At 49.8% G+C, this 115,343-nt stretch carries 105 protein-coding genes and 2 tRNA genes (2 of these 107 running past the window's edge); 44 read left to right on the forward strand and 63 right to left on the reverse strand.

Annotated elements, in window-relative coordinates; translation table 11 throughout:
• From ACJJI3_RS13005 to ACJJI3_RS13040, 8 genes are all read left to right on the forward strand, one after another.
• Positions 1-280: the 3' end of an ABC transporter ATP-binding protein gene (locus ACJJI3_RS13005; protein WP_444919051.1), read on the forward strand. It extends 422 nt beyond the left edge of the window; only the last 280 of its 702 coding nucleotides appear in the window; its start codon lies beyond the left edge, outside the window; the stop codon is at positions 278-280.
• Positions 281-292: 12 nt separating this feature from the next.
• Complete coding sequence (locus ACJJI3_RS13010; RefSeq protein WP_444939992.1) at positions 293-1,606, forward strand: ABC transporter permease; 1,314 nt, start codon at positions 293-295, stop codon at positions 1,604-1,606.
• Between the two features lie 9 nt (positions 1,607-1,615).
• Entirely contained in the window at positions 1,616-2,821 is a 1,206-nt protein-coding gene (locus tag ACJJI3_RS13015; protein ID WP_444939993.1) for an ABC transporter permease, read from the forward strand.
• Between the two features lie 137 nt (positions 2,822-2,958).
• Entirely contained in the window at positions 2,959-3,498 is a 540-nt protein-coding gene (locus ACJJI3_RS13020; protein WP_444939994.1) for a nuclear transport factor 2 family protein, read from the forward strand.
• 102 nt (positions 3,499-3,600) lie between these two features.
• On the forward strand, positions 3,601-4,953 hold the full coding sequence (locus ACJJI3_RS13025; protein ID WP_444939995.1) for a sigma-54-dependent transcriptional regulator: 1,353 nt from the start codon (positions 3,601-3,603) through the stop codon (positions 4,951-4,953).
• Positions 4,953-6,278: a sensor histidine kinase gene (locus tag ACJJI3_RS13030; RefSeq protein WP_444939996.1), complete on the forward strand. Its 1,326-nt coding sequence runs from the start codon at positions 4,953-4,955 to the stop codon at positions 6,276-6,278. The genes ACJJI3_RS13025 and ACJJI3_RS13030 overlap by 1 nt, the downstream gene beginning before the upstream one ends.
• A gap of 283 nt (positions 6,279-6,561) precedes the next feature.
• On the forward strand, positions 6,562-8,874 hold the full coding sequence (locus ACJJI3_RS13035; protein ID WP_444939997.1) for an immune inhibitor A domain-containing protein: 2,313 nt from the start codon (positions 6,562-6,564) through the stop codon (positions 8,872-8,874).
• Positions 8,875-9,021: 147 nt separating this feature from the next.
• Complete coding sequence (locus ACJJI3_RS13040) at positions 9,022-9,306, forward strand: hypothetical protein (RefSeq protein WP_444939998.1); 285 nt, start codon at positions 9,022-9,024, stop codon at positions 9,304-9,306.
• Here the strand turns inward: ACJJI3_RS13040 and ACJJI3_RS13045 are convergent.
• Positions 9,303-10,265 (reverse strand): AraC family transcriptional regulator, encoded by a 963-nt coding sequence (locus tag ACJJI3_RS13045; protein ID WP_282934202.1) that lies wholly within the window; start codon positions 10,263-10,265, stop codon positions 9,303-9,305. The two genes, ACJJI3_RS13040 and ACJJI3_RS13045, sit on opposite strands and share 4 nt — an antisense overlap.
• 380 nt (positions 10,266-10,645) lie before the next feature.
• Here ACJJI3_RS13045 and ACJJI3_RS13050 point away from each other — a divergent pair, with 380 nt between their 5' ends.
• Both ACJJI3_RS13050 and ACJJI3_RS13055 read left to right on the forward strand, forming a co-directional pair.
• The gene (locus ACJJI3_RS13050; RefSeq protein ID WP_444939999.1) at positions 10,646-11,788 is read left to right on the forward strand and encodes an efflux RND transporter periplasmic adaptor subunit; all 1,143 of its coding nucleotides are present in this window, start codon (positions 10,646-10,648) and stop codon (positions 11,786-11,788) included.
• Between the two features lie 99 nt (positions 11,789-11,887).
• On the forward strand, positions 11,888-15,079 hold the full coding sequence (locus tag ACJJI3_RS13055) for an efflux RND transporter permease subunit (protein WP_282934204.1): 3,192 nt from the start codon (positions 11,888-11,890) through the stop codon (positions 15,077-15,079).
• Positions 15,080-15,125: 46 nt separating this feature from the next.
• On the opposite strand, the gene ACJJI3_RS13060 is transcribed toward ACJJI3_RS13055, so the two are convergent.
• From ACJJI3_RS13060 to ACJJI3_RS13105, 10 genes are all read right to left on the reverse strand, one after another.
• Positions 15,126-15,485: a hypothetical protein gene (locus ACJJI3_RS13060; RefSeq protein ID WP_444892827.1), complete on the reverse strand. Its 360-nt coding sequence runs from the start codon at positions 15,483-15,485 to the stop codon at positions 15,126-15,128.
• 180 nt (positions 15,486-15,665) lie between these two features.
• A complete protein-coding gene (locus tag ACJJI3_RS13065) occupies positions 15,666-15,959 on the reverse strand; it encodes a hypothetical protein (protein WP_413664437.1) in 294 nt (97 codons plus the stop codon).
• Positions 15,949-16,260, reverse strand: coding sequence for a hypothetical protein (locus ACJJI3_RS13070; protein ID WP_444919036.1), 312 nt, complete (start codon positions 16,258-16,260; stop codon positions 15,949-15,951). The genes ACJJI3_RS13065 and ACJJI3_RS13070 overlap by 11 nt, the downstream gene beginning before the upstream one ends.
• Before the next feature lie 95 nt (positions 16,261-16,355).
• Positions 16,356-16,628 carry a hypothetical protein gene (locus ACJJI3_RS13075; protein ID WP_282934208.1) on the reverse strand — a complete coding sequence of 91 codons (273 nt, stop codon included), beginning with the start codon at positions 16,626-16,628 and terminating at the stop codon, positions 16,356-16,358.
• Between the two features lie 240 nt (positions 16,629-16,868).
• Positions 16,869-18,512 (reverse strand): dihydrolipoyllysine-residue acetyltransferase, encoded by a 1,644-nt coding sequence (gene aceF / locus ACJJI3_RS13080; RefSeq protein ID WP_444940000.1) that lies wholly within the window; start codon positions 18,510-18,512, stop codon positions 16,869-16,871.
• Positions 18,513-18,529: 17 nt separating this feature from the next.
• A complete protein-coding gene (aceE, locus tag ACJJI3_RS13085) occupies positions 18,530-21,199 on the reverse strand; it encodes a pyruvate dehydrogenase (acetyl-transferring), homodimeric type (RefSeq protein WP_444940001.1) in 2,670 nt (889 codons plus the stop codon).
• A gap of 448 nt (positions 21,200-21,647) precedes the next feature.
• Positions 21,648-22,226: a class GN sortase gene (locus tag ACJJI3_RS13090; protein ID WP_444919034.1), complete on the reverse strand. Its 579-nt coding sequence runs from the start codon at positions 22,224-22,226 to the stop codon at positions 21,648-21,650.
• Between the two features lie 2 nt (positions 22,227-22,228).
• Positions 22,229-24,589, reverse strand: coding sequence for a marine proteobacterial sortase target protein (locus ACJJI3_RS13095; protein WP_444940002.1), 2,361 nt, complete (start codon positions 24,587-24,589; stop codon positions 22,229-22,231).
• Positions 24,590-25,390: 801 nt separating this feature from the next.
• Complete coding sequence (locus tag ACJJI3_RS13100) at positions 25,391-25,918, reverse strand: hypothetical protein (RefSeq protein ID WP_444919032.1); 528 nt, start codon at positions 25,916-25,918, stop codon at positions 25,391-25,393.
• A 456-nt stretch (positions 25,919-26,374) separates the two neighbouring features.
• Positions 26,375-26,986, reverse strand: coding sequence for a hypothetical protein (locus ACJJI3_RS13105; protein WP_444919031.1), 612 nt, complete (start codon positions 26,984-26,986; stop codon positions 26,375-26,377).
• A gap of 970 nt (positions 26,987-27,956) precedes the next feature.
• On the opposite strand from ACJJI3_RS13105, the gene ACJJI3_RS13110 reads away from it, so the two are divergent.
• On the forward strand, positions 27,957-28,424 hold the full coding sequence (locus ACJJI3_RS13110; RefSeq protein ID WP_444940003.1) for a transposase: 468 nt from the start codon (positions 27,957-27,959) through the stop codon (positions 28,422-28,424).
• A gap of 262 nt (positions 28,425-28,686) precedes the next feature.
• On the opposite strand, the gene ACJJI3_RS13115 is transcribed toward ACJJI3_RS13110, so the two are convergent.
• From ACJJI3_RS13115 to ACJJI3_RS13170, 12 genes are all read right to left on the reverse strand, one after another.
• Entirely contained in the window at positions 28,687-29,319 is a 633-nt protein-coding gene (locus ACJJI3_RS13115; RefSeq protein WP_444919029.1) for a hypothetical protein, read from the reverse strand.
• 764 nt (positions 29,320-30,083) lie between these two features.
• Positions 30,084-30,950, reverse strand: a complete 867-nt coding sequence (locus ACJJI3_RS13120; protein ID WP_444919028.1) for a hypothetical protein — start codon at positions 30,948-30,950, stop codon at positions 30,084-30,086.
• A gap of 474 nt (positions 30,951-31,424) precedes the next feature.
• On the reverse strand, positions 31,425-32,048 hold the full coding sequence (locus ACJJI3_RS13125) for a hypothetical protein (RefSeq protein WP_444919027.1): 624 nt from the start codon (positions 32,046-32,048) through the stop codon (positions 31,425-31,427).
• Between the two features lie 353 nt (positions 32,049-32,401).
• Positions 32,402-33,127, reverse strand: a complete 726-nt coding sequence (locus ACJJI3_RS13130; protein ID WP_444919026.1) for a hypothetical protein — start codon at positions 33,125-33,127, stop codon at positions 32,402-32,404.
• A 562-nt stretch (positions 33,128-33,689) separates the two neighbouring features.
• Positions 33,690-34,031, reverse strand: coding sequence for a hypothetical protein (locus ACJJI3_RS13135; protein ID WP_444919025.1), 342 nt, complete (start codon positions 34,029-34,031; stop codon positions 33,690-33,692).
• Between the two features lie 838 nt (positions 34,032-34,869).
• Entirely contained in the window at positions 34,870-35,697 is an 828-nt protein-coding gene (locus ACJJI3_RS13140; protein WP_444919024.1) for a hypothetical protein, read from the reverse strand.
• A 568-nt stretch (positions 35,698-36,265) separates the two neighbouring features.
• Positions 36,266-37,492 (reverse strand): hypothetical protein, encoded by a 1,227-nt coding sequence (locus tag ACJJI3_RS13145; RefSeq protein ID WP_444919023.1) that lies wholly within the window; start codon positions 37,490-37,492, stop codon positions 36,266-36,268.
• Positions 37,493-37,888: 396 nt separating this feature from the next.
• On the reverse strand, positions 37,889-38,293 hold the full coding sequence (locus ACJJI3_RS13150) for a hypothetical protein (protein ID WP_444919022.1): 405 nt from the start codon (positions 38,291-38,293) through the stop codon (positions 37,889-37,891).
• A gap of 1,137 nt (positions 38,294-39,430) precedes the next feature.
• The gene (locus ACJJI3_RS13155; RefSeq protein ID WP_444919021.1) at positions 39,431-39,757 is read right to left on the reverse strand and encodes a YceK/YidQ family lipoprotein; all 327 of its coding nucleotides are present in this window, start codon (positions 39,755-39,757) and stop codon (positions 39,431-39,433) included.
• Between the two features lie 209 nt (positions 39,758-39,966).
• Entirely contained in the window at positions 39,967-41,070 is a 1,104-nt protein-coding gene (locus tag ACJJI3_RS13160) for a phosphoribosylaminoimidazolesuccinocarboxamide synthase (RefSeq protein WP_444940004.1), read from the reverse strand.
• 90 nt (positions 41,071-41,160) lie between these two features.
• Complete coding sequence (locus tag ACJJI3_RS13165; protein WP_282934585.1) at positions 41,161-42,246, reverse strand: AI-2E family transporter; 1,086 nt, start codon at positions 42,244-42,246, stop codon at positions 41,161-41,163.
• A 23-nt stretch (positions 42,247-42,269) separates the two neighbouring features.
• The gene (locus tag ACJJI3_RS13170; protein WP_444940005.1) at positions 42,270-42,563 is read right to left on the reverse strand and encodes a sulfurtransferase TusA family protein; all 294 of its coding nucleotides are present in this window, start codon (positions 42,561-42,563) and stop codon (positions 42,270-42,272) included.
• Positions 42,564-42,755: 192 nt separating this feature from the next.
• Here ACJJI3_RS13170 and ACJJI3_RS13175 point away from each other — a divergent pair, with 192 nt between their 5' ends.
• Positions 42,756-44,264, forward strand: coding sequence for a M48 family metalloprotease (locus ACJJI3_RS13175; RefSeq protein ID WP_444940006.1), 1,509 nt, complete (start codon positions 42,756-42,758; stop codon positions 44,262-44,264).
• A gap of 67 nt (positions 44,265-44,331) precedes the next feature.
• On the opposite strand, the gene nadA is transcribed toward ACJJI3_RS13175, so the two are convergent.
• A complete protein-coding gene (gene nadA / locus ACJJI3_RS13180) occupies positions 44,332-45,384 on the reverse strand; it encodes a quinolinate synthase NadA (RefSeq protein ID WP_444940007.1) in 1,053 nt (350 codons plus the stop codon).
• 162 nt (positions 45,385-45,546) lie between these two features.
• On the opposite strand from nadA, the gene ACJJI3_RS13185 reads away from it, so the two are divergent.
• Positions 45,547-46,644, forward strand: coding sequence for an NAD(P)/FAD-dependent oxidoreductase (locus ACJJI3_RS13185; RefSeq protein WP_444940008.1), 1,098 nt, complete (start codon positions 45,547-45,549; stop codon positions 46,642-46,644).
• 171 nt (positions 46,645-46,815) lie between these two features.
• Here ACJJI3_RS13185 and ACJJI3_RS13190 read toward each other — a convergent pair whose 3' ends face one another.
• The 5 genes from ACJJI3_RS13190 to ACJJI3_RS13210 form a co-directional block, all read right to left on the reverse strand.
• Positions 46,816-48,372 (reverse strand): hypothetical protein, encoded by a 1,557-nt coding sequence (locus ACJJI3_RS13190; protein ID WP_444940009.1) that lies wholly within the window; start codon positions 48,370-48,372, stop codon positions 46,816-46,818.
• Between the two features lie 160 nt (positions 48,373-48,532).
• Positions 48,533-49,372, reverse strand: a complete 840-nt coding sequence (locus ACJJI3_RS13195; protein ID WP_444926700.1) for a hypothetical protein — start codon at positions 49,370-49,372, stop codon at positions 48,533-48,535.
• A gap of 264 nt (positions 49,373-49,636) precedes the next feature.
• Entirely contained in the window at positions 49,637-50,830 is a 1,194-nt protein-coding gene (locus ACJJI3_RS13200) for a hypothetical protein (protein WP_444940010.1), read from the reverse strand.
• Between the two features lie 45 nt (positions 50,831-50,875).
• Entirely contained in the window at positions 50,876-51,031 is a 156-nt protein-coding gene (locus tag ACJJI3_RS13205; RefSeq protein WP_444940011.1) for a hypothetical protein, read from the reverse strand.
• Between the two features lie 261 nt (positions 51,032-51,292).
• The gene (locus ACJJI3_RS13210) at positions 51,293-52,288 is read right to left on the reverse strand and encodes a hypothetical protein (RefSeq protein WP_444940012.1); all 996 of its coding nucleotides are present in this window, start codon (positions 52,286-52,288) and stop codon (positions 51,293-51,295) included.
• A gap of 825 nt (positions 52,289-53,113) precedes the next feature.
• Between ACJJI3_RS13210 and ACJJI3_RS13215 the strand changes: the two genes are divergently transcribed.
• The 3 genes from ACJJI3_RS13215 to ACJJI3_RS13225 all read left to right on the forward strand — a co-directional run bounded on the left by ACJJI3_RS13215 (position 53,114) and on the right by ACJJI3_RS13225 (position 57,585).
• Positions 53,114-53,653 carry a hypothetical protein gene (locus tag ACJJI3_RS13215; protein ID WP_444912143.1) on the forward strand — a complete coding sequence of 180 codons (540 nt, stop codon included), beginning with the start codon at positions 53,114-53,116 and terminating at the stop codon, positions 53,651-53,653.
• Positions 53,654-53,857: 204 nt separating this feature from the next.
• The gene (locus ACJJI3_RS13220) at positions 53,858-55,972 is read left to right on the forward strand and encodes a TonB-dependent receptor family protein (protein WP_444940013.1); all 2,115 of its coding nucleotides are present in this window, start codon (positions 53,858-53,860) and stop codon (positions 55,970-55,972) included.
• 41 nt (positions 55,973-56,013) lie between these two features.
• Positions 56,014-57,585 (forward strand): PepSY domain-containing protein, encoded by a 1,572-nt coding sequence (locus ACJJI3_RS13225; RefSeq protein ID WP_444940014.1) that lies wholly within the window; start codon positions 56,014-56,016, stop codon positions 57,583-57,585.
• Positions 57,586-58,172: 587 nt separating this feature from the next.
• Here ACJJI3_RS13225 and ACJJI3_RS13230 read toward each other — a convergent pair.
• The 17 genes from ACJJI3_RS13230 to ACJJI3_RS13310 form a co-directional block, all read right to left on the reverse strand.
• Positions 58,173-58,248 (reverse strand) — tRNA-Lys (locus ACJJI3_RS13230).
• 105 nt (positions 58,249-58,353) lie between these two features.
• A tRNA-Lys gene (locus ACJJI3_RS13235) sits at positions 58,354-58,429 on the reverse strand.
• A 132-nt stretch (positions 58,430-58,561) separates the two neighbouring features.
• Positions 58,562-59,239: a 7-cyano-7-deazaguanine synthase QueC gene (gene queC / locus ACJJI3_RS13240; protein ID WP_444940015.1), complete on the reverse strand. Its 678-nt coding sequence runs from the start codon at positions 59,237-59,239 to the stop codon at positions 58,562-58,564.
• Positions 59,240-59,274: 35 nt separating this feature from the next.
• Entirely contained in the window at positions 59,275-59,934 is a 660-nt protein-coding gene (queE, locus tag ACJJI3_RS13245) for a 7-carboxy-7-deazaguanine synthase QueE (RefSeq protein WP_108731832.1), read from the reverse strand.
• Positions 59,935-60,040: 106 nt separating this feature from the next.
• A complete protein-coding gene (ybgF, locus tag ACJJI3_RS13250; protein ID WP_413664416.1) occupies positions 60,041-60,880 on the reverse strand; it encodes a tol-pal system protein YbgF in 840 nt (279 codons plus the stop codon).
• 18 nt (positions 60,881-60,898) lie between these two features.
• Positions 60,899-61,387, reverse strand: coding sequence for an OmpA family protein (locus ACJJI3_RS13255; protein WP_282934229.1), 489 nt, complete (start codon positions 61,385-61,387; stop codon positions 60,899-60,901).
• A gap of 99 nt (positions 61,388-61,486) precedes the next feature.
• Positions 61,487-62,782, reverse strand: a complete 1,296-nt coding sequence (gene tolB, locus ACJJI3_RS13260) for a Tol-Pal system beta propeller repeat protein TolB (protein WP_444912140.1) — start codon at positions 62,780-62,782, stop codon at positions 61,487-61,489.
• The gene (gene tolA, locus ACJJI3_RS13265) at positions 62,779-63,573 is read right to left on the reverse strand and encodes a cell envelope integrity protein TolA (RefSeq protein ID WP_444912139.1); all 795 of its coding nucleotides are present in this window, start codon (positions 63,571-63,573) and stop codon (positions 62,779-62,781) included. Before tolA ends, tolB begins: the two co-directional genes overlap by 4 nt.
• A 7-nt stretch (positions 63,574-63,580) precedes the next feature.
• Positions 63,581-64,012 (reverse strand): protein TolR, encoded by a 432-nt coding sequence (tolR, locus tag ACJJI3_RS13270; protein ID WP_444892812.1) that lies wholly within the window; start codon positions 64,010-64,012, stop codon positions 63,581-63,583.
• 20 nt (positions 64,013-64,032) lie between these two features.
• The gene (gene tolQ, locus ACJJI3_RS13275; RefSeq protein WP_413664412.1) at positions 64,033-64,722 is read right to left on the reverse strand and encodes a protein TolQ; all 690 of its coding nucleotides are present in this window, start codon (positions 64,720-64,722) and stop codon (positions 64,033-64,035) included.
• Between the two features lie 4 nt (positions 64,723-64,726).
• On the reverse strand, positions 64,727-65,131 hold the full coding sequence (gene ybgC, locus ACJJI3_RS13280) for a tol-pal system-associated acyl-CoA thioesterase (protein WP_282934233.1): 405 nt from the start codon (positions 65,129-65,131) through the stop codon (positions 64,727-64,729).
• A gap of 12 nt (positions 65,132-65,143) precedes the next feature.
• Entirely contained in the window at positions 65,144-66,163 is a 1,020-nt protein-coding gene (ruvB, locus tag ACJJI3_RS13285) for a Holliday junction branch migration DNA helicase RuvB (protein ID WP_413664411.1), read from the reverse strand.
• A gap of 23 nt (positions 66,164-66,186) precedes the next feature.
• Positions 66,187-66,798 (reverse strand): Holliday junction branch migration protein RuvA, encoded by a 612-nt coding sequence (gene ruvA / locus ACJJI3_RS13290; protein ID WP_282934234.1) that lies wholly within the window; start codon positions 66,796-66,798, stop codon positions 66,187-66,189.
• A gap of 57 nt (positions 66,799-66,855) precedes the next feature.
• A complete protein-coding gene (ruvC, locus tag ACJJI3_RS13295; RefSeq protein ID WP_413664410.1) occupies positions 66,856-67,383 on the reverse strand; it encodes a crossover junction endodeoxyribonuclease RuvC in 528 nt (175 codons plus the stop codon).
• 150 nt (positions 67,384-67,533) lie between these two features.
• Positions 67,534-68,277 carry a YebC/PmpR family DNA-binding transcriptional regulator gene (locus ACJJI3_RS13300; RefSeq protein ID WP_444940016.1) on the reverse strand — a complete coding sequence of 248 codons (744 nt, stop codon included), beginning with the start codon at positions 68,275-68,277 and terminating at the stop codon, positions 67,534-67,536.
• A gap of 105 nt (positions 68,278-68,382) precedes the next feature.
• Positions 68,383-70,161 (reverse strand): aspartate--tRNA ligase, encoded by a 1,779-nt coding sequence (gene aspS / locus ACJJI3_RS13305; protein WP_444940017.1) that lies wholly within the window; start codon positions 70,159-70,161, stop codon positions 68,383-68,385.
• A 77-nt stretch (positions 70,162-70,238) separates the two neighbouring features.
• A complete protein-coding gene (locus ACJJI3_RS13310) occupies positions 70,239-70,511 on the reverse strand; it encodes an FmdB family zinc ribbon protein (protein WP_282934238.1) in 273 nt (90 codons plus the stop codon).
• 287 nt (positions 70,512-70,798) lie between these two features.
• On the opposite strand from ACJJI3_RS13310, the gene ACJJI3_RS13315 reads away from it, so the two are divergent.
• The 5 genes from ACJJI3_RS13315 (at position 70,799) to ACJJI3_RS13335 (ending at position 75,907) form a co-directional block, all read left to right on the forward strand.
• Positions 70,799-71,197 (forward strand): HU family DNA-binding protein, encoded by a 399-nt coding sequence (locus tag ACJJI3_RS13315; protein WP_282934239.1) that lies wholly within the window; start codon positions 70,799-70,801, stop codon positions 71,195-71,197.
• 214 nt (positions 71,198-71,411) lie between these two features.
• Positions 71,412-73,139, forward strand: a complete 1,728-nt coding sequence (locus ACJJI3_RS13320) for a proline--tRNA ligase (RefSeq protein ID WP_444912136.1) — start codon at positions 71,412-71,414, stop codon at positions 73,137-73,139.
• A 121-nt stretch (positions 73,140-73,260) separates the two neighbouring features.
• Positions 73,261-73,827 carry a lytic transglycosylase domain-containing protein gene (locus tag ACJJI3_RS13325; protein ID WP_108731817.1) on the forward strand — a complete coding sequence of 189 codons (567 nt, stop codon included), beginning with the start codon at positions 73,261-73,263 and terminating at the stop codon, positions 73,825-73,827.
• Positions 73,828-73,830: 3 nt separating this feature from the next.
• Positions 73,831-74,898, forward strand: a complete 1,068-nt coding sequence (locus tag ACJJI3_RS13330; RefSeq protein WP_108731816.1) for a helix-turn-helix transcriptional regulator — start codon at positions 73,831-73,833, stop codon at positions 74,896-74,898.
• A gap of 178 nt (positions 74,899-75,076) precedes the next feature.
• A complete protein-coding gene (locus ACJJI3_RS13335; RefSeq protein WP_444940018.1) occupies positions 75,077-75,907 on the forward strand; it encodes a sterol desaturase family protein in 831 nt (276 codons plus the stop codon).
• A 68-nt stretch (positions 75,908-75,975) separates the two neighbouring features.
• On the opposite strand, the gene ACJJI3_RS13340 is transcribed toward ACJJI3_RS13335, so the two are convergent.
• The gene (locus tag ACJJI3_RS13340; RefSeq protein WP_282934243.1) at positions 75,976-76,380 is read right to left on the reverse strand and encodes a DUF4345 family protein; all 405 of its coding nucleotides are present in this window, start codon (positions 76,378-76,380) and stop codon (positions 75,976-75,978) included.
• Between the two features lie 230 nt (positions 76,381-76,610).
• Here ACJJI3_RS13340 and ACJJI3_RS13345 point away from each other — a divergent pair, with 230 nt between their 5' ends.
• Both ACJJI3_RS13345 and ACJJI3_RS13350 read left to right on the forward strand, forming a co-directional pair.
• On the forward strand, positions 76,611-77,468 hold the full coding sequence (locus tag ACJJI3_RS13345; protein ID WP_444940019.1) for a peptidylprolyl isomerase: 858 nt from the start codon (positions 76,611-76,613) through the stop codon (positions 77,466-77,468).
• Positions 77,468-78,517 carry a HupE/UreJ family protein gene (locus ACJJI3_RS13350; protein WP_444942558.1) on the forward strand — a complete coding sequence of 350 codons (1,050 nt, stop codon included), beginning with the start codon at positions 77,468-77,470 and terminating at the stop codon, positions 78,515-78,517. The genes ACJJI3_RS13345 and ACJJI3_RS13350 overlap by 1 nt, the downstream gene beginning before the upstream one ends.
• A 53-nt stretch (positions 78,518-78,570) precedes the next feature.
• On the opposite strand, the gene ACJJI3_RS13355 is transcribed toward ACJJI3_RS13350, so the two are convergent.
• Together ACJJI3_RS13355 and ACJJI3_RS13360 are read right to left on the reverse strand one after the other, a co-directional pair.
• The gene (locus ACJJI3_RS13355; RefSeq protein WP_108731811.1) at positions 78,571-79,047 is read right to left on the reverse strand and encodes an Lrp/AsnC family transcriptional regulator; all 477 of its coding nucleotides are present in this window, start codon (positions 79,045-79,047) and stop codon (positions 78,571-78,573) included.
• A gap of 139 nt (positions 79,048-79,186) precedes the next feature.
• On the reverse strand, positions 79,187-80,386 hold the full coding sequence (locus ACJJI3_RS13360; RefSeq protein ID WP_413664405.1) for a pyridoxal phosphate-dependent aminotransferase: 1,200 nt from the start codon (positions 80,384-80,386) through the stop codon (positions 79,187-79,189).
• Positions 80,387-81,056: 670 nt separating this feature from the next.
• Here ACJJI3_RS13360 and ACJJI3_RS13365 point away from each other — a divergent pair.
• The 3 genes from ACJJI3_RS13365 to ACJJI3_RS13375 all read left to right on the forward strand — a co-directional run bounded on the left by ACJJI3_RS13365 (position 81,057) and on the right by ACJJI3_RS13375 (position 82,810).
• Entirely contained in the window at positions 81,057-81,275 is a 219-nt protein-coding gene (locus tag ACJJI3_RS13365; protein WP_444936650.1) for a hypothetical protein, read from the forward strand.
• A 138-nt stretch (positions 81,276-81,413) separates the two neighbouring features.
• A complete protein-coding gene (locus tag ACJJI3_RS13370) occupies positions 81,414-81,986 on the forward strand; it encodes a S41 family peptidase (RefSeq protein WP_444940020.1) in 573 nt (190 codons plus the stop codon).
• A 191-nt stretch (positions 81,987-82,177) separates the two neighbouring features.
• Entirely contained in the window at positions 82,178-82,810 is a 633-nt protein-coding gene (locus ACJJI3_RS13375; RefSeq protein ID WP_444940021.1) for a 2OG-Fe dioxygenase family protein, read from the forward strand.
• A 510-nt stretch (positions 82,811-83,320) separates the two neighbouring features.
• Here ACJJI3_RS13375 and ACJJI3_RS13380 read toward each other — a convergent pair.
• The 3 genes from ACJJI3_RS13380 to ACJJI3_RS13390 form a co-directional block, all read right to left on the reverse strand.
• On the reverse strand, positions 83,321-84,079 hold the full coding sequence (locus tag ACJJI3_RS13380; protein WP_444940022.1) for a hypothetical protein: 759 nt from the start codon (positions 84,077-84,079) through the stop codon (positions 83,321-83,323).
• Between the two features lie 34 nt (positions 84,080-84,113).
• Positions 84,114-84,554 carry a YqaA family protein gene (locus tag ACJJI3_RS13385; protein WP_108731806.1) on the reverse strand — a complete coding sequence of 147 codons (441 nt, stop codon included), beginning with the start codon at positions 84,552-84,554 and terminating at the stop codon, positions 84,114-84,116.
• Between the two features lie 191 nt (positions 84,555-84,745).
• Complete coding sequence (locus tag ACJJI3_RS13390; protein WP_444940023.1) at positions 84,746-85,219, reverse strand: hypothetical protein; 474 nt, start codon at positions 85,217-85,219, stop codon at positions 84,746-84,748.
• Positions 85,220-85,373: 154 nt separating this feature from the next.
• Between ACJJI3_RS13390 and ACJJI3_RS13395 the strand changes: the two genes are divergently transcribed.
• Complete coding sequence (locus ACJJI3_RS13395; protein WP_444942559.1) at positions 85,374-85,637, forward strand: CPXCG motif-containing cysteine-rich protein; 264 nt, start codon at positions 85,374-85,376, stop codon at positions 85,635-85,637.
• Here the strand turns inward: ACJJI3_RS13395 and ACJJI3_RS13400 are convergent.
• Genes ACJJI3_RS13400 through ACJJI3_RS13410 form a run of 3 tightly spaced genes read right to left on the reverse strand, consistent with a single transcriptional unit; the run spans position 85,571 to position 88,955 of the window.
• Positions 85,571-87,046, reverse strand: coding sequence for a cryptochrome/photolyase family protein (locus tag ACJJI3_RS13400; protein ID WP_444940024.1), 1,476 nt, complete (start codon positions 87,044-87,046; stop codon positions 85,571-85,573). The genes ACJJI3_RS13395 and ACJJI3_RS13400 overlap by 67 nt on opposite strands.
• On the reverse strand, positions 87,043-87,993 hold the full coding sequence (locus ACJJI3_RS13405; RefSeq protein ID WP_444940025.1) for a MerR family transcriptional regulator: 951 nt from the start codon (positions 87,991-87,993) through the stop codon (positions 87,043-87,045). Before ACJJI3_RS13405 ends, ACJJI3_RS13400 begins: the two co-directional genes overlap by 4 nt.
• Positions 87,993-88,955: a YbgA family protein gene (locus tag ACJJI3_RS13410; RefSeq protein WP_108731802.1), complete on the reverse strand. Its 963-nt coding sequence runs from the start codon at positions 88,953-88,955 to the stop codon at positions 87,993-87,995. Before ACJJI3_RS13410 ends, ACJJI3_RS13405 begins: the two co-directional genes overlap by 1 nt.
• A 242-nt stretch (positions 88,956-89,197) precedes the next feature.
• On the opposite strand from ACJJI3_RS13410, the gene ydiJ reads away from it, so the two are divergent.
• The 3 genes from ydiJ to ACJJI3_RS13425 all read left to right on the forward strand — a co-directional run bounded on the left by ydiJ (position 89,198) and on the right by ACJJI3_RS13425 (position 93,956).
• On the forward strand, positions 89,198-92,233 hold the full coding sequence (ydiJ, locus tag ACJJI3_RS13415; protein ID WP_444940026.1) for a D-2-hydroxyglutarate dehydrogenase YdiJ: 3,036 nt from the start codon (positions 89,198-89,200) through the stop codon (positions 92,231-92,233).
• 74 nt (positions 92,234-92,307) lie between these two features.
• Entirely contained in the window at positions 92,308-93,045 is a 738-nt protein-coding gene (locus tag ACJJI3_RS13420) for a tetratricopeptide repeat protein (RefSeq protein WP_444934885.1), read from the forward strand.
• A gap of 506 nt (positions 93,046-93,551) precedes the next feature.
• On the forward strand, positions 93,552-93,956 hold the full coding sequence (locus ACJJI3_RS13425; protein WP_238152122.1) for a 3D domain-containing protein: 405 nt from the start codon (positions 93,552-93,554) through the stop codon (positions 93,954-93,956).
• Positions 93,957-94,047: 91 nt separating this feature from the next.
• Here ACJJI3_RS13425 and ACJJI3_RS13430 read toward each other — a convergent pair whose 3' ends face one another.
• Positions 94,048-94,581 (reverse strand): hypothetical protein, encoded by a 534-nt coding sequence (locus tag ACJJI3_RS13430; protein WP_444934884.1) that lies wholly within the window; start codon positions 94,579-94,581, stop codon positions 94,048-94,050.
• Between the two features lie 203 nt (positions 94,582-94,784).
• Positions 94,785-95,045, reverse strand: a complete 261-nt coding sequence (locus tag ACJJI3_RS13435; protein ID WP_108731798.1) for a hypothetical protein — start codon at positions 95,043-95,045, stop codon at positions 94,785-94,787.
• A gap of 197 nt (positions 95,046-95,242) precedes the next feature.
• Here ACJJI3_RS13435 and trhO point away from each other — a divergent pair, with 197 nt between their 5' ends.
• Positions 95,243-96,244 (forward strand): oxygen-dependent tRNA uridine(34) hydroxylase TrhO, encoded by a 1,002-nt coding sequence (gene trhO, locus ACJJI3_RS13440; protein ID WP_444892795.1) that lies wholly within the window; start codon positions 95,243-95,245, stop codon positions 96,242-96,244.
• 8 nt (positions 96,245-96,252) lie between these two features.
• Here the strand turns inward: trhO and ACJJI3_RS13445 are convergent, their stop codons facing one another.
• Together ACJJI3_RS13445 and apbC are read right to left on the reverse strand one after the other, a co-directional pair.
• Positions 96,253-96,645, reverse strand: coding sequence for a hypothetical protein (locus ACJJI3_RS13445; RefSeq protein ID WP_282934259.1), 393 nt, complete (start codon positions 96,643-96,645; stop codon positions 96,253-96,255).
• A gap of 592 nt (positions 96,646-97,237) precedes the next feature.
• Positions 97,238-98,389 (reverse strand): iron-sulfur cluster carrier protein ApbC, encoded by a 1,152-nt coding sequence (gene apbC, locus ACJJI3_RS13450; protein ID WP_444914753.1) that lies wholly within the window; start codon positions 98,387-98,389, stop codon positions 97,238-97,240.
• Between the two features lie 211 nt (positions 98,390-98,600).
• Between apbC and metG the strand changes: the two genes are divergently transcribed.
• Positions 98,601-100,628 carry a methionine--tRNA ligase gene (gene metG / locus ACJJI3_RS13455; protein WP_282934262.1) on the forward strand — a complete coding sequence of 676 codons (2,028 nt, stop codon included), beginning with the start codon at positions 98,601-98,603 and terminating at the stop codon, positions 100,626-100,628.
• 10 nt (positions 100,629-100,638) lie between these two features.
• Here the strand turns inward: metG and ACJJI3_RS13460 are convergent, their stop codons facing one another.
• On the reverse strand, positions 100,639-101,541 hold the full coding sequence (locus ACJJI3_RS13460) for an EamA family transporter (protein WP_444926681.1): 903 nt from the start codon (positions 101,539-101,541) through the stop codon (positions 100,639-100,641).
• A gap of 151 nt (positions 101,542-101,692) precedes the next feature.
• Here ACJJI3_RS13460 and ACJJI3_RS13465 point away from each other — a divergent pair, with 151 nt between their 5' ends.
• From ACJJI3_RS13465 to ACJJI3_RS13480, 4 genes are all read left to right on the forward strand, one after another.
• Entirely contained in the window at positions 101,693-102,640 is a 948-nt protein-coding gene (locus ACJJI3_RS13465) for a D-2-hydroxyacid dehydrogenase (protein ID WP_282934264.1), read from the forward strand.
• 260 nt (positions 102,641-102,900) lie between these two features.
• A complete protein-coding gene (locus ACJJI3_RS13470) occupies positions 102,901-103,152 on the forward strand; it encodes a hypothetical protein (RefSeq protein ID WP_282934265.1) in 252 nt (83 codons plus the stop codon).
• Between the two features lie 39 nt (positions 103,153-103,191).
• Positions 103,192-103,689, forward strand: a complete 498-nt coding sequence (locus ACJJI3_RS13475) for a hypothetical protein (RefSeq protein ID WP_413664388.1) — start codon at positions 103,192-103,194, stop codon at positions 103,687-103,689.
• Positions 103,667-103,909 (forward strand): hypothetical protein, encoded by a 243-nt coding sequence (locus ACJJI3_RS13480; RefSeq protein ID WP_413664387.1) that lies wholly within the window; start codon positions 103,667-103,669, stop codon positions 103,907-103,909. Before ACJJI3_RS13475 ends, ACJJI3_RS13480 begins: the two co-directional genes overlap by 23 nt.
• Positions 103,910-104,034: 125 nt before the next feature.
• Here ACJJI3_RS13480 and yghU read toward each other — a convergent pair whose 3' ends face one another.
• Entirely contained in the window at positions 104,035-104,913 is an 879-nt protein-coding gene (gene yghU, locus ACJJI3_RS13485) for a glutathione-dependent disulfide-bond oxidoreductase (RefSeq protein WP_444895198.1), read from the reverse strand.
• 402 nt (positions 104,914-105,315) lie between these two features.
• Here yghU and rsxA point away from each other — a divergent pair, with 402 nt between their 5' ends.
• The 7 genes from rsxA to ACJJI3_RS13520 all read left to right on the forward strand — a co-directional run bounded on the left by rsxA (position 105,316) and on the right by ACJJI3_RS13520 (position 112,148).
• Entirely contained in the window at positions 105,316-105,891 is a 576-nt protein-coding gene (gene rsxA / locus ACJJI3_RS13490) for an electron transport complex subunit RsxA (protein WP_108731788.1), read from the forward strand.
• Positions 105,892-105,900: 9 nt separating this feature from the next.
• Positions 105,901-106,515: an electron transport complex subunit RsxB gene (gene rsxB / locus ACJJI3_RS13495; RefSeq protein WP_444895199.1), complete on the forward strand. Its 615-nt coding sequence runs from the start codon at positions 105,901-105,903 to the stop codon at positions 106,513-106,515.
• Between the two features lie 71 nt (positions 106,516-106,586).
• Positions 106,587-108,638 (forward strand): electron transport complex subunit RsxC, encoded by a 2,052-nt coding sequence (rsxC, locus tag ACJJI3_RS13500; protein WP_444916228.1) that lies wholly within the window; start codon positions 106,587-106,589, stop codon positions 108,636-108,638.
• Positions 108,638-109,690: an RnfABCDGE type electron transport complex subunit D gene (locus ACJJI3_RS13505; protein ID WP_444940027.1), complete on the forward strand. Its 1,053-nt coding sequence runs from the start codon at positions 108,638-108,640 to the stop codon at positions 109,688-109,690. The genes rsxC and ACJJI3_RS13505 overlap by 1 nt, the downstream gene beginning before the upstream one ends.
• Positions 109,690-110,394, forward strand: coding sequence for an electron transport complex subunit RsxG (gene rsxG / locus ACJJI3_RS13510; protein WP_413664384.1), 705 nt, complete (start codon positions 109,690-109,692; stop codon positions 110,392-110,394). Before ACJJI3_RS13505 ends, rsxG begins: the two co-directional genes overlap by 1 nt.
• On the forward strand, positions 110,394-111,107 hold the full coding sequence (locus ACJJI3_RS13515) for an electron transport complex subunit E (RefSeq protein ID WP_282934271.1): 714 nt from the start codon (positions 110,394-110,396) through the stop codon (positions 111,105-111,107). The genes rsxG and ACJJI3_RS13515 overlap by 1 nt, the downstream gene beginning before the upstream one ends.
• 333 nt (positions 111,108-111,440) lie before the next feature.
• A complete protein-coding gene (locus tag ACJJI3_RS13520; protein WP_282934272.1) occupies positions 111,441-112,148 on the forward strand; it encodes a TetR/AcrR family transcriptional regulator in 708 nt (235 codons plus the stop codon).
• Positions 112,149-112,249: 101 nt separating this feature from the next.
• Here the strand turns inward: ACJJI3_RS13520 and ACJJI3_RS13525 are convergent, their stop codons facing one another.
• Positions 112,250-113,410, reverse strand: a complete 1,161-nt coding sequence (locus ACJJI3_RS13525) for an SO2930 family diheme c-type cytochrome (RefSeq protein ID WP_444940028.1) — start codon at positions 113,408-113,410, stop codon at positions 112,250-112,252.
• Positions 113,400-114,695, reverse strand: a complete 1,296-nt coding sequence (locus tag ACJJI3_RS13530) for a parallel beta-helix domain-containing protein (protein ID WP_444940029.1) — start codon at positions 114,693-114,695, stop codon at positions 113,400-113,402. Before ACJJI3_RS13530 ends, ACJJI3_RS13525 begins: the two co-directional genes overlap by 11 nt.
• Positions 114,696-114,914: 219 nt before the next feature.
• Here ACJJI3_RS13530 and ACJJI3_RS13535 point away from each other — a divergent pair, with 219 nt between their 5' ends.
• Positions 114,915-115,343, forward strand: partial view of a hypothetical protein gene (locus ACJJI3_RS13535; protein ID WP_444918981.1) — the 5' portion only. It continues 84 nt past the right edge of the window; only the first 429 of its 513 coding nucleotides appear in the window; it begins with the start codon at positions 114,915-114,917; its stop codon lies off the right edge, out of view.

Raw genomic sequence — 115,343 nt, forward strand, 5'->3', positions numbered from 1 at the left:
GCTCTCCGGTGGACAGCAGCAGCGTATCGCTATCGCCCGCGCTTTAGCTGGCGAACCCCGTTTTCTGCTTGCGGACGAGCCCACCGGTAACCTCGACTCCTTAATGGCCCGCCAGGTAATGGAGCTACTGGAGTTTATTAACGAGTGGGGAACCACCATCGTGATGGTTACCCACGATCCAGAACTCGCTCGCCGTGCCCATCGCAACATCCAGATTGTGGATGGACAGGTTTGTGATTTACGTGCTGTCCCCGAGCAACCTGCTGCCGTTACTGCTTAAGGAGCCCGCACCATGTTTGGATACTATATTTCCCTGGCTTTGCGCAGCCTGCGCGGTACGCCAATCTTAAGCGGTTTGATGATCTCTGCTATTGCAGTGGGCGTGGGTGCCTCCATGACTGTGCTCACACTCAACTATATGATGTCGCAAAATGCACTCAAGCATAAAGATGATGTTCTTTTCGCTGTACAGCTGGATGGCTGGAACCCTAAGGAAACTGCCGATACAACCAATGAGATACCCTGGCAACTGACTTACCGAGATACACAAGCGCTACTACGCTCAGATATTCCAACTCGTCAGGTTGCCATGCATCGCTTCGGGTTTACGGTTCAACTTGAAGATTCCTCGATGCGTCCTTTTACTGCATCTACCCGCATCACAACACGCGATTTTTTCTCCCTTTTTGATGTGCCCTTTATTTACGGTGGCACCTGGGAAAATGAGGCGGACTCTTCTCATGTATCGGTTGTTGTTCTATCCAAGTCGATGAATGACAAATTGTTTTCGGGCGAAGACAGTGTAGGAAAAAATATCACCCTCAATGGCGAGCCCTTTACCGTTGTTGGCGTGATCGATCACTGGGAGCCAGCTCCTAAGGTTTACGATCTCAACAACAGTGCCTTTGCCAGCGCCGAAAAACTATTTGTCCCTTTCGGTCTACACAGGAACCTGGAGATATACAGTTGGGGGAACACCAATGGCTGGAAAAATGGAGAAGGCCATGGCTATGAGGGGTTCCTACAAAGTGAGGACATTTGGATACAGTATTGGGTAGAGATAAATAGTAGTGACCAAAAATCTCAATATGAAAATTTCCTAACTGCATATATTAATGGTGAAAAAACACAGGGGCGTTTTGAACGACCATTGAAATTCGCCTTGAGCAAGCCCTCTGAATGGCTGGTTCTCAATGAAGTCCTCAGAGATGATAACCGTGTATTGGGTTGGATATCTCTAGCTTTCTTATTAGTTTGCGTCATTAATGCAGTAGCTTTACTGCTGGCTAAGTTTTTGCGTAAAGCACCCGAAGCTGGTGTCCGTCGTGCCCTGGGAGCGAGTCGAGGCGCTATATTTACCCAACACTTAATTGAAAGCTCTGCCATTGGGGTGATCGGTGGTATCGCCGGAATATTTATTGCGTTCATGGGTATTAGTGGAATCCGCTACCTAGCCATGGGGCAAATGGATACTGTAGCTACGATGGATTGGGTAATGATGATTGCAGCCATCGGTCTCGCTTTGATTGCAAGCCTACTCGCAGGAATTTATCCAGCTTGGCGTATCAGCCGTACCAACCCCTCAATTTATCTGAAAACCCAGTAAGGCCGAATCATGTTGGAATTGAAACCTATGTTGTCTGCCCTCTGGCGCAACAAAATCTCAGCAATGTTAATTGCTATGCAACTAGCATTAACACTGGCGATCATCAGTAACATTGTGGTAATTGTACAGGATCGTATTGACAAGATAGCGCGACCGACAGGTATCGCTGCGGAAGAAATTATTGCTATAAATGTTATGGCAATCCCCCAAGATTATGACATGATCAGTGCAGCATCTTCTGATTTAAAATTGCTACGCGAACTTCCCCATATCAAGGATGCATCTGTCACACATCAAGTACCCTTATCACAATCAGGATCTGCTGGCGTATTTTATACGCAGCCGAATCAGGAAATCGGCGGGGTCGTCTCCAACCGTTACAATACAGATCCACACTTTATCAATACTCTAGGACTTAATTTAATTGCGGGTCGAAATTTTACAGATGCGGAAATGCAGCATTTTGACCCCAATGAAATTAGGAAAATGTCAGTTGCCATTATCACCCAGCAGTTCGCTGAAAAACTGTATCCTAACCAGGACGCAATCGGTAAACCTTTATATGATGGCAATAACCATCCAATAGAAATCATTGGTGTTGTCGAGAGACACCTAGGGGCTTGGGTAGGATGGTCAAATGCAGGTAATGTAACCTTTTTTCCTGTCGTTAGAAACACACAGGATATAAACTATTTAGTTCGAACTGAACCAGGAAAACTCAATGAGGTATTAAAGGTACTAGAGGAAAAGTTATCTGAACGTGACCCGCAAAGAGTAATAAAAACAAAAGTTCTTACAGAATATGTCGCCCGCAGTTATGCCCGCGATAATTTAATGGTTAAAGTCCTATCTATAGTTGCAACCATGCTTAGCTTTATTGTAGCTTTGGGTATCGTCGGTCTCACCATTTTTTGGATCAACCAAAGAGCCAAACAAATTGGTGTGAGACGGGCCCTCGGCGCCACCCGCACCAATATCAGTCGCTATTTCCTTTTGGAGAACGGGATCATAGCCAGCCTGGGAATTTCTGTTGGAAGTGCAGCAGCACTTATTGCCAATCAATACATGGTTCGGGATTACTCACAACCGACCCTAACGCTGGCTCCTTTGGCTATTTGTGCGTTGCTGGTCCTTCTTGTCAGCCTTGGAGCTGCACTTACCCCAGCGCTTCGAGCGGCAAATATTTCACCTGCAACAGCGACTAGGAGTGTTTAAATTAAAGTTGAGGGGGCAGCATTCTTGCCCCCCTAAAAAAAACACGTAATCATTACCTTTTTTAGCCCGTCTAAAACTCACAAACTTATTTAACGAACAGCTCCTGCTATAACTGCTAAATAATAAGGATATTATTCATGTTAAGACCCCCCCTATATTTTATGCTCATGGGAATCGTACTATTGAGTTCAGTTTCATTAGCTGAGCAACACGCTGTTATTCCTGGTCCCAAATTATCTCAAGAACTGACAGATGAAATTACAAAAGCTGACCAGCTCTTATTTGATGCATTATTCAATAACTGTGATCTAAGAGAGGCTAAAAACTGGGTTACCGATGACTTTGAAATGTACCATGACAAGTGGGGTCAAACAGCGAAGTCTGGAGAAGAGTTTGTCAAGGCCATTACCAATATGTGTAAACAGCGAGAGAATGGAAGTGGTATTCGTGCACGTCGTGAACTGGTAATCGAGAGCACTAAAATCTACCCTGTTAACCATTACGGTGCTATTCAGTCAGGCACCCATCGATTTTATGGCATCAATGACGACAAATCTGAGATCTTGCGGGAAAGTTCACAGTTTACTCACCTCTGGAAACAGGTAGATGGAAAGTGGCAGCTCTCGAGGGTGCTCAGCTTCGACCATAAACCTGCTGAGCAACATAGCGGCCACTAACTCTCCCAGATCTATTTGTGGCAGGGAAAACCTGCCACAAGCATTCCCCCTCGCCATCAACACATTGCATAATAGGCGCCTTAATAGCGTGTCTTAGAAACTATGGACAAAGTACTTATTATTGACGACAACAGCAGTATCGTTTCCGCCCTGGAGATCCTGTTGTCCCTGCATGACTTGCAGCCACTTTGTGCGATTACTCCTCAAGCCGGATTACAACTGCTGCGAGAGAACAGTGATATCAGCCTGGTTATCCAGGATATGAATTTCACCGCTGATACAACTTCTGGACAAGAAGGCAAAGAACTGTTCTTCGCGATTCGGGAGATAAATCCAGATCTCCCGATCATTCTTCTGACAGCTTGGACCCAACTGGAAATGGCTGTCGAGTTAGTCAGAGCTGGTGCTGCTGATTACCTGGGTAAGCCCTGGGATGACAATAAACTAATATCCACAATTAACAATTTATTGGAACTGGGAGAACTACAAAAGCGCCAGCAGGCATCCCAGCAACAAGCTTTGAATGCTCGCAGCCAATTACGGGAGGACTTTCTCCTACGAGGCATAATTTACCGCAGCGATAAAATGCAAAAGCTGTTGGAGATGGCCACTCAAGTAGCGAAATCTGAAGTTCCCATCCTGATCACAGGGCCAAATGGGGCCGGCAAAGAGAAGATTGCTGAAATTGTCCAAGCGAACTCTTCATCGAGAGAAGGGCCTTTTATTAAAGTTAACGTGGGAGCACTGCCAGAAGATCTGATGGAAGCAGAGCTGTTCGGAGCCGAACCTGGAGCCTATACCGGCGCCGGCAATCGGGCACGGGAGGGTAGGTTTGAGGCCGCCGATGGCGGCACCCTATTCCTCGACGAGATTGGCGAGCTGTCACCCAGTGGCCAGGTGAAACTACTGCGCGTACTACAAACCGGGGAATTCCAGCGTTTAGGCAGCAGCCAAACCCGCAAAACCAAAGTTCGGGTAATCAGTGCTACCAATAGAGATCTCCACAAGGCTATCGAGGAAGGCAAGTTTCGCCAGGATTTATTTTATCGACTCAATGTTATAGAGCTGCGCCTTCCGCCACTGCATGAGCGCCCTGAGGACATCGCCCCCCTCGCAATGAGCTTCCTCGCAGAAAGTAGCAACTCCAAAAAACTATCTCCTCAAGCATTAAATGCCCTTACTCGCTATCATTGGCCCGGCAATGTACGGGAGCTGCAAAATGTTATGCAGCGAGCGGCCGTCCTAAGTCAGGAGGATACTATCGATGAAGCCGTCCTGGCACTTCCTGAGCAAATGACAACCGATAAAGTGGAAGTGAGTTTTGAGCCCAGCCGCGAGTTGCTACAAGAGACTCTATCCAACTGCAATGGCATTATTGCCCAGGCTGCGCGAGAACTCGGCATGAGCCGCCAAGCACTATACCGCCGCCTGGAAAAACACGGTATACCCTATTGATGTCGAAATATTTTTCACTTGAAGGCCGCCTTATTGCAACAGCGGCCATTCCCTTAGTCGCCGGTATTACCATATCCTGGCTCAGTACTCGGGCTGGTTTTAGCCCATCACTCGCCTGGTCAGCGGGACTTATCATTTCATTGCCGTTTTTAATTGTACTGGTTCGCCTTATAATTGCCCCCCTAACTAGCACCCTGAAATCATTACAAAACGGCCTGCTAAATTTCCGTGACGGCGATTTCTCAATCTCCCTAGTACACCCCAAGGATAGTGAACTCCGACAAATAACAATTCTTTATAACGAGATAGGGGAACACTTACGCAAGGAACGTGCCCATATTTATCAACGGGAACTCCTTTTGGATACGGTTATCCAAACATCACCCCAAGCTCTTCTACTAGTGGATCAAAACGACCGTATTATTTATTCAAACAGTAGTGCCAAACAACTACTTAATAACGGAAGACCAATACAAGGACTACTTTTATTGAGGCTTTTATCCAAGAGCCCCAAAGAAATAGCCAGTGCCATTAACAGCTGGAAGAATGGACTGTTTAATTATACCGATATAAATGGTCCCCACTCCATGCATATCGTAAATAGCACTTTTGTTTTAAACACGCAAAAACATCGCCTAATCGTGTTACGCGAAATGACCCGTGAGTTGACTCGTGCGGAGGTAGAAGTTTGGAAAAAAGTTATCCGTTTAATCAGCCATGAATTGAATAATTCTCTAGCCCCAATTTCATCGCTCGCGCATTCTGGAAAAATGTTGGTTACAAAGCCTGGTAAAGAACAGGCTTTGGAAAAGGTTTTCGATATTATCGCAGACCGCTGTAAACACCTGACAGAGTTCACTCAGGGATACGCCTCTTTTGCCAAACTACCCGCTCCAAGCTGTGAGACTATTAGCTGGCAGGAACTGGTCAATCGCATAATGCCAATTCAAGCTTTCTCCCTAAAGGGAAGCCTGCCAGACAAACCCGGTTACTTTGACCCCATCCAGATAGAGCAAGCCCTACTAAATCTAATTAAGAATTCACGAGAAGCTGGTAGCGATAGCAAAGATATTGAACTTGAAGTTAGTACCGACAATTTTGGACAGAAGCTGGTTCTCTCCGACCGAGGCTGCGGGATGAGTGAGAAAGTACTTGAGCAGGCACTACTTCCCTTCTTCTCAACAAAAGAGCAAGGCGTGGGCTTGGGATTAGCTCTTTGTAGAGAAATCATTGATGCGCATGATGGGTATATACAGCTTTTGAATCGTCCCAATGGAGGGTTGCAAATCTGTCTCTGGCTGCCATGGAAAAACAATAAAAATTAGATGCGCAATAAGTTATACTACAGAAGCCATCCAAATAGGGAAATAATCCCCAATAACATTATTAGGAAATTTATCCGCGATAAAATGAACATCACACTTTAGTTTAAAATTATGCAAAACCCCCATAAATTTATTGCTGCCTAATCATCTTAAAACGTCATCCCTCTGTAGCTAATAATAAAAAACCTGAGCTGCCATAACTCGAAATCCGACTATTTTAGTAAGTTTTATTTATGTCTAATTTCGAAACTTAAAATCATCTCGGAACGCACAAGAAGGGATCATGCTAAAATTAAACAGTTTGCTCTCCGCCAGCACACTTGCACTGAGCCTGATGGCAGTCAATGCCCAGGCGATTAATTCACATCAAAAAGGTGGTGATCAAGTTGACTTGGTCATTGTCAATGAAGCCAAATTAATTGATATGCTCAAGCGCTCTGGGCGCATCAGCCAAGATGCCTCTATTGCAGAAGCTGAACGCACTTTAAAGGTTTACTTAAAAGAGCGGGCCACCCATAGCATTAATGGGGCTCAAGATCTTTCCAGCGATACCGTAACGATGATGCGCGATGCCCGAGGAGGACATCACCCCCGGCTTAAAAGGGGCAAAGGCCCCCTTCACCGCAACCATGGCAGCCGCCACCCTAGAAACATTCAACTAGAGAGCTACGACGGTGAAGCCCAAACTGCACGGGTTCTCGCTATATTGGTGGAGTTCCCCGATTTTCCCCATAACAGCATCGAGCCCGGGGAAAGTGATATGTACTACGCGGATTACGCCGCGGAACATTACGCTGACTTACTTTTCTCCCAAAACGGCTTTGAAGGCCCCAATGGGGAAAACATGCTATCCATGCAACAATTTTACTGGCAGCAATCCGGTAACAGCTACTCAGTTGAAGGCTCTGTAGCAGGTTGGTATATGGCTAGCCAACCAGCAGCATATTACGGCAATAACACCGATGGTGATGCTCGCTCCCTAATTCGTGAGGCCCTGGAAGCTGCAGCTGCCGACCCCACAGTAAACCTGTCAGATTTTGATATTGAAGACCGTTACGACTTGGATGGTGATGGCGATTTTTGGGAAGCAGATGGTTTGGTAGACCACATCATGATCTTCCACTCCTCGGTTGGTGAAGAAGCAGGTGGCGGGCAACTGGGTGAAGACGCCATTTGGTCTCACCGTTGGAACCTTGGCGGAGTCTATTCACTTGAAGGAACTACTGCGGAGGTAGATTACTGGGGCGGCACTATGGCTGCTTATGATTACACCATTCAGCCGGCGGACGCTGCTGCAGGGGTTGTCAGCCATGAATATGGCCATGATTTGGGCTTGCCCGATGAATACGATACCGATGGTAGCGGTCGCGGTGAACCCGTCTCCTCCTGGTCCATTATGTCCAGTGGTAGCTGGGCCGGTATTATTCCGGGTTCAGAGCCCACCGGCTTCTCTGCCTATGCCAAGGAATACCTGCAACACAACCATGGTGGGAACTGGCTTCATGGTGAAACTATTGCACTAGATGAAATTCCTCGCCGCGGTATCGAGTTGCTACTCGATGAAGCGGTTAATAAGGGGACCAATAACGATGCAGTCCGAATTGACCTACCAGCAAAACAAGAAATAGTTACCGAACCCAGCAGTGGAGAATACGCCTACTTCAGCGGTAGCGGCAACAACCTGCAAAACTCTATGACAATATCTGTTGATCTGAGCAATGCAGAAACAGCAAGCCTCTCTTTCAAAGCTTGGTACGACATTGAGCTGGATTGGGATTACGCCGCGATCATGGTAGATTCCGGTGATGGCTTTGTCTCCATTCCTGGTTCAGTAACTACAGATACCAACCCCAACGGCACCAACCCAGGTAATGGTATTACTGGTAGCTCCGAGGGCTGGATTGACGTTGCATTCGATCTAAGCGCTTACGCCGGGCGAGAAATTAGCCTTTCACTTGCCTATATTACTGATGGCGCCGTAGCGAATTCAGGTCTTTTTGCCGATGACATCAGCATCGAAATTGATGACACAACATTCCTTTTCGATGATGCTGAAACTGATGGCAACTTTAGCCTTGCAGGCTTTAGCCGAAACCCAGGCTATCTCGAGCACGATCACTACTACTTACTCGAATGGCGTACGCATCGCGGCGTTGATGCCGGATTGGCACATGTGAATGTAGCCGGCGAGATGCTCACTTTCACAGAAGGCCTCTTGGTTTGGTACGTAGATTCCAGCTACGACAATAACTGGGTTGGCGTTCACCCAGGAAACGGCTTCCTCGGAGTTGTTGATGCCGACCAAAATGTATTGAGATGGAGTGATGATTCCGTTGCCAGTACCCGCTATCAGGTTCACGATGCCACATTTAACATCGAAAGAGCCGATGACATGGTTCTGGATTTACTCGAGGACTACGGCATACTCCTAAGTGACACTCACAACCGCCGCTACCCATTGTTTAATGACACCCGGAGCTATGGCAGCGAAGAAATACCAGATGCCGGTCGCGCTATCACGCCTTACGGCTTAAAGGTTCGGGTCGTATCTCGCAGTGGAGATAAATCTGTAGCCAAAATACGCGTAACCAAGTAAAAACAGACGGCGCCGTTATGGCGCCGTCCCCAATTTAACAAATAGAATAAAATTACCGCTTAAAGCAAAGCCTTTAATTTGAGCAAAATTCCCTTCTCCAGCTAACCTGAATGCCAGAAACTTTTTTCATCATTCAGGCGTTCATTTATGGAAAAGCCTCTAGACAACTCCCGTCGCCACTTTCTTAAGCTGTCAGGGACATCGCTACTTTTAATTCCTGCCATATTTATTGCTGCACCCTCAGTTCAGGCTCAAATCAAAGCGCAAAAAGACAAAGTAAACTACCAGGATACTCCCAAGGATGGGAAAAAATGCGTGGACTGCCAGCTGTTTGAGCCGCCCAATGCCTGCCTGGTTGTGGAGGGCGATATCAGTCCCGAAGGGTGGTGTAGCTTATTTGTTTTGAAGCAGGGCAACCCAGTTTCAAATTAAGCTGGGACCCGTTGTTCACCGCGCAATTTAATCACGTCCGCGCGGGGCGGAAGACCAAACATGCGGCTGTATTCACGACTGAAATGAGAGGGGCTCTCATAGCCAACCCGATAGCTGGCGGAGGCCGCTTCCAGCCCCTCGGTCAACATTAGGCGCCGCGCCTCATGTAAGCGCAGCTTTTTCTGGAACTGCAACGGAGACATGCGGGTGATCTGCTTAAAGCTGTGATATAGGGATGACTCACTCATATTGGCCTGGTCGGCCAAGTCACTGATACGCAGCGGCTCTGAGAAGCGGTCTTTCAGCACTTCAATCACCCGGGATACCCGGTTCGCCTGGCTATCTACCATGGCAAACTTACGCATCCGCGCGCCGATCTCCCCCATCAGGGCGCGATAGATAATCTCACGCCGGGCCAGTGGCGCCAGTATCGGGACATCTTTAGGACTATCCAGCAAGGAGACCAGCCGGTTTAGCGCATCGAGCATACCGTAATCCATTTTGGTCAGGCACAGGCCGCAGCTGACTTCGGGGCAGTCGTAGCCAGCCTCCACACCCGGCGCCTTATCACCTAGCTCCATAACCAGGTCTGCCACCTCTTGCGGATCGATCGTTATCTTTACGCCGAGAAACGGAGTATCCAGGGAAGCGTCTTCAACACGCCCCAGGATCGGTAAGTGCACTGAGGTTGCCACATAGCTCAGCGGCATATAGGAAATTTCCCGGTCTCCCAGCTCCAAGGTCTTGCGGCCTTGAATAATAAAATTCAGGGACGGTGTATACACCGATGCCGCACAGGCTCCCGGCTCGTTGCAGCGAATCAGGGAGAGACCACCCAGTACTGTTTCATTTAATCCCTGTTCCGGTGCCTGACGCATCAGGGAGGCAATCAGTTTCTGCCGTATCGACTCCATATCCATGGCGACAGAGTTGAATTCCGCTCTTTTTTCAATGCTCATATGCTCCCCTTGTGCCCGCTAACAATTCCACGACTCAACACGAAGTGGCACAGAGTATACGGAGTTTTAGGCAATTTTCGTGCAGTTTTGCAGGATTGGGCAATTACTGTGCAGTAATAGGTAACCATAACCGATTAACAGCCCTACAGTCGCTGTAATATCTTAATCACTTTTTGCGATAACTAGTTATATATCCAGTTCTTTACACGTCCTCCAGAATGTGATCCTTCCAACCCAAAAGCACGCCTTAAGTAGAAATAGGCAATCAATTAACAGTTCCCGAATACCGCAACCAACTTGGCCACCGCTAGAGTTACGCCCTTACTGGGAGAAGCACCCAATAGCCCTTCCCCCTCCGTAGCAAAGGGAGTACACGCGTAATGGTAAGAAAATTAACGACGGTTTTATTCGGCGTATCTGCACTGGTACTCGCCGGCTGCAACAGTGACGCACCCAGCGGTCAACAACCGCCTCCCCCAGCCGTGGAGGTCGCCCAGGTATCTGCAGGAAATACGACATTGTGGCGCAGCTTTACCGGCCGTGTGGCAGCCCCAGAAACCGTTGAACTGCGCCCACGGGTTAGCGGCTATATCGACAAGGTTTCATTTGCCGAGGGAACTCTGGTCAAACAGGGCGATGTCCTGTTCACCATTGACCCCCGCCCTTACCAAGCTCGCGAACGCGCCGCCCGCGCAGACCTGGCTCGGGTTCGCAGCGACCTCTCCTATAGCGAGAAGCAAGCCGGCCGAGCAAAACAGCTACTCAACAGCAAAGCCATCTCCCGCGAAGAATACGATCGGCGTATCGCTTCGCGAGATTCGGCCCGAGCGGCCCTCAGCGCCGCCGAGGCAGCACTGGAAAATGCCCAGTTGGACCTTCAATACACCGAAGTTAAAGCACCAATAAGTGGCCGAGTAAGCCGCGCCCTGGTTACTCAAGGCAATCTCGCCAATGCCGACAGCACCCTGCTGACAACGCTGGTCTCTGTCGACCCAATGTACGTGTATTTCGAAAGTGACGAACAGACTTTTGCTAAGGGACGCGACTTACTTAATAGCGGGCAAAAACCTGCTGTGCGCATAGGTCTCGCCGGTGAGCAGGGCTATCCACACAGTGGGGAGCTGGACTTTATTGATAACCGCCTGAACAGCCATACCGGCACTATTCAGTTCCGCGCTGTGGTTAACAACAGGGATGGCTTTTTCAGACCGGGGCAATTTGCCCGGGTGGAAATGCCAATTGAAGAGGTTTCACAGGCAGTTTTAATCAATAGCAAAGCAGTTCTTACCGATCAGGACCGCCGCTATGTCTACATCGTCAACGACAGCAATGTCACCGAAAAGCGACCCGTGGTCGCTGGCCAACGCCAAGGTGACCTCGTAGTTATCCGCAGCGGCCTGGAGCCCGGCGAGAAAATTGTGGTGAATGGCCTGCAAAAGATTTTCTTCCCTGGCATGCCCGTCGCACCGGAAATGGTGGCCATGCAGGAGCAGGTAAAGGCGACCCAAGTCGCTGGCCACTAAACAAAGAGCAAGGGGCTTGCCGAAGTGAGCCCATACATTCAGCTAATCCTATCAATGGAATCCGAGCGGCTGACTAAGTCGCTCTCGGAGTAGCAGTATATGAATTTTTCCCGTTTCTTTGTCGACAGACCGATATTTGCATCCGTGTTGTCGATCATTATTTTCGTCGTCGGCCTGATCAGTATTCCCTCACTGCCGGTCAGCGAATATCCCGAAGTTGTGCCCCCTAGCGTGCAAGTGAGTGCTCGCTATCCCGGCGCTAACCCTAAGACGATCTCAGAAACTGTAGCCACGCCGCTGGAAGAAGCGATTAACGGCGTGGAAAATATGATCTACATGAAGTCAGTGGCAGGGAGTGACGGCACCCTGACTCTGAACGTGACCTTTGAGTTGGGCACCGACCCGGACCAAGCCCAGGTACAGGTGCAAAACCGGGTGTCCCAGGCCCTGCCGCGCCTACCCGAAGATGTCCGCCTGCAAGGTGTTACTACCCAGAAGCAGTCGCCAAACCTGATGATGGCGGTGCACCTGATTTCACCGGACGATAGCCTCGACGCTACCTATATTCGCAACTACGCCGTACTGCATATTCGCGATGAGCTATCGCGCATTCCCGGCGTGGGTCTCGCCGCCGTATTCGGTTCCGGTGACTACGCCATGCGCTTGTGGGTGGACCCGCAGAAAGCCGCCGCCGTAGGCATTACTGCTGCCGATATTGTCAGTGCCGTGCGCGAGCAGAACGTACAGGTTTCCGCCGGCCAGATCGGCGCCTCCCCCATGCCGAACGGCTCCGACTTCCTGATTTCCATTAACGCCAAAGGCCGCCTGGAAAGTGAAGAGGAGTTTGGCGATGTTGTACTCAAGACCGGCAATAATGGTGAGATCACCCGCCTGAGAGATGTGGCCCGTGTAGAGCTGGCCTCTTCCCAGGACTCCCTGCGCGCCCTGCTCAACGGCCGCCAGGCTGTCGCTATCCCTATTTTCCAATCACCCGGCTCCAACTCACTGGAGGTTTCTGCGGCGGTACGGGAGAAAATGGCTGAACTGGATGACCAGTTCCCGGAAGGCCTCAAATGGGAAGTCGCTTACGACCCCACGGTTTTTGTTAGCACCTCCATCAGCTCAGTGATCAAGACCCTACTGGAAGCTGTACTACTCGTGGTTCTGGTAGTTATCCTGTTCCTGCAAACCTGGCGCGCCTCACTGATCCCGCTGTTGGCCGTGCCGGTATCTATTGTCGGCACCTTTGCGGTGCTGTTAATGCTGGGCTTCTCAATCAACACCCTAACCCTGTTCGCCATGGTGCTGGCCATCGGTATTGTGGTGGATGACGCCATTGTGGTGGTGGAAAACGTCGAGCGGAATATCGAGGAGGGACTGACGCCTTTAGCCGCTGCCCACCAGGCCATGCGCGAGGTGAGCGGTCCGATTGTCGCGATCAGCCTGGTGCTCTGCGCGGTGTTTGTGCCCATGGCATTCCTGGACGGCATCACCGGCCAGTTCTACCGCCAGTTTGCCACCACTATTGCCATCGCCACCATTATCTCCGCGATCAACTCTCTGACTCTATCTCCGGCTCTGGCGGCAACTCTGTTGAAGCCTCACGGCGCCAAACCGGATATGCCCGCGCGCATTATTGAGCGTTTGTTCGGCTGGATATTCCGCCCGTTCAACCGCTTCTTCCAGCGCAATTCCGAGCGCTACCAGCGAATCGTGGGTGGCAGCCTCAAGCGTCGCGGTATCGTATTTGGTGTTTACCTGATATTGCTTGGCGGTACTTTCGCCCTGTTCCAACAGGTGCCCGGCGGCTTTATTCCAGTTCAGGATAAGACTTACCTGGTGGGCAGTATCCGCCTGCCGGAAGGTGCTTCTCTGGACCGCACCGAGGAAGTTGCTCGCCGCGTGAGTGAATTGGCCCTGGAAACCGAAGGTGTTGCCAACGCCGCGGCCTTTGTCGGCTTCAATGCCCTGCAAGGTACCAACACCCCCAACGTGGGCACGGTATTTATCCTGTTCGACGATTTCGATGAACGTGAGCGCAGTGCCCAGGAAATCGCTGCGGAGCTAAATGGCAAGATCTCACAGATCAAGGAAGGCTTTGCCATGACCTTTATGCCGCCGCCCATCTTCGGTCTGGGTGCCGGCTCCGGCTACTCGCTCTATGTTCAGGACCGTCGCGGTGCCGGCTACGGTGAGCTGCAAAACGCCACCAATATGTTGGCGGGCGCCCTGAGCCAAGCCAGTGGCCTCAGCTACCCCTTCAGCTCCTACCAGGCCAATGTGCCGCAGATGGACGCGGAAGTGGATCGACTACAGGCCAAGGCTCAAGGTGTGCGCATGGACGACTTGTTCGGCACCCTGCAGCTCTACTTCGGCTCTATGTATATCAACGACTTCAACCTTTTCGGCCGCACCTACCAGGTCGTTGCCCAGGCTGATGCACCCTTCCGCGATGAAGTGCAGGATCTCGATAATCTCTACACCCGCAATATGAATGGGGAGATGGTACCCATCAGCACCATGGTGACCCTGCGCCAGAGTTACGGACCCGATCCGGTGATCCGCTACAACGGCTATCCCGCAGCCGACCTGATGGGGCAGTCTGATCCCAGCATGCTGTCCTCTTCCGAGGCACTGGCAGCGGTTGAGCAGGTTGCCAGCCAAGCCCTGCCACCGGGCATGCAAATCCAATGGACTGACCTCAGCTTCCAGCAGGTCAACCAGGGCAATGCCGCCATGGTGGTTTTCCCTCTTGCAGTACTACTGGTATTCCTGGTGCTGGCCGCCCTCTATGAAAGCTGGGTAATGCCACTGGCGGTGATCCTGATCGTGCCCATGTGTCTGCTGGCTGCACTATTCGGTGTCTGGGCTACTGGCGGCGACAACAATGTATTTGTTCAAGTCGGGCTGGTTGTACTGATGGGGCTCGCTTGTAAGAACGCTATTTTAATCGTGGAATTTGCCCGCGAACTGGAAATGGAAGGCAAAGGCACTGTCGAGGCTGCACTGGAAGCCTGTCGCCTGCGTCTGCGCCCGATCATTATGACTTCAGTCGCCTTTATTGCCGGTGTTGTTCCACTGGTATTGGCCGGCGGCGCTGGCGCTGAGGTGCGCAATGCCATGGGCATTACCGTATTTACCGGCATGATCGGTGTAACTCTGTTTGGCCTGTTCCTCACTCCGGTATTTTATGTTGCCCTGCGCAAGATTGCCGGCGGCAAACTATCAGCTGCCCGCACTACAGATAGCCAGGAGAGTAACTTACCTCTGGAGCAAGTAGCTAACACCTAACCCCGCTTAGCCCGAGCGCATAAATGCTATGCGCCCGGGCTTTTTTCTATTTGCGCGTTTCCTTTTTCCAGCGGGCTCTCGGAAATAAAATTACATACACCCGAATCAATAATCCCATGGGTACACAAAAAATAATAACGATCACCCCCAGAAGGGCTCGCATATAGTCACTGCCCTCTTCGTGCTTCTCAGCGCGATCCCACAGATAAGACTGGTAACAGTGATCCGGCCCATCTATTGGCATCAAGGTGTAATTAATCACCCGTTCCAAAAATCTCCAATAATGGCGAAAACGGGTTTCCGTCACTCTGGAAAAATATCCACAGCGTGCCGATATTGTTGCATCGGGATTACCACCGGCAATGGCATTTCCCAGCTGATCCACTGCGACAATAACATTTCGCATCCAGCTTCTATTGGCACCCCTCATTATTAAACCTGTTTAAATCGGCATCCCAAAATAAAACGATCCAGTCTTAATTTTTACTCCACTCAGGAAAAAACAATGGAGTCAAAATAAACTGCGTGCCCCCATACCGCCATCTCACATCGGCTCAAAAAGCGGCACTAGTGGAAAATTACTCGGTCAGTAGAAACTGTAACTCAACTCAAACGGTGAATAAGGTCCTTCACACCAATCACCGGTATCCAATTGATAGCAGTGCACACCCTCGGCAATACAGTTATCGAGACTTCCCATATAGGGATCACCGGCCAGGCAAAAACGCGGGAATGCAGTAAGTTCATCCGGTGGCACCGGAGTAGTTTTGTAGGTGTAGTAAGTTGCCGTGCCGGTTAAGTCATAACCGAAACCGTCAGCCACGCAGCCCGCCAGGGACTGCGCTACAAGAATAAGAAAAAAAACAACGCTAATTTTCATAGGAAATACAACGCCTTCCACCGGAAATGTCAAAACAACGGGCACTGGGTGGACAAATAGAACCCGGCGCCAGCTCCTCAGAATCTCCCGGGCAGCTTGTTGGAGACGCAGGCGCATCTGGCACATGGGAGGAATGAGAAGAGTGAGAAGAGTGAGAAGAGGGATAACCCCGGTATTCCGCATGGCGGGGAATTGGCGGGCTTACGGGATAAACCACTTGATTGCGCGTATCGGGGGTTCCACAACCCTCAAGGAATACACCCATCGACAAGGCAGAAATAAATATCGCAAACTTTTGCATGGTAGCGCTCCGTATCAGCACCGCGCGGACAGAATCCACGCACTTTTAGATCCGGCTATTTCGCAACAGCTCCACACTAGGCTCAGCTACTGTCGTTAGTAAACCCGCAATATAGGGAAAAACCAGGCCATGGAGTCCTGCAAGCTATCTACGCAATCCGCCGCCTCGCATTCGCTTTTGGCGGTAAGGGGTTGTGGGTATTTTGTGTGATTACTGCCGACTTCCACAAAGCTGGCGCTTTGTCCGGCAGCCTCTGCCTCATAAAAGAAAGGGTCTTCGCCCTCCACTTCGTCCGCAGGCAAAAACAAGCAGCCCTGCATCGCAAATACCGCCACAAGCGGCAACGCGAATTTCCTTGTAGGTCCCATAATCCGACACCTCACATTTTCAGTGCTGCGATGATAGTAGCCTCTCTGTGAGTCTAGCTGCCGAGGCATTAGCAGCCAGCAACCCAGAATCGATTTGCGCGTAAATCATCTTATTGATGTTTTTCGCGGCGAATATTTCATTTCCACTTAAAGGCTAACTTACTTATATGCAATTTAGCCCTGACTATAAAAAAAGCGGCCGATTGGCCGCTTTTTTTACTGACTTTAACTCGCTGGCAATTACAGCAACAGTCTGCGTACATCCGCCAGCACGCTGACCAAGTAAGTCATAAAGCGTCCGGCATCTCCGCCATTTACTGCGCGGTGATCGTAGGAGAGCGCCAAGGGCAACATTTGACGAGGCTCAAAATCCTTGCCGTTCCACACCGGCTTCATCGCCAGCTTGGATACTCCGAGGATACCAACTTCCGGAGAATTGACGATCGGGGTAAACCCGGTGCCGCCGATAGCCCCCAAACTGGAAATGGTAAAGCAGGCGCCCTGCATCTCGTTGGGCTTCAGCTTGCCATCGCGGGCTTTAAGGGCCATTTCAGTGGCCTCGGCCGCCAGCTCGTACAAGCCTTTCTTATCCACATCGCGGATAACCGGCACCATTAAGCCTTTGGGTGTATCTACTGCCATACCCACATGCACATAGTCCTTGCGCACAATGTGCTCGCCATCGTTGTGCAGGGACACATTAAAGTTGGGCTCTGCACGCAGGGCCGCAGCTACCGCTTTCAGCAGGAAAGGCACTGGAGTGAGCTTCACTCCGCGCTTCTCCGCCTCGGCCTTCATGGACTTGCGGAAGGTTTCCAGCTCTGTGATATCCGCATCGTCAAACTGGGTGACGTGAGGCACATTGAGCCAGTTGCGCGACATGTTGGCTGCGGTGATCTTGTGGATCTTGCTCATCGGCTCCACATTCACCGCGCCAAACTGGCTGAAGTCGATATCCGGCATCTTGGCGATACCGATCCCACCGCCGACACCAACCGCACCGCTCTCAGCTTTCTTCACCTGCTCGCGGATGTAATTGTGCAGATCGTCCTTGGAGACCCGGTTGCGCGGGCCGGTGGGCTTCACCTTATTCAAGGTAACACCCAACTCGCGGGCCAGTTTGCGCACGGCGGGGCCGGCGTAAACCTGGGCTGCTGCGGTGAGGTCGCGCTCCAGCTGATAGTCTTTCTGCGGCACTGCCGGGGGCTCAACAGACGCAGATGCCTGCTGTGGCGCGCTCTCGGCAGGCGCTGTCGCTGCAGGGGCTGCAGCTGTAGCCGCAGGCTCGGCGGCGCCTGCAGCAACTACTTTCAATACGCCCAGGGTGTCACCCGTGGAAACCTTATCGCCTTCTTTTACCGCGATAGAAACTACGGTACCGGCGCTGGGGGAGGGCACATCCATAGAGGCTTTATCGCCTTCCACCACAATCAGGGAGTCCCCCTCTTCAACCGCATCACCGGGCTGCACACTGATCTCGATCACATCAACCGCATCAGCGCCACCCAGATCCGGGATCTGGATCGTTTCTTCTTTCGGCTCGCCGCTCGGCGTCGCCACAGGGGCTTCAGCCACAGGCTCTGCAACGGGTGCAGCTTCTTGCTTGGCGGGGGCCGCAGCGGGCTCCTCTGCCGGCGCTTCCGCCACATCGGTTTCGATTTCCCCAATCACGTCGCCTTCAGAGACCTTATCGCCCTCTTTCACGCTGATGCTGAGGATTTTGCCAGCCACTGGGGCTGGCACATCCATGGAGGCTTTATCGCCCTCCACCACAATCAGTGAATCCTCTTGCGCGACGGTATCGCCGACAGCAACAGAAATTTCAATCACATCCACCTGATCGGCACCACCGAGATCAGGCACTTTAATGACTTGTTTTGCCATAGGAGTTCTGCCTTCTCTTAGCTGATGCGTGGATTAACTTTTTCGGCGTCGATATTGAGCTTCACGATTGCTTCCGCAACCTCTTTCGCATCAATAACGCCCTGCTTGGCCAAGCCGTTCAGTGCGGCGATCACCACGTAGTTGCGATCCACTTCGAAGAAGCGACGCAGCTGCTCGCGGCTGTCACTGCGGCCGAATCCATCGGTACCCAGGGTGGTCAGTTCACCGTCGATAAATTCGCGCAGTGGCTCCACATAGGAACGGATGTAGTCGGTGGAGGCGATAACTGGGGAGGTATTGCCTTCGAACTGCTCAGTGATCCAGGCTTTGCGCGGCTCGGCTTCCGGGTGCAGCATATTCCAGCGCGCCACATCCTGGCCTTCACGGGCCGATTCCACAGCGGAGGTGAGGCTCCAGACATCGGAGGTCACACCGAACTGGTCGGCGAGGATATCCGCCGCTGCCAGTACTTCGCGCAAAATAGTACCGCCACCAATCAGCTGTACATGTTTCTTCGCCGCTTTGCCCTTGGCGCCTTTCTTGACGTTGGACTGCAGCTTGTAGATACCGCGAATAATGCCCTCTTCCACGCCCTGAGGCATTTCCGGCTGCAGGTAGTTTTCGTTCTCGATAGTGATGTAGTAGAAGAGGTTCTTCTGCTCTTCGTACATCTCTTTCAAGCCGCGCTGCATAACTACAGCCAGCTCATAACCGTAAGCCGGATCGTAGCTGCGGCAGTTGGGGATAGTGGAGGACAGTACGTGGCTGTGGCCATCCTGGTGCTGCAGACCCTCACCGTTCAAGGTGGTACGGCCAGCAGTGGCACCGATCAGGAAGCCGCGCGCCTGCATATCGCCAGCGGCCCAGGCCAGGTCGCCGATACGCTGGAAGCCGAACATGGAGTAGTAGATATAGAAAGGCACCATCGGCACGCCGTGGTTGCTGTAGGCAGTAGCCAACGCCATCCAGGTGGACATGGCACCGGCTTCGTTGATGCCCTCTTCCAGCACCTGGCCTTTCTTATCTTCCTTGTAATACATGATCTGGCCGTGATCCACCGGGGTGTAGCGCTGCCCCTGGGAGGAATAGATACCCAGCTGGCGGAACAGGCCTTCCATACCAAAGGTACGGGCTTCATCGGGAACGATCGGCGCAATGTTCTTGCCGATATTCTTGTCTTTTACCAAGGCTGCGATAGCGCGGACAAATGCCATGGTGGTGGAGATTTCGCGCTCACCGGAGCCTTTGGTCAGTGCGCTGAAGGCATCGAGACCGGGAACTTCCAGTTTCGGGCACTCAACCGGGCGACGGGGAACCGGACCGCCCAGGGCCTTGCGGCGCTCCGCCATATATTTCATTTCCGGGCTGTCCGGAGATGGGCGGTAGTAAGGGACCTCTTCCAGCTCTTTATCGGTGAGCGGAATGGCAAAGCGATCGCGGAAACGCTTGAGGGAATCCAGATCCAGCTTCTTCACAGAGTGGGTATCCATCGCCGCTTCACCGGCGGAGCCCAAGCCGTAACCTTTAACGGTCTGGGCCAGGATCACGGTGGGCTGGCCTTTGTGGGCCATCGCCGACGCGTAAGCTGCGTAGACTTTATAGGGGTCGTGGCCGCCGCGATTGAGCTTCATAATCTCATCGTCGGACATATCCTTAACCAGCTCCAGCAGCTCCGGGTATTTGCCGAAGAAGTGCTCGCGGGTATAATCGCCGCCGTTGGCCTTGAAGTTCTGCATCTCGCCATCGACCACTTCGTCCATGACTTTCTGCAACAGGCCTTTGTCATCTTTCTCCAGCAGCGGATCCCATAGGCGACCCCAGAGTACTTTGACAACATTCCAACCGGCACCGCGGAATACGCCTTCCAGCTCCTGCACGATCTTGCCGTTGCCGCGTACCGGGCCGTCCAGGCGCTGCAGGTTACAGTTAACCACGAACACCAGGTTTTCCAATTGCTCGCGGCCGGCCAGGGAAATTGCGCCCAGGGTTTCCGGCTCGTCACACTCACCGTCACCAAGGAAAGCCCACACTTTGCGATCGCCGCGCGGGGACAGGCCGCGGGCAGACAGGTAGCGCATAATGTGCGCCTGGTAAATCGCCTGGATCGGCCCCAATCCCATGGAAACTGTGGGGAACTGCCAATACTCCGGCATCAGCCAGGGGTGCGGGTAAGAGGACAGGCCATTGCCGTTCACTTCACGGCGGAAGTTGTCCAGCTGCTCTTCATCAAAACGCCCTTCCAGGTAGGAGCGAGCATAAATACCCGGTGCGCTGTGGCCCTGGAAGAAAATCAGGTCGCCGCGCTCTTCACCTTCATTGCCACGGAAGAAGTAGTTAAAGCCCACATCGTAGAGTGTGGCCGCAGAGGAGAAACTGGAGATATGGCCACCGAGGCCATCGTCATTCTGGTTGGCACGTACCACCATCGCCAGGGCATTCCAGCGAATCAGGGAGCGAATGCGGCGCTCCATAAATAAGTCGCCAGGCATACGCTTTTCCGCATTGGGCGGAATGGAGTTGCGATAGGGAGTGGTGATTGCCGCAGGCAATTGTACGCCTACATCGGTAGCGCGGTCAGACAGCTGCTTCAGGAGGAAGGCTGCGCGTTCTTTGCCGCTATAGCGGATAACCGCTTGCAGCGCGTCCAGCCACTCCTGCGTTTCGAGGTTATCGGTATCTTCGTGCATCAAGTGCTCCTCGGCGAATTAGGCGACGTCGAGTCGGTCTATTTCTCAAAAATCGGTACGCGGGCAAACTACAGCGCGAGCAAAAAAAAGCTTCCTTTTTTTCTTGGTTCCGCCAATTCACCAACTTTGTTGGCGTAAATGCAAAGTTTGTGAATCTTTACTCGAATATGACGGTGAGGAAAGCGGCGCAATTGATTGCCGCAAGTGCCTAGTTTGACTGTGATTATTTGTTCCGGGGCCCGCGCAGACTGGCGGACAAAACCCCATCCCCGGTTGTTAGCGGAGGGAATTGTAGTATTACTACAAAAAATTTTCCAGATAGGACGGTTAGTAACAAATAAAACAAAAGAGCAAAACAATTATTTGCCGTTTAGCCGTTTCGCCGGAACATTTAGTGGAATTTTTGAGAAAATGAACTACAAAATCGAGTCTCAAACAAAGACATCAGTCACAGCTGAACCAGCTCCCCACCGGGTTGATATTCAGCGTAGACCAAGTAACGCAGCGGGCCACCAGCCGCCAGGGCATTAAAGGGGTAACAAGTCACCAGCAATAAACCCCGCTCGGCAAAGATCGGCAAACGCTCTCTCTCACTGTCCACAATTCGCATTTCCGCAACCCGATAAGTATGCCAGCGTCCGCGTTTATCCTGCAGGTAAATGGAGGTACCCCGCCTGACACGCTCTAATCCCGCAAAGTGAGTATCCCGGTGTGCGGCAATAACCGTGGTGCGAGACTCGCCGGGATTGCCGGACCCAGCTAAGAGACCAGGACCGAAAGCCAACGCCTGGCCACTACCGCCGCTGAGGACAATTAATGGCGACTGCCCTTCCAACTTTAACTTGGCCACAGGCCAGGTGTCCGCCCAGGGCCAGGGCTTTTGCAGAGCCCCGCCCTGTAGCTGTTCTTCCCAAGCACTATTAATCAACACTTGGGCCAATTCTGCCTTGGCCAGAAGCCAGCTGGCTGAACCCAACTGCCACAACCCCGTTCCCAAGCAAAGCATAAAGAGCAGTGAGCGAGCCACGCTTACACACCTCCCCGTTGCAGAGGAATAGCGCCGCTGGGTTGACGGGGGTCTGGTAAAACCCTGCGCAGGAAGGAGCGCAGGGCTCGGGTCAAGTTGCTGCGCAAGGCCCGACCGCGTTGGAAGATCGCCGCAAACATCAACAATACCGCCGCTGCCAATAACTGCCCGTAGAGACCTGTAGCAGTTTGCGGATAGGCCTGGCGCTGTAGCACTTGCCCTTTAGCCACCATATTGGTGACCGAGCTGCGAGATAACTTCTCTTCAGCGCTGCGCACAACTTCCTCTTCGACTGCAACAAAACTGGTATAGGGGCTGGCAAGTTGATGCCTCAGGGCAATCTGCAAAATCTGTTCGCGCAAAGCCAGCCCCGCATCCGACTGCTCTCCTGACTGAAGCTGCCGGTCCCGCAGAGAATCTATCTTGCTGCGCGCCCAGACACTGCCGATGCCTGAAGTATCGCTACCACTCTCTACTTTCAGAGCGAGTTTGCGCACAAACTGTTTACCTGCCATTCGGCCCCGCAGCTGGATATCTCCCTGCAAGAGATCACCCTGCACCTTGGCCACCAACTGCATAGGCTCACCGTTATAGAGATCCGGGATACGCTTGGGGTAGGCATCCGCGACGACTCCCTGGGGCCAACTGAGTTGCAGGTCTGTAGCCATAGGGTTTTCCAACTTGGCGAACAGAGCCTGCATACGCTCACGAACTTCGGAAATATCACCGATGGTGACGAAAGTACCGCGCCCAAACTGAGCAGCTTTGCGCATAAAGTGGCTATTGGGAGCCGAACCAATACCCACTGTAAACAGCCGGGCGTTATGCAAGGACTGGCTAATTAACTCGAACAGGGCCCGCTCATTGCCCACCGCACCATCTGTAATAAATACGACTTGCTGAACGGTACTGGTGTCGTCCTGCATTTGCTGACCGAATGCCATTCGCAAGGCCGGCGCCATTTCTGTACCCCCCTCCGCATTCAGGTTTTCGATTTCCTGACGCGCACGGCGGATATTCTCCGCGCTCGCCGCTATCGGGCGCGGGAAAAATGCGCGGGTTGTACTGTTAAATTCAATAACGTTAAAGCGATCATTGCTGTGCAGGCGAGACAGTGCCAGGGTAAGGCTCTCCTTCGCCTGGCGAATAGAATTGCCAGACATGGAGCCGGAAGTATCGATCACATAAATCACTTCCCTCGGTAAACGCTGCGCAGAGGTACCGTCGCTGGGTGGCAGCAGCATGACCTGCAGATAAGCACCAGCCTGCTCTTCTACCCCCTCTTGCGCTGTGATTTTCTCGCTAAACAATGCCGCCCGCGGCATAGCAGAAGCGCGCGGCTGCCAATTCAATAAGAAATCCCGATCCATTGCAGCTGTTTCATCGCGCAACTGAATCCGATAGCGACCGTCACCTCGGTTATCAATATCAATCTGGTGATAGGGGCTATCGATTTTTGCTAGCGGCAGTCCGCCATGCAGATCCACCTCGATAGAAATATTATGACTACCCAGTGCCTCTAGCTCCTGCGCTGGCTGCATAAACGGAGTTATCGACGCAGCATCCGGCACTTGATTAGTGGGCAGTGCCCAGCCACTACTCTCTGCCACCAACTCCTGTTCATCGCCGTTCAACGCCTGGGAGGGTATTGGCTTGCCAGGGATATAGCGCGGGGTCAATGTGGTGGGCATGCGCAGTGAAAAAACGCCGCTGTCATAATTAACCGGCTGCAAGTAGCGGATATTAATTTGTACCATCTCATCGGGGGCAATATTGGCCACTTTATTGGTAAACAGGTTCGGGCGCTGCTGCTCGAGAAGAGCTGCACGCTTACCCGCCGCACGAGCAGCCTTATAAATCCTGGAGGCCTCTTTCCGCTCACGCACCTTGCCAACAATACGGCGTTCACCCACCTGAATTTCAAGCCCCACCACCGCAGCTTGCTCAGGCAGTGGTAATGCATAAACTGCTTCCTGCCAGCCGTCGGTGGTATTCTTGAATTGCTGCTGAAGCTCGACTTCCGCTACCAGACCCCGCACGGAAATACTGACCTGACTTTTCAGGTGCACCGCTGGAATATACTTTCCGGACTCATTGCCAGTAAAAAGTAAGTCCCCGCCCTTTACATCGTCCAGAGTAACTGCCTCGGTGAACTCCTGCTGGATCGCATCACTCACAGAGGGAAGCTCCTGGGCATTGACCTCTGCCCCGATTGCCGCAATGACTACCGCCAATACCACCACAATAAATAACAGCCAGCGCCCAGCACCACCGGTCCTCTGGCGGCGACGATAGTATTCCTCTGTCGGCAACATCAGATCGTCTTTATGGAACCGCTGCCCAAATAACATCACCCTGTTCACTCACTTACCTCCACTTTTAAATTGGATGTTGAAGTCATTAAACAAGGAGGAGCTGGCGAAAGAAGGTAGGGAATCGGGCGGGAAATGGGAGGAATTATGGCGAAATATGGCGAGGGGCCTTAATACACCTATCGCCTTAATTTAACAGAACCGGGGAAAGGAAGAATACACTGTATTCGTCAGCAAGTTAGACGTGGATACCAATTATCGGGCTACCGGCACCTATCACAGCACACCTTGGGCTCAGTACATTTTTTCTCTGCCCAATAGGAACTTCCTGGCGCAATACCCAAAAGGCGATGCCGTTACGGATCTCACAATAAGACGCTTGGCAGTACCTTCGATCCCCTAATTTATTTTTAGCCTCTTGGAACGCTACCTTCAACGATAGCCTGGTAGCAGACGAGATCTGGTCTACTGGACTGATAAATTAATCGTCCTAGAATCCGCCCGCCACCTCGTTAGTTAGCAAAGGCACTTTCGCTAACTTGGTAACCGTTTAGACCGTTACTTAGGGAGCCTCTGAATAACTCCGTAATGCCTCTGCGGGTCTTGAAGGCTGCAGATGTTAGGCGCAGCTCGCCGTGAATGGCCGTAGCCCTTGGCAAGGGTTGCAACGCAGCAGCTGTGGCCTTCAAGGCCCGCCCTTCGGGGCTTGCAGAGCGATGCACACTCCGCGTTGCGACTTCTTGAAAGGTCTAGACATTCCTGCGAAGCCGCGCCTTGATTGTGAACCGCTCTGCATGCCAGAGATATCATGGAGTTATTCAGAGGCTCCTTAGCTTGCATATCCCTTCACCATTACAGGCCTTTCACACAGACAAACATAGTTAGTTCTAATATCTTTTTATCTAGTTCTTTTAGTTTTTCTGAGAGAGACTTAAACTCTGGATCAGCTTCTTGAATCCCCTTACTCTTCTTTTTTATTTCCTTTATTTCCAATTCAATTTTGAGCAAGAATTGAGATGCGGGCGTCGATGTTTGAGAATGTTTAGGAGAAAAATTCGGACTATCTGCCAACATCTTCTGATAATCTTCAAAATATTCCAACGACTTAGTTAACTGATATGCCTTTTCGCTTAGCGTCTCCATAAGCTTACGCTCTTGTGCTGGTTTACTAGCAGTAATTTCATTCGGAGTTTTGGCCGTGCTTGCCTCTCCCGTCATAGAGGGAGAGCTCTTTGTAAAAGCCTCAGAGGACTCATTCCTTAATTCTGCAAAAGCACTTTCACCATTTTGAGACCGCCCTTCCCTTGGTGCAGTACTTACTATAGTGGGGAGACTGGAGAGACTGGAAGTACGTCTAATATTTAAATTAGGTTCAGGCATTCTATTTATCCTATCTATACCTTAGTGTTTGCATTCAGGAACTATTATATTTATTAATTGAAGACCAAAATACAATTCTCCCGAATGCTATCCGCTTTCAAGCAACCTGTCTTTCAATTTTGACTCTGATTTTTTAGACTTTGGGCAACAATCCAGATAAATAGAAATATTCTCCTACATTCAACTTTAGGAACCTCCAAAAAAATGGTTTCCCAGTGATCTATTCGGTATAGCACAGTTAAGAAATGACTATTTTTTAAAAATCGGATTCCCTACCTATTTATTCCATTTTCACCTCCCTGAAATCTGCATTTTGCAGATTTCAGGGGCACAGGCCTTTCCAAAAACCTTTTTCTGTATTCAACCCTGAAGTGCATCAACCATATTTATTTGGACATCATACAGAACTATAGAGTCGCTAGGTTAATACCCAAATGTTGAGGAATCGCCCTCAGATCACATACTCTCAAAGTATTGTTTTTCAGAATTCACATCACCCCCGAGGGCTATAAATATACGACGTAAGTTTTGCTGCACGGCGGATACATCTTTGGCAAATTGAAGATCAGCATTAGGTCCTCTTACGTCATCACTACCATCTATTTTGTCAATTTCTTCCTTAACCCCATTGTATATGCCACGCCCTTTCTCCATTGCCTCGGCTCGCTCCCCCTCTGACATATGACGCCAGTTCAGAAGTTCTTCACGAAGCCCCATCAATTTTTTATTTAAATCAGATAAGTCAGCTCTCTTCGCCTCTAGATGATCGCTTTTTTCTTCCACTTTATTAGTATTAATTTTATTCTGTTCCAGAGGCTCACTATTTTTTGCCACTTTATTAGCATGAATTTTATTCGGAGTTTTGGCTGCATTTGCCTGTCGCCCCACCAAGGGCAACCTCTTATAAATTGCCTCCTTGACCTTTTTCCTTAAATTTGCAGCAGCACCTCCTCCCTTTTGAGACCGCTCCTCCTTTGGTGCAGTATTTTCTGCTGAGGACAAAGTGGAGACGGTGGCGACGCTGGAGCGATCGGAACAAAACTGAACATTTGAATTAGGGAAAGGCATTCTTTTTATCCTATATACTCTAGTGTTTACATTCAGGGAGCGCTCGATCTATTAATTGAGCGTCCAAGTACGATTTATCCCGGATAATACTCGCTTTTAGCCAACCCAACTTTAGGGGGCGACCCCAGATTTTAGTTTTTGGCCCAAAGGCGCCAATTACCAAAAATAAGTTTACTGACTTGGTGATCGCCTGGGCTGTCACTTAGGCTGAAGGGGGCAGGGAGACTTTGATCACTTTTGGCCTTCCGTTTGCTTGCTTGGGCTGCGCCTCTAAAATACGATTATTAAAACACAGTAGCCCCACTAATTTTTATAATCAGGTAAAGATCAACCCAAAAACCTATTTATTGCCCAGGGCTTCAAGTAACTCCGCTCTGGGAATACCCGGCATCTCCAGCTTCGCACCTAGGATATTCCCCTCAATCCTTATAGGGATGCTGGGGAAATCCATCAGTATAGGCTCCAGCAGTTCACTGATGCTTAAGTGATTAAACTAAGGGAAGTGCAAAGGAGAAGGAAGTATGACCAGCCGAGCACTCTCTGTGGCCAGTTCTCTCGGCATCCCCTCGACTCTGATGTAACTTCGCCATCTGTAAATCCGGGAAGGCTGCAATTCGAGCTGTTTAACGGTAACGCTTACACCAACCTTGAGCGACAGTACCAGGGCCGCTTTTCTATACTCCCCTGAGTATTGTTTACGAAAGGAACCTCCGAATAAGTTTGCCCCCTAAATGGGGTAGAAAAACAGCCTATCGCAAGACAATTAACGTAACACAAGCCATGCAGCAAGCCAGCTTTGCAGAGGCCGAATACCGGAACAAACGCTGCAAAACTCGCAAAGAAAAGCTCCTTGAGCAGATGGATTTATTGATTCCCTGGGGGGGCTTGAAGACAACATTGACCCCTTCTTTACAAAGCCAGGAAAGATCGCCGCCCTTACCCGTTAAGGGTCATGGTGCCTATTCACTGCATGCAACTCCTTTATAACCTCAGCGACCCGGCTATGGAGGATACTCTCTATGAGATTGAAGCCATGCGCTGCTTTGCGGGCCTGACACTCACGAAGCCCATTCCAGATAAAACCATTATTCTTAAGTTTCACCGCCTACTTGAAGCACACCTACTGGGTCGCCAGATCTTTAAAGAAATTAACAAACACCGCAAAGGAATGGGCATACTATTGAAAGAAGGCTGTATTGTAGATGCAACAATTATTAGTGCCCCCAAGCCCCAGCAAAATTCAAGAAAATACTCGCGATCCAGAACAGCAACAGAACGAGTCCTCCATGGTAAAGAAAATCGTGAAGGGCTGAAAGAACGAAAGATGGACTGGTATATGGCGATGAAGCAGAGCAAGCTAAAAACCCATCCGGGACAAGGGGCACCTGGCAAGGCGAAGGCACAGATTAGCGCTAAAGTGGAGCATCCCTATCGTTAGATCAAGTGCCAATTTGGCTACAACAAGACTCGATATCATGGGTTATCGAAAAATATGGAACGCCCACACCTGTTGGCAGGCTTTACCAACTTACTGATAGGGACAAGATACTCGGCTGCCTGGGGGCAGTGCGCCTGAAATCCGTGTGCAGCGGACTTCAGGTAGAAAATTAGAGGATCATATTGCCGAAATTGACGTTTTTCCTGAAAAACAGCCCACTTCTTGATCGACTGAGATTTCTCAGGAAAAAAGGCCGGCTTGATCAGAGGTCCCCCGAGTTCGACTTTTTAGCCTCGAGGATTTTCTTAAGCCCATCGATTTTTTTAGCTAGAGTCTCTACCGCCATCTCTGTAAGAAGGTAATATTCCCCATGCTCTTTATACTTATCTTTTAGTTCTTCTAACTTCTTTTGTTGGCCTTCCAGGTTCTCACATACTTCTCGTATATCCGAAGACTCCTTTTTGGCGTCATCTACAGAGTCTAGAAACATACGATTTATTAGCCTGAGGCTACAATCTAAACTGGCGTCTTCATTAGAATCGGAATGATTGCGCTCTAAATTACTTGGTGCTTTTGGAACATCATCTTCCAGGACGCTTTCAAGGGAGGTATTCGAAGAACTGGAACGGTTACGCTCTAAATTGCTTGATACTTTTTGGGGATCACCTGGCTGGGTGTTTTCAAGGTTATCAGCTCTATTCGGAGCTTTATAACATATCCGGGCGGGGTTTAAGCTGCTTCCCATAGAGGCTAGCATATTAGAAACTGCCTTTCGGGCCCGGCCCATTAGATTTGCAAAAGTGCCTGTGGTCACAGTGGGTAAAGCCTGATACTGACCGGCGGCCCGGCGGTTAACTACTGCTGCAGAAGCATTGGGAATTCCCGATCCAGCCATTTTATTTATCCTATCCATACTTTAATATTTACATTCAAAGAGCACTCTATTTATTCATTGAGTGCCCAAATGCGATTCTTCCCGGATACTATTCGCTTTTAACTTACCTGTCTTTTGAACCTGGACCTATTTTTTTAGCTTTTGGGCTTAAAAGCACCAGTTGCCAAGCTGTAGTGGTCAACTACGATCCATCTCAAGTGTAATATCCTGAAGATCAGCTAAAATAAATGAGGGGGCAATAGGTCCAACTGCGTTGCGTTGAACATAATCCTGGAAGGCAGGAGTGAGATATGGGTTTGATGGCTCGCCAAAACTAAAGCCAGCCAAGTTCTTTCTACCCATGCTCACAAAGCTGAATAGCTGCTGTTTGGAAGATACCTTGACTACTGGTGTAGGCGACCCATAAGGGCTAACCGCAGCAATTACGGCTAAGCGGAAGTACCTATAGCGCAACCACTGAAGCAGCAACACAAGTGGAGCGAGAACGCTTCACTAAAAAATGGGATGATACCCTCAGTAGGGTAATAAATTGTCGTTGTTCAGACTTGATCTGACAGTTATCGGTTTTTCAGGAGGTGCTCTGTCAGATCAAGTCTGGACTACTACATCTAACTACCGGCACACACTTTCAGCGCAGCTTGAAATCAAACTATTTTATCTTCTAACCCGGTTTGAACTTCCTGCCGCAATATCTAACAAACCATACCCATACAGATCTTACCAATAAAGTACAAGGGAGGCCCCCTTTCATCAACTCATCTTTTTTACTCTCTGAATGCTATACCGGTTTCCACATTCTTAATCAGCTCTTCTATTTCGTTACGCAGAGTGCCGAAACTACGCTTCGCCTCGTCTAAAGTGCTATATAGTTTATCTAGCATAGGAGAAATATCTTCAAATTTCTCAGGTAGCACAGAAGGAGCCTTTCCATCAGCAAATTTAATTTTTTGAAACTTGCGGTCGTGAGTACCCAATCGTCCTTCATATTTCTCCAGACATTTCAACCCATGGGTTAATACCATTCTTTTATATTCAAGATTCTCATAGATTTCATCCAAGGAATCTTCCCCGATTTCTTTTGAGGAACCTTCCCTCTGTTTCAGTTGGGATATTAGTTCATCATACGACCGCTGGCATTCCAGCTTTTTATCAATAGACTCTATAGCACCATTAATATCTTTTTCCAAATTTGGTAGCACTATTTTTTTTATGCCGTACAGAGTACCTCCGTCAAGAATTCCCAATTCTTGTGGTTTGGGGGGAGGAGCGGGGGGAGCAACCTTAGATTCATAAATGCCTTCCGCCTCTACCTGATAGCCGGTGAAATCAACCTTAAATATGCTTGCAAGACATTGCTTATCATCCATCGAACTTCGAGCCTCTCCACCCAGCTTGCCTTGCTCTTCAGTGAATGAAATACTCTCTAATTTATACGGAGCTTTAGAATCTATTTGGGCGGATTTTGGCCTGCTCCCCGCAGGGCCCTGTAGATTAAAAAATGCCCTCTTGGCGTTACCGATTAACTTTGCAAAAGCCCCCCGCTGAGGCAAAACTCGCCCCTCGCCGGGCTGCGGGATAGAACCCTTTGCCTTGGAAGCCACTGAAATACTGGATGATTCCGGTCCAGGCATTTATTTATCCTATCTCTACCTTACGCTCTATTTGACTTGCACACCCAGACAGCAATCTGTTTATTAATTGGGTATCCAGGCACCATTCCTTCCGAATGTTATCCGATTTAAGTTTGCCGATCTTTAAAATTTGACCACAATTCTTTATTTTTTGGTTTTAAAGGTACGTTTTTTAGCGGCTTATTAACACGGCTTAACTCCGCATCCCAGGGGGTAGCCACTCATTAGTGCCTACTTGGGGGAGGCGCCAGCTCTGCCTGCCCCCTTACCCGTTGCGCTTATTACCCGAAACCAAGGCTTATTAAGCAATTCACTCTGATAATTAATTGATGAAGGTGATCTATCTAGCTGCCCAGAATACCTCAAAAAGAATAGTCGACACCTATCCTGCACTGGATAGGTGAAAATAAATCAATTTAAATTCAATTGTGACGTATGTCTCACAGACTGCCAACAATCGGCAAGGCAGGGCGGTTATGCAGAATTATTTTCCCCCTCCGGAGTTAACTCCTTCAACGCTTTAAAATCAATATTGATCCCAACACCGCTCAATTCCTCAAGAGTAAAACGTTGCTCAAGCTTAAGCCAAGCTGGAATAACCCTATCAAGAATTGCTTTCAGATTTCCATTTTCTCTTTTCATATTGCCTTCTATATTTTTAATATTGTCTTCTAAATTTTTAATATTCCTCCGAATTTGTACGCTTTTTTCGAAACCCTCTGCAAGGTGCACTGTTCTTGTTTTCTCAAGAGCTTTATTTAACTCAGCTAGCTTCTTCTTGGAATTGTTCAACTTAACATCGCACTTGCACATAAATTCATCCAACGCCTTTATGGTTGCCCGATCTTCCTTCAACGCCTGAGCTATCCGCTCAAGCTCCCTTCCTTTACTTTCTTTATTTTTATCAATCTTTGTTAACTTTTCACCAGCACTTACTTTATTAGGAAGGGGAGTAGGGGCTTTGACTACAGGCCTTAATGCACACCTAGTTTCTTTCAGTGTTGCAGAAAACGATTTTATTGAATTTCTATCACCTTTTGACGAGAGGGCTGCTCCGCTCCGATCAATAGATTTATTGCCGATTTTTTTGATACACACTTTTTTTACCTACGTTTCACAGAGCGCCCCAACAAATCCAGAAGTAAACTTTGATACCTTGAGACACTTTTTATGATTAATTTTTACCTATGGAGCCCCTGAATAACTCCGTGATACCCTGCAAGCCCCGAAGGGCAGGCTTTGAAGGCCCGTAGAGGCATTGCGGAGTTATTCAAAGGCTCCCGATAAAGCAGAATTTATAAAAACTAATAAACAGTCATGTGCTTTATAGTCTAGTCATAGACTCCATAACTTCCTGGAGGCCACCCGTCATCTCGCTAGTTACTAAAGGCACTTTTGCTAATTGGCTAGTCGTTTATGGCTATAATTTAGACTGAAGAATGAAAGATGGACTACATCCCCTCCGTCAATATAAACTCATCATTACCTAAGTCGGATAATTCCATAGTGTAATTATTAGTAGCTTCAGTTAAATTACTCTGTAGCTCTAACATCTGACGCTTAATCTCTTTATCTTCTATTTTCTGTGCTATATACGTCTCTCCTGCTTCTTTTAAGCGCCCATGAAACCCTTCCAGCCCACGAAGAATCTGCTTTATTAGTGCCTGCTTAATACTCGGGGTTAACTCCCCTTTTAACCAGCATTCACTTTCTTTTAAAAACGCGTCAAGATCATCCCCTATTGTTTTTACTTCCTCCTCCATAAACTTTTCATTTATGGCAAGGGAGTCTCCCGAAGAACTGAAACGATTGCGCACTAATCCATCACCATCAAAGCTCGACATAAAATCCTGTTGAGCAATATTAAACTGTGCGAAGCTCAGCTTTTCTTTTATGAATTGGTTTTGCGTCTTTTTTTCAGATAAAACCTCTGCATTAGATTGACTTTTTACGAGTCTGCCTGGCTGGGTGTTTTCGCTCTTACCAGTATTGTAATGCATCCGGGCGGGGTTTAACCTTTTCCCTGTAGATGCTAGCATACTAAAAAATGTCTTTCGGGCCCGTCTCATTAAATTTGCAACAGTGCCGGTAGCCGAGTTGGGTAAAGCCTGGTGCTGCCCAGCTGTCCGATGGTTAATCGCTGCTGTGGAAGCACTGGAAATTCCTGGCACAGGCATTTTATGTATCCTATCTATACTTTAATGTTTACATTTGGGAAATGCTCTATATTTTAATGGAGCTCCCAAACACAATTCCTCCCGCATACTATTTGCTTTTAATCTATCTGTCTTTTGAATCTGGACCTAGTTTTTTAGTTTTTGAGCTTAAAAGCACCTCTGTTAGTTGCTTTTTTATCATTCAAATCCGTAGCTTTGGGCGATTCGCCGGGCAAATAGAAATATTCTTCAGGCTGCCAGTTTTGATCTTCAACCTGCTTTTTTGGGCTGCACCTTTAAAATACAATAATAAAAACCGGCACTTTGGCCGGTTTTTTATTCTCAGGTACCAATTAAGGAATCTATGAACAACAGGATATAATCCTGGCGCAGCACATCAAGCAGTTTTACGTTGGGGAGACGCCTGCCTGCCCCCTTACCCGTTGCGCCTATTGCCCGAAATCAAGTAGGCAACCAGGGGGGGGTGTTTTTCTCTCCCCGGCCTGCCTCTTCAACCTTTAGCTCTGGCAGTAGTTCGGTGGAGGTCCCGGGCCGATTGACTGTTTTAGCTGCATCCCCAAGCTTAAAAGCCTTTACCCGGCTCGCGGAAATCTGCTAGCGGATCCACGTTTAGCCAGTTAATCCAATTATCATTCTCTATATTCGATACTAGTTTTTCGAATGAGTGTTTTTGCCCATTGACTTGCCCCTCTACCTGGGTGTCTCCCGTACCTGCATTAACCTTTACTGTAGAAGCTCGTGTGGATTCCGAGGCCACGAAACGTCCTTCTCGTAAATTACTATCATCAGGGGATAATTGCTTCTGCAATCTATCTATGGTCTTTACTGACTGATCACGATTAAGGATTTCATCTTTGCTCTCCCGATCATCTCTTTCCAGGAGCCTATTCTCATCTATTAACACGACTTTTCCCGTAAGTAATGATGAGCTCTCTTTGGTGTTATCAATATTATTCGGAGCTCTATAGCATATCTGGGCGGGGTTTAATTTGCGCCCCACTGAGGATAGCAGATTAAAAAATGCCCTCCTGGCGCTACCGATTAAGTTTGCAACAGTGCTCCCCCGCTGAGGTAAAACTCGTCCCTCGCGGGGCTGTTGGACAGAGTTTCGTACTGTGGAAACCGTTAAACTTTTAGATATTTCTGGTCCAGCCATTTGTTTATCCTATTTCTACCTTGCGCTCTATTTAGCCTGTCAACCCAGAGAACAATCTATTTATTAATTGGATACCCAGGCACCATTCCTTCCGGATACTATTCGCTTTTAGCCTGCCGGTCTTTAAAATTTGACCCCGATTCTTTATTTTTTGGTCTTAAAGGTGCCTTTTTAGCGGGTTATTAACGCAACTTAACCCTGTATCCCAGGGGGCGGCGCCAGCTCTGCCTGCCCCCTTACCCGCGTTGCGCTTATTACCCGCAACCAAGCCCCAGTTGTTGGTGCATTTACTTCCAAATTTACAGAGAAACACTAAAAGCCCGTACGGGCTTTTTTCAATAGGTAGCTAAGGGCCTTTTTCTCTCCCCGACCTGCCTTTTCAGCCTCTAGCGCTGGCAGTAGTTCGGTGGAGGTCCCAGGCCAATTGACTGTTTTAGCTGCATCCCCAAGCTTATAAGCCTTCTAGCCAGGGAAGCGGTTTGGGGCAGGGGAAATACCGGCATTAGGAGCTATGCTTTTTTACCTTACGAGTCGGAATCATTTAACGGCTTTTTCTTGATCCCTTGCTAGCCTGCCAGTCCTATGATCAGGACTCTACCATATTCTGCCGCTTCTTCTTATGATCAGACGACTCTAAGACCTTCTGCACCTCCTGGTGCAGCTTGTTCTCATCCTTATTCGAAAATATGTCCTTCATCTTATTCTCTATGCCCTTCTTGTTTAGTATTTTGGGCGGGACTTCGGGGGGGCGTACCTCAGGTTCACGTTCGACTTGCCGCTCTACCTGGGTGTCTCCCGTATCTGCACTAACCTCTGCTACAAGAACCTTTAAATCGGGGTCCGCGATCCGAAAATTCCTGGCACTAGCGGACTCAGGATCCGGCTTTTGCAATATGTCAGCAGAAAATTTGGCTGCTCCCCCAACCGATTCTTCCTCATAGTTTTGAAAAAATTTGTTACACTCTTCTAAATCCTCCTTAGCAATTTTTAGAAGATCTTCAATTCTCCAATTCTGGAATTTTGGCCCCAAATATTTTTTATCTCTGGTTTGCAAAAAAATTTCTAACCTTTCTATATATTCTCTCACTTCCCCCGGGGTTCTCAAGCTTTTCTGCAAGTTCTGACTACCTCTTTCCAGGAGCCCATTCTCATCTATTAACACGACTTTTCCCATAAGTAATGATGAGCTCTCTTTGGTGTTATCAATATTATTCGGAGCTCTATAGCATATCTGGGCGGGGTTTAATTTTTGCCCCACTGAGGATAGCAGATTAAAAAATGCCCTCCTGGCGCTACCGATTAAGTTTGCAGCAGCCCCCCCCCGCTGAGGCAAAACTTGCCCCTCGCGGGGCTGTTGGATGGAAATTCTTTCGGTGGAAGCCCTCGAAATCCTAGCTAATTCGGGTCCAGCCATTTATTTATCCTATTTCTACCTTACGTTCTATTTAGCCTGTCAATCCAGAGAGCAATCTATTTATTAATTGGATACCCAGGCACCATTCCTTCCGGATACTATTCGCTTTTAGCCTGCCGGTCTTTAAAATTTGACCCCGATTCTTTATTTTTTAGTCTCAAAGAGCCTCTGAATAACTCCGTAATGCCTCTGCGGGTCTTGAAGGCTGCAGATGTTAGGCGCATCGCCGCGAATGGCCCTAGTCCTTTGCAAGAGCTGCAACGCTGCAGATGCGGCCTTCAAGGCCCGCCCTTCGGGACTTGCAGAGCGATTCACACTCCGCGTTGCGACTTCTTGAAAGGTCTAGACATTCCTGCGAAGCCGCGCCTTGATTGTGAACCGCTCTGCATGCCAGAGATATCACGGAGTTATTCAGAGGCTCCTTAAAGGTACGTTTTTAGCGGCTTATTAACACAACTTAACCCTGTATCCCAGCGGATAGCCACTCATCAGTGTCCTGCGCGGGGGCGGCGCCAGCTCTGCCTGCCCCCTTACCCGTTGCGCCTATTACCCGCAACCAAGTAGGCAACTAGGGAGTGTTTTTCTCTCCCCGAGCTGTCTTTTCAACCTTTAGCGCTGGTGCTAGTTTCTCACCTTCCTCAGGACGCTCAACATACGAGTCTTGACGGTCTTCAGGGGAGATCTGCGAAGTACCTCCCGCCTCCCGTGTGCGTTTGTCTTCCGTTGATGCAGGTTGTTCTTGTGCCTGGTGATTTCTCTTGCGACGAGGTAGGGGCAGGGGGGGCGGAGTGCGCTGGGGCTGCAGGGGGGATACTAGAGGCCAAAGCTTGGGGGGGAGCTTAGAGGACTCAGCATCAAAGAATTCGAAACACTCAGTTTTTGCTTCAGAAAGTTCCATCGCACGTAAAGCCCTATCGAAGCTACCCATAGTATTTATACGCTTAAGAGGAGGCGGTGCATTAAACACCTTAGGGGCGATTTTATGAAGCAGGTTTTCTCGCTTTATTTTCAGCTTTTTATATTTTTCATTTTCCTCTTTATATATCGCCTTTAGATCATCATACTCCTTAATACTACCAACCGGCCCTTTTATCGCACCTGAAATGATCTTCAGATCCTGAGTACGCTCCGCTAGTTTTTTGTCTATAGCCTTTAACCTTTTCACTAGTCTCTCGACGTTGGAAGGCTCTACTTCTACTTTAGAATCTTCCATCGCATCAGGAACCTGATCGAAGCTATCTCGACACTTATGATGTTCTTTATTAGGATCATCATATATCGGTTTATAGTTTTCCACGAAATCAGCATGCGACAATTCTACCTGTTTAGGAGGGGGCAGTGCTTTAAACTGCTGAATATAGATTTCCTTAAGCTCGTCTTCTTCCTTTTTCAGCTTGTTATAATTTTCTTCACCTTCTTTATATTCAAGCTTTAATCTATTGCACTCCTCAGAAGTCTTATCCGGCTGTTTTTTTATATCTTCTGAAATTAACCTTAGCTCCTTAGAGCACTCAGCAACCTCTTTTCCTTTAGCCTCGAACTCCTCCTTTGCTTTTTGTACGTCACCTAGCAAATTGTCGTTAATTTCATCAAGTCTGTTTGGAGCTTTATAACATATCCGGGCGGGGTTTAACTTGCTCCCCATGGATACCTGTATATTGGAAAATGCCTTTCGGGCCTGGCCCATTAATTTTGCCGCGGCACCTGCGGCCGACTTGACTAAGGCTCGATTCTGTGTAGCATCGGCGGGGTTAACCGCCAATTTAGATGTTTTGCTAATTACTGTTCCGGTCATTTATATACCCTACTTGCAATCTATAAGTTGTTTTTAATACCTACATCCGTGAGGCGCTCTATTTATTGATTAGGCACCAAGATACTATTGGCTTTAAGCTAGCCTGCCTTTTAAAATTGACCCAGGATTTTTAATTTTCAACCTTAAAAGCGCCTTTGTTAATTATTTTTTAAGACCCCTAAACTTCGTATCATAGAGGGACGGCAAACCGGAGAAAAACACAACTTATAGAAGCGCCCTTGAAATTGTCAATTTTGGCTTCCAGTTGGCCAGCTCGCATATCAAATAGATTGCTGTTATAGAAAACCCTTAAAACCTTGACCTAGAATATATTGCACAAAGTACAAACATCTATTTTTATTGGTTTTTTATGCCTACACTTAGGGAGCCTCAAGCTTAAAGGGTGGATTCCCTATTAATATATCCCTGATACTCTCTCCAGGATCGGAAACATTTTCGTTCCACGATTTTAGTCGCATCAGGGGCTAATTTAACCTCAACTCTCTTTAAGGTCCGTTCACCCGGGAGGGGCATTTCTTCTTCGCGCAAGAAGTTAAGCTGTAAGCCATCGGGCAAATTACGCGCTAGACGCTCCCACCCCTCGGTAAGAAAATCTCTTGACTGGTATAATTTCTCTAATTTATTTTTAGCCTTTTGATACGCTTCAAATAATTTAGCAGGCTCGCCAGAACCATCGTGAAGTCTGGTGATATCCAGCTCGTTTATAATCTCTTCTTGCTTCTCTATGTTTTTATCTAGGGTTTCTATATCTTTCGTTATTTTTGTTACATTGATTAACATGGCGTCTTCAATTTAGCAAATTTATTTGGACTTTTATAACTTACCCAGGCGGAAATTCCCCCCATGGATGCCAGTGTATAAAAAATAGATTTTTTGGGCCTGGCTCATTAATTTTCAGCAGTACTTACCGCCGAATAGGATAACTCTCGATACTGACCGGATTGCAGAGGGAGTTAACTGCAATCACAGTATTTTTAAAGATTACTGATCCGGCCATTTCCTATTCCAGTCAAGCTCTAGAAACTGTATTCGAAACCTGCATTTAGGAAACGCTCCTTTTAGTTGACACCTAAATACAATTTCAACTAAATAGTATTCAATTCTAGCCATCCCGTCTTATATATTTCGACCCGTTTTTTTAGATTATGGGCTTTTTAGAAAACTCGCCCTTAACACTGCACTATATTGCGGACAACTCAAAATGACTGTTGTTACTCGAAAATTAGCCGCCTGTACGCAATTATCTCTATTTTTACTCCCTCAAAGCCGCACCTAGCAGCTTTAAGGCTCTCCGCCTCTAAGTTGGTAGATAATTACATCCCATTAATAAACTGATCAGTACTGAAAATAAGAATATTTTCTCTAAATATCAAGAGCTCCCTTCATAGTCAAAAATTTTCTATATATAAGAATGGGCATCCTACTTTCGCGCTAACGCTATAGTTTTCTATCTACCAATTTAGCAACCGGCACTGACACCCATTTCTGTGGACTCCAGCTGGGTGGCATGCCCCTAAGAGGGCGTCGCCTGGGCATTGGCCTTTGGCCCGATTGCCGCAATGACTACCGCCAGTGCTACCACAACCAGTAACAACCAGCGCCCAGCGCCACCGGTCTTCTGACGGCAATAGTATTTCTTTCGGCAACAGCAGATCGTCTTTATGCAACCGCTGCCCGAATAACATCACCCTATTCACTGACTTCCCTCCACTTTTAAATTGGATATTGAAGTCATTAAACAGAGGGAAGCAGGCGATAGGAAAGTGGAATTGTAGCAGCCATAAAAAAACCGGCACTCACGCCGGTTTTTACTAACCTTCAGAATAACACCCAAGCCCAACCTTCTCATAGAAGCTTGCTTAGGGAGCCTGTTGCTTTAAGTAATGTGTATAAAATTGCTACGATCTTAAATGGATTCTACGAACGGATATGTTCTCGCAGTTCAAAATTTCCATATTTGCTTTGGGTGTAAAGAGTAACCGGGAGCACGGCTGTATCCAGCACGACAGAGAACATTGAGTCAACTACAGTACAAGCCAAAATGATGTTACCAAAGTTCTTGGGTTTGGAGTTCATTTTACATACATTGTAAGCCACGCCACTATATACGCGGGGCATGCTATTACAATAAGAGCCTTCCCTTGTTAAAGCACTACCCACCGCATAGTTGTCGCGGCCAACAGTTTTGACTGTACCGCAGCCGATCATCGTCAAAGCTAGGGCAATTACGATAATTTTTTTCATTTTAACTCCTTTTATCTTTATTTGATTTAGCCTAATTCAAGTAGCGAGCTTAGATTCAAACCATAGGAAAAGTTCACTTTAGGCTACCCCAGCTGAGAGTTTAATTTTGGTATCTGAGCACAATTTCTTGCCTGTTATATTCAGGGACTGAAAAAAGTAATCATCAGGCAAAGAAATTTGCAAACGTCGTTTTTTTGATCAGGCCCAGATCAATCGACCAAGCCATAATCCTTACACAACACTTCGAGCAGCTCAGCTTTGGGATTATCAGACATCTCCAGTTTCGTACCAGTAATCTTCTCAGCAATACCAATATAAGTATTAGAGAGATCCATCAACATAGATTCTGGCAGCTCATTATCACAAGCCAAAGCCGAGCGCTCATCCATGCGATCTTTGTTCAACAGGATATCGGCATCGGGGAAGTAGTTGAGCAGCGCCTGGCGAAAACCCTCTTTGGATTTCTCCAAAACCTTGCCCGCGCGGTACTGTTCGCCATCCCAGATACGGGAGGAGTCCGGAGTACCTACTTCGTCCATATAGATCAGCTTTTCTTCACCATTGGCATCGGTGACATAGCCGAATTCAAACTTGGTATCGACAAAGACCTGGTCGAGCTTTTCCAGCTCTGCGGAAATTAAATCGAAACCTTCTTTCAGCAACTTCTCGTAGAGGTCGATATCGCCTGCATTGCGGAAGCCGAACGCTCCGAAATTGTCTTCAATATTCTTGCGGGTGACATTAACGTCATCTACTTCCGGCACGCCGGGGATACCCTTGAGAATGCCTTTACTGGAGGGGGTAATGAGCAATTCAGGCAGCTTCTGGTCTTTCTGCAAGCCATCGGAAATCTCGATACCACAGAACTCCCGTTCACCCTTCTCATAGGAGCGCCACATTGAGCCGGTGATGTACTGGCGAGCGATCGCCTCGATCATAACCGGGCGCGCCTTCTGTACTATCCACACCAGCGGATGCGGGATATCCAGAATGTGGCTATCGGCGAGGCCCTGCTCTTTAAACAGCTTGAACCAGTGGTTGGAAATAGCATTTAGTGCTGCGCCCTTGCCAGGTACGCCGCGCATACCACCTTCGCCAGTCCAGATACAATCGAACGCGGAGATACGGTCGGAGATCACCATTACCGCAAGCGGAGTGTCAGGAGAAACCGGGTAGCCCTTCTCCTCAATCAGGCGGCGGCTGTCTTCTTCGCTCAGCCAGTATACGGAACGGACCTTGCCACTGTGGATAGGCTTGTCGGTGCGGATCGGCAGGTCATTATTGACCGCTAGAACTTTGTCAGCCAGGCTCATGGGCTCTCACCTATTTGAAGGGACCAAATAAAAGAAAGCGCGGCATTCTAGCAAATGCCGCAGCCTACAGACAAAGAAAGTATCGGGTAATTACTCCGAGCTTCGCCGGGCCTCCCATTCCACCTGGTGCTCATGGGTAGGCCAGGCACTCATAATGGCCTTGAGCAAGGTCGCCAGAGGAATTGCGAAGAAGACGCCCCAGAAACCCCAGATGCCGCCAAAGAACAGCACTGCGAGGATAATAGCAACCGGGTGCAGATTAACTGCCTCAGAAAACAGCAGTGGTACCAGTACATTGCCATCGAGCAATTGGATGATGCCGTATGTCATCATCAGGTATAAAAATTCATTACTCCACCCCCACTGGAAAAGCCCAATAGCCGCAACGGGGATAGTGACAACCGCTGCACCGATATAAGGAATCAACACACTGAAACCCACGGCTACTGCCAGCAACAGGGCGTAGTTCACCCCCAGTAACAGAAAGGCGGCATAACTGACAGCAGCCACAATGCCAATTTCTATTACCTTACCGCGCACATAATTGGCCACCTGATCATTCATCTCATGCCAAATCTGGTGGAGCATGGGCCGCTCTTTCGGCAGGAAAGAGGTGCACCAGCGGATCAGCTGTTCCGCATCCTTAAGGAAGAAGAACACCAGGATCGGCACCACTACAACGTAAATCAGCAACCCGGCAAAAATGGGTAGGTTGGTAAGCGAGAAGGCCAGCAGTGTCTGCCCCAGGCCGCCCAGTTCACTGCCAAGAGTATTGAAGATCTCATCGATCTGCCCGGCAGAAATTAAGCGCGGATAGCGCTCAGGAAGTAACAATAAAAGCTCCTGGCCGCGCTGCACCATATTGGGCAACTCTGCCCCAAGCCGCACCAGCTGGCGCCAGATAATAGGCAGTACCACAAATAACAGGGCCACAATAGTGCCCACCAACACCAAGCAGGACAGGGTAACCGCCAGCCAGTGTGGCACACGCCAAGACTTCAGCTTTTGCACCATACCCTGCATCAGGAAGGCGATCACCAACGCGGTGAATACCGGGGCTAGCACAGCGCCCAGAGTCGCCAGGACCACCAGGGCCAGGGTCAATATTAAAACCAGAAGCACCACTTCTTCCTGACTGAAGTAGCGGTTCACCCAGCCTTTTACAATCGATAACATAGACTCTCGGGATTTATCTTTATTCATTTGCCAGCGTACAGCCAATATTGAAAGGTATTATTACGTCGCTCAGCGCGGAGCAGGGACCGGCCACTTAAAGATGCAAAACTGTGGAAGTCTCGCCAGGACCCTTCATCAGTGGCCAGCACACAAAGCAGCGTTCCCTCTGGGTATTCCCGCAATGCCCGGCGCATGGCCAGTAACGGTTGTGGGCAGGGCAGATTTCTTGCATCCACAATAGTGGCCGTATCCCAGTTCGGTATCTGGGTATCGGGCTGATTGGTAGAAGAAGTTACTGACATTGCCTTTTTAGTCACAAACCAGAATTGCCGGGGATTATAGCGCGAACCAGACGCCATAACCCGCGCAGGCTTTACGCTTTTTAACTTTCCGCCTGGCGCAAGTGTGAACCTTTTATGGTCCACTAAGTCCAATCCTCGACAGTCCAACGGGGTAGCGTATAGAGTTGGACTATAGATCCTTCATGGACAGACCGAGCAGTAATCAAGATGACTGATTCCAAAAACAGCCTGCTTCACCGAACGCGCCCCTCAGCTATCCTCCATCGACTTCGCGCAGGACTGCGAAGCCTGGGTATGGGGTTGTTACTCGGCGCAGTCCCGTTTGCTGCCATAGCGGACAGTGATGAAATCCGCCTCCCCGAACTGGGAGATAGGACCAGCGGTGTCGTATCGCACACCCAAGAAAAAGAACTGGGGCAGATGTGGCTGCGTATTTTTCGCAGTCAGGTTCGCACTTCCAGCGACGCCCTGATCCAGCAATTTGTCGAAGGCATGGTCAAGGAATTGGCCGAATACAGCCCGCTGGAAGACAAAGAAATTGATGTTGTCGTAGTAAACAACAAAACCATGAACGCCTTTGCAGTCCCCGGTGGAGTCATGGGGGTCCATACCGGCCTGTTTCTGTTTGCAGAGCGTGAAGACCAGTTTGCATCGGTAGTTGCCCACGAATTGGGCCACCTCAGCCAGCGGCACTACGCCCGCTCTCTGGAAGCACAGCGCAATAGCACAATTCCCACCTTAGCCGGTATGCTCGGTGCCCTGGTTCTGGCTGCCACCGCCGGTGGTGAAGCGGGAATAGCAGCTATGAGCGCGACCCAGGCTGCAGCCCTGGATAACCAGCTGCGATTTAGCCGCAAGAATGAGCAAGAAGCGGACAGAGTCGGGATTGATACCCTGGCCAAATCCGGGCGTGATCCAGAAGCCGCCGGAGAAATGTTCGAGCAAATGCTCAAGGCCACACGCTACTACCAGCGCCCGCCGGAATTTCTCCTTACCCACCCCGTTACAGAAAAGCGTATTGCCGACGCTAAGTTGCGCGCTCAGCGTATGGATAAAGTGGCTCCCAGCGAGGACCTGGATTATCACCTGATGCGCGCCCGGGTACGGCTCGCCACAGAACCAACGCCGCAGCAAGCAGTAAAACGCTTTAGCGCAGAGCTGATTGGTATCAATGATAATGAGGATGCTGCCCGTTACGGCCTCGCCCTGGCCCAAGTAGCCGCAGGCAAGCCCGATTCAGCGCTGGACACCTTGCAACCCCTGTTAGAAAAGACCCCCTCAAAAGCAGCCTATGTGCTGGCCCGAGCGGATATCGATCTGGTCCGAGAAGACTACAGCAGTGCCACCAAGCGACTGCAGTGGGCCCTCGATCGCAATCCGGGAGACCACGCCTTAATCATGGGCCTGGCCAATGCCCACTTTAAAGCCGGTAACTACCTGGCTGCAGAGCGCCTGCTGGCGAAATATAGCCGTACGCGGAAGAAAGACCCGGCAGTTTGGTACCTATTGGCGGAGACCCACGGATTAGCCGGAGATATTGTTGGCGTGCACGAGGCCCGGGCTGAGTATTACATCCTCAACGGCATATTCGACAAGGCTATTCAGCACCTGCGCCATGGAATTCGCATGTCAAAAGACGATTACCAGGTCAATGCCATCCTGGAACAGCGCCTCAAAGATGTGCTGAAAATGCAGGAAAGAATCGAGGAGCTGTAACTCCCCCCAACAAAAAGAGCGGCCACTGGCCGCTCTTTTTGTTTACTCACCGCTAATCCCTCAAGAGCTAACCTTTGCGGAAATCCAACATCCGCTGCAGCGGGATCATCGCCTTGCGCCCCAGTTCCGGGTCCACAAAGATCTCATTATCCCCGCGCTCCAGTACACCGCAGAGGTTCTCCAGAGAGTTCATCGCCATCCAGGGGCAATTAGCACAGCTGCGGCAAGTGGCTCCAGCACCGGCGGTTGGCGCCACCATTAGCTCTTTGTCTGGGCACTCCTGCTGCATCTTGTAGAAAATGCCCTGATCGGTAGCCACAATAAAGCGCTTCTCTGGGCGGGTCTTGGCAGCATTAATAATCTGTGAGGTAGAACCTACAACGTCGGCCAGGGCTACCACAGAGGCGGGAGATTCAGGATGCACTAGAACCACAGCATCCGGGTAGAGGGCCTTTAAGTCCTCAACCCCCTTGGCTTTAAACTCTTCATGCACAATACAGGAACCGTCCCATAACAGTACGTCTGCGCCTGTTTCCCGCTGGACATAGCCGCCGAGGTGTTTGTCAGGTGCCCAAAGGATTTTTTCGCCATTGGCATCCAGGTGATCCACTACATCCAGCGCAATACTCGAGGTCACCACCCAGTCCGCCCTGGCTTTTACCGCAGCAGAAGTATTGGCATAAACCACCACAGTCCGGTCCGGGTGCTGATCGCAAAAGTCAGAGAATTCTTGCGGGGGGCAGCCGAGATCCAGGGAGCAGGTTGCCTCAAGGGTCGGCATCAGTACTTTCTTGTTCGGGGTAAGGATCTTGGCGGTCTCACCCATAAACTTTACTCCGGCCACTACCAGAGTATCGGCCGAGTGCTTAGCGCCAAAACGGGCCATTTCCAATGAGTCAGAAACGCAGCCACCGGTTTCCTCTGCCAAGGCCTGAATCAAGGGGTCGGTATAGTAGTGTGCGACCAATACTGCATTCTGTTCTTTCAACAAGCGCTTGATGCGCTCGCGCCATTCTTGCAGCTCTTCTTCGCTATATTGAGACATTACCGGCTCCGCCAGGTGCGCTTGCACCAAAGAGCGAGAATCTACCTTGTCTGCGGCAATGGACTTATGAGTCATGACTAACTTCCAGTCGCGGAAAAGCGCGCATTATAGCGCAATGAAACGACACCACCACGCACCCTTTCGACAGCAATTTTAATCTGGCGTTACAGGCAAAATAGGCCGAAGGGAGTCAACCTGGTCACCTCAGAAAGTACACATTTCGGCAACAGGACCGCTATGGAGATTTTGGATACCGTGATAGTCGGGGCTGGGGTATTAGGGCTTGCCTGCGCCTACCAGCTGAGCCGCGCCGGCCACAAAGTGTTGGTACTGGAACAACACAGCGCCATTGGAACTGAAACCAGCGCGCGCAGTAGCGAGGTTATTCACGCAGGCCTCTACTATCCAACAGACAGCTTGAAAGTCCGCGCCTGTGTTAAGGGTAAATCCATGCTGTACCAATTTTGCCAAGAATACGCGGTGCCCCATAAGCAAATCGGCAAACTGGTAGTCGCCACCGATAAAGCACAGCTTGCGCAATTGAGAGACCTCAAAAATCAGGGGGATACTAATAACGCTGGCGGACTTCGATTACTAAGCGCCTCTGAAGCCCGATCTATGGAGCCGGAATTACAATGTGCCGGTGCCATTTACTCTCCGACGACCGGCATTATCGATAGCCACAGCCTGATGCTAGCCCTTGAGGGTGCCATGGAAGCCAGGGGAGGAGAAGTTATACTTGCGAGCAAAGTTGCGCGAATTGAAATATCCAGCGGCACTTGCCAACTCGTGATGGAGGATGGCTACAAACTGAAAACCTGCAATCTAATTGTGGCCGCAGGCCTCCACACAAGCTCGCTAGTGGGGACGATAAATAGCGAAGCTATAAAACGAGAAATCCCCACCACGTATTTTGTTAAGGGCAGTTACTTTACCCAGTCAAGTAAGGTGCCTTTTTCACACTTAATTTACCCTCTACCTGAAAGTGCCGGTCTGGGTATTCACCTCACTCTGGATTTGGCTGGAGGTGCGCGCTTCGGTCCGGATGTGGAGTGGGTCGAGACCATTAACTACCAAGTGGATCCGAGTAAACTAAATACATTTTATGACAACATCCGTCGCTACTGGCCTGGAATATCAAAGAATACTTTACGGCCTGGCTATGCGGGCATTCGCTCCAAAATTGTACGCAGGGGCCACCCCGCTGGTGATTTCCAGATTTATCACAAAAGCCTATCGGATAAATCTCAGTTAGTGGCATTTTTTGGAATTGAATCCCCCGGGCTGACCTCTTCACTGTACCTCGGAGAAGTAATCGTAAAAATGATTTGCTAATTATTTATCCACTGGAAGAGAAATTCTGTTTAACTCAAACAATCACAACGAAAGCAGAAAGAATACGCTATTGAAGTGATAAAGTAGGAATAGTATTTATCCACCAATCACCTACATCAGGTTCAACATAAACCCCAGGGTATTCTTTCCCTCTAGCTTTTACGGTGCGAATTACTGAATAATCATACCCATATTTCCCGTACCCAGCTGTGTTGCCAGTGCGGTTTGGAAATCATTCACTTGAGTGGTGGTATGAGTATTTAAAGTACCTGATTGAGAGGTGGTGCTGGCGCTACTGGAAACCCCAGTTTGGCTAACATCAACCGTATTCATATTTCCATCTTGGGTAATGGTGATATTGGATGATGTGACATCCGTTTGTAACACCATCAGAAAATTTGATGTGCCAGTTTGCAAAGTAGTCACACTACTCAGATCAACCAATGTATCTTGCTCAACATCAGCGGTATTATCCGTTCCCGATTGGGTGATATCAATCACACTATTACTAATAAATTCGTCCTGTTCAGCATCCACCATATTGGTGGAACCACTCTGAAATACCGTCAATGTTGAAGAGTCTACAAAATTACTTTGACTAATATCTACTTCATTCATACTACCGTTTTGTATAACAGTCGCGGCTGTTGAGGAAACGTCTTCCTCTTGACTTACCCCGGCTTCATTGTTATCGCCAGTTTGGTTAATAGTGATAAAACTCTGGGAAACCAGGTCTTCCTGATCTACAAACATTCCATTGTCATTGCCGTTTTGGGTAACAATGATAGAGCTATTTGAAATCTCATCACCCTGATCTACGTCTGCCTGATTACTTGCACCTGATTGAAAAATGCTCGCGGTAGACGAATCAACAACTGAAGCCTGAACTATATCACCATCATTTGAAGAGCCCAGCTGTATAATAGTCGCGGTGGATGAAGTGATATTGCTAAACTGATCGACATCTAAAACATTATCATCGCCAACTTGATTAACAATAATAGTGCTAGCCGAAATTACAGTCGACTGTTGTGCATCTGCATCGTTCATATCACCATTTTGAACACCACTAATCGTGCTGGTATCAATTAAGTCTTCCTGCTCCAATTCGGTTCTGTTTGTTGAGCCCACCTGAGATGAGATTACACTACTGAAACTAACTTGGTTATCCTGCCTGGATTCAAATTCATTATCAGTTCCCGACTGGGTTGCGACCACAGAACTATTACTCACGATATCCCCTTGTGGGACCACTGCATCGTTCATATCCCCTGTTTGAGTGATCAACACCAGGCTCTGGGTGACTCCCTCCTCCTGATCAAGGTCCGCATCGTTGGAATTGCCAAATTGGTTGACCGTTAAACTGGATGATTCAACTGTATTCTCCTGAAAGGACTCAGCCTGATTCATATCCCCCTGTTGATTAATTGTGTTATTAGCTGCATTAACATTTATATCCTGAATCGAACTTGCCTCATTGTTATCTCCAATTTGTATGTGTGTAATCACACTATTGGTTGTATTATTCACCTGTTCCGCATCAGAGACATTTCCAGTTCCATCTTGAATAACCACAATCTGATTATCTGTAACCGAAGGATCAGACTGGTCAATTGTGGCTGCATTCATAGAGCCCTGCTGGGAGACACTGCTGACATTACTGTCTGCTAAAGCCCCACAGTGAATCACGGCCAACACTGCCGCAGCCAATGGCTTCATAAACTTCATAGCAAATTCCTTTTCAAAAAAATTACCGACCAAACTACTGAGCAGGGGACTTCCTCACAAGGATAACGAGGAATTCATAACTATTTAGCACTATCAATCACAATTAAAAATTATGAATTAACAATAATAAATACAGGCATAATTTTATGGCCTTGAAATTCTACTGCATAATACTTCCCGTATTACCCCCCCCCACTTGGCTAGCAATAGCCACCTGCCCATCATTTGTTTGTGTCGTGACATGAATATTGGAAGAACCTATCTGGGAGACAGTGGCCAATCCAGTACTTAGCCCCAACTGAGAGACTTCTACATAATTCATATCACCACTCTGGAAGGTGGTAATAGAGGAGAAAAGAGCAAAGCCCTGCCCTACCAATGCCTCGTTGAGAGTTCCATCTTGCTCAACACTAATAAAGCTTGATTCAGTTAAGTCTCCCTGAAATAACTCGGCACTATTTTCACTCCCAAGTTGATTAATTAGCCCAGTGCTATTAAGCGCAAAATCCTCATGGATTGCTTGTGCAAAGTTCATTGTCCCAGTCTGAGTAACAGCAACAGTTCCCTGTATCCCCCCAACATCCACCTGGGCAGCAATACCCTCATTATTTGAACCGGACTGGATAACAGAGGCACTACCTGCAACAACAAAGTCATCCTGAACCACCCAACCGAAGTTGCCATCGCCAGATTGACTAATTAGAGCTGTACTTTCTGAGACTTCTGCAATTTGCTCCAGAATCGCCTCATTCATCAAACCCGATTGCTCCACCGTGCCCATATTCAAATCTGTAAGTGCCCCCTGTAAAACAGACACTTGATGTGAGTCTCCGGTTTGGGTTATTGAAACGGTATTATTGGTGCTGGTAGGATTAGACTGATCTACTGTTGCCAGATGTCCGTCGCCATCCTGGTCAATATCAGTCGTATTATTACCGCCCATAGAGTGACCACTAAAAGTGAGCGCAGCTATTGCAGTAACTGAAGTCCAAACTTTCATTTAACTAATTCCTTATCCATAGATTTCACCTCTTGCGTTAAGCAAATGCACAGCACAACGCCCCCAAATCAAAACCTGAACTCTCTTTGGAAAGTAGAGTTAAAGGCCTATATCAGATAGACGAAAATCAATAGGAGGAAACATTTTTACCTCCTTGAAAATGATTATCTGATCCTAAAATACAAAATTGAAAAATACATGGAGCTCCGCAGTCGCATTGCAGCGATCCGTATTCACACTAAAACCGCGAAGCCCCTATCCAATTTACTGAAAAATAAATCCAATATTTGAAATACCATTTTGCGTCGCAATAGCAGTTTGCGAATCGGACAATTGCTCGGTTGTATGTTGATTTAACTCACCTATTTGGGTGGTTGTAGCAACACTGAGCATATTTCCCTGCTGGAGCACACCTGCAATATTGCTAATGCCATCTTGAAGTATGGTTCCTGTAACCGAGCTTGCAGTAACTTGTCCAAGCATCGCCTCATTCGAAGTCCCCGATTGAGAAATCGATGCTAATGCTGCTGATGTTCCACCTGCCTGCTGGGTAACTCCCATGTTCATCAAGCCCAATTGACTGACATTTCCAACACTTGTATCAACTATTGCCTGCTGAACTCCGCCACCAAAGTTTCCATCTCCAACCTGATTTACGTTTACAGAACTGTTCTCGACACTATCTTGCTGCAATGAACCAGCAAAGTTTCCATTACCTACCTGAGTAATAGAGACAAAGCTGGTAGTGATTCCATTTTCTTGATCAGAGTCGACCTCATTCATATCCCCAGATTGCAGAACACTTATAGTGGAGGAGAACACCCCCATTATTTGTTCACTGACAAAGAGATTTTGATTGCCAATTTGATCGACAGAAATAGTGCTAAACTCCACAACGCTTTGCTGACCGATCTGGGCCATATTGTCATCGCCAATTTGATTTAGGATGACATCACTTCCCAGTATATCGAAGACCTGCCCCATTATGATCGCATCATTCATATCGCCAGTTTGAGTCACCGCGATACTAGATGCTTCGGTATCAGTCTGGGTGATGGTCATAAAGTTCATTTCCCCAGCTTGATTTAGTTCCTGGGTAGAACCAAGTGATTCAAGTTGCTCCGCTGTCGTATCGTTATTATTCCCAATCTGGTTAATTTCTAGCGAACTTGACTCAGTCATAAACTGCTGGAAAGACTCGGCCATATTGCCATCACCCTCTTGGTAGTGGGTCATGGTATTGCTTACGGCATCGCTCGCCTGGGTCGATGACGAAGAGTTTGCATCGCCAATCTGGGTAACATCTATCAGGTTCCCTATGGCCGTAGGGTCAACCTGATTGGCGTTCGCTGTATTACCGACTCCCTGCTGATCTATTAACGTCGTATTATTACTGGCCATCGCACTTCCACTCACTGCGACCAATATAGCTAGAGCTACAGGCTTCAACTTCCTCATAATTCAATCCTTCATTAACTATTCAAGCTTTTCTTGGGACTCAACTTAGAGGGCCTCATCAACAACATCGATACCAATAGGCATGCCGGCGTAAGGCATGCGCAAATCCAATTTAGCGCCATCCCTACTCCAAACAGCAGTATCCACCAAAGAAGTGTTAAAGCTCGCCAAACTCGAGCGCTGAGGCAATAAAATTGTCACAGGCAATTATGCGAACAACAAATCCCAAGAGGAATTGACATGCACTGGCACAAGGTCACTTGCGATAATGAACGACTGAATATTTAGAAACTATTCTCAAATCGCTGATCATGGGCCGACCAACTACTGGGTAAGAGTTAACGATAAGCGGCGATACAGCTATAAGAAGGAAGTGGGGAAAAACTAGGAACAAAGTTTGGAATTAAATTTCTGTGCCACACTGATCAGAACTTAGCAGCACAGAAATCAAAGAGCTGACTGTTACTGTAAAATAGTGCCGGTATTACTTACCCCAGACTGTGTCGCTATTGCCGTCTCGGCGGTACCAGCTTGAGACGTAACATGCACATTTGATGTTCCCGTTTGGGATATTGAGGCCACTCCCATAGTGATATTTGCTTGATCAATATTCACATCATTGGAGTCGCCGGCCTGTAACACTGTAGCGCTGGTGAAAAAGGCATTTCCTTGATCCAGCGTAGACATATTCATATCACCAAACTGGTCGACAATCATAGTTGAATTCTCAACCGTAAACTCCTGCTCCATGAGTGCCATATTGTCATTACCCAACTGCAATAGCTCCATCAGAAGAAAGCTTACTGAACCTATCTGATCCAAGGCTGCAATATTGCCAACGCCATCTTGAATGCCAATCATTGTACTATCGCTAATAACAAAGTTTTGATTGACGTCCATTTGGTTCATCTGCCCTATTTGAGTAGCAACCAAAGTAGAGTTCACTGCCTGCTGTTGCAATGCAAAACTGGGCCCGACCGTGTTCATGTCTCCTTGCTGATTTATCGTCATGGTACTTGCAGTAGTACCACCAAGACCCTGAACATTATTGTCAACCAGATTCATATTCCCAACTTGCTGCACAGTCAAACTACTGTCCGAAAGATTACCCACCTGGATACTCATCACTGTATTCGCATCACCGGATTGGAACTGTGTTAACTGGACATTGGTAGCACTATTGTACTGTTCAGAGGTAGCTAAATTACCATTACCAATTTGCGTCTGAGTCACCACTGCAGTAGTTACATTGGTGTATTGCTCTGCAGCAACCTGATTACCATCCCCAGTTTGGGACTGTATGACTTGGCTAAAATTGACCGTGGCATCTGATTGATCTGACAAGGCACTATTTCCAATCCCATTTTGCTCAACGACGGTGGAATTACTGTCTGCAAAAGAGTGAGAGCTTAGCACCGCCAAACAGATGGCGGCAGTTACGGGGGTTACAGTTTTCATTTGGGCAATCCTTACCTGGTAGAAAATATCTCGCGTTAAAACCAGCTCCTTTACCTACACAGATCGAACCGCACTACTCAGAAATCAAACCCGCAACATCAAGGTAAGTACCATTCACCGTAATTGGTGACACGGAAAACTTGAGGAGATAGCACCTCCAAAAGCGCGACGCTATTCTCAGTAGCAGAACCTTTAACTTCTGTTAGCTGGAGATCCCTCGCCACTGTGCCAAGACGCAATTCAAAGGCTTAATAAATGTTATCAGCAAAAGCTGAGCCATCTATAGGAAGAAAGTGTCCAAGAACTGGGTGAAATGTCTTAGAAAGAATAGAAGTTGCAGGTTTAGTGCCCTCTAGAAAGAACTAAGAAAACCAGACATTGATGATTACAAGAAAGGAATTGTTGGACGCACTGGTTTTATACCTACAGTCAGCCGATTAAAAGTCGAGATATAAAGCTTATACTAGCCTTGTTTTGGAGATATCTCACTAAACCAACCATAACTTTGCATAACGACTCACCACTCCATCCAAAACAGGTTCGACAAGCCTCTATTTACTGCCACTAAAAATCAACTCCTCCAATATCAATTAGTAAGAAAATATTTCGTCTGCCAAAAGCAATATACAAATGTGGAATTGGGTAACCAGCCACCAAAAATCATCCAATAGAATCACGCCAAACCTATCAGCAGATTTTTCTATTAGAGACCGAGGTTGCCAGCGATAATGGTATTTCCATCATAGAAAGCAACTCCCAGCCCTTGATAACTCTCAATAAGTAGAGCAGAATGCGCCTCAAATTGTCACTTCGCAAGTACCAGCTTTGTCAATCTGCTACTTTACCAAAATCAAACAATCACGAGGCACACGAAACCTGCTGCCTCGTATAGCGTTGTTTTTATTTTTGGTACAAGCGTTGATTCCCACAGGGTACATGCCAGCCTCGATCGCTACTGATGGTACAGTTATCAAACTCTGTCCTAGTGGCGTCTCACCAGAAGTAATGGCGATTATTCATCAGGGACATAATCAAAAGCCATTAAGCAGCGGTACAAAGAGCGAGCAGAATCACCACTCCCATCATCAACATATACACCATGAGATGGCGAGTATGTCAGCCGATAAAGTTGCTGAAAGTACAGATCATGATCACCATGCCGAAGGTAATTGGCAGCTGGACTGCAAGTTTGGTATTGCAAAGCCAAATTCCGAAGTAACATTTTTATCTACCCCTTATCTATCTAGCCTGTCAAAAACACGCTATATCCAGCAGCGACACTTGGCTGAGGAAGTAATCGCCAGCCTACATCGCAAACAGCAGCAGCGCGCTCCTCCCTTCTTCACCTCTTTGTCCACAATTTAAGTCTTTGCTCTTCATCTTTTGGGCTCGTTTACGCCTGCCTCAATGATGGAGCCAGTAAGGCATTCGATATAAGCAAATCAGCTTGCTCGTAGATACTACCAATCTAGTATCAGAGCACCTGTGCCTGTCGCTATATCGTCTGCGTTACAGCATCTAATTTATTTTATCGGCACGCTACATAGCGTTCCGACAGGATACCTATACATGAAAATTACTCGAAAGCTGCTCATCTCCTTAGCACTTATTGCTATCAGTAGCGCGCCTCAAGCTAAAGGCCAAGATCATCAATCCCAGTCAATTGAGGAGGTTGTAGTTACAGCTGATATCGACAATTCACTATCTGCACACTCTGCAAGTGAAGCAATTCATAACCTTCAGCGTGTTCCAGGGGGAGTTGACTTGGTTCGTGCCGAAGACTATTTAGTTGAGTTTACGCAGAGTATTGGTGACGCGCTGAAGTTCACACCCGGCGTTTACGCAGACACTTCAGCGCAGCGTGACAATCGAATTTCTATTCGGGGATCCGCTGCGAATGCTACTTATGAACGCCGAGGAATTACTGTATTGCGTGATGGAGTACCGATTTCACGTGCCAGTGGCAGCACCGAGTATCAAGAAATAGATCCACTATCTATTGACTATATCGAGATCTATAAAGGATCAAACGGCCTTCGTTATGGTGCAGCTTCACTGGGAGGTGCAATCAATGTGGTAACACCGACGGGAGCTACGTCAAAAGCTGGAAGTAATATAAGGTTGGAAAGCGGGTCATTCGATACATACCGAACCAGTATTAACACTAAAGGAAGAAATGACGCTTTTGATTATTATGGTGCGGTAACCAAACTAAATAGTAGTGGATTTAGAGAACATTCCGAAGTCGACAGTATTTATAGCTTTGGTAATGTTGGCTACAAATTTAGTGACAACATGGAAACTCGCTTTTTCCTGACCGCATTGCAGGACAATTTTGAGCTGGCTGGCTCTTTGACACACGACCAAGCATTAAGCAATCCTGACATGTCGCCAGAATCAAATATTGAACGCGATATGGATCGAAACCTTGATGTGTTTCGCTTATCAAATCGAACAGTTTTTGCACTAGATTCGCTCACTATTGAAGCCGGGGCTTGGCTAGCAACAAGATATTTGGATCACGCCATAACACCATATGCCGGCATCATTGAGCAAGGCGGAATGGAGTTTGGCATATCTACTGATATTACTGGTAATTTCCAACTGGATATCACTGATATTTCCTGGGTTATAGGTATAACCCATGCTGAAAGTAACAATGAGTCAGAACTGTTTGCGTACTCTGAGGGCCCTTTTAGCCCAACACCAACTGCCGAAAAGGGAAATTTATCAAGTAAAGATGATCGGAATGCGACGAATACTGTCATCTATGGACAGCTAGACTTCCCCCTAAGCGAGTCACTTAACCTAATCGCAGGAGCTCAATATATTAGTAGCGTCAGAGAAAACAAAAATATCTTTAACTCTGACCCCGCTCAGGATACGGGTGGACCGAAAGATGACACCGGTAAGTTGAGCTTCGAGAAATTCAATGGGCGCCTTGGTGTTATTTATACCCTACAAGATGAAAATCAGCTATACGCTAATGTGAGTGAAGGTTATGAGCCACCAGGGATAACTGATCTAACTTCGGGCGGAGCGGATCCATTTACAATTCTTGATGCACAGGAGTCATTGACTTTTGAGGTTGGGTCTCGCGGGCAGAAAGGTATTGTAAGCTGGGACGCATCTATTTATCACAGTGAAATTAGCAACGAATTTGTAGACGTTGGGCAGTCCGGGTTTAGCGGCGAAACAACAAGTACAGAAAACGCAAGAGGTAACACACTACACAAAGGTGTCGAGCTTGGTTTCGATATACGAATAAATAAGAATATTCTCTGGCGGAACATCTATAACTATAACGACTTTAGCTTTGATAATGATCCGGATAGAGGGGATAACAAGTTACCTGGAATACCTCAATCAATCTATGCCAGCGAATTAAAATACTCGAGCAATGACAGGTGGTATGCAGGCATTAACTTGCGACATATTGCCAACGGAGCCTACGTTGACTTCGCCAACACTGAAAGAACTGCGGGATATGAATTAATTGGCATTATTGCCGGTATCTCGATAAACGAAGCGATCGACTTATTTGCATCTGCGGAAAACCTAACCGACGAAAAATATATCTCAAATGTGTCAACAGTATCAGATCTTAGTATGGCTTCCAGTAATTCAGTTTTTACTCCAGGTCAAGGTCGCGCCTTCTATGTTGGTATCAGCACTAACTTTTAATAGCCCCCTCACAGTAAGAAATACATAAGCGAGGTAGCTTGATGAAACTGCAATTCATTAGATGGCACAGATTCCTAACCTGGATAGCTTTTTTTGGTGTTGTAACTTGGTCTTTGTCTGGAATATCCCATCCAATAATGGCTTGGTTTGGTCCGCAAGCCAAAAATACAATGCCACCCACGTTTCAAGCCAGTACAGAAACCTTATATAAACTTGAAAAAATTGTTGATAAGCTGCCTATCGAAAGGGCGGCTATCGCTAAAGTTGTTCCTTCAAGTGAGGGTAATCTACTGCAGATTACAGAAGCTGATAACAGCCCAAGGCGTTATTTCAACCTTGAAACTGGAAGTGAGTTGTTTGATCATGATATAGCACAAGCAAAGTGGCTCACCTCTCATTACTTGGACTTACCACAAGAAAATATTATTGATGTTAAATTCAAGGAGAGCTTTAGCGCTGATTACCCGCGAGTTAATCGCCTGCTACCAGTTTATGAAGTGACCATTGCCGTCGACGATAATTTACTCAAAGCTTTTATCTACACCGAAACAGGTGCCTTAGCTGCTTTAAACAATAGCTTTAAAGCCAAAACGCAAATGTTTTTCAGAGCGCTACATACCTGGAGCTGGCTAGATACTACCGGCCATGGGCGTGTGCTCACTGTTGCACTATTTATGTTGACGCTTCTAGTGATAGCCTCAACGGGACTCTATCTGATTTTTGCACTCCCCAGCCGCAAAATTCCCAAGTCTAATCGACGCTGGCATCGCCGCCTCGGATACCTACTTTGGCTGCCATTACTTGGCTGGTCAGCAAGCGGGTTTTACCACTTATTACAGGCAGAATACATACAGCCCATTTCAGGCTTGCGACTGCTTGAACCTGTGCAACTGGAAAGCTTTGCAGTTACGGAAAGAGAGATGGCTCAGTGGCGGCATAGCATAGAGAGTAGCATTCCTAAGAAAGCGCATTTAAATGCTATTTCGCTCAATCAGTCCATCGATAAAAAGCCATTTTATCGACTTGGGATTAGCATTCCGATTGAAGAGTCAATGTCCAATTACCAACAGCGTAAAGCACGCTTTAGCGGACTGCCTCTGGAAAGCTCATCAGCTTTAATCAACGCTCAAACAGGGGAGAAAGAGTCGATTAAAGACCAGGACTTGGCCAAAGAACTAGCTCTACAGTTCATCCAATCTAATGGCAATACAATCGACAATAGTAAAATTGATGAAATCAAGCTGGTCACACACTTTGGCCCAAACTATGACTTCCGCAATAAACGGTTGCCGGTTTGGCAGGTCGACTTGAATGACCCAGCCAATAGCAGGTATTTTGTTGACCCAGTAACAGGTATTTTAGTTGACCAAAATCGAAAGATTGACCGGTTGGAATCACTTTCATTCTCATTGCTTCACAAGTGGAATTTTTTACGTCCATTAATAGGAGCTGAAAAGCGTGACATATTGATTGTAATTACATTACTCGCCTTAATTGCAATGTCCTGCTTTGGATTGGCTATTTATTTAGCACGCAGAAAGCCAAGAGCTAGGAGGGTTGGTTCCAGCCTACCCCCACAGGAAGCGTCTGGCTACATTAAAGCCTCGAATTAGAACTAGCCTTTTTCTCAGGCAAAACTCTCGGTCAAGAGCAGCCCCTGCGCCCAGGATCTACCCTTGACTGAGAGACTTATAGGGCAGAATAACCCAAAGGCTATACACGCCCCCTTTTAAGCTCAAGTGTTAACCACAATTATCGATAAAGGTGTTTTTACTGTCTCGAACTGACTTTTATCTCAGCTAAAAGTTTCTACAACAGCTTATTTTCCACATGCAACCTTGACACTAACGAGCACTAAATCGTGTTCATTGCCGATCTGGCGAGACTCTCTAACTCGGCAAAAGCCGCCGCCAAGACCAACATAAGGCCCTCTAAAGTAAATAGCGGCTATTGAGCCCAGGGTTAAGCACACACAACTTAAAGCACACCCTGGCGAGCACATCTGCGCAGTCGGCGAGCCTTTACGATGCGGAAAACTCTGATAGATCACCATACATGTAATATCCACCATTCAGAATCGAAAACGAAAGGAGCTGATTAATACAGCAAATAAGCACGGTAATAGAAAGTCTGAAACTAGCCCACGTGTACGATGGTAATACAGAGAAACTGGTTAATTGATAGTGGGGAAAAGGAGAGATGGTGGGTCGTGCTGGATTCGAACCAGCGACCAATTGGTTAAAAGCCAACTGCTCTACCAACTGAGCTAACGACCCCCAGGATGGTTGGACTAACTTGGTAACGGTCCAACTTGGGTTGTTTTTACCTTCGCGCAGAAGTGTAAAAACTGGGTGGGCTGCCTTGGGCATCCCTGTCGAAAATGGTGGGTCGTGCTGGATTCGAACCAGCGACCAATTGGTTAAAAGCCAACTGCTCTACCGACTGAGCTAACGACCCTTTTCGATGCCTCGTTGTGAGGAGCTGCGTATCTTACGGATCTATTTCGAAAAGACAATACCTAACTCGAAAAAAAATCTAACAAATTTAAGGAGTTAGGTATTTGTTCAAAAAATTGGCGCCAACGGCCAATTAAGGTGCGTAGACCGTGGGGTCCTCCAAGCCGGCCTCTGCGAAGCCGGCAGCCCTCAGGCGGCAACTGTCGCAGCGGCGGCAGGCAGCGCCATCTGGCAAGGCTTGGTAGCAGGACACAGTTAAACTGTAGTCCACCCCTAAGCGGGTTCCTTCGGTAACAATATCCGCCTTGCTCATGTCCATCAGCGGCGCACGTATAGACAGCTTGTTGCCCTCGACACCGGCCCTGGTAGCCAGGTTGGCCATCTTCTCGTAAGCCTCAATATATTCCGGGCGGCAATCCGGATAGCCGGAGTAGTCCACGGCATTCACACCCACGAAAATATCTTGGGCGCCCAACACCTCTGCCCAACCCAGGGCAATAGACAGAAATACCGTGTTTCGTGCCGGCACATAGGTCACCGGAATACCGGAGGTTTCCTCTTCGGGTACTTCGATAGAGTCATCGGTCAACGCCGATCCGCCGATTGAGCGCAGGTCGAGCTTAACCACCTTGTGCTCAATGGCCCCCAAGTCCTTCGCCACCTTCTGCGCAGCCAATAGTTCTGCCTCGTGACGCTGGCCATAATCGAAGCCCAGTGCGTAACACTCGTAGCCCTCAGCGCGAGCCATGGCCAGTACGGTGGCTGAGTCCAAGCCACCGGATAGCAAGATTACTGCTTTCTTTGCTGTCATTTTTTCCTCTTTTCTTGATGTGGCGCAGCGGCGCTTTATACGCCGGGGATGTCGCCCCACAACAGCTTGTGCATTTGCATCTGCATACGCACCGGTAATCCATCTTCCAGAATCCATTCAGCTAGCTGGCGCGGCTGCAGCTGCTCGTAGCTGGGGGAGAAAAGCACCTCCCCAACCCGCTCAGGTATACGGTACTGATCCAGGGTAAATCGAGCCCAGTCATAATCCCCGCGATCACAGATCACAAACTTGATCTGGTCCTGGCGAGTGAGTACTTGCATATTCTCCATACGATTGCGGTGCTGCTCCCCGGAGGCCGGCGTTTTCAGGTCGACCACTCTCGACACCCGCTCATCCACTTTATCCACAGGCATAGCGCCACTGGTCTCGAGGGACACCGCATAGCCTGCATCGCAAAGCGCCTTCATCAGGGGGAAACAATTGGGCTGGGCCAGGGGCTCACCACCGGTAACACACACATGGCGAGCGGGATGACTTTGCACCTGCTGCAAAATCTGCTCCAGCGTCATGCGCTCGCCGCCGTAAAAGGCGTACTCGGAGTCGCAATAGGTACAGCGTAACGGGCAGCCCGTCAGGCGTACAAACACCGTAGGAAGGCCACTTTCTCGCGCCTCTCCTTGAAGGGAGTAGAAAATTTCACTGATTCTGAGTGATTCTTTGGAAAGATCGGTCATACACACCCAACACAAAAACGCCCGAGTGGCACATGCCACCCGGGCGCGGGATCATAGGCTTTTTCTGCTCAAAAAACCAGCGATGGCAGTCAGTAGCGACTGAAGGCTACTGGAAGTTCTCCTGCAGATACTTCTTCGCCAGATTCGACGCTCTGGCGTCACTGGCTGCCACCTGCTCCAGCAGGTTGCGGGCTTTTTGCTGGTCGCCCAGCTGGTGATAAACAGTGCCCAGCTTGTAGCGGCCATCCCAGACTTTACTGGAATTCGGGTAACCGTCGAGGAGGGCTACGAACCACTCCCGAGCCTCTTCCAGGTTGCCTTGAACCAGTGCAATCTCACCCAGCCAGTAATTCGCATTCGGGGCGTACTGACCATTGGGGAAGTCCTGCAACAGGCTTTTGAACTCTTCACTGGCGCCGCCGTAATCGCCATTGCGGGCCAAGCCAAAGCTGGCCTGGTAGCGGTCGCGCTCGCTCTTGCCGTCTTTCGGGCCCTGGGGTTTAGGCGGCATTGCTGAGCCCCCCTGCCCTTGCATTGACGAAGCACCGCCTTCAGCGGTAGACGGCGGCTGAGCCGCTGGCTCTGTACCACTCAGGCGCGCAATACGCCGGTCCAGATCCATATAATCTTCGGTGCGCTGCTGTTTGAGACGCTTGATCTCATGGCGCAACTCTTCAACTGTGCCACGCAACTCCCGCACTTCCTGCTGCAAAACCTGCATCTGATAGTAGGCTTCGGCCTGGGGGTTGCCCTGGGCTCGGGGTGGTGACATACCGGCGCGGGCGAGCTGTGTCGGAGCACTGCTTTCCACTTCATCGGTATAAGTAATGGTCGACTGGTCCTGGCTTTTAGAAGACAGGTCTACAATCGGGGCCTGGGAAAATACCGGCGATGCCGCAGTCATTACTGCTGCGGCGATCGCTAGTTTTCTAATCGTTAAAGCCATTGGCATCCATTTTTACGATTAGTTAATAACAACGCGACGGTTCATCGCACGGGCAGATTCGTTAGAACCCATTTGAGCCGGACGCTCTTCACCGTAGCTGATTACTTCCAGGTTAGCTGCGTCTACGCCTTGCAGTACCAAAAAGTCGCGAACGGCATTGGCACGACGCTCACCCAGAGCCAGGTTGTACTCGCGAGTACCCAGTTCGTCAGCGTGGCCTTCCAGGCGAACAGAACCGGCAGCAGCGCGCATACGGTCAGCGTGACGGATCAGCAGCTCACGGGTTTCGGGCTTCAGCAGGGACTGGTCGAAATCGAAGTAAACTACGTTTTCAAGAGGTGCAACTGTCTCGGTTGGCGTGGTATCAAAATCGGTGGTTTCAACCGCAGTTTGATCTGCCTGGTCCAGGGTCTCCTGGCTGCCTTCGGTGGTGTCAGTGCTGCTACAACCAGCCATAACTGCCAATACACAGGCTAACCCAAGGCCTGTTTTTACTGATTTCAACATAAGCTACTCCGCTTTATATATAGTGTTATCGAAAATCCTGAAAGATTTCTACTTGCTCTAATTCACACCCTTCGCTTAAGCGCGTCGGGCACCCCCGCCTTATTCAAAGTACGGCGACCAGGCCGGTTCACGGACATCACCCCTCTGAGAGGGCAGGTTGTACTTCACCCCGGCATCCAGCGACACCGCTGCCAGAATACCTTTATCCCCACGTTTGGTAGCGTACATCAACATGGCCCCATTCGGCGCGATACTAGGGGATTCGTCCAGCGTAGTCTCCGTAAGGACACGCACTCTGCCCGAGTTGATATCCATCGTAGCGATGGTAAATACGCCCCTATTACGATGCACCATCACCAGTGTCTTTCCATCGGGAGAGACACGGGGCCGCGCATTGTAATCGCCATCGAAGGTTAAGCGGTCGACTTGACCAGTGGCAAGAGTCAATTGGTAAATTTGTGGCTTCCCTCCCCTATCGGAGGTGAAAACCAGTGATTTACCATCTGGCATCCAGTTCGGCTCGGTATCAATGGAGAAGTGCCTTGTCATTCTTGTCAGCTTATTACTGACCAGATCCAACACGTAGATCTCCGGGTTGCCGTCCTTGGAGAGCACCATCGCCAGTTTGGTTCCATCCGGGGACCAGGTCGGCGAACTGTTGATGCCCTTGAAGTTAGTTAATTGCTTGCGCGCACCCGTGCGCAGGTTCTCGCGAAAAATTGCCGGGCGCCCGGTTTCAAAGGAGACGTAAGCGAGCTCCTGGCCATTGGGGGACCACATGGGAGACATCACCGGCGCACTGAAACGACGGATCTGCTTGGCGCGAGCACCATCGATATCCGCACGCATCAGCAGATAGCTGGGCTTGCCGCCACGGGTCTCTTCCTGCACGTACACCATTTCCGTGGAGAAGGCACCGCGAATACCGGTGATAGCTTCAAAGATCTCATCGGCGGCGCGGTGGGCGATATCCCGCAGCTGGGTCTGGCCGCCGCGCACTTGCTTGGTGAACATTTTGTGCTGGCCGAAAACATTGACCAGATCAAAAGTGAGCAGGTAACCGGTGGCCTGCGGCTCAATGCGGCCGGTCACTATGTACTCGGTACCGAGGATACGCCAGTCGCGGAATACCACGTCTTCCGGGGCCTTGGGGAAAGACAGCATGTCCTCCTTGGGCACCGGGGAGAAAAGGCCACTGCGGCGAAGGTCTGAGGAAATAATCCCGGAAACATCTTCCGCCAGTACCCCGCCACCAGACCAACTGAATGGGGACACAGCGATCGGTGTGGGGTCATCGATACCGCTGGTGATATCCACCACCAGCTGGGCTCGGGCCCCCAGGCTCACCGAGGCGATTGCAATAATGACGACTGTCTTCAGTAAACTCTTGATCATTGGCGCAGATCTTCGACTTTAAAGTTCAAAATAGTTGTGCGGACTTCCCGCTCAAATACCACTGGTTCTTCCCGGGCCAGGTCGGCCACTTCAGGAAATACCTCCACTTTTTTGATAGCGGTCAGTACCGAGCGATCCAGGGCGGCATTACCACTGCCCTCGACGATATTAGCTGCCACCACCCGGCCGGTGGGGACAAAGTTTATTCTCACCTTGGTAAGCATACCGTTTCGGGCACTGGGCGGGCGACTCCATACCGCCTCAATTTGCTGCTGGATCGCCTGGCCAACGGACATCACCGCTTGCTCGGCCTCATTCGCATCCAGCAGCTCCTCTTCATCCTGGAGGGCCTCGTCAAAAGAACTCTGGCGCTCTTGGGCCAGCTTCTCCTTCAGCTCTTTTTCTTTGCGCGCCTTCTCTTGCTGCTCTTTCTCGCGACGGGCCTTCTCTGCCTGTGCCTTCCGATCAGCTTCGACTTTCGCTTTGCGTTTCTTTTCCGCCTCGAGCTTTTTCTTCTGCTCCAGGGCTGCGCGGCGCTTACGTTCGACCTCAGCCTTGCGTTTTTGCTCCGCAGCGCGATCGGCACGCTGTTTTATTTTATCGACCTTTTTCGGCAGTTTCTTCTTCGGTGTTGCCGCTTCAATCGTCACCAGCTTGGCCTGCACAAACTTTGGCATCGGTTTGCGCTCGGGCATACTGCTGGCTTCCCAGCCGTAGGTCATGGCAGCTATCAACGCCCCGTGTAACACGAGGCTGATGATGATCGCCAATGCATAAAAGCCTTTATTCACCGGCACCCTACCCCTGAGGTGGCTCTGTCACCAGGCCGACGCTGGGCGCTCCCGCCTGCTGCAGTTCGGTCATGGCATTGACAATCAGGCCATAGCGGGCCTCGGTGTCACCCCACACCAAAACCGGAGTTCCCGGCTTTTGACGCAACACCTTAGCGACCGTTTGTTTAATCTCTTCGAGCGGCTTGGCACTCTTCTCGTCAGTCCCCAAATTTAGGTAATAGGTGCCATCGGAGCGCACGGAAATAATCAGCGGCTCCTCATCGGTTTCCTCCATCGGCGCCGAGGGCGCGTTTGGAAGGTCGACTTTGACCCCCTGCATCAACAATGGTGCCGTGACCATAAAGACAATTAGCAGCACCAGCATTACGTCAATGTAGGGCACCACATTGATCTCGGAGACCAGCTTCTTTTTGGTTCCCTTGCGAAACACACTCATAGGGTTCGCCTATTCACTACTCAGCCGGAATGCACTTTGCGGTGCAGGATAGAGGAAAACTCCTCGGCGAAAGTTTCGTAGCTGGACAACAGCGACTCCGCCTTGGCGGAATAGCGGTTAAAAGCCATCACCGCAGGAATTGCTGCAAACAGGCCCATAGCTGTAGCCACCAACGCTTCACTGATACCGGGTGCGACCGTGGCAATAGTGGCCTGGTGCATAGTGGCGAGACCACGGAAAGAATTCATAATCCCCCACACGGTGCCAAACAGGCCGATATAGGGACTGACAGAGCCTACGGTTGCCAGGAACGGCAGGTTCATTTCCACCTTTTCCTGCTCCCGGGACATAGCCACGCGCATGGCCCGCTCAGTGCCTTCCATCACCGCTTCAGGACCGCTGCTGCCCTGTTGGCGCAGGCGGGTAAACTCGGTAAAACCGGCGCGAAAAAGGGACTCAACACCATCCGTCTTGCCTTTTTCCGCTCGTTCGTTACCTTCGCGGAAGAGTTTGTTCAGGTCGGCACCGGACCAAAAGCGGCGTTCGAAATTGTTCAGGGAGCGCTTGGCCTGGGACAGGTAAAGCCCGCGCTGGATAATCATCACCCAGGACACCACAGAGGCCAGTAACAGCAGCAGCATAACTAACTGTACCAACAGGCTGGCGTTCTGGATTAGCCCCCAAAGAGAAAGTTGTTCACCGGCGTTCATCTTCTTAAATAACTGCCTTTAATGCTGAATAAATAGGTTCCGGCAGGGCACAGGGCCTGCGGCTGTCGTCAGCGACACAAGCAACTTTGACCACACCTTCGCAAATTAGCTCATCGCCGCGCCAGATTTTTTGCTCAAAAGTCACTGCGGCCCGCCCCAGTTTGCCAATCGAGGCCGTAGCGCGCAATGCATCATCAAGAAGTGCGGACTTTCGATACTGAATCTCGGCGGAGTGCACCACCAGTAACAGACCCTGTTCTGGCATCGCCGGCTTATCATACCCGAGGGAGCGCAGCAGTTCTGTGCGCGCGCGCTCCATATACTTCAAATAATTGACGTAATAAACGATACCACCTGCGTCGGTATCCTCGATATAAACTCGCAGCGGAATACTGAAAACTTCCTTCACCCCATCCTCTCTCTACTTATTATCTGGCTTCGGCAAGCCGAAGTGCTCGTAGGCCAGGCCGGTTGCCACTCGCCCTCGCGGTGTGCGGGCGATATAACCCTGCTGAATCAAGTAGGGCTCTAATACATCTTCCAGGGTATCCCGCTCTTCACTGACTGCTGCAGCGAGACTGTCCACCCCCACCGGTCCACCATCGAACTTCTCGATCATCGCCAATAGCATACGGCGATCCAGCTGGTCGAAACCACGGGAATCCACATTGAGCATATTAAGAGCGGCATCGGCAATACCGGAATCCACGGCACCATCACCTTTAACTTCGGCGTAATCACGCACGCGGCGCAGCAGGCGGTTGGCTATTCGGGGGGTACCCCGAGCTCGACGGGCAACTTCGAGAGCACCACCTTCATCCATCTCTACTCCCATCAGGCCAGCGGAGCGACGGACAATACTGGTGAGATCCTCAACGTTATAGAACTCAAGCCGCTGGACGATGCCGAAACGATCCCGCAGTGGCGAGGTAAGCAGGCCCGCCCTCGTGGTGGCGCCCACCAATGTGAAGGGTGGCAGGTCCAACTTGATGGAGCGCGCCGCAGGTCCTTCACCGATCATAATATCCAGCTGGTAGTCTTCCATCGCCGGATACAGTACCTCTTCTACATGGGGGCTGAGGCGGTGGATCTCATCGATAAAAAGCACATCCCCCGGCTCCAGGTTGGTCATCAACGCAGCCAGATCGCCAGCCTTCTCCAGTACCGGGCCCGAGGTGGTCTTAATGGCCACTCCCATTTCGGCGGCGATGATATTTGCCAGGGTGGTTTTACCCAGCCCCGGCGGGCCGAATACCAGGGTGTGATCCAGGGCCTCTTTGCGCAGCTTGGCAGCCTGAATAAAGATCTCCATTTGCTCCCGCACCACTGGCTGACCCACATAATCATCCAGGGTTTTGGGGCGCACGGCGCGGTCGTACTGCTCCTCCTGGCCCGAGGGGCCCACGGGCTCCGGTGCCACCAAACGGTCGGCTTCGATCATTGCAACAACTCCAGGGCCTCAGATTAAGCGGGGGCCATTCCCTTAAGGGCCAGGCGAATCAAAGTCGCACTATCGGCATCCGGCTGCTCTTTGCTGGCGCGGGCCACCATTTTGCTGGCTTCAGTGGGCTTGTAACCCAGAGCCGCCAGGGCGCTCTCCGCTTCACCGGTGTGATCCACCTTGGGCTCGGCAGCAGCGGCCATCAGGGGGATATCGTTGGCGTCGCCAAAATCCGGGGTCAATTTATCCCGCAGCTCCACAATCAGGCGCTCGGCAGTCTTTTTACCGACGCCAGGGACCTTGACCAGCGCCGCTACATTATCCTCCGACACACAGCGGGCCAGGGCAGCGCCGTCCAGCCCGGATAAAATAGCCAGGGCCATCTTGGGGCCCACTCCACTCACCTTGATCAGGGTGCGAAACAATTTGCGGTCCCCATCGCGAATAAAACCATATAACTGCTGGGCCGTTTCCGATACCGCTAAATGAGTGTGCAGCTGTACCGGCTGCCCCAGTGCGGGCAGTTCAAAAATCGTGGTCATGGGTGCGAGCACTTCATAGCCCACCCCCTGTACATCCACCAACAGCAGAGGTGGCTGCACTGCGGCCAGGGTACCGCTCAATCTTCCAATCATGTGTTATTCCAGGTTTATATTGTCTGCGCCCTTTACGGGGCCAATTCTACCAGCCGATCACACGCTCAGGCGGCCGCGACGAAAACGACTGCGCGCACCGCCAGCGGTAAATACCAGGGTTTGCTCGGTATGCATATGACACAGAGCCACGGCCAATGCATCGGCGGCATCCTCCTGGGGCGACGCAGGTAGGGACAGCAGGGTTTTCACCATGTGCTGGACCTGCAATTTATCCGCTCCACCGTTGCCGACCACTGCCTGCTTCACTTTGCGAGCTTCATATTCGGCTACTGCCAGACCACTATTTGCCCCAGCTACAATAGCTGCCCCCCGGGCCTGTCCTAATTTCAGGGCGGAGCCGGCGCTCTTGGACATAAAAACATTTTCAATTGCCATCTGAGCAGGCTGGTATTGCTGGGCAATCTGGCTCACTGCATCAAAAATCAGTTTGAGACGCTCAGGCAGGGGACCTTCGGGAATACGAATCACCCCACTGGCCACATAGCGAGCCTTGCCCCGCTCCACATCGATAATTCCATAGCCCGTTTTTCGCGAGCCGGGGTCAATACCCAGGATTCGGGTCAAAAGGCAGCTCCCCAAATATCTGTATGTTTATATAGTGGTGGGAGTGTCCCAAGGTGAACAGGAAGCGTCAAGGGAGGGGGAGTAAGAAGGGCTTGAAAAGATAAAAAACCAGAGGCGGGACAGTAGCCGCCTCCAGTTACGGAACCGGCTTTAGCCCAGCTCCTCCATCACCTCTGCCGGAATATCCGCATTGGTGTAAACATTTTGCACATCATCCAGGTCTTCGAGCATCTCGATCAAAGCGAGTACTTTTTCAGCACCATCTTTATCCAGTGGAATGGTGGTGGAAGGAATCATGGCAATTTCGGCACTGTCTGGGGTAAAACCGGCTGCAACCAGGGCGTCCTTAACCGTCAGGTAGTCCTGGAATTCAGTGGTAACTTCAACACTGCCGTCATCGTTGGATTCGATATCCTCAGCCCCGGCTTCGAGAGCAGCTTCCATCAGCGCATCTTCATCCACACCGGTGTCATAGAACATCTGACCTTTGCGGGTAAACAGATAGCTAACGGAACCGTCGGTACCCAGGTTGCCACCGCGCTTGGTGAAGGCGTGACGCACTTCAGCCACGGTGCGGTTGCGGTTGTCAGTCAGGCACTCCACCAAGACCGCTACACCACCAACGCCGTAGCCCTCGTAAACGACGGCTTCGTAGTTTTCACCATCCGCATTGCCGGCGCCACGGGCGATAGCTTTATCGATGGTGTCGCGCTTCATATTGGCGCCCAAAGCCTTATCGATAGTGGCGCGCAGCGCCGGGTTATCGTCCGGGTTTGGACCTGATTTGGCGGCTACCGTCAACTCGCGAATGATCTTGGTAAAGACCTTGCCCCGCTTGGCATCCTGAGCTGCTTTGCGGTGCTTAATATTGGCCCATTTACTATGTCCGGCCATTTTCCGTCTCTCTTCAGTCAGTGCGTAGGATGGGCCAAAGAGCGAAGCGAATCGCCCATCACTACGATTGGATGGGCCCGCTTCGCTCGGCCCATCGGGGAAAAATCAGCTGATTTTCTCTTCTTTTTGTCGCAGGCGAATACTCAGCTCACGCAGTTGTTTCGCATCTACGGTACCCGGGGCATCTGTCATCACACAGGCAGCGCTCTGGGTTTTCGGGAAAGCGATAACATCGCGAATAGAGTCACTGCCGGTCATCAACATCACCAGGCGATCCAGGCCAAAGGCCAGGCCACCATGGGGCGGCGCACCGTATTTGAGTGCATCCAGCAGGAAGCCGAACTTCTCGCGCTGCTCTTCAGCATCGATACCCAGGATGCGGAATACCGCTTCCTGCATCAATTGGTCGTGGATACGAACAGAACCACCGCCCAGCTCGGTGCCATTGAGCACCATATCGTAAGCGCGGGAAAGTGCTTCGAGCGGATTCTTTTCCAACTCTTCCGGGGTACAGGAAGGCGCAGTGAAGGGGTGGTGCAACGCAGTCAGGCTGCCGTCGTCATTTTCTTCAAACATTGGGAAGGCGACAACCCACAAAGGCGCCCACTCGCTGGTGTACAGATCCAGGTCTTCACCCAGCTTGCAGCGCAATGCACCCAGGGCTTCGGAGACAATCTTGGCCTTGTCCGAGCCGAAGAAAAGGACGTCACCGTCTTCTGCTTGCAGGCGATCGAGAATGGCTGCACGGGTTTCAAGCGGCAGGAATTTGACGATTGGCGACTGCAGACCATTTTCCAGGTCAGAGCGATCGTTAACCTTGATGTACGCCAGGCCCTTGGCGCCATAAATACCGACAAATTTGCCGTAATCGTCCAACTGCTTGCGGGTCAGTTTCTTACAACCGCCAGGTACTTTAATCGCAGCAACACGTCCCTTCGGATCATTGGCCGGCCCAGAGAATACCTTGAAGTCCACCTCGGTCATCAGGTCCTTGATCTCCACCATCTCCAGCGGAATACGCAGGTCCGGCTTATCGGAACCGTAGCGCAGCATCGCCTGGTAGTGGGTCATGCGCGGGAATTCACCCAGATCAACACCCTTAAGCTCTTTAAACAGCTTGCGAACCATGTTCTCGGTGATCGACATGATTTCCTCTTCGTCGAGGAAGGAGGTCTCAATATCAATCTGGGTAAATTCAGGCTGGCGATCAGCACGCAAATCCTCATCGCGGAAACACTTGGCGATTTGGTAGTAGCGATCGAAACCGGAAACCATCAGCAACTGCTTAAACAGCTGTGGTGACTGTGGCAGGGCGAAGAACTTGCCCTCGTGAGTGCGGCTCGGCACCAGATAATCCCGGGCACCTTCTGGGGTGGCGCGGGTCAGGATTGGGGTCTCGATATCGAGGAAGCCGTGCTCATCCAGGTAATTGCGGATTGCGGTAGTCAGCTTGGAACGGAAATACAGGTTGTTCTGCATTTCGTTGCGGCGCAGATCCAGATAGCGGTATTTCAAGCGGATATCTTCACCCACCTCGGTGTGCTCATCCAGCTGGAAAGGCACTGTCTCAGCAGTATTGAGGATCTCCAGCTCTGTGCCGTAAACCTCAACTTCACCGGTCACCATATTGGGATTCACGGCCTCTGGGGCACGAGCGCGGACACGACCTGTCACTTTAAGCACATATTCGCTGCGCACGCGATCGGCCATCTCGAAGTGTTCGGCCGCATCGGGGTCGAACACCACCTGTACAATTCCCTCGCGGTCGCGCAGGTCGATAAAAATCACTCCGCCGTGATCGCGGCGGCGGTCGACCCAGCCACAGAGGGTTACTACGCGGTCAATGTCCGCAGAACGAAGGACGCCACAGTAATCGCTGCGCATGGATGAAAATTCCCGTTATCGATAGGTGAAAAGATTAGTTAGAGGGTACACCGCACGGACAGCCCCGCACAGCTCGCCTAGGCCGTCTTTGCCGCCGCTGTGCCAGACTTGTCGCTTTTGGCCTTACCACTGTTGGCAGAGTCACCGCCAGCGAGGTTTTTCTTGCTACCAGTTTTAAAATCAGTCTCATACCAACCGGCGCCCTTCAGGCGAAATCCAGCCGCTGAGATTTTCTTGCGCAGCTCGGCCTTCTCGCAAGCTGGGCAGTCTTTGAGCGGGTCATCGCTCATCCGCTGCAAAGCTTCCATTTCATGGCCGCAGGCATTGCACTGGTATTCATATATCGGCATTACACAGTACCTGGTGCTTAAAAAAAGGGGGAGAGAGTATACATGAGGCCTACAGAGGTAAGAAGCTGCACGGGTCTTTTCCCTGGGTAAAGCGTCCCATAAAGGCGACGTGAGGCTAAAAAATGTAAAAAAAGCACTATTTTTCTAGTATTTCTTCGTGCGGCCGAACAAAAACTATATATACTTCCCCCATCACCCGCTGAGACACCCGTAACGGATGCAGCGCAGCGGGAGAAAAAACACACTTTTACCGGATATATACCGAACAACAAAGAAGGAAGTAAGCCATGGCTGTCTCCAAGAAAGCTGCTACTAAAAAGGCCCCGGCAAAGAAAGCTGCGGCCAAAGCTGCACCGGCCAAGAAAGTAAAAGCAATCAAGGAAAAGTACACTAAGACTCAAGTACTTAATCAGATTGCAGAAAGCACTGAGCTGTCCCGCAAGCAGGTTCAATCTGTTCTGGACGAGCTGAACGATATCATCGAAGGCCACATCAAGAAGCGCGCAGTTGGCGAATTCACCCTGCCGGGCCTGATGAAAATCACCACCGTGAAAAAGCCAGCTAAGAAAGCTCGCAAGGGTATCAACCCGTTCACCGGTGAAGAGACTACCTTCAAGGCGAAGCCTGCCAGCATCCAGGTTAAAGTTCGCCCACTGAAGAAGCTGAAGGAAATGGCAGAGAACTAATACACTCTGTAAAGCCTCAGCTTAAAAACCCCGCTTATGCGGGGTTTTTTATTCACTCCCATTCCAAGCCAGTGCCCAGGCACCTGCTAAATAGATACCCCGGTATAGCAAAAGGCAATCCGCTTTGAGGCAATACTGCCCCCAGGCAATATTTATTGCCCAGCGAATAGCGTAAAATAGCCAGCTTACCCGTAATAGAATCCATATAATTCCTATGCGCGCATCTCGTTATCTCATCGCAACCCAAAAAGAAACTCCCAACGACGCAGTGGTGATCAGCCATCAGCTGATGCTGCGTGCCGGCATGATCCGCCGTCTGTCTTCAGGTCTCTACACCTGGCTGCCCACCGGGTTGCGGGTGTTGCGCAAGGTCGAGCGTATTGTTCGCGAAGAGATGGACCGCGCTGGCTCCCTGGAAGTACTGATGCCGGTCGTGCAGCCGGCAGAGCTTTGGGAAGAGTCCGGCCGCTGGCAGCAGTACGGCCCCGAACTCCTGCGCATCAAGGATCGCCACAACAATGACTTCTGCCTGGGCCCGACCCACGAGGAAGTCATCACCGACCTGATCCGCGGTGAAATCAATAGCTATAAGCAGTTGCCCGCCAATTTCTACCAGGTGCAGACTAAATTCCGCGATGAAATCCGTCCGCGCTTTGGCGTAATGCGCGCGCGCGAATTCACCATGAAGGATGCTTACTCCTTCCACGTGAACGAGGATTCCCTGCAGGAAACCTACGATATTATGCACGGCGCCTACTGCCAGATTTTTGAACGCATTGGCCTGGACTACCGTCCGGTGCTGGCAGACACCGGTTCAATCGGTGGCTCCAGCTCTCACGAATTCCACGTGCTGGCGCAGAGCGGCGAAGACGATATCGCCTTCTCCACAGAATCCCGCTACGCCGCCAATGTCGAATTGGCAGAAGCGGTTGCCCCAGCTGGCGAGCGCCCTGCTCCGTCGCAGGAAATGCAGGAAGTTCATACGCCGAACCAAAAAACCATCGCCGATGTCAGCGAGTTTTTGAAAAGTGATCCCGCCCACTCAGTAAAAACCCTGATTGTTCTGGGCGAGTGCGAAGAGGGTGAAACCGCTCCATTAATTGCCCTGGTACTGCGTGGCGATCACGAGCTGAACGAATTAAAAGCAGAGAAGCTGGCTGGAATCGCCAGCCCTATTCAGTTCGCCTCGGAAGAGCGCATCGCCGAAGAACTCAGTTGCAACATTGGCTCCCTGGGCCCGGTGGGCATAAAGATCGAGACTGTTGTGGATCGCTCTGCAGCGCACCTGGCAGACTTTATCTGCGGCGCCAATCGCGATGACTACCACTTAACCGGTGTGAACTGGGGTCGCGATGTGGAGTTGGGCCGCGTCGAAGACCTGCGCAATGTAGTGGCTGGCGACGCCAGCCCCGATGGCCAGGGCACCCTGGAAATCAAACGGGGCATCGAGGTCGGCCACATTTTCCAGTTAGGCGACAAATACAGCCGCGCTATGAATGCCACAGTACTGGATGAAAACGGTAAAGAGCAGGTTATGTCCATGGGCTGCTATGGCATCGGCGTTTCCCGTATCGTTGCTGCGGCCATTGAGCAGAACCACGACGACTCAGGGATTATCTGGCCCACTGCGATTGCACCTTTCCAGCTGGCGATTGTGCCAATCAATATGCACAAGAGCGATGTGGTAAGGGAAAAGTGCGAGCACCTGTATGAGTCCCTGCGCAGCAAGGGTATTGATGTATTGCTGATGGACGAAGCCAAAGCGCGACTGGGTGCTATGCTCGCCGATGTGGAGCTGATCGGTATTCCCCACCGCATTGTTATCGGCGATCGCGGCCTGGAAAAAGGTGTGGTGGAATATAAAGGTCGCGGAGATGCGGAAAGCCAGGAGTTTGCCGTATCCCAGCTCGAAGAAGTGTTATTGGAAAAATTTAATCAATAATTGTCGAGCCGCCCGGTCTGCCCCCAAGCAGGCCGGGACCTCTTACGGCAAAAGTGCTTTTTATCGGCGGCGTCACAAAATCACGCTGCCCATTTTGCCGGGCTTTTCGTAGAATCACCCCATGATAAAAAAAGCCACCGCCCTCTTGTTGCTCTGCCTTACCTGCTGTGCCGCCCAGGCTCAAAGCAGTAGAGCCGAGATCGACCCGGAGTTGCGCCTCGCCCTGCAGGACGCAGTTACCCAGGCCGACAGCTTTGTGGACCGCTTCGATGCGGAAGTGTGGCTAATGTCTAAATCCCAGCCTCTGTCCCGCTATATCAAAGATCCCAAGCGGCGGATGCACGTACTGAAAGCAGTCCACCGGGAGGCAACTCGGGCCGGGCTGCGCCCGGAAATTGTATTGGCGGTTATCCAGATTGAGAGTGCTTTTGACCCCTATGCGATATCCCGCGTTGGCGCTCTGGGTATGATGCAGGTAATGCCATTCTGGAAAAATGAAATCGGTCGACCCGACGATAACCTGATCGATATGGACACCAATCTAAGGTACGGATGTACCATTCTTAAACACTACATCAAGAAAGCCAAAGGCAATCTAGCCAACGCCCTCGCCTATTACAATGGTAGCTACGGCCGCCATACTTATAGCAGCAAGGTCCTGGATGCCTGGGCCGAGCGCTGGAGATAAACGATGACCGCCGGCTACTTATTTTTCTCCGGCGGTGCATGCGCTCTTCTTTTATTGGCGGCAACCAAGGTTGCTATACATCACTACCGGCTTGTTGCCGGGCGCTGCTTACTGGCCCTGCTGATAGCCGTGATCTGCTATTTACTCTGGCCCATCCTGCCACAGCTGAGTGGACCTACTGCGCTCTTGCTTAACCTGCCAATTACTCTGATTCCCGCAATTTTTTGGCTGTTTACTCACCTGTTATGCCGCGAGGAAGAGCCTTTTCCCCTGTGGGGCTGGATTCCGATTGGTATTACCCTGGTCATCGGCATAGTCGCCTACCACGCACCATTGCCATTGACGTCAGATCAGCAATCCCCACTATTTACCCTTTCGCAGCTACTCAAACTCGGTTTAATCAGCCTCGGCCTACTGACACTACAACGACAGTTTCACCTGGACTTGGTCGCAGAGCGCCGGCGCCTGCGCACAACCCTACTTATCGCCGTCGGCGCCTATATGCTGGTAGTAATTGGCGCAGAATCTATCTTTGCTTACCGCCCGCTTCCCAACGGTGTACCGACACTGCACGCGCTATTTGCCAGCCTGCTGTCACTGGTTGCCTGCCTATGGTTGCTGGCCCTATCCCCCAGCGCTCTGGGAGAATCCCTGCCACGCCCGAAGAGCAGCGAGCCAGAGGAGGAAGAACAGCCTTTAGCTCCGCCACCTGAACTGGATGAACAACAGCAGACCCAGCTGCAAAAATTACAGGAACATATGCACAACGGTGGTTATCGCCATACCGGACTCACCATCAGGGAGCTCGCGGAGCAGTTGGATATTCGCGAACATGTGCTGCGTGTGCTGATTAATCGCCATCTGGGTTATCGTAATTTTAACGAATACCTAAATCAGTTTCGTATTGATGAGGCCAGCAACCGGTTGGCAGATCCGGAGCAGGCCCATTTGCCAGTACTCACCATTGCTCTGGACATCGGCTATCGCTCCTTGAGCCCATTTAACGCTGCTTTCAAGCGCCGTCACAGCCAAACTCCCACTGAGTACCGCCGGGAAAAGCTGCCCGCCTGAATCTCCTTTCCTGAAAGAATTCGTCAGCATTTTTTCATATTCCGTAAGCCCGCAAAGTAAAAGGCTCCCAGACTGGGAGCGCGGTGAAAGCGATTTTCCCGCTGCGTGCCCGGCTCACCGAGACCCGATTTAACACCGGTGAGTCTCCCTTCAATAGAAGAATAATGATGGTGAGAACATGGATTTTTTAGTCGACATATCCCAGGACGGAGCCAAACATTTCCAGTTGAGTTTATTTCGCTATGTGCTGGCCGCTTCAGTAATGAGTATTTTGGCCGGCTGGCTATTTCGCACCTGGATGAACCGGCGCCGTATCCAAAAGCGTCGTGCCGAGTGGAAAGATATTCGGCGGGAGGTGAGTTATTCACTATTAACGGTGTGTATCTTTACCCTGGTAGGGGTTATTACCACCATGATGCACGATCTGGGACTGACCAAATTTTACTGGCAGTGGAGCGATTATCCACTCTGGTGGAGTATTGCCAGCCTGCCAGTAGTGATTTTGATCCACGACGCTTATTTTTACTGGACCCACCGAGGTATGCACCATCCCAAGGTGTTTAAACACTTCCACCGCCTACACCATCAGTCCAGAACACCCACGCCCTGGACGGCATACAGTTTTTCCGTAGGTGAAGCGGTCCTGATGGGCGCTTTCTCTCCCCTAATCGCACTGATACTGCCGCTTAATCCAACTATTTGGTTCACCTTTTTATTTATCAGCATCTTCCGCAACGCCATGCTGCACACTGGCCGCGAGTTCCACCCCCGCAGCTGGGTCGACGGCCCTATGGACAGGCTCACCACCACGACTCACCACGACTTGCACCACCAGCGCTTCCAGGGTAACTACGGCTTTTACTTCACTTGGTGGGATCGCTGGATGGGCACAGAATTTAAGGACTACAAGCAAGTCTTCCGGCAAGCGGTGGATGGGCAATTACACGGGGGAGAAAAAGAGATGGAAATAGACAACAGCGCAGCAGAAGGCGCAAAAGCTCACGCTTAACCCACTCAAATTACTTAAATAGGTGCCGGGGTTCCCCCGGCTCCTTTCTACTAGCCGTAACAACCGTGTTAATGGCCATGCTGCAAAGGCAACCAGCGGGATTCTCGGTAACAGTAAAGTCCCCAGATCACAAAGACGACTTCGATAGCAAAAAGCACTAAATTGCGCTGGTCAAAACCACTGATAAATAACATTCCGTAGAGGCGCCCAAGAGCGAAACCGATATAGGCGATAGACATCGCAGCGTAAGCAACCCTGCGGTGCGGGCGCATAGCCAAAGCCACCAGTAGAATCACCGCAATGGCCAACATAAACCCGCCATAAGTGGCCATAAACTCGGGCATGGCTTCGGGGGTATCAAATGAAAAATCCACTTCATTCGCAAGGCTCTGCGGCTTAAACAGGGCCCAAAGGCCAATAGAAGCAAAAACCAATAGATTGAGTGTCAAATAGACTCTTCCCAAATATTTCAATCGATTCTCCCCTCTAATTTCTGTTACTCACCCCTATACAAGGGGAACACCGCTTTGGAGTACTGTCACAGTATATATGAGCCACACCCCGCCATACGCCGGAACAATTCACCAATTTGGTACAAAGCGATGGATTTATCAATATTTTCTTACTGGCAAACTGAGAATGTCTTTCCATAATTAGAATCCACAGCGCAACTCCGACCCACTCCAAAATAAGGGCCGCGCTTTTGAATACCACTACCTTCCTCAAGTCATTGGCAAAAGAGCCCCTGCTGTATTTTATTGCGATCGCCCTAATCCTATTGGGATTGGGAGAAATCCTGGAACCGCCTGCACAAGAGATTGTTATCAGCGAGGGGCGCGTCGAACATCTACGTTCGGTGTTTGAGCGCAAGTGGCACAGGTACCCCACCGATAGCGAGCTGGAGCAACTTATTGAGAATTACCTAAGAGAGGAAATACTTTACAGGGAAGCGCTTGCCCTGGGATTAGCCGAGAACGACACAGTAATCCGCCGCCGCCTGCGAATGAAAATGGAACTTACGGCGCGTAATTTCGCTGACACTCAAGACCCAGGCGATCGAGTATTGGAGAAATTCCTTCAAGGCCAGGCAGATAAATACCAGCTTCCCCCCACCCTATCTTTCCAACAACGATTTTTCTCAGTGGATCTGGCCTCATCAGATTCACGTGATTTTAACGACTTACTCATGCAGCTAAACAGCGATCAGGCTTCGCCAATGATTGGAGACTCAACCCTACTGCCAGCTGCTTTTATCGACACTTCAGAGCCACGAATAGACAGGCAATTTGGGCTGGGATTTTCCGCTCAATTATCCAAGTTGCCTATTGGCAAGTGGAGTGGTCCAGTCCGCTCGACCTTCGGCGATCACCTGGTCCTCCTTGAGGAAATCAAGTCCACCCAGCTACCGGCATTGGCTGAAATACGCAGCCGCGTACTAAATGATTGGCAATTCCAGGCGCAAAAGAAGATTCTGCAAGAGCAGTATCTCCAGTACCGTAAAAACTACGAGGTCACTGTCCACAAGCCGGATAACTTCTCAGCCGAGGTTGCCGTCAAGTGATGCACATACGGCCACTCCTGTTCATTCTGCTCCTCAGCTTTACTCCAATACTATCTGCCCACGAACTGCGCCCGGCTTACCTGGGCATTACTCAAGTTGATGCGCAATTATTTAAAGTACTTTGGCGATTGCCCGCACAAGGTGATCTTCGCCTCGCTCTGAATGTCCATTTGGGCCAAGCTGCCTCCCCCCTAAGCCAACCCAGAGCGCAAATAAGTAAGGGCTACTACACAGAGCACTGGACCTTCCATCACCCCGGGGAGCTACAACAGCTGTCGATTCATATCGATGGCCTACAGAGCACTATGACCGATGCGCTAGTGCGGATCTCCTGGTTAGATGGGCGTGAACAAGTTATCCGACTGACACCAGACCAGCCAGAATGGACCCTTGACCAACCCGCCAGCGAGTTCCAAGTCGCTCAAACTTACTTTGTACTGGGCGTTGAACATATTCTTCTCGGTGTCGATCACTTGCTGTTCGTTTTGGCCCTGATCTTACTCAAACAAAGCCTTCGCCAGCTGATCGGCACTATCACTGCTTTCACTATCGCCCACAGTATTACCTTGGCAGCTGCCGTACTGGGCTATATCCATCTGCCATCGGCGCCAGTGGAGGCGATTATCGCCCTCAGTATTTTACTGGCAGCCAGAGAGGCTCTACGCCAGAGGCATGGTGTTTTCAGTTTGACCAGTCGCTACCCATGGGCAATTGCCTTTGCTTTTGGACTTTTACACGGTTTGGGTTTTGCCGGTGTACTGGGGGAAATTGGGCTTCCCCAGGGGGCTATTCCCCAGGCATTACTGACTTTTAATCTCGGTGTGGAAGTGGGGCAATTAGTATTTATCACTGCTGTTCTTACAGCAATCAACTTGTATCAAAAGCTCCTTAAACTCTGGCTACGGTATGCCATTCGGAACCGAGAACAATACTCTTTCGGGGAGGGTGGAGGTATCGGAATACCAGTCGCTACGGTGGTCGCGTATACGCTGGGGGGCATTGCCTGCTACTGGGTGATTGAGCGCAGCCTGCTTATTGTTTTCCCATAACAGAGAACATTAACCGGCGCCCTGCAAATCACGGGCACCGGTTAATTTAAGGCTCAGTCCTGAAACAAGAGTTCCAGTGGGTAGCCGGTAAAAGGCTTGGTTTTCTCAATCACCAAATGAGAAGTCATACGGGAAATCGCCGCCTCTTCATTGGCCAACAACTGCTCTGAGACTCGATTAAAATCTGCTGCGTCCGGGCAGACGAAATGTAGCATATAGTCGAACTCACCAGACATCTTCACACAGGAAACAATCTGTGGAATATCGCTAATAATGCGGCGAAAGTTCTCACTGGTACGGGCATCCTGCCGCTTAAGCGCAACGTTTACATAAAACTCTGCATGCCGAACTTTATCCAGGTTTATCTCGGCAAAGAACTCGCGGATATAGCGCTCACTGGTCAGGCGTTTAACCCGGGCCAGGCAGGCACTTTCCGATAATCCAATTTTTTCACTCAAATTCAGGTTACTTGTACGTGCGTTTGATTGCAGGGCCTGCAAAATACGCAAATTATGCCGGTCAATTTTCACGGAGCTATTTTCTTTTGAATCTGAAAGGGGGCAAGGATAGCGGTATTCGCCGGTGGCATAAACATTACAGCCACCGGCATGGGAAACTTGTCATCACTTCAAAAGCGAATTTGGCGACAACCAGCCTCCCGGCAAAGGCCTAACCGGCCTGGCGGTTACCACTGGTGACGAACTGTTCAATGCGATCCAAGGCCCGCGACAACTCGGCCTCATCAGCCGCCAGGGTGAGGCGAACATGATTCACTGAACTGCTACCAAAGGGCGCGCCAGGCAGTACCGAGACCCGCTCAGCATCCAAAAGGGCTTCAGCGAAGGTTTGCCCGGAGCTGGATACCTTGGAGACATCCACCATAACAAACATCCCAGCCTCAGGGCTGTAGCAACTCAAGCCAGGTATCTGGCCAATCCTCTCAACAATCAGGTCTCGACGCTGCTGATAGGCATCCCGCATCTGCTTCACGAAGTAGCTATCAAACTCCAGGGCAAAGGCTGCAGCCTCCTGGATGAACTGAGGGCATCCAAAAATTGTCGCCCCTGCAAAAGCAATCAAACGATCTACCAGGGGACCACGAGCCACTGCCCACCCCAGACGCCAGCCACTCATGGCGTGGGATTTGGACAAGCCATCAACCACAACAATATTATCCAGCGACTCCGCAGCCGTACGCAGAGAGGTGTGGCGACGGGCAAAGGTGATCATTGAATAAACTTCATCACACACCAGCCAAATATTGCGCTCGCGGCAGTATGCCGCCAACTCGCGCAATTGTTCAGGGGTAGCCATCGCGCCAGTCGGGTTTACCGGCGTATTGATCATAACGACCTTGGTCTGCTCACTGATGGAGGCCTTGATAGCGTCGACATCAAAAGCGAAATTGGTCTCCGCCGGGCAAGTCACTCGCTTTACGGAGAGGCGCAAGGCATCACAAATGGGGACATAGCCGATATACATCGGCTCGGGAATTACTATCTCCTCACCGGGGTTTAGCAGGCAGGCAAGTACTGCGTAGATAGCGTTAGTTCCACCGGGGAAAACAACAACATCATCCGGATTACAGGGGTGGGGAGAGACCTTGCTCTCGATATCCGCGATAGCCCTGCGCAACATTGGCTCCCCGGCCGCAGGGGAATAGTGGGTGCGCCCCACTCCCAGGCGAGCGCGGGCAAAGTCGAGGATCGGCTCGGGAGTGTCAAAGTTGGGATCACCTACACAGAGAAAGATAACATCCTCCCCTTTATTGGCGAGATCGTGAGCCCGGTCACTCACAGCCCAAACATTGGCGTCCTCACCATTCAAAGCCTCACTTTGCAAGCTGAACCTGGGGGTAAAATTTGTCACGTTTTTCACTATTTAGCAGCCATTTATAGGGGCTAAGGTAACAACCATCTGGGTAATCGGTGCCGCTATATGACCGTCAATTTCGCATTAGAGGGAGCTTTTCTCAGGTATTCCCGCAGATAATGCGGGGGCCAGTGTGTTCGCGTGGATCGCGACTAGAAATAGATTTTTAGTCTCAGTTACTCAGGTCGATCCTGGCGCCCCAGAGAGAGCGAGTAATGAGTAAAACTTAAGCAAGGTATCACCCCATCCCACTGCAATTGAATACTATTAACCGGAGCCAGGAAAATCCCAGGGCTATGGACAAAGCTTCATTACGATGTTCTTTTTTGACATCCCGTCCGCGCCCCATACCCCTTTCACCTGGCTCGCAGCAATCTCCCTCAAGTTTTCGCTGTATTTAGATTAACTTTAATCTTCAAAGATGGAGGGCAAGCTCCAATCCCGGTATAGGTGCAAAACTGGCCCCTTAGCGCCTCTGGATATACTTAATGTTAACCAGCTTTGGGCTTCGGAGACTATCTATTACGACTTGATTGCGTGTTATCGTTAACACCTGAAAACCAATAAGTAAATATAAATCATGTATAAGAAGAAACAATTACTAACCTAACTTTTGCTCTCCTGTTCACTTACGGCAATCGGCACTGAAATTTCTCAGGAAAGGAAGTTGGAGCTTATTAATTCTATCGAGAAAAAGATTGCCTCCAACTATGTCCTGCAAGAAAACCTGGAAGCGATTCACTCTTCATTAAATAAAGTTGCAGAGTCAGAGGCATTCAGGCAAGCCACTAATACAGAGTCAGTGGCTGGAATTATTAAATCTGCTTTAACAAAGCATGATAAACACTTTGGCGTAAGCTGGGATGATCCAGAATCTCCCCAATAGCAGCCGAAACACGAGGATTGGTTTAGTAAGCTCAGCAGAAAAAATTCTGGATTTACCTGAGTCGAAGTTTTAGAGGGTAACATCGGCTATATTGATTTCTGGGGGTTTGACCATGTTTACGAGGAGTCCCAAGGTTGAGTGGCTGCAGCTATGGCATTAATCCAGGATACTAGCGCTATTATTTTTGACCTGAGAAAGAATGGTGGTGGTAATGGCTTTATGGGCGGCCTTATCAGCGGTTATCTTTTTGATAAACCCACCCACCTCAATAGCATCCACAGGAAGCCCGCGGGCAATATTACAGAAATTTGGAGTCAGGAAAAGGTTCAGGGTAAAAAGGTAGCAAATACCCCGGTATATATATTAACCAGTAGCGATACCTTCTCAGCAGCAGAGGCCTTTGCGTACTATTTAAAGCACCTGGACCGTGCAACCATTTTTGGAGAGGCTACCAAAGGCGGGGCAAATCCCTGGCAGTACTTCCCCCTTGAGAATGGCTTTAAAATAGCAATCCCTATCGCCAAGGCAGTCAATCCGATTACCAAAACTAACTGGGAGGGGACTGGTGTAAAACCAGATATCGAGACATCCCAGGAGAAAGCATTTTCAACAGCCTATAGGCTCGCCTTACAAGAGGCCAAAATCTCTACTGCACACCCGGAACATTTAAAAGAAATCCAGCAAAAGCTACAAGATCTCGTTAGCCTTTAAATTACCTCACCCTCCTTACAATAAGTATTCAGTCTATTAAATCAGGAGGGAGGCCTAGTCATTAGCCTCCCTTCCCAGATTAATTTAATATCTTACAAACAAAAAACGGCGTTTAAAAATTTTGAAGAACAGTCATTCACATTAAAATCCTAATGTAAACCTCATCTTATTCGTATTATGAGGCAAGTCAGATGTTTCAGTTTACCCAAATTCGTAGACATATCCCTGAGGATCTTGAGGACAGCTTTGCTCGACTCCCACCAGATGAATATTTAAAATCCCAATATTCATATCGTTATCGAACATATTGCTCAGGATTATATCGTGGCAACTCAATCGAATGGAACTCTAGTACCATTTTCATGCAAAGTAAAACGATTAACAAATACCTCGGGGATATAGAGCGTCACTACCCCGCACTGGAACCAAGTGCTAGAATATTTTCGCAGAGCATTGTAAGGCACCTAGTATCCAGCCAATATATACCGGCAAACGAGTATCAGGTCGGATGCCACCAGATAAGAGTTCGTGCTACAGATGAATTCAACGCTTATCCCACCCCTGAAGGTTTTCACCAAGATGGATTTGACTATGTAGCGATTAATTGTATTAATAGGAATAATGTCAATGGAGGCGAGTCATTCATCAGCAGCTTGGATGAAAATGAAATTATATTTCATGGCACACTAACCCCAGGAAAAGCTTTAGTTTTGAACGACAGATCACTCAAACACTACGTAAGCCCCATCACCCCTCTTTTTCCAGGTGAGGCTGTTAGAGATGTTGTGGTAATTACATTACACAGCAATACAATCAATATATAAAAACATGAAGTTTACCCAATCTAGATCACAGGGAATTATTTTTAGATTCAAAAGACTGGCCATCCAAATCAGTCTACCTTTATCCCTATACCTAGCACTAGCTTATATATTTAAAGCCCCCCAGAAAACGGAATTTCTAGAAATATATCTACTAGGATTGTGCTCAATCCCAGCCCTGACCACACTCTGGCTATTAATATTTAACTCAGGAAAAGGAAAGGTCGATGAGTATAGCCTTGAGTTCACAGATAGTCACATCATCTATAGATCACTCTATGGCAATGTAATTATTCCAATGTCAGATAAACTTTCAATTAAAACACACGGCAATCGACCTAAGTTCATTTCCATAACGGGACACAACCACTCGGCCCAAATTGATTTAAATCTATTTTCATCACAACAGAGAAAGGAAATTCTCAAACAATGTCATTTTCTAAAAAATAACTGCCAAGATTAACCTTAGATACCACCACCTTCACCATCTAAAGCCATAACTGTATAAACCCATCAAGGCTTACACCTCTCAATCACAAGCAGTTGACTTTTATCATATACCTTAGAATCAGCTCTCAGATGGTTAGTATATTCTATCAACTCCCCTAGAGTACTTACAAAAATCCTTTTTACTCTTAGATTTACATTCTTATAATCATCAACAGATTGGAAAGCCCCACTTTCAAAATCAACAAAAGCTCTCTTTAAGTCTGAACTTGAAATACTCTGGGCCATTCGTACCCCTGAGAGAGTTACAATATAGGTACCTTCATCATACTGGCCAATATATAGGGAGCTACATTTAATGGCCCCATTCTCTATATCGTAAAACCCCTCCTCCATATCTAAAAACTGTTTGTAATCACCAAGAATTACTTTAACCTCATTACAAATATTTTGTTCTATTAGAGGCAATAAATCTATTTCTTTCTTATCAACCCCTTGTGTAACAAGCCCATACTCAATTACTGAGCAAAACTTCACAACCTCTTCTTTATGGATTAAAGACAGCTCTCCATCATCCCCCACTTTAATAGAAAAGGAGAAACTAAACTGATTTAGAAAATCCACTTTCGACAGGAGATGGGAGTTTCCTTGAAACGAGGTTAACCAGGTGCCAAATGCATTAGGATACTCAACCAAGTAGATACCCGGTTCCACTTCTGCCAAATCAAGTATATAGCTACTATCGATTGGCTGCCGCTCTGAAGGAGAGCCTGACTTCATTTTAAATATGTCTTTTCTTCGTACTTCAAACTTTTGTGAAAACACTCAAATAAAATCTCTTATTAACTTAATATCCGCATCAAGATGCTTGCAAGACCATATAGTAAACCACCAGATAGCGTAGACATTTACCCGTGGCAACCAACAACAAAAACCAAACCAAGCGAATTCTTAGAATACCAGCCATTACAGTAAGGGGATCACCAATAATAGGCACCCAGGAAAAAAATAGGGAGAATACCCCATATTTTTTAAATCTCTGTTCAGCCTTTACAAATTCCTCTTCAGACATTCTCAACCATTTCTTGATCACGCCCAAGCTGGCCCAGTAGCCTAATGCATAATTGAGAAGAGAGCCCGCTACATTCCCAGTAGTGGCGACTATTATCAGCGCCCAAGGGGAGAGCCCCTGGAGCAATAGACCAGTCATTACAATTTCTGAGCTTAGCGGCAGAATGGTCGCTGCCAGGAATGCTGATACGAAAAGCCCCAAAAATCCAAACTCAAGAAAGTACCCCATAATGACGACTCATACCTAGCTAAACTCGGCATTCCTTCTATCTATACTTATAATTGCGCCACTATAATCGAAAAAGGGGGACATCCCAACAACCCCCCTCATCAGTGTTAGCGATACTAGCCACAAGCCTCTACTTTTTATATTCACCCTTGTTAACACATTTTAGAATTCATAGCCTTACCCAGACTTACTTAGGCCCAAGTACAGACCCGCTCATCCGAAGTAGAAATCAGTGTCCACCCCATAATCCTCCAGCCACCTTCCAGTTTTGCTATCGACAAGATATTGCAGGCAGCTTTCCTACTCCTTTCTTTTGATTTGGATCGCTGAAAAACAACAAGCGATGTTGCTGAGCCATCTTCTGAAACATAAATTTTCTCTATATATAATCCGGAAAATGGATATGTCTCTAGATCCATAGTTTTACGCAGCTGACCGATAATTACGGGGATTAAATCGGGATGATTAGACAACCCCGGCTGCTCACCGATAAAAAATAAAGGGGATTGAGCAAAATACTTCTTCAAACTACTTGGCGGAGATGAACTATTAAGTGTGCGGTAAAAACTTTTTATAAGATCAGATACTTCACTGCGCGAGCTTGCATACATTTCAGATGAAAAGAAAATAAATACGACAACCAACAGCGCCATAGCAATTTTCATGGCTACCACTTCCTATTTTAAGGAGTTTCTGAGTAACTCTGCAATTAGAGGGGACTGACTAAAGGTTGAAGTATAGTTATGCTATTAATTCGCATTGACTGAAAAAGGGAATCTGATAATCACCAAACGGAGTTATCCTGTGCCAGAGGTAATAGTGGAGAGAAGTATTTACTGCCCTTATTGCGGTGAAACCATAAAAATACTGGTTGATTCATCAGTTTTGCCTCAACAGTACACCGAGGACTGCCAAGTTTGCTGTAGACCTATCGTTTTCTCTGTGGAACTCGAGAGCTATCTATCGTGGCTCATACTGAGGATGAAGCGTTCTAAATCGCATTGTCGCACTCAAATTCACTTCAAATTGGCAAAAACTTCAATCGCTCGCTTCCGTCCAGCCCCCACATCGCAAATCACTTGAGGATAGCCTTGAGTCGGCGGTGGATCGTGTATGGCTTTGTCGCTCAGCTCCTTTAGCTCAGGTATAAACTTGCGGATAAAATCTCCATTGGGATCAAAACGTTGCGACTGACTATAAGGATTAAATACACGAAAATAGGGTGCAGCATCAGTACCCGTGGAGGCAGTCCACTGCCAGCCCCCATTGTTGGAAGCAAAGTCTGCATCAATTAAGCGCTGCATAAAGTAGCGCTCACCCCAGCGCCAATCTATCAGCATATTTTTACTGAGAAATGAAGCTACTATCATACGCAATCGATTATGCATCCAGGCAGTCTCATTTAACTGTCGCATCGCTGCATCAACTATCGGAACCCCAGTCTCCCCCAAAGTCCAACGCTCAAACTGATCCTTATTGTAGGACCAGGGGATTTGGTCAGTTTCCTGCTTGAATGGCCTCCCTTTACTCAGACGGGGAAAGTCCACCAACAAATGGGTATAAAACTCCCGCCAGATTAATTCGCTAATCCAACAGGCCGCCCCATCATCTCCACCCAGCCAACGCCCCTCATTCATATCCAACGCCATTGCTATACATTGGCGAATCGAAACAGCACCACTATTTAGGTAGGGGGATAAGCAGGAGGTACTATCAAGTGCTGGAAAGTCTCTCTCTGCCTGATAAGCAGATATTTTTCCACCGAACTTCTTGAGCCGTTTCAGTGCCGCCTTTTCTCCTACTTGCCAACCTTTAATCAGGCCTGCATCGTCGATCTTATCTATCGAGTATGTCGACAGTTGCGTTGGAATCTTTTGGCTTAATTTCTGCCCTTCAGATAAAGAAAGCCACTTTGGCCAATGTGCTCCATTTTCCCGGGTAGAAATTTTCCGAGGCTTAGGCAAGGTTTTTACTTCACTATCGGCACACAATTGAATCAGTGCACGCTTGAAGGGGGTAAACACCTTGTAGGGTTTCCCTCCGCCGGTTCTTACTGCTCCCGGTGGAAGCAGGGTGCGGTCACTGTAGAATTGAACCTGAACCCCCTCATTTGTCAGTAAATCTTTTACTGCATTATCACGACGTAGCTCATTGAGTGGATATTCAGCATTCGCATAGAGAGCATTGACATCCAGGCGCCCAACTATTTGCTGAAGAACCCCTGGAACCTGAGCAAAAGTAGGAACTTCAACGAAGTACAGCGGTATATTGCGCTCCTCTAATCCATCTCGTAATTCACGCAAACAGGCAATACGAAAAGTCACCAATGGATTGCCTTCATCCTGGCTCTGCCAGGTATCCGGACAGGCAATAAATACAGCAGCCACCTCCTGACATTGCACACTGGCTTGGTAAAGTGCTGAATTATCATTGAGGCGTAAGTCACTGCGTAGCCATACCAGGCCACGCGGCAAAGTCACTGGGCGACTCATAGCTTAAAAGACTCCCGCAATTGTGTAACTGCGCTCTCTGTATTTCCGGCAAGTACTCTTGTTAAAGGGAGTTGGTTTAAATCAGCCAAAGCCAAGCGCTGCACCTCAATAAAATCACCCGCAAGCCACAGAGGATCAGTCATCCCCTGAACAGCACTTGGTAACTCACGTTCAAGAATATTTTTCGGCAGAGCCTTGTGGCTATAGCAAAGCACTCCCTGAGCACCCAGTTTTTTGACTGTACTTCCAAGCTCCAATAATCCCGCAGGATAAGTCAGGGTAATGACCTCTATTCCCGCAGCAAGGAGTACCGCAATAAACATCTGTATAAATGCCTGTTGGCCCTGAACGCCAATTTCCAGTAAAAGAACACGGGGCTTCGCCTGGGACTTGTCTTTGTCCAGGTTTTTCCTGGCCATACCATTAGCCAGAAGTAGCTGTTCCTTTAACAGAGGCCAGAAAAATATCTGCGCTCCATGGGCTTCAGGTAGGCGAAATCGCTCAAGCCGCACATGCAAAGGTTTCAGCCAGTGCTCCAACAGCAAAGCGGCAGGGAATGAGGAAAACCACTGATCGAGACGGCGGCGCAGCTGGGGTTCTGCAAAGTCTCTGAGAAGACTGGAGGTTTCATCCAGCATCGCCTGCCAATTGTTTTTTCCATCGCCTGTAGTCGCTGGCAACCCCAATTTGTCCTGCTCTCGCGCTAACAAGTTTCGCACTTGACCAATGGAAACGCCCCTGGCGAGGCATTGCAGGACCTTTTCGATCTGCTCGACTTCCTCTTCACTATAAAGGCGATGCCCTTTGCTGGTGCGCATGGGTTTTAGTAAACCATAGCGGCGCTCCCAGGCCCGCAAGGTCACAGGGTGCACCCCGGTCCTTCGGGCTATCTCTCGAATCGGAAAATAGTTTTTTTCAACAACTTCTGGGTCGGACATGACGCTCATTATCGAAATTCACATAAACCTAATTCAGCCGGCTCGGCAGCGAGCAAGACCTGGCTGTGGATAAAGTGGTGTGGGCTTCTCGGCAAGTAATGACGGAGCATAGTAAGCACCGCCGAAATCGGTTTATGCCCTTGCCGGTACTCCTCGATAAGCTGGGCTAATTCAGCCCGCTCTTCCCGGCTTAAATAGCCCTTTAAATGCCCCTGGCTGTGCATCAGTGCATTGGTTCGATCCTTGCGCGATGCATGTTGGGAGAGAATATCCATAATCCGCCCACGAATTTCATAAGCGAACTCTTCGGGGGTCACCGCACGAGAGTTGGAAACAAACTGACCCAAGGCACGGGTCAGAGGCTGGCTATGGGCTAGCAAGAGGTACTTATAAGCGGTGTAAAACTCAATAACTTTAGCGGGTCGAGGATCCGGCGATACATAGCGATGCCAGGCATCGTAAGCAAATACTCGGGTTAAAAAGTTCTCGCGAATATCGCTGGCATTCAGTCGCCCTACCTCCTCCATAGGGAGGTGGGGGAAATTCTCTCTCACACGCGCAGCAAATAGACCTGCCGAATGCGCCAGTACACCGCGACCATCTTCTTTGTAATGGGGGGTAGTACGCACACCGCAGCTGGGAGACTTTTGCATCAGGATAAAACCGCGCAACTGCTCGACCTCCGGACTTATCTCGTCTGCGTAAGCTTCAAGGTCCTCTGTCACATCGATATTGGTGTCATCGCGCCCAACTGCGCGCAGGCGATCACTGACAATCAGGTGAATTGGCGGGCGGGGCACTCCCAAGCCTATTGCCACTTCCGGGCAGTAAGCTTGCAGATCAAAGCAATTACCCAGCAGCTGAGTGCAGACTTTGCTGTGCTTATGGCTACCGTTATATCGAACTGGATCACCCACGGCACAGCGGCTGATACCAACGGGAATCTTATGCGGCAGGAATTGAATATTCATAGTCACAAGGTGAGCGGGTAATGGCCTACCTTTTTTATAGCCTGCCACTAAAACTTATACAAGCTCTGCCTTTGTATAAGTTTTTGAAAATCTCCTGCAAGGTCGCCGTGGCTTGCGCAAATGCAAACCAAAGCTACAATGCAAAGCCGCGTTCATTCCGAGATTTAGCGCTGCGCGCACTCTTATCGCCAGTCCCCGGTCTGCGATGCGGCCCACACCTCCCGGAAAGTACGGATTAGCTCATGATTCCAGCATTGCGCGAAGTCGACGAGGTTCAGGCGCTCTATTTGCAGTTCTTGCAGGAACTGAAGGACGCAGGTTTCCGTGGCGATACCACCCCCAGTTATGCCAGCCGCACGGTCCTGGCTACCGATAATTCGATATACCAGGTCCTCCCCCAGGCCGTTGTTTATCCCCGTGACAGTCGTGACTTGCAGCTGCTCGCCGAGCTGGCTGACAGGGAGGAGTTTCACTCGGTAGTGCTATCCCCCCGTGGCGGTGGTACCGGTACAAACGGCCAGTCCCTGACCGATGGACTGGTTGTGGATATCTCCCGCCATATGAACCAGATCCTCGAAATCAATGTTGAGAAGCGCTGGGTCCGGGTACAGGCCGGAGTGGTCAAAGATCAACTGAATGCAGCACTCAAACCCCACGGCCTCTTTTTTGCTCCGGAGCTTTCCACCAGTAACCGGGCCACCATTGGCGGCATGATCAATACCGATGCCTCGGGCCAGGGTTCATGTGTCTACGGCAAAACCCGCGATCACGTGCTGGAGTTACACACCGTATTATTGGGCGGTGAGATTTGGCACTCGGCCCCGATCGACGATGAGGAGCTGGCACAAGTTAGTGTCGGGGATAAACGCTCTTCACAGGTTCACCAAGTCTGTGATTCTATCGCGCGTGCAAAAGCAGAATTAATCACAGCAAAGTTTCCCAAGCTGAACCGCTGCCTCACCGGCTACGACCTGGCTCATATTCGCGACGATAAAGGCTTTAACCTCAATAGTGTTCTCTGTGGCTCAGAGGGAACCCTGGGTTTTATCGCCGAGGCAAAACTCAACCTGTTGCCAATCCCCAAATGTGTCGCTCTGGTCAATTTAAAGTACGACCATTTTCAAGAGGCGCTACGCGACGCCAAAGACCTGATGCTGGCCGGTCCCATGTCTATCGAGACAGTGGACAGCAAAGTGTTGCAGCTGGCGATGGAAGATATCGTCTGGCACAGCGTCAGTGAATTTTTCCCAGCGGACGATCGCCCGGTCAAGGGCATTAATTTAGTCGAGTACGCCGCCGATAGCGAAGAGGAATTGGAGCAGGCACTGGCCCAATTTACTGCTCATATTGATGAAGCTATTGGCCAAGCAGGTAAAAGTTTCGGTTATTCCATTGCCCGAGGCCACGCCGAGGTCAATCGAATCTGGGCCATGCGCAAACGGGCCGTGGGCTTACTGGGGAATGCCCAGGGAGAAAAACGCCCAATTCCCTTTGTCGAGGACACGGCGGTACCACCGGAAAACCTGGCGGATTTTATCGCTGAGTTCCGCGCGGTATTAGATAAGGCCAATCTCGACTACGGTATGTTTGGCCATGTCGATGCGGGCGTGCTGCACGTGCGCCCGGCAATTGATATGAAAGACCCCGAGCAAGCCGCACAAATTCGTCCGATTACCGATCAGGTGGTCGCCCTCACACAGAAATATAAAGGCCTTTTGTGGGGGGAGCATGGGAAAGGTGTCAGGTCTGAATACGCACCGGAATTTTTTGGCGAGCTCTACCCTGAGCTGCAAAAAATCAAAGCCGCCTTCGATCCTCGCAACCAACTCAATCCAGGGAAAATAGCTACCCCCAGTGATGACAGCCAGCTGCTGAAAATTGACGAAGTATCCACCCGAGGCGAGCGAGACCGGCAAATTCCCGCCCAGGTCTGGGAGGGCTATGAGGAAGGTGTGCACTGCAACGGTAATGGTGCTTGCTTTAACTGGAACCCCGACGATGCCATGTGCCCTTCCTACAAGGCCACTCGCAACCGTATTCACTCTCCCAAAGGGCGCGCCTCTTTAATGCGCGAATGGCTGCGTTTGCTCAGCGAAAAAAATGTTGATGCGGTCTCCAGTGCCCAGCGCCTGCGGGAACGCTCCTTTTTTGTCGGACTCCCCAAGCGCATTATCAACTCCCTGGCAAAAACCCGTGGCGAGTACGATTTCAATCACGAAGTTAACGAGGCGATGCAAGGCTGTCTGGCGTGTAAATCCTGTGTAGGTCAGTGCCCGATAAAAGTGGATGTGCCGGAGTTTCGCAGCAAATTCCTCGAACTCTACTACAGCCGCTATTTGCGTCCGCTAAAAGATTACGCCGTCGGTGGGCTGGAATTCCTGATGCCACACCTGGCCAAGCTACCTCAGTTATACAACTGGCCACTAAAACTCAAGCCAGTTTCCTTCCTGATGGAGCGCCTGTTCGGCATGGTGGACAGCCCACTGTTATCGGAAAAAACCTTGAAAGCGACTATGGCGGAGCTGGGTGTGCCTGTCGCCAGTGCCGCCTGCCTGGAGTCCCTGGGTCCGGCACAGCGCAGTCGCGCAGTGGTGATAGTGCAGGATGCTTTTACCAGTTACTTCGATGCCCAAGTGGTTGCCGACATCGTGCGCTTGCTAAAGCAACTCGATTTTGTCCCCATGCTGGCGCCCTACCGCGCCAACGGCAAACCCCTACATGTGCACGGTTTCCTGCGCCAGTTCCAGAGGGTCGCTGAATTAAACAGCCAGATGCTTAACGACCTCGCCGCCAGCGGTATACCCCTTGTGGGCATCGACCCCTCAATGACCCTGACTTATCGCTCGGAATATAAAAAGCTGATGGGCGATGAGGCCCCCAAGGTCCAGTTGTTACAGGAATGGCTGGCTTCCCAGCGGGAGCACCTGGAACAACAGCGCCACCGCATAGAGCCCGCCAGCTTCCAGCTTCTACCCCATTGCAGTGAACAAACCAATGCCACCGCCTCGGTGAAAGACTGGAAAAATGTTTTCACTGCCCTGGGCCTGGAACTCGCTACCGAAAGCCTCGGCTGTTGCGGTATGGCCGGTACCTATGGCCACGAAGCAGATCACAAAGAGACCTCACGAGTCATTTTCCAGCAATCCTGGGCGCCCCGATTGAACAGTAGCGAAAACCAGTTGGCCACCGGCTATTCCTGTCGTTGCCAGGCCAATCGCTTTGCAGGCGTATCCTTGCGCCATCCGCTACAGGGGCTACTGGCACAACTGGATAAATAGGCATTTACTGACGTAAGGGGCCCATATCTCCGGGTCTCTTACTGTCCACCCAAAGTAGCCTGCGGGAAGTGCCTATGCACAAACATCTCTCAAACCTGCTCATGCTGTTTTACGCACTGCTTGGCATCGCCGTATTGCTAGCAGCAATATCCATAAGCTCAAACTCCGGGAAACAACAATTAGGGCACCATCTATCCCAGGCCCAACACTCCCTGGCATTGGTTACTGAGGCTGAAACCTACGCCCGCACGGGCAACTACGCCGACGCACTGCCACTTTACGAAAAGGCCATCTCCTCACTGTCCGACTATCCGGATCAACAACAGGCCCTGCGCTACCGCTACGGCATTGTGCTCAATGCATTTAGCGCCCAAGCGCGACCTGACCTCTACCCCCTTGCCCGCGCACAGTTCGAATCGGTCCTCAATTACCTGGATGCCGGCGCGGTGCTACCGCAGTCCACCGCAAGAGTGCGGTCGGCCATGGCACACACTTACCATCAGCAAGCAGCAACGGAGAAAGAGCACACTCAGCGAGCTCATCTTTTACGCTCGGCTTACCTTCTATATAAGAGTGCAATCCAAGGCCTGCGCGAACAGGCGGAATGGCAGAACCTTGCCATCACCTATTTCAACCTGGGGCAAGTCTGTGAATGGCAGGGAAACCTGGAGGAAGCCATCATCTGGTTGGAAAAAACGGTGAAGCTGGACATGCAGCACAAGCTGCCGGACCTCCAGGAAGACAGTGACTACTTATCCGCACTGCGCAGCCAGGTGGAACCGATACTGGAAAACCCCGAAACCGCGCTGTAAGTACTGGGGATTCCCTGCACTTTTTAATGTGACGCACCGGTTTTTCCGCTAAAACCTGCTGTTTTTTGTCATATCAGCAATATATGGAGAATAAGTCACAAATAATTTATAAGGAATTTTTTACTGTTCCAGTCATGCTAAGCAATGTCCTCCACCACTCCTAGCACGACTCTTTAGAATGACATCGCTGTCACGCAATTTTTCTCTTTTGAAACCATTTACCAAGGAGCTGGGTTCTATCCGGCCATTTCCTTCTGTACAAAATATATACAGCGCAATTTTATTGTTCTTTATATCTGAAAATTAAGCCATTTTTTTATTTTCTGTAAATAACCCGCCAATTCATACGGCTTTTTCTCGCTTTGCAGGAAAAAGTTGATACCTCAGGAATCGCCGGTAATATAGCCAGCGTTGATTAAATATTGATCAACGATTTCCAAACAAACTTGGAAATTTCACAAGCAGCCCTTGGCTTGTGACCATTTATGACCTGGAGGTAATGGGACATGATGAAACAGACTCTGCGAAATACTGCCTTTTTTATTGCTGCCTTGCTCGCTATCGGTGTAAGCGTTAATGCCTCAGCAGCACTTAAGAAAACCATGATTGTTGACGCAACTGCTTACAACTCTGTACCCGGACAAACTGACAGTGATCCCTGGGTAGCAGCTTGGAACAACCGCCTGCGCCCCGGTGACAAAATTATCGCCGTATCCCGTGACCTGGAAAAACACGGTCTGACTAACGGCGCCAAAGTTAAAATTGAAGGTCTGCCTGGCACCTATACCGTGCGCGACCGTATGAACAAGCGTTTTACTAACCGAATCGATGTTTGGATGGAGAAAGACATTAAGAAAGCCCGCGCCTGGGGCAAGAAAAAACTGAAGATTGTTTTTGAACCCGTAAAGTAATTAGACCTAATTTCAACAGAGCTTGTGACCCCGCCCTCCAGCGGGGTTTTTTATTGTTAAAAGAATTTATATCCAATCCACCAAAAAGCAATCAGGGTTCCATCTCCATTAAAAACCCTTCTAGCTCTGTACAATTTGAATTTCCGATATAAAACAAGCTCGGCTGCTGGTTCTCGGTATAGCGATGTTTTAATCCATCCTCGCCAATTAATATTAAGTATTCTGATTTTACCCAGCGCTCACCCTCCCTGTATTCCGTTAGCCATAAAAGCGATGGCTGCCCCTCGTGACAGAGCCCATAAAACATGCGGGTTTTTTCCACCAGTTTCTTGGTCATGTAATCTAGATAGCGGCCGGGATAGGTATAGCGATCAGCCTCAATACCAATTTTCTCTGGGTTTATCCCCATATCGGCGCGGCCAACTCTCTGTATATAAATTGCCAGGTTCTCGTCGCAATCGAGACAATGGCGCCCGGCAACAATGGCATAGCCACTCAATTCGGAGATAAGTCGGGCTTCTTTTAGGTCAGTGGTGAGCAGCTGTCGATTGGAAAGGCGGATGCTCTCTGCGGATACCAGTGGACTTAATACAGTCACCAGCAGAATAAGGCAGCGCAGGTTCATGGGGAGGGTAACCGCAGGTTAGGTAGTACCGCCGGAGACCTGGATTCCACCATTGTCTCGCGGCGGCACTGTGATTGGGTGTGCTGTTACACAGTCGCGATTCCCTTCTCACATTAACCATAGCAGTTTGAACAAATGTCAGCCGACTTTTGCCACAACTCCCGCTGGGAATTGCCAGTCAGCCGTTTCATTCTGAAGAGGGCTTACCAGCTGCCATCGGCTTCCTGAACTGGCCCAACAAAGGTAGCGATCCCCTCCTCTTTAAGAGCATCGAGCGCTTCATCCAGCGCTTCCCGCTCAGTCTCAAACGCGTCTTCCCAAACGGTTGAGTTGTTGTGTTCATCGACGATTTCAAGCAGCCAGCCGCCCTCACCATCTTCATAAATATCGATCTGGACGGAAACCTCGCCCTCCCGATAGATCTGGCTCAACTCCGACTCTTTCGGTGCAAACTCTTCGCCCATGGGATTCGCCTCGCTGTGACCTTGAAATTTCGGCCAGAACTTTGACAACTTGCGGCCCGACGGTCAACTACAAATCCCTTTTCTTGCAGATGCGGACCGCCTGCTTACTGTACGACAAGCTCCTTTTTTTGCGATAAAATGCGCGGCGATTTTTTCTGCTCCGGATTTGCGATCCGGCCCGCAACTGAGGAAGTACCATGAACCAATTTGTTGTCTGTGCACTGTATAAGTTCGTTACCCTTGAGAACTTTGAAACGCTTCGCGCCCCACTGCTGGAGGTGATGCAAGAAAACAGTGTTCGCGGCACCCTGCTGTTGGCCCAAGAGGGCATCAATGGCACTGTAGCCGGCTCCCGCGAAGGTATCGACGCGGTATTAGCCCATTTGAAGTCAGACGAGCGCCTCGCCAACCTGGACTACAAAGAGTCCATCACCCAGGCAATGCCCTTCCTGCGCAGCAAAGTGAAGCTAAAGAAAGAAATTGTCACCATGGGTGTAGAGGGCATTGATCCACTGCGCACCGTCGGCACCTATGTCAAACCCAAAGACTGGAATGCCCTGATCAGCGACCCAGAGGTTGTTGTCGTGGACACCCGCAATGACTATGAATTCCAGGTTGGTACTTTCAAGAATTCCATCAACCCAGAAACTGAAACTTTCCGCGAGTTCCCGCAGTACGTAAAAGAGAATATGGACCCGGCCAAGCACAAGAAGGTCGCCATGTTCTGCACCGGCGGTATCCGCTGCGAGAAGTCCACAGCCTATATGAAAGAGCAGGGCTTTGAAGAGGTATATCACCTCCACGGCGGTATTTTGAAATACCTGGAAGAAGTCCCAGCAGAAGAATCCCTGTGGGAAGGCGAGTGCTTTGTTTTCGATGAGCGGGTGACAGTCAACCACAACCTGGAACGCGGCAAATACGATCAATGCAATGCATGCCGCATGCCCATCACTGAGGAAGACCAGCAATCTCCCCTGTTCGAGCAGGGTGTAAGCTGCCCGCACTGCCACGACAAGGTGCCTGAAGCTGACCGAGCCCGTTTCCGCGAGCGCGAAAAGCAAATTCAGCTGGCCAAACAGCGCGGTGAAGTACACATTGGCCAGGACGCCCGCGCGCAAACCGTCTCCCGCCGCGAGCAAAAGAGAGAGGAGCGCCGCCGCCAGGCTGAAGCCCAACAGGCGCGCAACCAGCAGGCCTAACTCCTCCCCTAGAGAGCAAGAGGCTGAGGTACGACCTTTATCTGGGCTAGCCAGGCCTCTGCCTCAGCCTCCACAACGAACTCCCTAGAACTGAGCCTGCACAGGCAGGAGCCATGGCTGGGCAGCGGACAGGTCCAGCGCCCTCGCGGATGTAACACCGCGATAAATGCCCGTCGCAGTACAGGGTTCTCAGCAATAAAGTGAATAAATTTCTGGTGCTCCTCCAGTGTGGTTTTGCTGCGCGCATAACGCAGGTCGAGTAGTACACGTAGGGGCTTTCGGTGGCGATACTTTTCCACCAGTAGTGCAATGGCTTCTATTTTGTCCTTATACCCCACCGGACCAAAAAAAAGCACACGCGCTATTCCACCCGCCGGCCGATAGCTAATATGAAAATTCATTGATAACAGCACCCGTGCGCTTGTCTTTTTTATTTTTATCGACTACAGCTTCCGCAATGCCTCTTTTTATTGTCTTACCTGTATTGAAAACGCGAAATAAGGCAGACTTTTTTCTCGTACACTCCTGATATTTACTTCTATCTCAACGGCAATCCAACATCCGTATAAAGGGTTTGACGTTTGTCGGCGAAAATACTGCACCTGTAAACCCGTTTTAATACCCTCAGCCCCAACTGCATTTAATAAGCGACAAAAAACCTGCAAATACTGCCACCTAAAAATCATAAGCGGTCTATATCGCAAAAAAATATCGGCTTTATGATTTTTAAAACAATAAGTAACTAGTACGATCAAAATACCCCTGTTTTTTACCAGGTAATTCTGTGAAATATTTTGAAACTTCTAATTTACCCAGGGCGCGACAGAAATGGACTATCGCTAAAAGGAAATCTGTACCATAAAACAAGGAACAAACTAGTACGGCTTACTTCAATGAGGGACACCGGGCTGCATCAATATAAAAATATTGGAGCCCGGTAAAAACAGAAAAACAAAGAAAATTATTTCTTTGTGATCAATATCGCGAATGGGTTCAACTTATTTCGATTTCCGGCATATCGCTGTCATCACTGCTGTTTAACCAGATCTGGGCAGCAGCCTTGCGGGCAATTTCGCAATAAAAACCAGCAATTTCACTATCTGGATCGGAAATAACACTGGGCTGTCCGCTATCCACATCGGCGCGGATTTTCTGTGCCAGCGGAAGCTCACCCAGTAAATGGGTATCGTACTCTGCAGCGATTCGCTCACCGCCACCGGTACCGAAAATTGGCTCGCTGTGACCACACTTGGAACAAGTATGCAGCGCCATATTTTCCACAATACCCAACACAGGTACCGATACCTTGCGGAACATCTCCACGCCCTTAATGGCATCTTTTAGTGCCAGGTCTTGAGGGGTAGTTACAATTACCGCACCGGCCAAGGTAGTTTTCTGTGCCAGCGTCAATTGAATATCCCCAGTACCCGGGGGCATATCCACAACCAGGTAATCAAGCCCATCCCGACTTTCCCCCCACAGGGTTTGACTGAGAATCTGGTTGAGCGCGCCGCTGGCCATAGGCCCGCGCCATACCGCTGGGGTCTCCTCGGTCATCAGGTACCCCAGAGACATTGTCTCTATTCCATGGGCCTCTACCGGCACAAAGAATTTCTGTTCTTTCACATGCGGGCGCTGGTCTTCAGTTCCCAGCATGGTGGGCAGGCTCGGGCCGTAGATATCAGCATCCAACAAACCAACCCGGGCACCTTCCGCCGCCAGGGCCAGGGCCAGATTGACCGCAGTCGTGGACTTGCCAACCCCGCCTTTGCCCGACGCCACAGCAACAATGTTTTTTACCTTCGCCAAAGTCTCCGGCGCCCCGGAAGTCGGCGTAGCGGGAATATCGCTGAACAGCTCAAACTGCAACTTGGAGCCTTTGAGGGGCCCGGCTTTCAACAGCGGCTGACAGCTCTCCTCCACCCGCTGGAGCCAATCTGCCTCCTGGCTCGCACACGGATATCCCAGGGTAATCCCGGCGAAAACAGTTTCGTCCTCATACCCAACTTCAATTTCTGCGTCCAAATCATCCAGCGGCAAGCCACTGGCAGGATCATGCAACTGGCCGAGGCACTCCGCCAGTCGCTCCAGTTCAGCCTGAACTTCCTGTGACAGCTCGTCATGATCGTGATGATGATCGCTCACGGTATCTCCCTCTCAGCGCTTCTAGATTGGCTCGCATTGTGTCGGATGACGCGGCCTAACACCAGCCACAGCAGCCAAACAAGGATTCACATAAGCCAGCTTGATCCCTCCACGACATAGTGCAAATCTGCTATATTCCGCGGTCTTTTGACGATCTTCGGCCCACTCTCCGTGAGTCCCTGGCCGCAACCCCACAGCGATGGAAAAACCGATGTCCGATACGCGCAACATTCTCGTCACCAGCGCACTGCCCTATGCCAATGGCTCCCTACATCTGGGCCATGTGCTCGAATATATCCAAACCGATATTTGGGCCCGCTTCCAGCGTGCGCGCGGTAATAACTGCCTGTATATCTGTGCCGACGATGCTCACGGCACTGCAATTATGCTGAAGGCTGAACAACTGGGCCTGACCCCGGAACAGCATATCGCCAATATGCAGGCAGAACACGAGCGCGACTTCGCCGACTTCCTAATTGGTGTAGACAACTACCACTCCACCCATTCAGAGGAAAACCGCGAGCTGTCGGCAATGATCTACCGCCGCCTCAGCGAAAACGGCCACATCGCATCGCGCACTATTACCCAGGCTTTCGATCCAGAGAAACAGCTTTTCCTGGCGGATCGCTATATCAAGGGAACCTGCCCCCGCTGCAGCACGCCCGACCAGTATGGTGATAACTGTGAAGCCTGTGGCGCCACCTACAGCCCTACCGAACTGATCGATCCGGTATCAGCAATCTCCGGCGCCACTCCGATAGAAAAGGAGTCAGAGCACTTCTTCTTTACCCTGCCCGCATTCACCGAATACCTGCGCGAGTGGACCCGCTCCGGCACTCTCCAGGATGAAGTAGCCAACAAGCTGGCCGAATGGCTGGAAGAGGGCCTGCAAGAGTGGGATATTTCCCGCGACGCCCCTTACTTCGGTTTCGAAATTCCCGATGCGCCGGGCAAATATTTCTACGTGTGGCTCGACGCTCCCATTGGCTATATGGCCAGTCTCAAAAACTACTGCGACAGCAAAGGGCTGGACTGGCAGGAGTACTGGAAAAAAGACAGCGACGCCGAGGTCTACCATTTTATCGGCAAGGATATCGTCAACTTCCACGCACTCTTTTGGCCAGCCATGCTGGACTCAGCGGACTTCCGCACCCCCAACAAAGTTTGCGTACACGGCTTCCTTACCGTAAACGGCAAGAAGATGTCCAAGTCCCGCGGCACCTTTATCAATGCTCGCAACTACCTGGATCACTTGAGCCCTGAGTATTTGCGCTACTACTTCGCCGCCAAACTGACCGGTGGCGTCGATGACCTGGATCTGAACCTGGACGATTTTATCGCCAAGGTGAACTCTGACCTGGTGGGTAAAGTAGTCAATATCGCCTCTCGCACCGCCAAGTTTGTCAGCAAGTCCGGTGGCAAGCTGGCCGGCGAACTGGCCGACGAACAATTGTGGAACCAATTTGTAGAGGCGGCTCCACGAATTGCTGAGTATTACGAGCAGCGAGAATACGCCCGCGCCATGCGCGACATTATGGCTCTGGCCGACGCCGCCAATGCCTGGATCGCCGACAAGGCTCCCTGGTCCCTGGCCAAGCAGGAGGGCACCGAAGCTGAGGTTCTGGCTATTTGCTCCCAGGGTGTGAATATGTTCCGCGCCCTGATCACCTGGCTCGCCCCGGTATTGCCCAACACTGCACAAAAAGCGGCGGAGTTCCTCAACAGTGAGCTGGATTGGAACAGCGCAACCAAACCGCTGACAGATCACGAAATCAAGAAGTTCAAGCCGCTGCTGCAACGGGTGGAGAAAACCCAGGTAGATGCAGTTATGGATGCGGCTGCGGAATCCCTGGCCCAGCTACAAGCGGAAACCAAAGCTGCTACCGGCCCTCTGGCGGAGGACCCCATTGCTGAGGAAATCCAGTTTGATGACTTCGCCAAAGTAGACTTGAGGATCGCCCTGATCGCCAAAGCTGAGCATGTTGAAGGCGCCGGTAAACTGCTGCGCTTAACCCTGGACCTGGGCGGCGAAACCCGCCAGGTATTTGCCGGTATTAAAAGCGCCTACGCCCCTGAAGACCTGGAAGGTAAGCACACCGTTATGGTCGCTAACCTGGCGCCGCGTAAAATGCGCTTTGGTGTCAGTGAGGGTATGGTTCTGGCAGCAGGTCCCGGAGGTAAGGACCTGTGGATACTGGAGCCCCACGAGGGCGCCAAACCCGGTATGCGCGTAATGTAATTTCCCTGCGCTAACGCAGGGAAACTGCAATCAAGCCGGCACACACCAGCCCCACTCCCAGCAGCTGGGGCCTGTGTGCCGGCTCCTTGAGTAACCAGACCGCCAAGCCCACGCCCAGGGGAATACTCAACTGCCTTAGGGCGACTACATAACTCACATTTTCAGTCATTGTCATCGCCAGCAGTACCAGGCCGTAAGTCGCTCCCATCATGGCACCGGTCAGAGCCCCGACCTTCAAATCCCGAAAACTTTGGATCAATGGCGCAGTGCCACTCTGACCCAAGCACCCCAGAAGCAGCCATACACCACAGGCGAGAAACTGCATCCCCAAATAGCTGTAGGCCAGAACAAGCGCAGGGATAGTGCCTCCCGCAGCATCTCCCAGGTAAATCAGCGCCCCTTTATCCGCCAGTGAATAGCCCACAGTGCCAATGGCTGCTACCAGCGCCCAGGCGCAGTCCGCGCGCCAATAAGCTCTCCAGTGCCACTCGCGGAAATACACCAGCGGTACCAGCAGGCAGCCAATTGTCACCAACAGCATTCCCACCCAGGCGAGTGGAGGCAACGATTGCCCCAACAATACCGTTGCCAGTGCAACCAGCAATACCGGCAATGCTCGAGCAACGGGATAGACCAATCCCATATTGGCTCGCTGGTAGGCGAGGGATAAGCCCCCCATATAAATCATTTGAAAAAAACCACTACCGATAAGGAGGATCCAAAAACCTCGCGGGAGTGAATCAACCTGATATAGCAACCAAAAATTTAGCGGTAAAAGAAAAATTCCAACACTGAGAGTCGCGATACAAAAAAAGGCGGGAGTTGGTGTGCGGGACTTCCCCAGTAAATTCCAACCCGCGTGTAGAAATGCAGAAATTAAAACAAGACTGGCAGCGGTAAACGATATTCCCATAGAGGCCCTCTTCAATTGCGACAGAAAGGCCCCGACAAACCAACCGTAGCCACGAATATGCGCAGTTAAGGCCGCTGGCCAGCAAAGTTTTGCATTCCCTCTTCACTGCCGTAGCATGTCCACCACACTGCAAATCTATCGAGGAGATGTCATGCGCGGCGTATTTCTGGACACTTTGACAATGAAGCTTGAGGAGCTGGATACCTCGGCCCTAACAAATAGTCTAGACCAGTGGGACTTCTATGAAACGACTCCCGCCGAAAAAGTCGCGGAGCGAATCGCCGAGGCCGAGGTGGTAATAACCAATAAAGTCATAATAAGCCGCACATTATTGGAGCAGGCCAGCAAATTAAAAATGATTTGTGTTTGTGCAACCGGTACAAATAACATCGATCTCGCCGCCGCACAGGAATTAAATATTCCGGTGTACAACGTTAAAGGTTATGCGGGGGCTTCTGTACCACAGCACACTCTTGCCCTGATCCTGGCTCTTGCTTCCAAGTGGCACCGCTATCACAACGATGTTTTTGCCGGACGCTGGAGCCAATCTACAATTTTTTGCCTGCTCGATCACCCAGTGGTTGAACTCGCAGGAAAAACACTCGGTATCATTGGCTTTGGTGCCCTCGGGCAGAAGGTGGCAAAACTGGGGGAAGCCCTGGACATGCGGGTACTGGTGGCTGAATCATTTAGCGGCACACCCGCTGAAGGCAGGACGCCACTGCAACAATTGTGTGCAGAGTCCGATGTCATCAGTCTGCACTGCCCGCTCACAGAAGAAACCGATCAGCTGGTAGACGAGCAATTCATCGCCGCGATGAAACCCGGCGCACTCCTGGTCAATACGGCTCGGGGCGGGCTGGTAAATGAACAGGCACTGGCGGATGCTTTGCGCAGTGGACACCTTGGGGGGGCGGCGCTGGATGTCCTCAGCCAGGAGCCCCCACCCGCCAGTCACCCACTATTGGACAGAGATATCCCCAATTTGATTATCACCCCCCACAACGCCTGGATCAGCCGTGAATCACGCCAGCGCCTACTCAACGGGGTCGTAGAGAATATTGAAACCTGGAAAAGTGAGAGTACCAGCCATCCATAAACAACTCGCTTTTATCTAACCCAAGCCATCTCAGGCATCTGCCGGTCCGAGGACTAATCCCCTCTGTGAACTCAGGCCGGCTTTTGCCGTTTGAAACTACGACCGGGCCCGAACAGCTGCCAGCCTTAGTCCAAGATCAGTAGCAGAGACAGGGACTTTTTCCTGCAAAAATCGCGTGAAAAAAACCCCTTTTTCAAGTGGGAATTACCACGCGGGACTATAGACTTCCTCGGCAATTAAACCCCGAGAGGAGAAACCTGATGGCAACCGCAAGATCTCCACATACGAACTCCAGTAGGGAGAAGCTGCAACAGGCCTATAATCTTGCTGGAGAGGCCGCTTCACAAGCTGCTGGCAGCTTGAAAGAGAGGGCCCGGACCTCTGTAGAGTCCCAGAGACAACGTGCCACCGATGTAATGGAAAAAGCGGAGTCCTCACTTCGGGAGCGCCCCATTCTCGCTGTTGGCTGTGCATTTGTTGTTGGCTGGGCAATTGCGAAGCTCTTTAAGTAACGCTTCTCTCTTTTTTTCGACTGGTAAGGACACCCCCTGATGGGCAATGAAAAAAAGTCCCAAGCGTCTGGCGAGAATGCCGATTCCGCTGCGCAGGAGCGCAGCCCGGGTCAGTCTTCACCTTCTCCCTCAGGGAAAGACTCTGATGGAGAAGGTGAAAATAGCCTTGAAGCTACCCTTGCTCGCGCCGAGGCAACACTGACCCTACTGACTGCCTGGTTGGCTAATATTCAAAAGCTATTCCAGTTGGAGTTGGATAGAACGATTGCAGCCGGCAAGCGTATTGTTGCCCTGCAACTGATGTTACTGCCTCTAAGTGCGGCCCTCATCGTCAGTCTCTGTGGAGGCGTTGGGCTGATTGCCTACTATTTTTCCCAGTCTATTTATTTGGCATTTCTGGTATTTATTCTTATCCAGGTCGCTATTTTGGCGGGAGCTATCGTTTATCAAAAGAAGCTGGTGCCCCTACTGGGTTTTGAAGAGACCAAGCGACAAGTTAAAGAGGCTTTAAACGATGTCACTGAAGTCTTTAAATAAACAGATCGAACAATGCAGCCGGGATACGGAGCGACAGCGGCTCAGTGTATTGGCAATCGTAAATCAGCAACAGCAAGATGTTCAGCAGCGTTTACAGGGAATTCCCCTGCCACTGGTTTTAGGTCTGGCTTTAATCGCCGGCTTCGCGGCGGAAAAATTGTGGCAATTGCCCCGCACCTCACAGGTGGTTCAGTTTATGCTGTCTATGAGGGCTTTTTAGCCGACCCTACTCTTTATATAAATATTAATTAACGGCCACTTTTAAAAAGAGGGGCACCGGAAAATAACCATAGAAAATAGATACTGGCACATCCTTGTGCCAGCCTTACCTATTAATACCCTGTATTAATCAACATCCTTATCGGTCACTTTATCTTGGGTGTTATTGTCAAAATCACCAGCGCTGTGGCGCTCATGTAGTTGTTCGCTGGGCTCACCCCAGGTTCGATTGACCATTCGTCCGCGCTTTACTGCTGGCCGCTCTGCAATTTCCCCCACCCAACGATTGAGATTTTTATAACTCTGGGTATCGAGAAATTCCGCCGCACTATAAGCTTCATTGCGCACCAGAGCCCCATACCAGGGCCAGATCGCAATATCGGCGATGGTATAAGTCCTTCCCGCCACATACGGATGCTTTGCCAGCTGTTGGTCCAATACGTCCAACTGGCGCTTTACTTCCATAGCAAATCGGTTGATCGGGTATTCATATTTTTCCGGTGCATAGGCATAAAAGTGTCCAAAGCCTCCCCCCAGGTAAGGGGCCGAGCCCATCTGCCAGAAGAGCCAATTCAAAGCCTCGGTGCGCTGCTCGGGCGTATGAGGCAAGAGGACATTAAACTTTTCCGCCAGGTAAAGCAGTATGGAGCCACTCTCAAATACCCGGATTGGTGGCGTAGTGCTGTGATCCACTAAGACCGGAATCTTGGAATTTGGGTTTGCCTCTACAAAACCACTGCCAAACTGCTCTCCTTCAGTGATACGGACTAAATGGGCATCGTATTCGGCTCCCTCAAACCCAAGTTCCAATAACTCTTCTAACATCACCGTCGCTTTAACCCCGTTCGGCGTGGCCAAAGAATAGAGCTGCATCGGGTGCTGCCCCTGCGGCAGCGCTTTATCATGGGTCGCACCCGCTACCGGCCGATTGATACTGGCAAAAGCGCCCCCGCTTTCCTTATCCCACTGCCAAACCTTGGGGGGAGTGTAGGTTTCGTTCGACATTAAACTGCTCCAACTGAATTTAAGGTTGCTCTCAAGCAAAAACACGCATGCCGGGTCAATATACTGTATTGCCTCTACCCCACGCTTAACACCAAGTACCAAACTGGGTTACCCATCTTGTACCTATCGTTTCAAATTGACAAAGGTACTGCAAATAGTATCCACAAAGGCCTCCACCTTTACTCCAAGTGGAGGCCTTTTGATCCAAAGGTGTCCCTTTGTCGGCCCTTTTCCCCTGCCACCCTCCTCACGAGTTGAAGCCCCCAAGCGACTCAACCATAATAGCCGCCCTGCGCGGCATTCGACGGTGATCACAAGGAAGGTGCTAGTCTCACCTTAACCCTGCCGACGCCATTGCCGCTGTTCGCGCCACTCCGCCCTCGGGCTTTAACCGGACCTGTTATGACCGAATTTGCCGTCATTCTGCTCAGCACCATCTTGGTCAATAATTATGTGTTAGTGCAGTTTCTCGGCCTGTGCCCGTTTATGGGAGTTTCCAATAAACTGGAGACCGCTGTGGGTATGGCCGGCGCTACCACCTTTGTACTTACTTTGGCCTCTATTTGTTCATACCTGGTCAACACCTATCTGTTGGCCCCTTTTGGTATTGAAGATCTTCGCACCATCTCATTTATTCTGGTGATTGCTGTTGTCGTACAGTTCACGCAGATGTTTATCCAGAAGACCAGCCCCTTGATGTACAAAGTGCTAGGCGTTTTTCTACCGCTGATCACTACCAACTGTGCCGTGTTGGGTGTCGCTCTGCAGAACACTATGAAAGCGCACACTTTTATACAGTCCACTCTTTACGGATTTGGCGCAGCAGTGGGTTTCTCCCTGGTGTTAATCTTGTTTTCCTCGATGCGCGAGCGCCTTTTTGCCGCCGATGTCCCGCTGCCATTTCGCGGCGCCGCAATCGGAATGGTCACTGCCGGACTGATGTCACTGGCATTTATGGGCTTTAGCGGTCTGGTATAGGATTTCGAAATGCTGGACTGGATTTCACAAATTTCTTCTCCCCTGCTGGTGCTCGGTGGCATGGCATTGGTATTCGGTGCCCTGCTGGGTTTCGCCGCCGTTCGCTTCCGGGTGGAGGGTGACCCACTCGTTGAGCAGGTCGATGCCCTGTTGCCACAGACTCAATGTGGCCAGTGTGGCTACCCCGGCTGTCGCCCCTACGCAGAAGCGATAGTGCACGGCGATACCATCAACAAGTGCCCCCCCGGCGGGCAGGCCACTATCAATGAGTTGGCCAATCTGCTGGATATAGAGCCCATGCCACTGGACGCCGAGCACGGCGTTGAAGATGTAAAAAAAGTGGCATTTATCCGCGAGGCAGAGTGCATCGGTTGCACCAAATGTATTCAGGCCTGCCCGGTAGATGCTATTGCGGGCGCCGCCAAATATATGCACACGGTGATCACCGACGAGTGCACAGGATGCGACCTTTGTGTCGAGCCCTGCCCCGTTGACTGTATCGATATGGTTCCCCTGGAAACCGCTTTACAGGATTGGCATCCACACAAACCCAGCGATAGCTCGGTGCTAATTGCCAGCGATCGCCGCACTATTCAAGAACATACCGGGGGAGGCGCGGTTTGAACCCCGTAGATAGCAAGACCAAACAAAGAGAGGCCGTTCAGGAGAGACGCGCAGCCCGCGAGGCACAACTGATTGCCAGTGAAAAAGCGCGCGAGCTGCGCCCCAACGACTTCCCCGGCGGAGTGCACCCTCCCGAGAACAAACACCAGAGTACCGGTGAGCCTATAGGAGTGATCCCCCTCGCCGAGGACTTGATCGTACCACTGCTACAGCACTCCGGTACCACCGCCATACCGCTGGTGAACCTCGGTGATAAGGTATTAAAGGGGCAAAAGATTGCCGAAGCCGACGGTTTCATTAGCTGTCCAGTGCATGCTCCCAGCTCCGGCAGGGTTATGGCTATTGAACCCTATCCAGTTCCCCACCCTTCAGGTCTGCTGGAGGACTGCATTGTCATTCGCACAGACGGCGACGATGCCTGGTGCGAACTCACCCCCTGCGAAGATTACCTCCAGATTTCACCGATAGAGCTTCTGGACAAGATCCGCGACTGCGGTATTGCCGGCATGGGCGGTGCCGGGTTTCCAACCGCTGTGAAGCTAGACCCTCACGGCGGCGCCGAAATTGATACTTTGATTATCAATGGCACAGAGTGTGAACCCTATATCACTGCCGACGATATGCTTATGCGGGAGCGTGCCGACGAAATTATCGCCGGCGTGGAAATTCTTGCCCATATCCTCGACCAGCCCGAACGGGTATTGATTGGTATTGAAGACAATAAGCCCAAAGCTATCCGCGCGATGCGCAAAGCTGTCGAAGGCACCCGTTTCGATATCGTGGTATTCCCCACAAAGTATCCGTCCGGCGGCGAAAAACAGCTGATTCAAATCCTTACCGGCCGAGAAGTGCCCAACAAAGGGCTACCGGCCAATGTGGGGATTGTATGCCAGAATGTCGGCACTGCTCGCGCGGTATATCGCGCGATTCGGTTTGGCGAACCCCTGATCAGCCGAGTGACGACTGTTGTCGGCAAAGCACTGGAGCAGCAGCGCAATATCGATGTGCCTATCGGCACTCCCATAGAACATATCCTCAAATACCACGGTGTCCATCGGGGCCTGATGCAAAAGGTGATCATCGGCGGTCCGATGATGGGTTATACGATTGACGATCAACGCGCTCCGATCGTAAAAACCACCAACTGCCTGCTGGTACCGACGCGTGAGGAGCTACCGCCAGCACCGGTGGCCCAAGCTTGTATTCGCTGCGGTTTTTGCGCAGAGGCATGCCCGGCTTCCCTGCTGCCGCAACAACTCTATTGGTATGCCCGCGCCGACGAACGGGAGAAGCTACAGGCCTATAACCTGTTTGACTGTATCGAGTGCGGTGCCTGCTCTTACGTCTGCCCCAGTACGATTCCCCTGGTTCAGTACTATCGCGCTGCCAAAGGTGCAATTCGCACTGCTGAAGCGGAAAAAGAGAAGTCCGATCGCGCACGCGATCGTTTCGAATTCCGCAAGTTGCGCCTTGAAAAAGCTGAAAAAGAGAAAGAAGCAAAACGCGAAGCCCGGCGCAAAGCCGCTGAACAAGCTCGCCAGCAAAGGGAACAAAACCCTGAATCTCCGACAGCCAAAGCTGAGAAGCAGGAAGCAGATGTTGTCGCCGCCGCCCTGGCGCGCGTTAAGTCCCGCCAGGAGGACCCTAAGCAGCTTTTAGCCCGCGCCCAGCGTACTTTCTCCAGTGCCGAGAGCCGGGTGGAACGCATGCGCAATAAACTGGAAGCTGCCGATGAGAGCCAGCGCGACCAATTGGCAGCGCAACTCAAGGCTGCTGAAGTGAAATTGCAGGAAGCACAACACAAGTTGACCCTTGCCGAACGACGCGCCGATAGGGATACCACCCGGGAGCCCAACCAGGAAGAAACCAATGCAGCTGTGCGGGCAATTACCAGAGCCCGTGCCTCCGCTGAGGCGCGGGCCCAGATGAGTGACGCCGACAGACTTGCTGCAGATATCGAAGCACTGCGCAAGCGCGTCGCCAAAGCTGAGACTCGCCTGCAAAAGGCTCGGGATGAAGATGATGCCAATCTGGGCGCATTCGAAAGTGCCCTGGAGAAGCTACAAAAGAAACTGGAAGACAAAATGCGCGAACAACAAGCAGCACAGGACGGAAAGCAATAATGTCTCTGATGCGCGCCACCTCCCCTCATGCCCGCTCCGGCAATGACACCACCAAAGTCATGCTACAAGTCGCCGCGGCCACCATACCCGGTGTGCTGGCGATGGTGATTTATTTCGGTATCGGAGTACTGATCAATATTGCCCTGTGCACAATCACAGCGCTTCTGTGTGAAGCAGCGGTAATGAGATTGCGCGGCAGGCCGGCAGCATTCTATCTGCGGGATTGCAGTGCTTTTGTAACTGCACTGCTGCTCGGTATCGCGCTTCCAGCCTACTGTGCCTGGTGGCTGCCGATAGTGGGCACTGCGGTGGCAATTGTCCTGGCCAAGCATCTTTATGGCGGCATGGGGTACAACCCATTTAACCCCGCAATGGTGGGCTATGTTGTCCTGCTGATTAGTTTCCCGGTAGATATGACCCGCTGGGTGGGAGCTGCAGAGGTTATCGGCGGGACACCCAGCCTGGAAGAGGCCTTCTCTCTGGTAATCGGTAGCTACAATGTCGATGGTTTTACCCGCGCTACACCGCTGGAAATCGTGCGGTTAAACGAGTCAGTGCTTCTCTCCCGGCTCTATGAAATGGAGCCGGTCCTCAATAAAGGCACATTTGCTGGAGTCGGCTGGGAAACCGTCAGCTTCGGATTCCTGTTAGGTGGGCTGTTCTTATTATTTCGCGGCATTATTACCTGGCATGCACCGGTTGCCATGCTCGCCACCCTCACTCTGATTTCCCTGTTTTTCTACGACAGCGGCAGTTCCTTGTCAGAGGGATCCCCCGTACTGCATTTATTTTCTGGGGCCACCATGTTTGGGGCCTTCTTTATTATTACCGACCCTGTCAGCGGTGCCACCAGTAACCGGGGCCGCCTGATTTTTGGGGCCGGTGTGGGGCTGCTCACTTACGTAATCCGCGCCTGGGGCACTTACCCCGATGCGGTGGCTTTTGCTGTATTGCTGATGAACTTTGCAACACCAACCATTGATAACTACACGCTTCCACGGACCTATGGCCACAAGGGCTCCCGCCGCGCTACCGACCTGGAGGAGAGCTGATGCTTAAACAGTCAATGGCCTCCAATGCCGCCGTTCTCACTCTTATCGCCCTGGTCACTGCAGGTACACTCGCAGTGACCCAAATTACGACTAAAGAACCGATTGAGAGAGCTATCCGGGAAGCTTCGGCGAAAGCACTACTGGAAATTATCCCATTGGAACGCCACAGTAATGACATGTTGGTAGACACCTATCCAATTCCAAAACCTTACTGGAATCAGCTAGGCCTGCAACAAGGTGGAGATATCAATCTCGCGCGGGAAGAGGACGGAAAAGTCTCTGCAGTCATTGTGCCCGCAGTCACACCGGATGGATATTCCGGCCCGATAAAAATACTCGTTGGTGTGAATCGCGATGGCACTATTGCTGGCGTCAGGGTAACAAGCCACACAGAAACTCCGGGGCTGGGCGATAAAGTCGAGCTGAAAAAAAGTAACTGGGTGCTCCAGTTTGACGGCCTGTCACTAAAAAATCCGCCTTCAGCCGATTGGAAAGTACAAAAGGATGGCGGTGTTTTTGATGAATTTACTGGCGCAACAATTACTCCTCGCGCTGTTGTCAATGAAGTGCACCAGGTGCTTGAGTTTGTAGCCCAGCACCACGAACAAATATTTAATGCGCCAATGTCCAAGCGAGCGGTAGAGATTGAGAACTCTGAAATCGACTCGGAACAAGTACCTGCGGCGGTTGAGGAGCAGAACTGATGGCAACTCCCGGCTACACAGAAATCGCCCAAAATGGGCTGTGGAAAAATAACCCCGCGCTGGTGCAATTGCTTGGCCTCTGTCCCCTGCTGGCGGTCACCGGTTCCGTGGTGAACGGCATCGGCCTCGGCTTGGCCACTACCGGAGTTCTCACCTGCTCAAACCTTGCGGTCTCCCTGATTCGACGACAAATTCCGGATACTGTCCGCTTGCCGGCCTCCGTTATGATCATCGCCACTTTCGTTACCTGCGTTGAGCTATTGATGAAGGCTTATACCTACGAGCTTTACTTGGTACTAGGTATTTTTATCCCGCTAATCGTAACCAACTGCGCGATCCTGGGACGAGCAGATGCTTTTGCCAGTAAAAACCCCGTGCTTCCGTCCCTGGCAGATGGATTTATGATGGGTATAGGTTTCACTGCAGTACTCATCGCCATTGGCGCAGTCAGAGAAATTCTTGGCCAAGGCACGCTATTTTCAGATATGGACTTGTTATTTGGTTCAATGGCAAAAGATTGGGGTATTTCCATTTTTGGCAGTGACTATCCAGGCGTTCTTGTTGCCGTGCTTCCTCCCGGTGCATTCCTTGTCGCCGGCTTATTGATCGCAGCAAAAAACGCCATTGATATCGGTATTGAAAGACATAAAAGCCAGAAAGTTAAGATCATTCCAGGCTCAAAGCGCGTACGTGTTACCGGAAAAATCTCTTAAGATAAGCAGCAGCTAACCAATTTAATTCTGCAATTGAATGGCTATTTGTCCTGCCAATCGATTGCAGAACTTAACTTTTTCACCAAAAGCCAAAATGTGAACCCCCTCACTAATCTGTATCTTGCGGATTTTTCATCTTTCACTTTTTCAGTATGATGAGATACATCATCAAATCCCCACTTTTTTACATTAATTGCGCTGTACCAGTGCAATATTCGTGTAATCGAATGTAATAGCATTATTCCCTTTTTTTAATTTTGTTTGGCTAGAATGGCACGGCCGACCAGCTTCACCTTGCTATCGGCGCCAACGCAATAAGACAGGGATAATGCTATGACTGTAGACACTGGAAAGTCTGAATTGGTCTACCACGGCCGCCGGGCCCAACGCGCAGATAGCCGTCTGCGGCGCAAGGCGATTCTAGAGGCCACCCTGAGACTGATCGTTAAAGAAGGTATCCGCGGCATCAGGCACCGTGCAGTCGCCCGCGAAGCTAACGTTCCTCTCGCGGCTACTACTTATTATTTCAAAGACCTGAATGACCTGATCAGCGATTCATTTACTTATTTTGTTGAGCAGGGACTCGAGGCTACACGCCAACTGCATGAAGAGAGTTTTAGTGCGGCACGTAATTTATCCGCACAGGAGCGGGCGTCACATAGCAGTCGTAAACTGCTGATTCAACAATTGACCCGTTTTATTCTTACTCATGTCCGCACCCAGGCTGAAGACCGGGATCGCAGATTGGTTGAACTGGCATTCCGCAATGAAGCGCTTCGCAATGAGCAGCTGACCCGCGCGGTGCGGATGGCCAATCACGCCAGAGAGTCAATGATTAAGGAATTCTTCCAATTACTGGGTCTGGCGGATTCTGAAGCGGCTGCACAAATTGCTCACGGTACGATCCTGAATCTTGAGTATGAAATTTTGAGCGGTGCTATTGCTATCGACTCACCGCTGTTGGAACGCACCGTCACCTTGATGATCAACGGATTAATTCCAGCTGCAACAGTTGTTGCTGAAACTGCAGCATACGGCTGAATCTTTCTGAATTACTCGTCTCCAGGAAACGGGTATGGAGTTGTCCCCTCCATACCCAACTCCTCTTCATATAGCTCTTTCCAGATAGCTTCCAATAAAGATTAAGTGCAGCTTCCCGGTAGGGAACTTACCCACTGCTTTAGTAATTCAACGCCCTCTGTATGCACCATGCTTCTACCTAATTCAGGCATCATGGCCCCAGGCGCGGTAGACTCTACACGAAAATTCAAAATAGAATTTTCAGGCTCTCCCGGTACTATTGCGAATAAATGCCCTCCACTGCCTGTACCCGCAGCAATAGGCGGTTTACATAGCCCAAGTTTGCGCCAATCAGTTTCGCCATGATGCAACATAAGCCCTGAGGTATCTGCCGGCCCAGAGGGATTGTGGCAGTGGCCACAATTAATATCCAAATAAGCCCTGGCGCGGTCTTCCAGCGACACAGTTGCATCGTAAATATTGGCATTTCTCGGCAAACTTTTCAGATCAGGCAGCCCACGTAAATAGCCGGCCTTCTGCCAAAACAGCAATTGATTCTCTACTCCGCTATCGTAGGGATAGTCTTTATTCAGATGTCGAGCTTTTGGGCCGAGAGGAGAAATGGCTTTTTCAGTAAACTTTTCTGCATGGCAACCAGCACATTGATTAGCGTCAGGTACTACATAACTAAGGTTTTCCTGTTGTCCGTTCAGGCTAACCAACTGAAAATTTTTCACATCACCAGCAATCTCAAGAGTTGCCTCAGTCTGCTCTTTATTCCAGACATAGGGCAGCGCCTGCCAATTTTCCTGCCTGCGGATTAAAAGCCGTGTCTCAACGAGACGGACACGATTTAAATCAAGTGCCTGCCCAAAGCGCCCCTCAACATAATCTGTAGAAAAGTCATCGGTACGACGAACTACACCACTACTCTCCTGTGGATAGTAAAATGTCTTGCTTAGGATAGTTCCGACAGGGTAATTAAACTGTTCTTCTCTGTAGGTTGCAAAAGCCCCCTCAGGCAGCCAGACGGTCCTGAACTTATGAGCATAATCAGTAAATAAACCCGTATTTAAATCATAGGGTAATGCTCTTTCTGCAGGAAAGAGCACACCTTTCTCCAGCCTCAATAAATTCCATGCACTGAGTTTTTCGGGCACCTCTTCTGCTGGGAATAAATGAACATCCTTTTTGTATGATTCACACCCCGTAAGGCCAATCAATAATATAAGGCTCCAAATAGAGTAGATAAGCTGCCTACTTATTTGATTATTATTCTTCATTAGCTACCTCTATCACTGCCAAATGGTCTTCATTTTCCAGCTTTGAATCAAGGTCTAAAACTACTTTGGCAAGCTTTTCCAAATGACACTGATGAGGTGTTATATCCGTAGATATATTCTTATACTCATTTCCAAAGTCTATATTGAGAATTCCTGCAGGCTCGTTATCAATACATAACTTTAATGCCGCAGATATTTGACCATCCACCAGTTTACTTTGATCAACCACCCCATCCCAAAGAATATCCGGCAACGCACCTGATATTCCAAACATAGCTAACTTCAGAGCTTTTAGCTTAAGATGATCTGGCGATGTACCACCGCCAGAAAAGTTATTGGCATAGATATAGATCCCCTCTGGGTATGGGTCAAAATCAGCCTGCGTAGACTTATCACTATAGTATCCAGCCGTAAAATAGCTGCTGATCAATATGTTAGCAGTATCATTATCAGAAATATCATTTTCAAAAATCTCCACCCGATCATTCGAGTTAATAACCACCCCAGACCCTGCTGGCACGGCAGCAACCGGCGTGCCCTCATGACCAAAATTTCCAGTATTATTATTCTTTATCTGGTTGTTGTAGATACGTGTACTGTGCCCTGGCTGCGGAAGATTAGGCATATTAAAAACAAGAATTCCCCCAGTGTTATTCACAGCAATATTGTTGTAAACATCTGCACCGATCGTATTCTCTACCTCAATACCCGCCACATTAAATTCTGCACGGCTATTGCGAACAATAACATTCCGCGACTGACCGACATAAATTCCGGCATCTGAAGCACCAATAGCTACCACACCATCGATTAAAGTATTTTCAGTCTGTACAGGATAAATACCATAGGCACCATTCTGGGTAGACGGACCATTGGTCCATTCAACACGAACATCCCTGATGATAATGTTTTTGCCCTCATTAATTTTCAGGGCATCGCCTATGGTATCCTCAATAGCCAACCCCTCAATAGTAAAGTTACTGGCATTAACTAATATCCCCTCAGCACCCTGAATTTGCCCCTCAAAGGAGAGGACAGATTTATCCATGCCAGCTCCACGTAGCGTTACCCCATCAATATTCAGGGATAAACTACGATTAATATGGAATTTACCCTCAGGAATAGTAATAACATCCCCAGTCTTTGCAGATATCAGTTTTTTTAATAGTTGCTTTTGAAAATCAACCTTACTGGAACTGTCCTCAACTCTGGATTCAGGCCGTTCAGAACACCCAACGGATACTATTAAAACCAGAATTACTCCCATATACGCTAAAGTCTTCATAGCCACACCTTTTATATAAATTATTGTCAATTGAGCTACTCAAACCTCAAATTGGTACCTTTGTACCAATTTAAAGGTGAAAACAGGACTAAATACACACTTTGATACTATCCAACCAACACCTCGTTATCAAGGCGCTATTATTAGTACAGAAGACAACCCTAGAGATTCATTTAAGCGCCATACTCCCAAAAACAAAAACCACTTATTGAAATCAAGATGGCCAGCACTTCAATTAAAAAATGTCAGTTTTTGTGTTTTCTTATTTACGTATTCTGCTCACTTGACGCTGCTGCCGAAATGATAGCGATACAGATCTCTGCTCCTAATGGATCAAACCTCTACACAGAACAACCTATCGATAAAAGTACAGATATAAAAGGAAGCGAGCCTATCTATATCAAAATATCATCAACTCAATATCAAGCAATAAAGTGCAAAGGCCCGTGGGGCGCTACAAAGTACAAAAAATGGATGACGGAGGGGCCTGGTTTCAAGCTCTACCAAAGTGATAAGCAGCTGCTCATTCAGGTTGTTGAACACCGAGTAATTAGCGCTGACATGGCCATTAACTCCATGAGCATACATTGCATGGACGCAGAACCTAAACAAGTTATTAAATCAATAGCGGAGATAGTTATCGAAAGA

It is taken from the genome of Microbulbifer maximicatervae (SeqCode), assembly GCF_052466985.1.

Excerpts from the sequence above, each read along its gene's own strand:
- ACJJI3_RS13435 (WP_108731798.1), bottom strand. The coding sequence starts at position 95,045 with ATGGGCGAAGAGTTTGCACCGAAAGAGTCGGAGTTGAGCCAGATCTAT.
- ACJJI3_RS13330 (WP_108731816.1), top strand. The coding sequence starts at position 73,831 with ATGACCGCCGGCTACTTATTTTTCTCCGGCGGTGCATGCGCTCTTCTT.
- aspS (WP_444940017.1), bottom strand. The coding sequence starts at position 70,161 with ATGCGCAGCGATTACTGTGGCGTCCTTCGTTCTGCGGACATTGACCGC.
- ACJJI3_RS13020 (WP_444939994.1), top strand. The coding sequence starts at position 2,959 with ATGTTAAGACCCCCCCTATATTTTATGCTCATGGGAATCGTACTATTG.
- yghU (WP_444895198.1), bottom strand. The coding sequence starts at position 104,913 with ATGTCGAACGAAACCTACACTCCCCCCAAGGTTTGGCAGTGGGATAAG.
- ACJJI3_RS13025 (WP_444939995.1), top strand. The coding sequence starts at position 3,601 with ATGGACAAAGTACTTATTATTGACGACAACAGCAGTATCGTTTCCGCC.
- ACJJI3_RS13110 (WP_444940003.1), top strand. The coding sequence starts at position 27,957 with ATGCAACTCCTTTATAACCTCAGCGACCCGGCTATGGAGGATACTCTC.
- ACJJI3_RS13070 (WP_444919036.1), bottom strand. The coding sequence starts at position 16,260 with ATGCAAAAGTTTGCGATATTTATTTCTGCCTTGTCGATGGGTGTATTC.
- ACJJI3_RS13505 (WP_444940027.1), top strand. The coding sequence starts at position 108,638 with ATGTCTCTGATGCGCGCCACCTCCCCTCATGCCCGCTCCGGCAATGAC.
- ACJJI3_RS13520 (WP_282934272.1), top strand. The coding sequence starts at position 111,441 with ATGACTGTAGACACTGGAAAGTCTGAATTGGTCTACCACGGCCGCCGG.
- ACJJI3_RS13065 (WP_413664437.1), bottom strand. The coding sequence starts at position 15,959 with ATGAAAATTAGCGTTGTTTTTTTTCTTATTCTTGTAGCGCAGTCCCTG.
- ACJJI3_RS13105 (WP_444919031.1), bottom strand. The coding sequence starts at position 26,986 with ATGCCTTTCCCTAATTCAAATGTTCAGTTTTGTTCCGATCGCTCCAGC.
- ACJJI3_RS13470 (WP_282934265.1), top strand. The coding sequence starts at position 102,901 with ATGGCAACCGCAAGATCTCCACATACGAACTCCAGTAGGGAGAAGCTG.
- ACJJI3_RS13190 (WP_444940009.1), bottom strand. The coding sequence starts at position 48,372 with ATGAAGTTTATGAAGCCATTGGCTGCGGCAGTGTTGGCCGTGATTCAC.
- ACJJI3_RS13150 (WP_444919022.1), bottom strand. The coding sequence starts at position 38,293 with ATGTTAATCAATGTAACAAAAATAACGAAAGATATAGAAACCCTAGAT.
- tolB (WP_444912140.1), bottom strand. The coding sequence starts at position 62,782 with ATGATCAAGAGTTTACTGAAGACAGTCGTCATTATTGCAATCGCCTCG.
- ACJJI3_RS13530 (WP_444940029.1), bottom strand. The coding sequence starts at position 114,695 with ATGAAGACTTTAGCGTATATGGGAGTAATTCTGGTTTTAATAGTATCC.
- ACJJI3_RS13155 (WP_444919021.1), bottom strand. The coding sequence starts at position 39,757 with ATGAAAAAAATTATCGTAATTGCCCTAGCTTTGACGATGATCGGCTGC.
- ACJJI3_RS13375 (WP_444940021.1), top strand. The coding sequence starts at position 82,178 with ATGTTTCAGTTTACCCAAATTCGTAGACATATCCCTGAGGATCTTGAG.
- ACJJI3_RS13465 (WP_282934264.1), top strand. The coding sequence starts at position 101,693 with ATGCGCGGCGTATTTCTGGACACTTTGACAATGAAGCTTGAGGAGCTG.
- ACJJI3_RS13325 (WP_108731817.1), top strand. The coding sequence starts at position 73,261 with ATGATAAAAAAAGCCACCGCCCTCTTGTTGCTCTGCCTTACCTGCTGT.
- ACJJI3_RS13385 (WP_108731806.1), bottom strand. The coding sequence starts at position 84,554 with ATGGGGTACTTTCTTGAGTTTGGATTTTTGGGGCTTTTCGTATCAGCA.
- ACJJI3_RS13165 (WP_282934585.1), bottom strand. The coding sequence starts at position 42,246 with ATGTTATCGATTGTAAAAGGCTGGGTGAACCGCTACTTCAGTCAGGAA.
- ACJJI3_RS13420 (WP_444934885.1), top strand. The coding sequence starts at position 92,308 with ATGCACAAACATCTCTCAAACCTGCTCATGCTGTTTTACGCACTGCTT.
- ACJJI3_RS13390 (WP_444940023.1), bottom strand. The coding sequence starts at position 85,219 with ATGAAAATTGCTATGGCGCTGTTGGTTGTCGTATTTATTTTCTTTTCA.
- metG (WP_282934262.1), top strand. The coding sequence starts at position 98,601 with ATGTCCGATACGCGCAACATTCTCGTCACCAGCGCACTGCCCTATGCC.
- ACJJI3_RS13015 (WP_444939993.1), top strand. The coding sequence starts at position 1,616 with ATGTTGGAATTGAAACCTATGTTGTCTGCCCTCTGGCGCAACAAAATC.
- ACJJI3_RS13145 (WP_444919023.1), bottom strand. The coding sequence starts at position 37,492 with ATGACCGGAACAGTAATTAGCAAAACATCTAAATTGGCGGTTAACCCC.
- ACJJI3_RS13130 (WP_444919026.1), bottom strand. The coding sequence starts at position 33,127 with ATGCCTGTGCCAGGAATTTCCAGTGCTTCCACAGCAGCGATTAACCAT.
- ACJJI3_RS13310 (WP_282934238.1), bottom strand. The coding sequence starts at position 70,511 with ATGCCGATATATGAATACCAGTGCAATGCCTGCGGCCATGAAATGGAA.
- ACJJI3_RS13525 (WP_444940028.1), bottom strand. The coding sequence starts at position 113,410 with ATGAAGAATAATAATCAAATAAGTAGGCAGCTTATCTACTCTATTTGG.
- ACJJI3_RS13035 (WP_444939997.1), top strand. The coding sequence starts at position 6,562 with ATGCTAAAATTAAACAGTTTGCTCTCCGCCAGCACACTTGCACTGAGC.
- ACJJI3_RS13405 (WP_444940025.1), bottom strand. The coding sequence starts at position 87,993 with ATGAGCGTCATGTCCGACCCAGAAGTTGTTGAAAAAAACTATTTTCCG.
- queE (WP_108731832.1), bottom strand. The coding sequence starts at position 59,934 with ATGACCGATCTTTCCAAAGAATCACTCAGAATCAGTGAAATTTTCTAC.
- queC (WP_444940015.1), bottom strand. The coding sequence starts at position 59,239 with ATGACAGCAAAGAAAGCAGTAATCTTGCTATCCGGTGGCTTGGACTCA.
- ACJJI3_RS13460 (WP_444926681.1), bottom strand. The coding sequence starts at position 101,541 with ATGGGAATATCGTTTACCGCTGCCAGTCTTGTTTTAATTTCTGCATTT.
- ACJJI3_RS13200 (WP_444940010.1), bottom strand. The coding sequence starts at position 50,830 with ATGAGGAAGTTGAAGCCTGTAGCTCTAGCTATATTGGTCGCAGTGAGT.
- ACJJI3_RS13185 (WP_444940008.1), top strand. The coding sequence starts at position 45,547 with ATGGAGATTTTGGATACCGTGATAGTCGGGGCTGGGGTATTAGGGCTT.
- ACJJI3_RS13475 (WP_413664388.1), top strand. The coding sequence starts at position 103,192 with ATGGGCAATGAAAAAAAGTCCCAAGCGTCTGGCGAGAATGCCGATTCC.
- ACJJI3_RS13195 (WP_444926700.1), bottom strand. The coding sequence starts at position 49,372 with ATGAAAGTTTGGACTTCAGTTACTGCAATAGCTGCGCTCACTTTTAGT.
- ACJJI3_RS13425 (WP_238152122.1), top strand. The coding sequence starts at position 93,552 with ATGATGAAACAGACTCTGCGAAATACTGCCTTTTTTATTGCTGCCTTG.
- ACJJI3_RS13515 (WP_282934271.1), top strand. The coding sequence starts at position 110,394 with ATGGCAACTCCCGGCTACACAGAAATCGCCCAAAATGGGCTGTGGAAA.
- ACJJI3_RS13045 (WP_282934202.1), bottom strand. The coding sequence starts at position 10,265 with ATGAGCATTGAAAAAAGAGCGGAATTCAACTCTGTCGCCATGGATATG.
- rsxA (WP_108731788.1), top strand. The coding sequence starts at position 105,316 with ATGACCGAATTTGCCGTCATTCTGCTCAGCACCATCTTGGTCAATAAT.
- ybgF (WP_413664416.1), bottom strand. The coding sequence starts at position 60,880 with ATGGCTTTAACGATTAGAAAACTAGCGATCGCCGCAGCAGTAATGACT.
- rsxB (WP_444895199.1), top strand. The coding sequence starts at position 105,901 with ATGCTGGACTGGATTTCACAAATTTCTTCTCCCCTGCTGGTGCTCGGT.
- rsxG (WP_413664384.1), top strand. The coding sequence starts at position 109,690 with ATGCTTAAACAGTCAATGGCCTCCAATGCCGCCGTTCTCACTCTTATC.
- ydiJ (WP_444940026.1), top strand. The coding sequence starts at position 89,198 with ATGATTCCAGCATTGCGCGAAGTCGACGAGGTTCAGGCGCTCTATTTG.
- ACJJI3_RS13430 (WP_444934884.1), bottom strand. The coding sequence starts at position 94,581 with ATGAACCTGCGCTGCCTTATTCTGCTGGTGACTGTATTAAGTCCACTG.
- ACJJI3_RS13255 (WP_282934229.1), bottom strand. The coding sequence starts at position 61,387 with ATGTTGAAATCAGTAAAAACAGGCCTTGGGTTAGCCTGTGTATTGGCA.
- tolR (WP_444892812.1), bottom strand. The coding sequence starts at position 64,012 with ATGAGTGTGTTTCGCAAGGGAACCAAAAAGAAGCTGGTCTCCGAGATC.
- ACJJI3_RS13410 (WP_108731802.1), bottom strand. The coding sequence starts at position 88,955 with ATGAATATTCAATTCCTGCCGCATAAGATTCCCGTTGGTATCAGCCGC.
- ACJJI3_RS13120 (WP_444919028.1), bottom strand. The coding sequence starts at position 30,950 with ATGCCTGGACCGGAATCATCCAGTATTTCAGTGGCTTCCAAGGCAAAG.
- ACJJI3_RS13140 (WP_444919024.1), bottom strand. The coding sequence starts at position 35,697 with ATGGCTGGACCCGAATTAGCTAGGATTTCGAGGGCTTCCACCGAAAGA.
- ACJJI3_RS13160 (WP_444940004.1), bottom strand. The coding sequence starts at position 41,070 with ATGAGCCTGGCTGACAAAGTTCTAGCGGTCAATAATGACCTGCCGATC.
- aceE (WP_444940001.1), bottom strand. The coding sequence starts at position 21,199 with ATGCACGAAGATACCGATAACCTCGAAACGCAGGAGTGGCTGGACGCG.
- tolQ (WP_413664412.1), bottom strand. The coding sequence starts at position 64,722 with ATGAACGCCGGTGAACAACTTTCTCTTTGGGGGCTAATCCAGAACGCC.
- ACJJI3_RS13335 (WP_444940018.1), top strand. The coding sequence starts at position 75,077 with ATGGATTTTTTAGTCGACATATCCCAGGACGGAGCCAAACATTTCCAG.
- ruvA (WP_282934234.1), bottom strand. The coding sequence starts at position 66,798 with ATGATTGGAAGATTGAGCGGTACCCTGGCCGCAGTGCAGCCACCTCTG.
- ACJJI3_RS13115 (WP_444919029.1), bottom strand. The coding sequence starts at position 29,319 with ATGGCTGGATCGGGAATTCCCAATGCTTCTGCAGCAGTAGTTAACCGC.
- ACJJI3_RS13040 (WP_444939998.1), top strand. The coding sequence starts at position 9,022 with ATGGAAAAGCCTCTAGACAACTCCCGTCGCCACTTTCTTAAGCTGTCA.
- ACJJI3_RS13050 (WP_444939999.1), top strand. The coding sequence starts at position 10,646 with ATGGTAAGAAAATTAACGACGGTTTTATTCGGCGTATCTGCACTGGTA.
- aceF (WP_444940000.1), bottom strand. The coding sequence starts at position 18,512 with ATGGCAAAACAAGTCATTAAAGTGCCTGATCTCGGTGGTGCCGATCAG.
- ACJJI3_RS13320 (WP_444912136.1), top strand. The coding sequence starts at position 71,412 with ATGCGCGCATCTCGTTATCTCATCGCAACCCAAAAAGAAACTCCCAAC.
- ACJJI3_RS13010 (WP_444939992.1), top strand. The coding sequence starts at position 293 with ATGTTTGGATACTATATTTCCCTGGCTTTGCGCAGCCTGCGCGGTACG.
- ACJJI3_RS13210 (WP_444940012.1), bottom strand. The coding sequence starts at position 52,288 with ATGAAAACTGTAACCCCCGTAACTGCCGCCATCTGTTTGGCGGTGCTA.
- ACJJI3_RS13300 (WP_444940016.1), bottom strand. The coding sequence starts at position 68,277 with ATGGCCGGACATAGTAAATGGGCCAATATTAAGCACCGCAAAGCAGCT.
- ACJJI3_RS13075 (WP_282934208.1), bottom strand. The coding sequence starts at position 16,628 with ATGGGACCTACAAGGAAATTCGCGTTGCCGCTTGTGGCGGTATTTGCG.
- ruvB (WP_413664411.1), bottom strand. The coding sequence starts at position 66,163 with ATGATCGAAGCCGACCGTTTGGTGGCACCGGAGCCCGTGGGCCCCTCG.
- ACJJI3_RS13060 (WP_444892827.1), bottom strand. The coding sequence starts at position 15,485 with ATGCGAAATGTTATTGTCGCAGTGGATCAGCTGGGAAATGCCATTGCC.
- ACJJI3_RS13225 (WP_444940014.1), top strand. The coding sequence starts at position 56,014 with ATGAAACTGCAATTCATTAGATGGCACAGATTCCTAACCTGGATAGCT.
- trhO (WP_444892795.1), top strand. The coding sequence starts at position 95,243 with ATGAACCAATTTGTTGTCTGTGCACTGTATAAGTTCGTTACCCTTGAG.
- nadA (WP_444940007.1), bottom strand. The coding sequence starts at position 45,384 with ATGACTCATAAGTCCATTGCCGCAGACAAGGTAGATTCTCGCTCTTTG.
- ACJJI3_RS13220 (WP_444940013.1), top strand. The coding sequence starts at position 53,858 with ATGAAAATTACTCGAAAGCTGCTCATCTCCTTAGCACTTATTGCTATC.
- ACJJI3_RS13350 (WP_444942558.1), top strand. The coding sequence starts at position 77,468 with ATGCACATACGGCCACTCCTGTTCATTCTGCTCCTCAGCTTTACTCCA.
- ACJJI3_RS13100 (WP_444919032.1), bottom strand. The coding sequence starts at position 25,918 with ATGCCTGAACCTAATTTAAATATTAGACGTACTTCCAGTCTCTCCAGT.
- ACJJI3_RS13315 (WP_282934239.1), top strand. The coding sequence starts at position 70,799 with ATGGCTGTCTCCAAGAAAGCTGCTACTAAAAAGGCCCCGGCAAAGAAA.
- ACJJI3_RS13445 (WP_282934259.1), bottom strand. The coding sequence starts at position 96,645 with ATGAATTTTCATATTAGCTATCGGCCGGCGGGTGGAATAGCGCGTGTG.
- ACJJI3_RS13480 (WP_413664387.1), top strand. The coding sequence starts at position 103,667 with ATGTCACTGAAGTCTTTAAATAAACAGATCGAACAATGCAGCCGGGAT.
- ACJJI3_RS13030 (WP_444939996.1), top strand. The coding sequence starts at position 4,953 with ATGTCGAAATATTTTTCACTTGAAGGCCGCCTTATTGCAACAGCGGCC.
- ACJJI3_RS13400 (WP_444940024.1), bottom strand. The coding sequence starts at position 87,046 with ATGAGTCGCCCAGTGACTTTGCCGCGTGGCCTGGTATGGCTACGCAGT.
- ACJJI3_RS13175 (WP_444940006.1), top strand. The coding sequence starts at position 42,756 with ATGACTGATTCCAAAAACAGCCTGCTTCACCGAACGCGCCCCTCAGCT.
- ACJJI3_RS13055 (WP_282934204.1), top strand. The coding sequence starts at position 11,888 with ATGAATTTTTCCCGTTTCTTTGTCGACAGACCGATATTTGCATCCGTG.